The organism is Saccharopolyspora indica (genome assembly GCF_027853965.1).
Classification (GTDB): Bacteria; Actinomycetota; Actinomycetes; order Mycobacteriales; family Pseudonocardiaceae; genus Saccharopolyspora; species Saccharopolyspora indica.
The window spans coordinates 1-113,379 of the sequence record NZ_JAQGLB010000017.1 but is presented as its reverse complement, the minus strand read 5'-3'; the positions used below and the strand labels follow the sequence as shown (position 1 = coordinate 113,379).

107 protein-coding genes and 1 riboswitch (1 of these 108 only partly in view) are annotated in these 113,379 nt (G+C 70.8%); of the genes, 58 read left to right on the top strand and 49 right to left on the bottom strand.

Annotated elements, in window-relative coordinates; translation table 11 throughout:
- The 4 genes in view from OU416_RS29770 to OU416_RS29755 are tightly spaced (at most 32 nt apart) and all read left to right on the top strand, a layout consistent with a single transcriptional unit that may run on beyond the window.
- Positions 1 to 2,805, top strand: partial view of a sensor histidine kinase gene (locus OU416_RS29770; RefSeq protein ID WP_270930357.1) — the 3' portion only. The gene continues 342 nt to the left of window position 1, outside the view; 2,805 of the gene's 3,147 nt are visible here — the last part of the coding sequence; its start codon lies beyond the left edge, outside the window; its stop codon occupies positions 2,803 to 2,805.
- A 20-nt stretch (positions 2,806 to 2,825) separates the two neighbouring features.
- Entirely contained in the window at positions 2,826 to 3,233 is a 408-nt protein-coding gene (locus OU416_RS29765) for a roadblock/LC7 domain-containing protein (protein WP_175548002.1), read from the top strand.
- 32 nt (positions 3,234 to 3,265) lie between these two features.
- The gene (locus OU416_RS29760; protein ID WP_270930356.1) at positions 3,266 to 4,009 is read left to right on the top strand and encodes a DUF742 domain-containing protein; all 744 of its coding nucleotides are present in this window, start codon (positions 3,266 to 3,268) and stop codon (positions 4,007 to 4,009) included.
- The gene (locus OU416_RS29755; protein WP_270930355.1) at positions 3,990 to 4,589 is read left to right on the top strand and encodes a GTP-binding protein; all 600 of its coding nucleotides are present in this window, start codon (positions 3,990 to 3,992) and stop codon (positions 4,587 to 4,589) included. The genes OU416_RS29760 and OU416_RS29755 overlap by 20 nt, the downstream gene beginning before the upstream one ends.
- A gap of 321 nt (positions 4,590 to 4,910) precedes the next feature.
- On the opposite strand, the gene OU416_RS29750 is transcribed toward OU416_RS29755, so the two are convergent.
- Complete coding sequence (locus OU416_RS29750) at positions 4,911 to 7,169, bottom strand: helicase-associated domain-containing protein (RefSeq protein WP_270930426.1); 2,259 nt, start codon at positions 7,167 to 7,169, stop codon at positions 4,911 to 4,913.
- 356 nt (positions 7,170 to 7,525) lie between these two features.
- On the opposite strand from OU416_RS29750, the gene OU416_RS29745 reads away from it, so the two are divergent.
- The 4 genes from OU416_RS29745 to OU416_RS29730 all read left to right on the top strand — a co-directional run bounded on the left by OU416_RS29745 (position 7,526) and on the right by OU416_RS29730 (position 10,960).
- The gene (locus OU416_RS29745; protein ID WP_093158309.1) at positions 7,526 to 7,711 is read left to right on the top strand and encodes a hypothetical protein; all 186 of its coding nucleotides are present in this window, start codon (positions 7,526 to 7,528) and stop codon (positions 7,709 to 7,711) included.
- Positions 7,712 to 7,924: 213 nt separating this feature from the next.
- Complete coding sequence (locus OU416_RS29740) at positions 7,925 to 9,379, top strand: NAD-dependent malic enzyme (RefSeq protein WP_270930354.1); 1,455 nt, start codon at positions 7,925 to 7,927, stop codon at positions 9,377 to 9,379.
- Between the two features lie 167 nt (positions 9,380 to 9,546).
- Positions 9,547 to 10,026, top strand: coding sequence for a cyclic pyranopterin monophosphate synthase MoaC (gene moaC, locus OU416_RS29735; protein WP_270930353.1), 480 nt, complete (start codon positions 9,547 to 9,549; stop codon positions 10,024 to 10,026).
- A 19-nt stretch (positions 10,027 to 10,045) separates the two neighbouring features.
- Positions 10,046 to 10,960 carry a molybdenum cofactor biosynthesis protein MoaE gene (locus tag OU416_RS29730; protein WP_270930352.1) on the top strand — a complete coding sequence of 305 codons (915 nt, stop codon included), beginning with the start codon at positions 10,046 to 10,048 and terminating at the stop codon, positions 10,958 to 10,960.
- Here OU416_RS29730 and OU416_RS29725 read toward each other — a convergent pair.
- Positions 10,947 to 11,549, bottom strand: coding sequence for a TetR/AcrR family transcriptional regulator (locus OU416_RS29725; protein WP_270930351.1), 603 nt, complete (start codon positions 11,547 to 11,549; stop codon positions 10,947 to 10,949). The two genes, OU416_RS29730 and OU416_RS29725, sit on opposite strands and share 14 nt — an antisense overlap.
- 110 nt (positions 11,550 to 11,659) lie before the next feature.
- On the opposite strand from OU416_RS29725, the gene OU416_RS29720 reads away from it, so the two are divergent.
- Entirely contained in the window at positions 11,660 to 12,484 is an 825-nt protein-coding gene (locus OU416_RS29720) for an SDR family NAD(P)-dependent oxidoreductase (RefSeq protein ID WP_270930350.1), read from the top strand.
- Between the two features lie 412 nt (positions 12,485 to 12,896).
- Here OU416_RS29720 and OU416_RS29715 read toward each other — a convergent pair whose 3' ends face one another.
- From OU416_RS29715 to moaA, 3 genes are all read right to left on the bottom strand, one after another.
- Positions 12,897 to 13,523 (bottom strand): transglycosylase family protein, encoded by a 627-nt coding sequence (locus tag OU416_RS29715; RefSeq protein WP_270930349.1) that lies wholly within the window; start codon positions 13,521 to 13,523, stop codon positions 12,897 to 12,899.
- A 1-nt stretch (position 13,524) separates the two neighbouring features.
- Positions 13,525 to 13,669: riboswitch (cyclic di-AMP (ydaO/yuaA leader) on the bottom strand.
- 573 nt (positions 13,670 to 14,242) lie between these two features.
- Positions 14,243 to 14,521: a MoaD/ThiS family protein gene (locus tag OU416_RS29710; protein WP_270930348.1), complete on the bottom strand. Its 279-nt coding sequence runs from the start codon at positions 14,519 to 14,521 to the stop codon at positions 14,243 to 14,245.
- 4 nt (positions 14,522 to 14,525) lie between these two features.
- Positions 14,526 to 15,584: a GTP 3',8-cyclase MoaA gene (moaA, locus tag OU416_RS29705; RefSeq protein ID WP_372907191.1), complete on the bottom strand. Its 1,059-nt coding sequence runs from the start codon at positions 15,582 to 15,584 to the stop codon at positions 14,526 to 14,528.
- Positions 15,585 to 15,756: 172 nt separating this feature from the next.
- Here moaA and OU416_RS29700 point away from each other — a divergent pair, with 172 nt between their 5' ends.
- The 5 genes from OU416_RS29700 (at position 15,757) to OU416_RS29680 (ending at position 19,892) form a co-directional block, all read left to right on the top strand.
- Positions 15,757 to 16,170, top strand: coding sequence for a TOBE domain-containing protein (locus OU416_RS29700; RefSeq protein ID WP_408642289.1), 414 nt, complete (start codon positions 15,757 to 15,759; stop codon positions 16,168 to 16,170).
- A gap of 239 nt (positions 16,171 to 16,409) precedes the next feature.
- Positions 16,410 to 17,153, top strand: a complete 744-nt coding sequence (gene modA, locus OU416_RS29695) for a molybdate ABC transporter substrate-binding protein (protein ID WP_270930346.1) — start codon at positions 16,410 to 16,412, stop codon at positions 17,151 to 17,153.
- Positions 17,154 to 17,287: 134 nt separating this feature from the next.
- Complete coding sequence (locus OU416_RS29690) at positions 17,288 to 18,010, top strand: ABC transporter permease (protein WP_270930424.1); 723 nt, start codon at positions 17,288 to 17,290, stop codon at positions 18,008 to 18,010.
- Positions 18,007 to 19,095 (top strand): sulfate/molybdate ABC transporter ATP-binding protein, encoded by a 1,089-nt coding sequence (locus OU416_RS29685; protein WP_270930345.1) that lies wholly within the window; start codon positions 18,007 to 18,009, stop codon positions 19,093 to 19,095. Before OU416_RS29690 ends, OU416_RS29685 begins: the two co-directional genes overlap by 4 nt.
- Before the next feature lie 26 nt (positions 19,096 to 19,121).
- Positions 19,122 to 19,892 carry an HAD-IIA family hydrolase gene (locus OU416_RS29680; protein WP_270930423.1) on the top strand — a complete coding sequence of 257 codons (771 nt, stop codon included), beginning with the start codon at positions 19,122 to 19,124 and terminating at the stop codon, positions 19,890 to 19,892.
- A 94-nt stretch (positions 19,893 to 19,986) separates the two neighbouring features.
- Here OU416_RS29680 and OU416_RS29675 read toward each other — a convergent pair whose 3' ends face one another.
- The 3 genes from OU416_RS29675 to OU416_RS29665 all read right to left on the bottom strand — a co-directional run bounded on the left by OU416_RS29675 (position 19,987) and on the right by OU416_RS29665 (position 21,592).
- Positions 19,987 to 20,259 (bottom strand): hypothetical protein, encoded by a 273-nt coding sequence (locus OU416_RS29675; protein WP_270930344.1) that lies wholly within the window; start codon positions 20,257 to 20,259, stop codon positions 19,987 to 19,989.
- Between the two features lie 79 nt (positions 20,260 to 20,338).
- Positions 20,339 to 20,740, bottom strand: a complete 402-nt coding sequence (locus OU416_RS29670; protein WP_270930343.1) for a YccF domain-containing protein — start codon at positions 20,738 to 20,740, stop codon at positions 20,339 to 20,341.
- Between the two features lie 63 nt (positions 20,741 to 20,803).
- The gene (locus OU416_RS29665) at positions 20,804 to 21,592 is read right to left on the bottom strand and encodes a PhzF family phenazine biosynthesis protein (RefSeq protein ID WP_270930342.1); all 789 of its coding nucleotides are present in this window, start codon (positions 21,590 to 21,592) and stop codon (positions 20,804 to 20,806) included.
- A 167-nt stretch (positions 21,593 to 21,759) separates the two neighbouring features.
- Here OU416_RS29665 and OU416_RS29660 point away from each other — a divergent pair, with 167 nt between their 5' ends.
- Positions 21,760 to 23,418 (top strand): AMP-binding protein, encoded by a 1,659-nt coding sequence (locus tag OU416_RS29660; protein ID WP_270930341.1) that lies wholly within the window; start codon positions 21,760 to 21,762, stop codon positions 23,416 to 23,418.
- A 146-nt stretch (positions 23,419 to 23,564) separates the two neighbouring features.
- On the opposite strand, the gene OU416_RS29655 is transcribed toward OU416_RS29660, so the two are convergent.
- Positions 23,565 to 24,524, bottom strand: coding sequence for a R2-like ligand-binding oxidase (locus tag OU416_RS29655; RefSeq protein WP_270930340.1), 960 nt, complete (start codon positions 24,522 to 24,524; stop codon positions 23,565 to 23,567).
- A 105-nt stretch (positions 24,525 to 24,629) separates the two neighbouring features.
- Between OU416_RS29655 and OU416_RS29650 the strand changes: the two genes are divergently transcribed.
- Positions 24,630 to 25,244: an HAD family hydrolase gene (locus OU416_RS29650; protein ID WP_270930339.1), complete on the top strand. Its 615-nt coding sequence runs from the start codon at positions 24,630 to 24,632 to the stop codon at positions 25,242 to 25,244.
- A gap of 233 nt (positions 25,245 to 25,477) precedes the next feature.
- Here the strand turns inward: OU416_RS29650 and OU416_RS29645 are convergent, their stop codons facing one another.
- Entirely contained in the window at positions 25,478 to 25,684 is a 207-nt protein-coding gene (locus OU416_RS29645; RefSeq protein WP_270930338.1) for a hypothetical protein, read from the bottom strand.
- Between the two features lie 238 nt (positions 25,685 to 25,922).
- Between OU416_RS29645 and OU416_RS29640 the strand changes: the two genes are divergently transcribed.
- The 4 genes from OU416_RS29640 (at position 25,923) to OU416_RS29625 (ending at position 29,784) form a co-directional block, all read left to right on the top strand.
- Positions 25,923 to 26,315, top strand: a complete 393-nt coding sequence (locus OU416_RS29640; RefSeq protein ID WP_270930337.1) for a cold-shock protein — start codon at positions 25,923 to 25,925, stop codon at positions 26,313 to 26,315.
- Positions 26,316 to 26,545: 230 nt separating this feature from the next.
- Positions 26,546 to 27,955 (top strand): serine hydrolase domain-containing protein, encoded by a 1,410-nt coding sequence (locus OU416_RS29635; protein WP_270930422.1) that lies wholly within the window; start codon positions 26,546 to 26,548, stop codon positions 27,953 to 27,955.
- 10 nt (positions 27,956 to 27,965) lie between these two features.
- On the top strand, positions 27,966 to 28,961 hold the full coding sequence (locus OU416_RS29630) for a sensor histidine kinase (RefSeq protein WP_270930336.1): 996 nt from the start codon (positions 27,966 to 27,968) through the stop codon (positions 28,959 to 28,961).
- A 169-nt stretch (positions 28,962 to 29,130) separates the two neighbouring features.
- On the top strand, positions 29,131 to 29,784 hold the full coding sequence (locus OU416_RS29625; RefSeq protein ID WP_270930335.1) for a response regulator: 654 nt from the start codon (positions 29,131 to 29,133) through the stop codon (positions 29,782 to 29,784).
- A gap of 7 nt (positions 29,785 to 29,791) precedes the next feature.
- On the opposite strand, the gene OU416_RS29620 is transcribed toward OU416_RS29625, so the two are convergent.
- From OU416_RS29620 to OU416_RS29605, 4 genes are all read right to left on the bottom strand, one after another.
- Entirely contained in the window at positions 29,792 to 30,268 is a 477-nt protein-coding gene (locus OU416_RS29620; protein ID WP_270930334.1) for a DUF2771 family protein, read from the bottom strand.
- Positions 30,269 to 30,439: 171 nt separating this feature from the next.
- Positions 30,440 to 32,248, bottom strand: coding sequence for an MFS transporter (locus OU416_RS29615; RefSeq protein ID WP_270930333.1), 1,809 nt, complete (start codon positions 32,246 to 32,248; stop codon positions 30,440 to 30,442).
- Positions 32,249 to 32,415: 167 nt separating this feature from the next.
- Positions 32,416 to 33,165, bottom strand: coding sequence for a hypothetical protein (locus tag OU416_RS29610; protein ID WP_270930332.1), 750 nt, complete (start codon positions 33,163 to 33,165; stop codon positions 32,416 to 32,418).
- 21 nt (positions 33,166 to 33,186) lie between these two features.
- Positions 33,187 to 34,023 carry a glutaminyl-peptide cyclotransferase gene (locus tag OU416_RS29605; protein WP_372907192.1) on the bottom strand — a complete coding sequence of 279 codons (837 nt, stop codon included), beginning with the start codon at positions 34,021 to 34,023 and terminating at the stop codon, positions 33,187 to 33,189.
- A gap of 78 nt (positions 34,024 to 34,101) precedes the next feature.
- Between OU416_RS29605 and OU416_RS29600 the strand changes: the two genes are divergently transcribed.
- Together OU416_RS29600 and OU416_RS29595 are read left to right on the top strand one after the other, a co-directional pair.
- Positions 34,102 to 34,941, top strand: coding sequence for a DUF3027 domain-containing protein (locus OU416_RS29600; protein WP_270930331.1), 840 nt, complete (start codon positions 34,102 to 34,104; stop codon positions 34,939 to 34,941).
- The gene (locus OU416_RS29595) at positions 34,938 to 37,916 is read left to right on the top strand and encodes a sacsin N-terminal ATP-binding-like domain-containing protein (RefSeq protein ID WP_270930330.1); all 2,979 of its coding nucleotides are present in this window, start codon (positions 34,938 to 34,940) and stop codon (positions 37,914 to 37,916) included. The genes OU416_RS29600 and OU416_RS29595 overlap by 4 nt, the downstream gene beginning before the upstream one ends.
- A gap of 5 nt (positions 37,917 to 37,921) precedes the next feature.
- On the opposite strand, the gene OU416_RS29590 is transcribed toward OU416_RS29595, so the two are convergent.
- Both OU416_RS29590 and OU416_RS29585 read right to left on the bottom strand, forming a co-directional pair.
- Positions 37,922 to 38,161, bottom strand: coding sequence for a DUF397 domain-containing protein (locus OU416_RS29590; protein WP_270930329.1), 240 nt, complete (start codon positions 38,159 to 38,161; stop codon positions 37,922 to 37,924).
- On the bottom strand, positions 38,145 to 38,996 hold the full coding sequence (locus tag OU416_RS29585; protein ID WP_270930328.1) for a helix-turn-helix domain-containing protein: 852 nt from the start codon (positions 38,994 to 38,996) through the stop codon (positions 38,145 to 38,147). The genes OU416_RS29590 and OU416_RS29585 overlap by 17 nt, the downstream gene beginning before the upstream one ends.
- 441 nt (positions 38,997 to 39,437) lie before the next feature.
- Here OU416_RS29585 and OU416_RS29580 point away from each other — a divergent pair, with 441 nt between their 5' ends.
- On the top strand, positions 39,438 to 39,773 hold the full coding sequence (locus OU416_RS29580) for a hypothetical protein (RefSeq protein ID WP_270930327.1): 336 nt from the start codon (positions 39,438 to 39,440) through the stop codon (positions 39,771 to 39,773).
- 605 nt (positions 39,774 to 40,378) lie between these two features.
- Here the strand turns inward: OU416_RS29580 and OU416_RS29575 are convergent.
- The 5 genes from OU416_RS29575 to OU416_RS29555 form a co-directional block, all read right to left on the bottom strand.
- Positions 40,379 to 41,569: a PPE domain-containing protein gene (locus OU416_RS29575; RefSeq protein ID WP_270930326.1), complete on the bottom strand. Its 1,191-nt coding sequence runs from the start codon at positions 41,567 to 41,569 to the stop codon at positions 40,379 to 40,381.
- Between the two features lie 118 nt (positions 41,570 to 41,687).
- A complete protein-coding gene (locus tag OU416_RS29570; RefSeq protein WP_270930325.1) occupies positions 41,688 to 42,233 on the bottom strand; it encodes a DUF3558 domain-containing protein in 546 nt (181 codons plus the stop codon).
- A 39-nt stretch (positions 42,234 to 42,272) separates the two neighbouring features.
- Complete coding sequence (locus OU416_RS29565) at positions 42,273 to 42,689, bottom strand: hypothetical protein (protein ID WP_270930324.1); 417 nt, start codon at positions 42,687 to 42,689, stop codon at positions 42,273 to 42,275.
- Positions 42,690 to 42,860: 171 nt separating this feature from the next.
- Positions 42,861 to 43,658 (bottom strand): ESX secretion-associated protein EspG, encoded by a 798-nt coding sequence (locus OU416_RS29560; protein ID WP_270930323.1) that lies wholly within the window; start codon positions 43,656 to 43,658, stop codon positions 42,861 to 42,863.
- 150 nt (positions 43,659 to 43,808) lie between these two features.
- On the bottom strand, positions 43,809 to 44,096 hold the full coding sequence (locus tag OU416_RS29555) for a DUF2530 domain-containing protein (protein ID WP_270930322.1): 288 nt from the start codon (positions 44,094 to 44,096) through the stop codon (positions 43,809 to 43,811).
- 47 nt (positions 44,097 to 44,143) lie between these two features.
- Here OU416_RS29555 and OU416_RS29550 point away from each other — a divergent pair, with 47 nt between their 5' ends.
- The 3 genes from OU416_RS29550 (at position 44,144) to OU416_RS29540 (ending at position 47,575) form a co-directional block, all read left to right on the top strand.
- Complete coding sequence (locus tag OU416_RS29550) at positions 44,144 to 45,622, top strand: NCS2 family permease (RefSeq protein WP_372907193.1); 1,479 nt, start codon at positions 44,144 to 44,146, stop codon at positions 45,620 to 45,622.
- A 179-nt stretch (positions 45,623 to 45,801) separates the two neighbouring features.
- Positions 45,802 to 46,236, top strand: coding sequence for a MarR family winged helix-turn-helix transcriptional regulator (locus OU416_RS29545; protein ID WP_093158230.1), 435 nt, complete (start codon positions 45,802 to 45,804; stop codon positions 46,234 to 46,236).
- A gap of 124 nt (positions 46,237 to 46,360) precedes the next feature.
- Positions 46,361 to 47,575, top strand: a complete 1,215-nt coding sequence (locus OU416_RS29540) for an MFS transporter (protein ID WP_372907196.1) — start codon at positions 46,361 to 46,363, stop codon at positions 47,573 to 47,575.
- A gap of 210 nt (positions 47,576 to 47,785) precedes the next feature.
- Here the strand turns inward: OU416_RS29540 and OU416_RS29535 are convergent, their stop codons facing one another.
- Positions 47,786 to 48,415: a superoxide dismutase gene (locus OU416_RS29535; RefSeq protein ID WP_121505281.1), complete on the bottom strand. Its 630-nt coding sequence runs from the start codon at positions 48,413 to 48,415 to the stop codon at positions 47,786 to 47,788.
- Between the two features lie 380 nt (positions 48,416 to 48,795).
- Here OU416_RS29535 and OU416_RS29530 point away from each other — a divergent pair, with 380 nt between their 5' ends.
- From OU416_RS29530 to OU416_RS29520, 3 genes are read left to right on the top strand one after another with little or no spacing between them, the layout of a single operon-like run.
- Positions 48,796 to 49,731: an ABC transporter substrate-binding protein gene (locus tag OU416_RS29530; RefSeq protein WP_270930320.1), complete on the top strand. Its 936-nt coding sequence runs from the start codon at positions 48,796 to 48,798 to the stop codon at positions 49,729 to 49,731.
- Entirely contained in the window at positions 49,728 to 50,741 is a 1,014-nt protein-coding gene (locus OU416_RS29525; protein ID WP_270930319.1) for a FecCD family ABC transporter permease, read from the top strand. Before OU416_RS29530 ends, OU416_RS29525 begins: the two co-directional genes overlap by 4 nt.
- Entirely contained in the window at positions 50,738 to 51,544 is an 807-nt protein-coding gene (locus OU416_RS29520; protein WP_270930318.1) for an ABC transporter ATP-binding protein, read from the top strand. The genes OU416_RS29525 and OU416_RS29520 overlap by 4 nt, the downstream gene beginning before the upstream one ends.
- A gap of 175 nt (positions 51,545 to 51,719) precedes the next feature.
- On the opposite strand, the gene OU416_RS29515 is transcribed toward OU416_RS29520, so the two are convergent.
- Together OU416_RS29515 and OU416_RS29510 are read right to left on the bottom strand one after the other, a co-directional pair.
- Positions 51,720 to 53,219, bottom strand: coding sequence for a glutamate--cysteine ligase family protein (locus tag OU416_RS29515; RefSeq protein ID WP_270930317.1), 1,500 nt, complete (start codon positions 53,217 to 53,219; stop codon positions 51,720 to 51,722).
- A gap of 119 nt (positions 53,220 to 53,338) precedes the next feature.
- Entirely contained in the window at positions 53,339 to 54,277 is a 939-nt protein-coding gene (locus OU416_RS29510) for an aldo/keto reductase (RefSeq protein WP_270930316.1), read from the bottom strand.
- Positions 54,278 to 54,347: 70 nt separating this feature from the next.
- Between OU416_RS29510 and OU416_RS29505 the strand changes: the two genes are divergently transcribed.
- Together OU416_RS29505 and OU416_RS29500 are read left to right on the top strand one after the other, a co-directional pair.
- The gene (locus OU416_RS29505) at positions 54,348 to 55,160 is read left to right on the top strand and encodes a TrmH family RNA methyltransferase (RefSeq protein WP_270930315.1); all 813 of its coding nucleotides are present in this window, start codon (positions 54,348 to 54,350) and stop codon (positions 55,158 to 55,160) included.
- Positions 55,160 to 55,774, top strand: coding sequence for a DUF2537 domain-containing protein (locus OU416_RS29500; protein ID WP_270930314.1), 615 nt, complete (start codon positions 55,160 to 55,162; stop codon positions 55,772 to 55,774). The genes OU416_RS29505 and OU416_RS29500 overlap by 1 nt, the downstream gene beginning before the upstream one ends.
- Positions 55,775 to 56,142: 368 nt before the next feature.
- On the opposite strand, the gene sepH is transcribed toward OU416_RS29500, so the two are convergent.
- From sepH to OU416_RS29480, 4 genes are all read right to left on the bottom strand, one after another.
- Positions 56,143 to 57,084, bottom strand: a complete 942-nt coding sequence (gene sepH / locus OU416_RS29495; protein WP_270930313.1) for a septation protein SepH — start codon at positions 57,082 to 57,084, stop codon at positions 56,143 to 56,145.
- Positions 57,085 to 57,349: 265 nt separating this feature from the next.
- On the bottom strand, positions 57,350 to 58,489 hold the full coding sequence (gene serC / locus OU416_RS29490; protein ID WP_270930312.1) for a phosphoserine transaminase: 1,140 nt from the start codon (positions 58,487 to 58,489) through the stop codon (positions 57,350 to 57,352).
- A gap of 209 nt (positions 58,490 to 58,698) precedes the next feature.
- Positions 58,699 to 59,628, bottom strand: coding sequence for an SEC-C domain-containing protein (locus tag OU416_RS29485; RefSeq protein ID WP_270930311.1), 930 nt, complete (start codon positions 59,626 to 59,628; stop codon positions 58,699 to 58,701).
- A 119-nt stretch (positions 59,629 to 59,747) separates the two neighbouring features.
- Entirely contained in the window at positions 59,748 to 60,875 is a 1,128-nt protein-coding gene (locus OU416_RS29480) for a citrate synthase 2 (RefSeq protein WP_270930310.1), read from the bottom strand.
- 273 nt (positions 60,876 to 61,148) lie between these two features.
- Between OU416_RS29480 and OU416_RS29475 the strand changes: the two genes are divergently transcribed.
- The 11 genes from OU416_RS29475 to OU416_RS29425 all read left to right on the top strand — a co-directional run bounded on the left by OU416_RS29475 (position 61,149) and on the right by OU416_RS29425 (position 71,959).
- A complete protein-coding gene (locus OU416_RS29475) occupies positions 61,149 to 61,451 on the top strand; it encodes an urease subunit gamma (RefSeq protein ID WP_093155977.1) in 303 nt (100 codons plus the stop codon).
- A 179-nt stretch (positions 61,452 to 61,630) separates the two neighbouring features.
- Entirely contained in the window at positions 61,631 to 62,014 is a 384-nt protein-coding gene (locus tag OU416_RS29470; protein ID WP_270930309.1) for an urease subunit beta, read from the top strand.
- On the top strand, positions 61,995 to 63,722 hold the full coding sequence (locus OU416_RS29465; RefSeq protein ID WP_270930308.1) for an urease subunit alpha: 1,728 nt from the start codon (positions 61,995 to 61,997) through the stop codon (positions 63,720 to 63,722). The genes OU416_RS29470 and OU416_RS29465 overlap by 20 nt, the downstream gene beginning before the upstream one ends.
- A 125-nt stretch (positions 63,723 to 63,847) precedes the next feature.
- Complete coding sequence (locus OU416_RS29460) at positions 63,848 to 64,540, top strand: urease accessory protein UreF (protein ID WP_270930307.1); 693 nt, start codon at positions 63,848 to 63,850, stop codon at positions 64,538 to 64,540.
- Entirely contained in the window at positions 64,530 to 65,240 is a 711-nt protein-coding gene (gene ureG / locus OU416_RS29455) for an urease accessory protein UreG (RefSeq protein ID WP_270930306.1), read from the top strand. The genes OU416_RS29460 and ureG overlap by 11 nt, the downstream gene beginning before the upstream one ends.
- A gap of 27 nt (positions 65,241 to 65,267) precedes the next feature.
- Entirely contained in the window at positions 65,268 to 66,035 is a 768-nt protein-coding gene (locus OU416_RS29450; RefSeq protein ID WP_270930305.1) for an urease accessory protein UreD, read from the top strand.
- Positions 66,032 to 66,931 carry an urea transporter gene (locus tag OU416_RS29445; protein ID WP_270930304.1) on the top strand — a complete coding sequence of 300 codons (900 nt, stop codon included), beginning with the start codon at positions 66,032 to 66,034 and terminating at the stop codon, positions 66,929 to 66,931. Before OU416_RS29450 ends, OU416_RS29445 begins: the two co-directional genes overlap by 4 nt.
- A 354-nt stretch (positions 66,932 to 67,285) precedes the next feature.
- Positions 67,286 to 67,939 (top strand): pyridoxamine 5'-phosphate oxidase, encoded by a 654-nt coding sequence (pdxH, locus tag OU416_RS29440; RefSeq protein WP_270930303.1) that lies wholly within the window; start codon positions 67,286 to 67,288, stop codon positions 67,937 to 67,939.
- A gap of 245 nt (positions 67,940 to 68,184) precedes the next feature.
- Positions 68,185 to 69,480 carry an MFS transporter gene (locus OU416_RS29435; protein WP_270930302.1) on the top strand — a complete coding sequence of 432 codons (1,296 nt, stop codon included), beginning with the start codon at positions 68,185 to 68,187 and terminating at the stop codon, positions 69,478 to 69,480.
- A 96-nt stretch (positions 69,481 to 69,576) separates the two neighbouring features.
- Positions 69,577 to 70,968 (top strand): APC family permease, encoded by a 1,392-nt coding sequence (locus OU416_RS29430; protein WP_270930301.1) that lies wholly within the window; start codon positions 69,577 to 69,579, stop codon positions 70,966 to 70,968.
- A gap of 70 nt (positions 70,969 to 71,038) precedes the next feature.
- Positions 71,039 to 71,959, top strand: coding sequence for an aldose 1-epimerase family protein (locus tag OU416_RS29425; RefSeq protein ID WP_270930300.1), 921 nt, complete (start codon positions 71,039 to 71,041; stop codon positions 71,957 to 71,959).
- A 130-nt stretch (positions 71,960 to 72,089) separates the two neighbouring features.
- Here the strand turns inward: OU416_RS29425 and OU416_RS29420 are convergent, their stop codons facing one another.
- Positions 72,090 to 73,229 carry an acyl-CoA dehydrogenase family protein gene (locus OU416_RS29420; RefSeq protein WP_270930299.1) on the bottom strand — a complete coding sequence of 380 codons (1,140 nt, stop codon included), beginning with the start codon at positions 73,227 to 73,229 and terminating at the stop codon, positions 72,090 to 72,092.
- A gap of 130 nt (positions 73,230 to 73,359) precedes the next feature.
- Here OU416_RS29420 and OU416_RS29415 point away from each other — a divergent pair, with 130 nt between their 5' ends.
- The 3 genes from OU416_RS29415 (at position 73,360) to OU416_RS29405 (ending at position 76,648) form a co-directional block, all read left to right on the top strand.
- Positions 73,360 to 73,971 (top strand): TetR/AcrR family transcriptional regulator, encoded by a 612-nt coding sequence (locus tag OU416_RS29415; RefSeq protein ID WP_270930298.1) that lies wholly within the window; start codon positions 73,360 to 73,362, stop codon positions 73,969 to 73,971.
- A 61-nt stretch (positions 73,972 to 74,032) separates the two neighbouring features.
- Positions 74,033 to 74,965: a carbohydrate kinase family protein gene (locus tag OU416_RS29410; protein ID WP_270930297.1), complete on the top strand. Its 933-nt coding sequence runs from the start codon at positions 74,033 to 74,035 to the stop codon at positions 74,963 to 74,965.
- Positions 74,966 to 75,343: 378 nt separating this feature from the next.
- Entirely contained in the window at positions 75,344 to 76,648 is a 1,305-nt protein-coding gene (locus OU416_RS29405) for a citrate synthase (RefSeq protein ID WP_270930296.1), read from the top strand.
- Between the two features lie 188 nt (positions 76,649 to 76,836).
- Here OU416_RS29405 and OU416_RS29400 read toward each other — a convergent pair whose 3' ends face one another.
- The 4 genes from OU416_RS29400 to OU416_RS29385 all read right to left on the bottom strand — a co-directional run bounded on the left by OU416_RS29400 (position 76,837) and on the right by OU416_RS29385 (position 81,172).
- Positions 76,837 to 78,012 (bottom strand): ABC transporter permease, encoded by a 1,176-nt coding sequence (locus tag OU416_RS29400; protein WP_270930295.1) that lies wholly within the window; start codon positions 78,010 to 78,012, stop codon positions 76,837 to 76,839.
- Positions 78,009 to 78,851 carry an ABC transporter ATP-binding protein gene (locus OU416_RS29395; RefSeq protein ID WP_372907114.1) on the bottom strand — a complete coding sequence of 281 codons (843 nt, stop codon included), beginning with the start codon at positions 78,849 to 78,851 and terminating at the stop codon, positions 78,009 to 78,011. Before OU416_RS29395 ends, OU416_RS29400 begins: the two co-directional genes overlap by 4 nt.
- A gap of 105 nt (positions 78,852 to 78,956) precedes the next feature.
- The gene (locus OU416_RS29390) at positions 78,957 to 80,531 is read right to left on the bottom strand and encodes a glycerol-3-phosphate dehydrogenase/oxidase (protein ID WP_270930293.1); all 1,575 of its coding nucleotides are present in this window, start codon (positions 80,529 to 80,531) and stop codon (positions 78,957 to 78,959) included.
- Positions 80,528 to 81,172: a TetR/AcrR family transcriptional regulator gene (locus OU416_RS29385; RefSeq protein ID WP_270930292.1), complete on the bottom strand. Its 645-nt coding sequence runs from the start codon at positions 81,170 to 81,172 to the stop codon at positions 80,528 to 80,530. Before OU416_RS29385 ends, OU416_RS29390 begins: the two co-directional genes overlap by 4 nt.
- Positions 81,173 to 81,188: 16 nt before the next feature.
- On the opposite strand from OU416_RS29385, the gene OU416_RS29380 reads away from it, so the two are divergent.
- The gene (locus OU416_RS29380) at positions 81,189 to 82,832 is read left to right on the top strand and encodes an FAD-binding oxidoreductase (protein ID WP_270930291.1); all 1,644 of its coding nucleotides are present in this window, start codon (positions 81,189 to 81,191) and stop codon (positions 82,830 to 82,832) included.
- On the opposite strand, the gene OU416_RS29375 is transcribed toward OU416_RS29380, so the two are convergent.
- Genes OU416_RS29375 through OU416_RS29365 form a run of 3 tightly spaced genes read right to left on the bottom strand, consistent with a single transcriptional unit; the run spans position 82,813 to position 85,930 of the window.
- Positions 82,813 to 83,550 (bottom strand): GNAT family N-acetyltransferase, encoded by a 738-nt coding sequence (locus tag OU416_RS29375; protein ID WP_270930290.1) that lies wholly within the window; start codon positions 83,548 to 83,550, stop codon positions 82,813 to 82,815. The two genes, OU416_RS29380 and OU416_RS29375, sit on opposite strands and share 20 nt — an antisense overlap.
- Before the next feature lie 53 nt (positions 83,551 to 83,603).
- A complete protein-coding gene (locus OU416_RS29370) occupies positions 83,604 to 84,761 on the bottom strand; it encodes an MFS transporter (protein WP_270930289.1) in 1,158 nt (385 codons plus the stop codon).
- Positions 84,758 to 85,930 (bottom strand): MFS transporter, encoded by a 1,173-nt coding sequence (locus OU416_RS29365; RefSeq protein WP_270930288.1) that lies wholly within the window; start codon positions 85,928 to 85,930, stop codon positions 84,758 to 84,760. The genes OU416_RS29370 and OU416_RS29365 overlap by 4 nt, the downstream gene beginning before the upstream one ends.
- 91 nt (positions 85,931 to 86,021) lie before the next feature.
- On the opposite strand from OU416_RS29365, the gene OU416_RS29360 reads away from it, so the two are divergent.
- Together OU416_RS29360 and rox are read left to right on the top strand one after the other, a co-directional pair.
- A complete protein-coding gene (locus tag OU416_RS29360) occupies positions 86,022 to 86,564 on the top strand; it encodes a TetR/AcrR family transcriptional regulator (protein ID WP_270930287.1) in 543 nt (180 codons plus the stop codon).
- Between the two features lie 199 nt (positions 86,565 to 86,763).
- Complete coding sequence (gene rox, locus OU416_RS29355) at positions 86,764 to 88,182, top strand: rifampin monooxygenase (protein ID WP_270930286.1); 1,419 nt, start codon at positions 86,764 to 86,766, stop codon at positions 88,180 to 88,182.
- Here the strand turns inward: rox and OU416_RS29350 are convergent.
- The 8 genes from OU416_RS29350 to OU416_RS29315 form a co-directional block, all read right to left on the bottom strand.
- Positions 88,159 to 88,608 (bottom strand): hypothetical protein, encoded by a 450-nt coding sequence (locus tag OU416_RS29350; protein ID WP_270930285.1) that lies wholly within the window; start codon positions 88,606 to 88,608, stop codon positions 88,159 to 88,161. The two genes, rox and OU416_RS29350, sit on opposite strands and share 24 nt — an antisense overlap.
- Positions 88,601 to 91,396 carry an FtsK/SpoIIIE domain-containing protein gene (locus tag OU416_RS29345; RefSeq protein ID WP_270930284.1) on the bottom strand — a complete coding sequence of 932 codons (2,796 nt, stop codon included), beginning with the start codon at positions 91,394 to 91,396 and terminating at the stop codon, positions 88,601 to 88,603. Before OU416_RS29345 ends, OU416_RS29350 begins: the two co-directional genes overlap by 8 nt.
- 88 nt (positions 91,397 to 91,484) lie before the next feature.
- Entirely contained in the window at positions 91,485 to 91,736 is a 252-nt protein-coding gene (locus tag OU416_RS29340; RefSeq protein WP_270930283.1) for a hypothetical protein, read from the bottom strand.
- A gap of 4 nt (positions 91,737 to 91,740) precedes the next feature.
- The gene (locus OU416_RS29335) at positions 91,741 to 92,001 is read right to left on the bottom strand and encodes a hypothetical protein (protein WP_093155939.1); all 261 of its coding nucleotides are present in this window, start codon (positions 91,999 to 92,001) and stop codon (positions 91,741 to 91,743) included.
- Between the two features lie 398 nt (positions 92,002 to 92,399).
- Positions 92,400 to 93,236 carry a hypothetical protein gene (locus OU416_RS29330; RefSeq protein ID WP_270930282.1) on the bottom strand — a complete coding sequence of 279 codons (837 nt, stop codon included), beginning with the start codon at positions 93,234 to 93,236 and terminating at the stop codon, positions 92,400 to 92,402.
- 114 nt (positions 93,237 to 93,350) lie between these two features.
- On the bottom strand, positions 93,351 to 93,701 hold the full coding sequence (locus OU416_RS29325; protein WP_270930281.1) for a PRC-barrel domain-containing protein: 351 nt from the start codon (positions 93,699 to 93,701) through the stop codon (positions 93,351 to 93,353).
- Between the two features lie 468 nt (positions 93,702 to 94,169).
- On the bottom strand, positions 94,170 to 94,973 hold the full coding sequence (locus OU416_RS29320; RefSeq protein WP_270930280.1) for an alpha/beta hydrolase: 804 nt from the start codon (positions 94,971 to 94,973) through the stop codon (positions 94,170 to 94,172).
- Positions 94,974 to 95,111: 138 nt separating this feature from the next.
- Positions 95,112 to 95,786 (bottom strand): DUF4232 domain-containing protein, encoded by a 675-nt coding sequence (locus OU416_RS29315; RefSeq protein WP_270930279.1) that lies wholly within the window; start codon positions 95,784 to 95,786, stop codon positions 95,112 to 95,114.
- 368 nt (positions 95,787 to 96,154) lie between these two features.
- Between OU416_RS29315 and OU416_RS29310 the strand changes: the two genes are divergently transcribed.
- Positions 96,155 to 96,946 carry a GH25 family lysozyme gene (locus OU416_RS29310; protein WP_270930278.1) on the top strand — a complete coding sequence of 264 codons (792 nt, stop codon included), beginning with the start codon at positions 96,155 to 96,157 and terminating at the stop codon, positions 96,944 to 96,946.
- A 202-nt stretch (positions 96,947 to 97,148) separates the two neighbouring features.
- Entirely contained in the window at positions 97,149 to 98,288 is a 1,140-nt protein-coding gene (locus OU416_RS29305; protein ID WP_270930277.1) for a hypothetical protein, read from the top strand.
- On the opposite strand, the gene OU416_RS29300 is transcribed toward OU416_RS29305, so the two are convergent.
- Positions 98,243 to 99,319: a copper resistance D family protein gene (locus OU416_RS29300; protein ID WP_270930276.1), complete on the bottom strand. Its 1,077-nt coding sequence runs from the start codon at positions 99,317 to 99,319 to the stop codon at positions 98,243 to 98,245. The genes OU416_RS29305 and OU416_RS29300 overlap by 46 nt on opposite strands.
- A gap of 949 nt (positions 99,320 to 100,268) precedes the next feature.
- On the opposite strand from OU416_RS29300, the gene OU416_RS29295 reads away from it, so the two are divergent.
- The 4 genes from OU416_RS29295 to OU416_RS29280 all read left to right on the top strand — a co-directional run bounded on the left by OU416_RS29295 (position 100,269) and on the right by OU416_RS29280 (position 104,553).
- Entirely contained in the window at positions 100,269 to 101,210 is a 942-nt protein-coding gene (locus OU416_RS29295) for a DMT family protein (RefSeq protein WP_270930275.1), read from the top strand.
- Positions 101,207 to 102,436, top strand: coding sequence for a glycosyltransferase (locus OU416_RS29290; protein WP_270930274.1), 1,230 nt, complete (start codon positions 101,207 to 101,209; stop codon positions 102,434 to 102,436). The genes OU416_RS29295 and OU416_RS29290 overlap by 4 nt, the downstream gene beginning before the upstream one ends.
- Before the next feature lie 6 nt (positions 102,437 to 102,442).
- Complete coding sequence (locus OU416_RS29285) at positions 102,443 to 103,375, top strand: alpha/beta fold hydrolase (RefSeq protein ID WP_270930273.1); 933 nt, start codon at positions 102,443 to 102,445, stop codon at positions 103,373 to 103,375.
- 62 nt (positions 103,376 to 103,437) lie between these two features.
- Positions 103,438 to 104,553: a glycosyltransferase family 4 protein gene (locus tag OU416_RS29280; protein ID WP_372907115.1), complete on the top strand. Its 1,116-nt coding sequence runs from the start codon at positions 103,438 to 103,440 to the stop codon at positions 104,551 to 104,553.
- A 182-nt stretch (positions 104,554 to 104,735) separates the two neighbouring features.
- On the opposite strand, the gene OU416_RS29275 is transcribed toward OU416_RS29280, so the two are convergent.
- The 4 genes from OU416_RS29275 to OU416_RS29260 form a co-directional block, all read right to left on the bottom strand.
- A complete protein-coding gene (locus tag OU416_RS29275) occupies positions 104,736 to 105,146 on the bottom strand; it encodes a peptidase inhibitor family I36 protein (RefSeq protein WP_270930271.1) in 411 nt (136 codons plus the stop codon).
- Positions 105,147 to 105,427: 281 nt separating this feature from the next.
- On the bottom strand, positions 105,428 to 105,784 hold the full coding sequence (locus OU416_RS29270; RefSeq protein ID WP_270930270.1) for an SH3 domain-containing protein: 357 nt from the start codon (positions 105,782 to 105,784) through the stop codon (positions 105,428 to 105,430).
- 292 nt (positions 105,785 to 106,076) lie between these two features.
- Positions 106,077 to 107,672 (bottom strand): solute symporter family protein, encoded by a 1,596-nt coding sequence (locus OU416_RS29265; protein WP_270930269.1) that lies wholly within the window; start codon positions 107,670 to 107,672, stop codon positions 106,077 to 106,079.
- Complete coding sequence (locus OU416_RS29260) at positions 107,669 to 108,088, bottom strand: DUF485 domain-containing protein (protein WP_270930268.1); 420 nt, start codon at positions 108,086 to 108,088, stop codon at positions 107,669 to 107,671. Before OU416_RS29260 ends, OU416_RS29265 begins: the two co-directional genes overlap by 4 nt.
- 702 nt (positions 108,089 to 108,790) lie before the next feature.
- Here OU416_RS29260 and OU416_RS29255 point away from each other — a divergent pair.
- From OU416_RS29255 to OU416_RS29240, 4 genes are read left to right on the top strand one after another with little or no spacing between them, the layout of a single operon-like run.
- Positions 108,791 to 111,601, top strand: coding sequence for a nitrate- and nitrite sensing domain-containing protein (locus tag OU416_RS29255; protein WP_270930267.1), 2,811 nt, complete (start codon positions 108,791 to 108,793; stop codon positions 111,599 to 111,601).
- Positions 111,602 to 111,655: 54 nt separating this feature from the next.
- Positions 111,656 to 112,081, top strand: a complete 426-nt coding sequence (locus OU416_RS29250; protein WP_270930266.1) for a roadblock/LC7 domain-containing protein — start codon at positions 111,656 to 111,658, stop codon at positions 112,079 to 112,081.
- 7 nt (positions 112,082 to 112,088) lie between these two features.
- Positions 112,089 to 112,640, top strand: a complete 552-nt coding sequence (locus OU416_RS29245) for a DUF742 domain-containing protein (RefSeq protein ID WP_270930265.1) — start codon at positions 112,089 to 112,091, stop codon at positions 112,638 to 112,640.
- The gene (locus OU416_RS29240; protein WP_270930264.1) at positions 112,621 to 113,238 is read left to right on the top strand and encodes a GTP-binding protein; all 618 of its coding nucleotides are present in this window, start codon (positions 112,621 to 112,623) and stop codon (positions 113,236 to 113,238) included. Before OU416_RS29245 ends, OU416_RS29240 begins: the two co-directional genes overlap by 20 nt.
- Positions 113,239 to 113,379: the final 141 nt, after the last annotated feature.

The window sequence follows — 113,379 nt, the reverse complement described above, 5'->3', positions numbered from 1 at the left end:
GTCGACGAGGCCGTCACGAAGCTGACCGGTTTCGAGGGTCGTGTTGGCGAATTCTCGCCAGAAGTTCGCGACTCGTACGAGAGCGCGATGCACCGCGTCAGCAGCCTCGGCGCGCTGCGCGGCACCATCAACGCCAACTTCACCAGCCCGCAGACGCTGGTCGTCTACAACTCGGTCGTCGACAACCTGCTGCAGATCAACCGCACGGTCGCCACGGCCGCGGTGAACACGCAGGTCAGCCAGACCGCACGGGCCTCGGAAGCGCTCGGCCGGGCCAAGGAGCAGCTCGCCCAGCAGCGCTCGATCCTGCTCAGCGCCGCGCTGCGCGACCGGTTCCTCACCGGCCAGACCGAGGCGATGCGCGCCGCCGACGCCCGGTTCGAGGCCGCTTACAGCGAGTTCCTCAACTCCGCGAACCCCGAGCAGCAGGCCCTCTACGCGGCCCGCGTCGCCGGTGCCGCGGTCGACACCACCGAGCAGATCGAGCAGACCGCGCTGATCACCGCGGAACGCGACCAGGCCGCCTCGCTGGGCGTCCAGGCGCAGGAGTGGGGCGGCGCCGCCGGCGAGCGGACCGACCTGGTGCGCTCGGTCGAGGAATCGGTGCTGGCCGACTTCCACGAGGACGCCACCGGGCTGGCCGACTCCGCCTGGTGGGCGCTGATCCGCGACTCCGCGCTGCTGGCGCTGCTGCTGATCGTCGCCTTCGGCGTCGCGGCGTACATCGCCCGCTCGATGCTGCGCCCGCTGCGCACCCTGCGCTACAGCGCGCTGGAGATCGCGCAGCAGAGCCTGCCGGACGCGATCAGCCGGGTGAACGAGAACCCGAGCACCGCCAGCCAGGTCACCGTGCCGCCGGTCCCGGTGCACACCAGCGAGGAGATCGGGCAGGTCGCCCGCACCTTCGACACGGTCAACCAGCAGGCGCTGCGACTGGCCTCCGAGCAGGCGCTGCTGCGGAACAACATCAACGACCTGTTCGTCAACCTCGCCCGCCGCAGCCAGACCCTGGTGCAGCGGCAGCTGTCGCTGATCGACCGGCTGGAGCAGGACGAGCAGGACCCGGACCAGCTGAGCAGCCTGTTCGAGCTGGACCACCTGGCCACCCGCATGCGGCGGAACAACGAGAACCTGCTGATCCTCGGCGGCACCGACCTCACCCGCCGGATGATGCGCCCGGTGCCGCTCAACGAGGTCCTCGGCGCCGCGGTGTCCGAGGTCGAGCAGTACGCCCGGATCGCCGTGGTGGACACGCTGGACCTGGCCATCCAGGGCCGCGTGGTCAACGACTTCGTGCACCTGGTCGCCGAGCTGCTGGAGAACGCCACGGTGTTCTCCAACCCGGACACCGAGGTCACCGTCCGCGCCGCCTACCGCAGGCAGGAACTCGTCATCGAGATCCGCGACCGCGGCGTGGGCATCGACGCCGAGGAGATCGACGACATCAACGAGCGGCTCACCCGGCCGCCGGAGATCGACGTCGCCGTCTCCCGCCGGATGGGCCTGTTCGTGGTCGGCCAGCTGTCCCGCCGCCACGACATCCGCGTCGAGCTGCAGAACAACGACGGCCTGGAGGGCGGCGCGACCGCCACGGTCCGGCTCTCCGGCGAGTTCGTGGTGCAGATCACCCCGGACGGTCCGATGCCGATGCCCGACGTGCCGCGCGGCGGCCGGGGCGACGAGCGCCGCGACTCGCTCGGCGAGACCGGCACCCACCTCGGGCTGGCCGCCGCGTTCGGCGGTCGCTCCGACCGGCCCGTCGACCAGCCCACCGAGCGCGCCCCGCTGCCGCAGCTCAGCCTGGACCAGCCGACCGCGTTCACCCCGGAGCCGGAGCCGGAACCGGAGGAGCTCGACACCGAACTGTCGACCCAGTACTCGGTGACGCTGTCCTCCGGCGATTCGTTCGGGGCCACCGACGTCCCCCAGTGGGAGGATGAACGGGCGCCCGCGGCCGACGACGTCCGCGCCGAGGAGTGGCCGAGCGACGAGCTCCCGGACGGTCAGTGCGGAGTCCCCGAGACCCCGGCCGACCTGTTCCACAGCCCGTTCGAGGCGGAGAAGACCGCCAAGTTCACCCCGTCGGAGTTCCCGGCAGAGCCGGCCGAACCGGCGCACAACGGCAGCGCGCTGAACGGGGCGATCCCGGCAGCGGTCGATCCGGAGCGCGCCGCCGACAACGGAACCCGGCACGACGCGTTCCCGGACACCTTCGCTCGAGAAGGGAGCCCGGTCCAGGGCACCCCTGGCCCGTCGCCGGCGTTCGCCGACGACGAGCCGAAGGGGGACTCCTGGGACATGGACGACGCGCCGACGCAACGACTGCCGATCTACGAAGCCGTGCTCTCGCAGTGGTTCCGCGAATCCGACGGGGACGACTCGCCGCTGGGCGCCGAGGCCAAGCCGACGCCGCCCGCGCCGTCCCCGGTGGCCGAGCCGATCGCCGAACCGGTGCCCGAGCCCGTCGCGGAGGTCCCGCGCACCACCGTGCCCGACCCGGGCTGGGGTGGTGGCGACGACGGCTGGAAGGCGGCCGAAGCGCTGCTGCAATCGCCGGAGGTCCAGGAGACCACCGCGGCCGGGCTGCCCAAGCGGGTGCCCAAGACGAACCTGCTGCCGGGCTCGGTCACCCCGCGCTCGACGCAGGCTCCGCGCCGCAAGCCAGCCGCCCCGCGCTCGGCGGACGCCGTGCGCGGCCGGATGGCCAACTTCCAGCAGGGTGTCAAACGGGGTAGGCACTCCAAGGCCGAACCGGTTTCCACCGAACCCCGCTCGAATCCGAGCCGTCCCGAGGAGCAGGAGTGAACGGGTCCGTGCAGCAACCGATGAGCAGCAACAGCTTCAGTTGGCTGATCACCGACTTCGTGCGTCGGGTTCCCGGCGTGGCGCACTCGGTGGTCGTGTCCGCGGACGGCCTGCTGCTCGCCGGATCACAAGGATTGCCGCGGGACCGCGCCGAGCAGCTTTCCGCGGTCGCGTCCGGTCTGGTCAGCCTCACGCAGGGCGCCGCGCGCTGCTTCGAAGCGGGCGAGGTCACCCAGACCGTGGTCGAGATGGAGCAGGGCTACCTGTTCCTGATGTCCATCAGCGACGGTTCCTGCCTGGCGGTGCTCGCCGCGCCCAACGCCGACATCGGGCTGGTCGCCTACGAGATGACCCTGCTCGTGGAGCGGGTCGGCCGGCAGCTCACGCCGGAACTGCGCGCGCAGCTGCAGGGCATGGGCCGCCGGTGACTCCGGCTGGAGAACGCTGAGGGGAGCTCGCCATGACCACCGGTTCCGAGCCCAGCTGGGACGGTGACCTGTTCCGCCTCTACAACAAGAGGCTGAGCGCGGAGTCCTGGCAGGACGACTTCGTGGACGACGCGTCCGGCCAGAACTCCGAATCGCTCGGCGGCTACGACCGGGCGCTGTTCGGCGGGCCGGGTGCCGACCTGTTCGGCTCCGGCTACGACTCGTCCGCGGAGGTGCCGGCCCGGCCGCGCCCGGCCGACGGCAGCGGCCCGCCTTCGGTGTCCATGCCGTCGATCTCGCAGTCGATGTCCCCGATTTCCCAGTCGATGCCGTCGATCTCGCAGCCGATGGCGCCGATTTCGCAGTCCATGCCGTCGATCTCGGGATCGATGCCGGCCATCCCGAGCATCGACGGGCCGGAGGACGACGGGCTCGACAGCGGCTCGCTGGTGCGGCCCTACGCCCGCACCAGGGGGCGGACGCGCACCGATTATGATCTTGCTATCGAAACGCTGGTCACCACCAGCGAACGCGGCCGCACCCAGGCGGCCCAGTCCAGGTCGGAGCACCGCTCGATCTCAGAGCTGTGCCTGGAAGCCCGTTCCGTCGCCGAGGTCGCCGCGCACCTGCGCCTGCCCCTGGGCGTGGTGCGCGTGCTGATCGGCGACATGGCCGACACCGGCCTGGTCCTGATTCACGACAGCGGTCTGGTCGTCGGCGATCGGCCGTCCATGGAGTTCTTGGAGAGGGTGCTCAGTGGGCTTCGCAGGCTCTGATCCCCGCACGACGCCGGGCGGCCGGAAGACCTCGACGAAGATCGTGGTCGCCGGCGGGTTCGGCGTCGGGAAGACGACTTTCGTCGGTTCGGTCTCGGAAATCGTGCCGCTGACCACCGAAGCGGTGATGACCGAGGCCAGCGTCGGGGTCGACGACCTCAGCGCCACGCCGGGCAAGGTCACCACCACGGTGGCGATGGACTTCGGCCGCGTCTCGCTGGACTCGGAGCTGATCCTCTACCTGTTCGGCACCCCGGGCCAGCACCGGTTCTGGTTCATGTGGGACGACCTGGTGAAGGGCGCGATCGGCGCGGTGGTGCTGGTCGACACCCGCCGCCTGGCGGACGCCTTCGCCTCGATCGACTTCTTCGACGACCGCGGCCTGCCGTACGTGGTCGCGGTGAACACCTTCGACGGCGTCATGCACCACCGCATGGAGGACGTCCGGGAGGCGCTGACCATCGACCCGGCGGTGCCGATGATCAGCGTCGACGCGCGCAACCGCGAGAGCACCAAGCAAGCGCTGATCGCCCTGGTCACCCACGCCATGCGCCAGCGCATGGCCACCACGGCCCAGTAGGTCGAGCGGCCGCCGGTCGGGCGGGCGGGGTGTCAATTTCGTACGAAATTGACCGTCACCCGGGTGGACGTCAATTTCGTACGAAATTGACGGGCCGCCTTGGGGGCGGCGGTGATACCGGGTGGGCTTGGCGAGGTTGTGGGGCCGGTCGGGCTCTGGTTGCGTCGGGTTCGAAGCGGTAGGTGGTTGCGTCGGGTGGGTAGCGATTTCGTATGAAATTGGCTGCGGTCTCGACGTCGCCTGCGGTGGCGAGGCCGCCAATTTCAAACGAAATCGTCGACGCTCGGCACCGCGCTGACGGTGGTGGCGGTGGTTTCGCTGTCAGTCCTCGACGACGGCGACGGTCATGATGCGGTGGAGCGGGTAGTGGCCGAGCTCTTCGCTCGTGGTGTCCACTCCTTGGAGCACTCCGCCGCCGACGCTGACCGGGCGGACCACGCGCTCGCTGCGCACGCCGCGCGTGTCCACGAAGCCCAGCCACACGCTCCGGCGCTGCCGCGCCGCGTCGCGCAGCAGCTGCAGCGTCGCTTCCGCGCTCGGCCGTCCCCGCTCGGGGCTCACGGCGCTGCCGCGCCGCGCCGCCCCTGCGCGGTCTCCCGCGCGCAGCTGCGCCACGAGCTCCGCCAGCTGCTCCGCGTTCGGGCGCGCGATCGCCGCCGGCGCTGCCGGGCGGCTCTTGCCGCGCACCCGGCGGCCGCTCTCCCGGAGGTCCAGCACGTTGCCGTCGGGGCCTTCGGCCACCGGCGTGAATCCGGCCGCCCGCAGGGTTTCCACCACGTCGGCCAGCGGTAGCGGGCTGATCAGGACGGTGGGCGCGATGCGGCGGAGTTCGAGCTCCTCGCTCGCCGGTTTGGCCATGATCTCGGCCAGCAGCAGCGGATCGTCGCAGCGCAGGAAGGCCGCCGCGGTGCCCGCGCGGAGGCGGCCGTGGCGGCGGGCGACGTCGTCGATCAGGTAGGTCAGGGCCTGCGGGATCGGCGTTCGCGAGCGGGTGCGGAACAGCGCGTGCAGGTCGTCGGCGGTGTGGCCCGCGTCGAGGGCGCGGCGGACGCTGGCGTCGCTGATCCGGTAGACCGTTGCGCTGCCCGCGGATTCGACGTCGGCGACGAGCTTCATCTCGATGGCCAGGTCCGCTTCGAGCCGCCCCGGCGCGACCACCGTCAGGTCGGCCTGCACGAGCACGTGGTCCAGCGGTTCGGGCAGCGCGTCGGCGAGCAGGCGAGCGGCGCCGGCCGCGCCGTCGGCGAGCAGCACGCGTCCGGCGCTGGTCAGCGCGTGCAGCGCGACGATGCCGAGCGCGGTCGCCTCGGCGAGGATCCAGCGCACCAGGTCGTCGCGCAGTCGGCCGCCGCGGCGCGGGGCCCGCCAGGCGAGCACGGCGGCGACGTCGTCGGGCCGGGCGCCGTGACCGCCGGGCAGCTCGTCCAGGTAGTCGAGGACGCGGCGGCGGTCCTTCGGGGCGAGCGGGCGGCGGAGGTCTTCGGACAGCGGGCCGAGCAGCCGGTCCTTCTCGTCGCGGGCGCCGATCAGGCCGGGCAGCCGCGGCAGGTCGAGCCAGGCCTGCGCGAGCGCGGCCCAGCGCTGCTCGGGCGGGGAGGCCAGCCAGGTGTCGGACTGGTAGGTGGGCACCCACTGCGGTTCGGCGGCTTCGCTGTTGGCGATGAGGTTGGCCGCGACGGCGAGCTCCACCAGCAGCCCGAGCCGCTCCTCGTCGACGTCGATGGCCTTGGCGGTGCGGCGCAGCTCGCGCACTCCGACGCCGCCGGAGCGCAGCACGTCCGGCGGCTCCTCGCCCCAGGCGTTGAGCAGGTTCTCGACGTGCCGCAGCAGTTCGAGCACCTCGCCGCCGCCGGTGCTGTCCACCGCCGACCGGTCGGATCCGGTCAGGTCCGGGATCGGCTCGTCCGGCTCGACCTCGCCCATCGGGTGCTCCCCGCGCACGGCGAGCGCGAGCTGCCGGGGCAGTTCGACGGTCTCGGCGTCGCGGCGCAGCAGCAGGCCCTTGGCCAGCAGGCGCTGCACCGGGTTCGTCGCCTGCGCGAGCGCGACCTGCTTGGCGGCGTCCTTGGTCCGGCCGACCGGCGAGCCTGCGGCGAGCTTGCCGATCAGCCGCCGCTCCTCCTCGTCGAGATCGGCCAGCGCGGCCTTCGCGGCGTCCTCGGTCAGGTTCTCGGCCAGGCGGCCGAGCCCGGCCGGGAAGGTGGGCAGCACCTCGCGCGCCGCGGACGAGATGGCCAGCTCGTCGTCATCGCCCCACGCCAGCGCCAAGCGGCGCAGCCGCTCGACGGCCCGCCGCGCCTGCTGCGGGGTGATGTCGCCGCCCAGCATCCCGGCGACCGCTTCCAGCGGCACCGGCTCGAGGTCGGCGTCGAGCAGCACCAGCGCTTCGAGCGTGGAGAGGGCGAAGGCGTCCAGGTCTTCGCAGGCCCGCGCCACCGACGAGCGCACCCCGACGCGCGTGGCCAGCACCGAGGTGTCGGCGGGCGGCGGCGTCGCGAGGTCCGGGCGAGCGCGCAGCAGCGCCACGAGGGTCTCGTCGCCGCGTTCCCGCAGCCAATCCGCAAGCGAAGACATCCCCACCACGATACCCAGCGCCAGCCGGGTTTCGAGCCCTTGAAATTGCACTGGCGAACTCGTTCTGCGTGGCGGTGCGGGTGGCGGAACCTCAGCGGCCGCCTGGACTCCGGGAGCCCGTTCTTATGTATGTCCGATACACGGCGAACGGGCTGTCCTCGCCAGGCGGCCGCTGAGAACCCGCAGCGGTGCGAGTTGCGGGGGTGGGCTAAGCGGCTGCGCCGCTTCGAAGATCAAAAACAGGTCTTGGAGCAGCTGAGGAGGTCCGCCGGACTATGGGCATGCACACCCTTGGATGAGGTTGACCACCACATCCGGCAAACTGGACCTGCACCGTTAGCCGGAATGCACAGGAGGACGACGTGGCCGGCAAGACCAACAAGGACCGCATCGACCCGACGTGGCCGCAGGTCACCGACGGAGAGCACGCGGTGAGCGAGTTCTGGGCCGACAAGCAGGGTGCGGAGTCGCCGTTCGGCAGCACCACCTTCCCGCTCGACCAGGACGTCGTGCCCTACGTCCACCCGGTCACGCGCATCAACAAGTAATCCGGGTTGTCAAGGGCAACTCAGCAGTAACCGGCCGGACGTCGCTCACACTCGGGAAAGTTTTAGGATTTTTCGTGCTGGGTGAAGTTCTGGTCGTTCAGCAGGCCCGGTGGGCTTGCATCCCGGATGAGCGATCCACTCCGGCGGTCGGCGGGCCGCCGGAGAACGGCGCCCGACAAAGTCCATAGCCGTACCGCTCGACAGGGGTGTGCCATGCCGGTTCCAGGTCCGGGTTATTCGATCACCGTGCGCGTCGAGGCTCCGCCGTCGACGACCGCAGCGGGCGATCTGACCAGCGCGATCGGTCGCGCGGGCGGCGTCATCACGGCGTTCGACGTCGTCGAGTCGCACGCCGATCGCATCGTCGTCGACATCACCTGCAACGCGCGGTCCGCCGACCACGCCAACGACCTCGCCGAGGTCCTCGACGCGCTGCCCGGCGTCCGGATCCGCAAGATCTCGGACCGCACGTTCCTGATCCACCTCGGCGGCAAGATCGAGGTCAACTCCCGGGTCGCGCTGAACAACCGAGACGACCTGTCCCGCGCCTACACGCCGGGCGTCGCGCGGGTGTGCACCGCCATCGCGGAGAACCCGGAGGACGCCCGCCGCCTGACCGTGAAGCGCAACGCGGTCGCGGTGGTCACCGACGGTTCGGCCGTGCTCGGCCTGGGCAACATCGGGCCGGAGGCCGCGCTGCCGGTGATGGAGGGCAAGGCGGCGCTGTTCAAGAAGTTCGCCGGCGTCAACGCCTGGCCGGTGTGCCTGGACACCCAGGACACCGAGGAGATCATCCGCGCGGTCGAGCTGATCGCCCCGGTCTACGGCGGCATCAACCTCGAGGACATCGCGGCCCCGCGCTGCTTCGAGATCGAGGCGCGGCTGCGCGAGAAGCTGAACATCCCGGTCTTCCACGACGACCAGCACGGCACCGCGATCGTCGTGCTCGCCGCGCTGCGCAACGCCCTGCGCGTGGTGGACAAGGACATCGCCGACTGCCGCATCGTGGTGTGCGGCGTGGGCGCGGCGGGCTCGGCGATCATCCGCCTGCTGCAGCACAAGAAGCCCGCCGACATCATCGCGGTGGACATCGACGGCATCGTGCACACCGGGCGCGGCGACACCGACCCGAACCTGCGGTCCATCGCCGCGGGCACCAACAAGGACGGCCGCACCGGCGCGCTCTCCGACGCGGTGCGCGGCGCGGACGTGTTCATCGGCGTCTCGGCGCCGAACCTGCTGACCGCCGACGACGTGTCGACGATGAACACCGACTCGATCGTCTTCGCGCTGGCCAACCCGGACCCGGAGATCGACCCGCTCGAGGCGCAGAAGCACGCCAAGATCGTGGCGACCGGCCGCAGCGACTACCCGAACCAGATCAACAACGTGCTGGCGTTCCCGGGCGTCTTCCGCGGCCTCCTCGACGCGCACGCCCACCAGATCACCGACGACATGATGATCGCGGCCTCCAACGCGATCGCCGACGTGGTCGACGGCGAGCGCCTCAACGCCTCGTTCATCGTCCCGAGCGTCTTCGACTCCGCCGTCTCCCCGGCGGTCGCCGACGCGGTCAAGAAGGCCGCCCTGGCGGCCAAGTCCGGCGAACCCTCCCAGGAAGGCGGCTCCTCCCTCCCCTGGAGCATGGCCGAGGACATCGACTTCTGACCCCGGTGAAGGGCACCCTTTAGCAAGTAAGTTGCCTGAAGGTGCCCTTCACCGGGGCGCGCACCCCGTACGTGGGAGGGGTGAAGGGCACCTTTCGCCGAGTTGGTTGGTGGAGGGTGCCCTTCGTGCTTTCGGGGTGGGTTTTCGGGTGAACTAGGCTTCGGGGCATGGCGCAGGGAGAGCTCACGCACGTCGATGAGAGCGGTGCTGCCCGGATGGTGGACGTGTCCGCGAAGGAGGCCACCGCCCGCCGGGCCGTCGCCACCGGGGTGGTGCGGACGACGGCTGAGGTGATCGCCCTGCTGCGCCGGGACGACCTGCCGAAGGGCGACGCGATCGCCACCGCCCGCATCGCGGGCATCATGGCGGCCAAGCGGACACCGGACCTGATCCCGCTGTGCCACCCGATCGCCATCTCCGGCGCCAAGGTCGAGCTGGAGCCGGGCGAGGCGGAGGTCCGGATCACCGCGACGGTCAAGACCACCGACCGCACCGGGGTGGAGATGGAGGCGCTGACCGCGGTCGCGGTCGCGGGCCTCGCGCTGCACGACATGATCAAGGCGGTCGACCCGTCGGCGACTCTCGACGAGATCCGGGTGGAGCGCAAAGAGGGCGGCAAGACCGGCACCTGGACCCGCGAGTCCTGACCGCACACAGGAGGTCTCCATGACGAGGACGGCACGGGTGATCGCCGCGTCCAACCGGGCCGCGGCCGGGGTGTACCCGGACCGCACCGGGCCGGTGATCGTCGAGTGGCTGCGCGGCCGCGGGTACGAGGTGCCCGAGCCCGTCGTGGTGCCCGACGGCGACCCGGTGGGCGAGGAGCTGCGCCGCGCGGTCGCCGACGGCGCGGACGTCGTGATCACCACCGGCGGCACCGGGATCAACCCGAGCGACCGCACGCCGGAGGTCACCGCGGCGGTGCTGGACTACCCGATCCCCGGGCTGGCCGAGGCGATCCGCTCCGCCGGGCTGCCGCAGGTGCCGACCGCGGTGCTGTCCCGCGGCCTGGCCGGTGTCGCCGGGCGGACGCTGATCGTGAACCTGCCGGGCTCTCGCGGTGGCGTCAAGGACGGCCTGGGTGTGCTGGACGGAGTGCTGGAGCACGCCGTCGACCAGCTGCACGGCGGTGACCACGCGGCACCGGCCCGAGCGGCGGCGGAGGTCCTGCGGGCCGACGTGACCGAGCAGGTGATCGACGTCGACGAGCTGGCCCGCTCGGTCGAGCACCGCGCGGCGGGCGCGGTGGTGACCTTCGGCGGCGTGGTGCGCGACCACGACGGCGGCCGCGGCGTGCAGGAGCTGGAGTACACCGGCCACCCCAGCGCGGCCGAGGTGATCGCCGAGGTCGCCCAGGACATCGCGGCCCGCTTCGACGGCGTGCGCGCGCTCGCCGTCTCGCACCGCATCGGCCTGCTCAAGATCGGTGACGTCGCGCTGGGCTGCGCGGTGGCGGCCGAGCACCGCAAGCAGGCCTTCGCGGCCTGCTCGGAGCTGGTGGACGAGGTCAAGCGGCGGCTGCCGATCTGGAAGCGCCAGGTCTTCGACGACGGCGCCGAAGAGTGGGTCAACTGCCCCTGAACGCGCGGAGGGTGGCGTCGACCAGGGCGTCGGCGAAGGCTTCGTCGAGCGGGCCGGAGCGCGTCAGCCAGCGCTGGGTCAGCGGCGAGTAGAGGAAGTCCAGGACCAGGTCCAGGTCGGCGTCCGCGCTGAGCTGGCCCGCGTCCTGGGCGCTGCGCAAGCGCCGCTTCTTCGCCTCGCGCATCGGCGCTTCCATCTTCTCGCGGTAGGCGGCCGCGAGCTCCGGATCGCCGATGATCTCGGTGTGCAGCGCCCGGATCGGCGCTTCGAACTCGGCGTCGGCGAACTCGGCCACCGTCGCGCGCAGCACCGTCTTGAGGTCCGCCTCCAGGTCGCCGGTGTCGGGCAGCGCGATCTCGCCGTCGTCGGCGCCCTCGCTCAGCGACAGGATCGAGTCGAACACCACCGCGCCCTTCGAGGGCCACCAGCGGTAGATCGTCTGCTTGCCGACGCCGGCGCGGGCGGCGATCGCCTCGATCGTCAGCTTGGCGTAGCCGACTTCGCTGACGAGTTCGCGCGCCGCGGTCAGGATCGCCGTCCGGGACCGCTCGCTGCGCCGGGTGGTGCTGGGGCGCTTCTCCTGGGCCATGGGCACACCTTAACCCAAAACGAGACGTTCCGTCTTGACACGGCGCCACGCGCGGTGCATGCTCATCCCATCAACGAGACGGACCGTATCGTCTCGGATGGGAGAAGATCATGCGCACCAGTTCACCCCGCACCTGGTTCATCACCGGCGCCGCCCGCGGCCTGGGCCGGGCCTTCACCGAAGCGGCGCTGGCCGCGGGCGACCAGGTCGTCGGCGTGGCCAGGGACGTCGCGCCGCTGGACGAGCTGGTCGCGGCCAGCGGCGGCCGCCTGGTCGCGTTCTCGCTGGACGTGTCTGACCGCGCGGCGGTCTTCGCCGGCGTCGAGGAGGCGGTGACCGCGTTCGGGCGGCTCGACGTGGTGGTCAACAACGCCGGGGGAGCGATCCTCGGCATGCTCGAAGAGCTCACCGAGGAACAGGTCCGGACGCACCTGGACACCAACTTCTTCGGGGCGCTCTGGGTGAGCCAGGCGGTCGTGCCGCACCTGCGCGAGCAGGGCTCCGGGCACATCCTCCAGGTCTCCTCGATGGGTTCGGTCGGCGGTTTCGCGTCGACCGGCATCTACGGCGCTGGCAAGGCGGCGCTCGACTCGATGAGCGCGGCGCTGGCGATGGAGGTGGAGCGCTTCGGCATCAAGGTGACGATCCTCGGGCCGGGCGGCTACCGGACCGACCTGTTCACCCGAGGCCTGACGATGGCCCAGGGGCACGAGGCCTACGGCCCGCTGCGCGAGTGGCTCCAGAGCATGTGGACCGAGTCGGAGGACTTCGACCCGAAGCGAGCGGCCGAAGTGGTCGTGGAGGTGGTGAACATGCCCGAACCCCCGAAGCACCTGATCCTCGGCTCCGCGGCCTACGACATGGTCGACGAGATGAACCGCGCCTACACCGCGGAACTGGCGAAGTGGGAACACCTCAGCCGGAAAGCCGAGTGACCGCCGGTGCGACGGGGAAGGAAAACGACCTGTGCACAGCCGTGCGCGGTGACCGCGGCGCGTGCCCGGCACCGAACTCAAGGTGTCGCATGCGCCGCAGGCGCATAGCCCACCCTCGCAGCTGGCACCGCCGCGGGTTCACGGTGCCCGTACCCCTGGGGTACTCCCTGGGCGAGACAGCCCGAGCGCCGTGTATTGGTCATACATCAGTCCGGGATCCCGGAGTCCAGGCGGGCGCTGAGGTTCCGCCACCCGCACCGCCATGCAAGACGACCACTGGAATCAATCCACAACATGACGGAACCCCCACCGCTGGGGGCGTGCGGTGGGGGTTCCGAGAAAGGCGGAGCACGTGCCGTGTCGGGGGGTACGACACGTACTCCTCGCCGGCCGGCTCAGCCGGCCGACCAGATCACTTGATGTCGAGCTGCTGGCCCGGGAAGATCAGGTTCGGGTCGCTGATGACGTCCGAGTTGCGCTCGGCGATCTGCTGGTAGCTGACGCCGAACTGCTGACCGATCTTGCTCAGCGTGTCGCCCAGCTGGACGGTGTAGTCCCCGCCACCGGTCTTCACCGTGGTCTTCTTCGGGGTCGTCGTCTGCTGCGTCTGGGTCTTGGTCTGGGTCTTGGCGGTGACCTTCTTCTGGGTCACCTTGGTGCTCGTCTTGGTGCTGCCGCTGGCCCAGTTGGTCTTCGCGGTGCAGCCCGGCCAGGCGTTGGCGCCCTGCGCGGCGAGGACCTTCTCCGCCACCGCGATCTGCTGCTCGCGGGTCGCCTGGTGGGCGCTGCTGGCGTACTGGGTACCACCGAAGGCGGCCCAGGTGGACTGGCTGAACTGCAGTCCGCCGTAGTAGCCGTTGCCGGTGTTGATGCTCCAGTTACCGCTGCTCTCGCACTGCGCGAGGGTGTCCCAGTCGGCCGCGTTGGCCATCGGGGCGATCGCGATCGGGGACGCGACCACCGCGCCGGCGACGGCGACTCGGGCAACGGTGCGGCTGGTATTGGAAGGCTTGCGGTGCTTGCCCTTGTAGCGAGCCATGTTCCTCTCTCCTGCCGCGCCTGCGAGGTCAGCTGTCGGGTTCGGGCTGAGAGGCAGCCCGGCCGGCTCGGGGGAACCGGCTTCACCCCTAGGGCTTCGGGGAGCCCGGGATTGGGTCCCCCGCCCCTGTCCGGTGTTTCTCGTTTCGGGGGTCGGAAGCCCGCCGGACAGGGTTCGGCGCTGCGGGCTTCCCGCTCTTGCTGATCGGTTCGGGGCCGACCGAGGAGCGACACTACGTAACCGGCGGGGAGATCCCAAATCTTCTCGCATGTGACGCTGGTCACGTAACAAGTGGGACGGGTGCTCCGATCCGAGCTCTTTTTGCTGATCAGAGCGTTGTTATCAAGTCGTTTCCTTGTCGAGATCGATCACCGTCGGTGAGGCGTGGGTCACCACATTGCTCCTCTCCGGCAACCTCCGTCGCACGCGTTCGCGCCACCCGGAGGGGTGGTGTTCCGGCTCCGGTGGGCGTGCGCGAGCGTGCGAAACCGATCACGAACAAGGTTCGCATCGGTGCGGAGGGTAGCGATCAGCGTCGCTGGATCAGGCTCCCTTAAGGCTGTCGAAGGACGGAGCTCCGAGAGCAAGATCGACAGCGTCGGCGATGATGCTGAAACGTCACCTGAAAGGGCATGTACGACACGCCGGGCAATGTTGTATTCGCGCACGCGCGCGCCCGCACGCGTGCGCAGTAAACAAGGTGTCCGATCGGCCGCGGTTCAGCCGCCGGCGAACGGCGGCAGCACGTCGAGAGTGGCCTGCGCGGGCACCTCGGCGAGCCGGTCCCGGACGGCCACGCCGTCGAGCAGGAAGCTGCAGGCGGGCAGCACCTTCGACAGCCCGTCGCCGTGCAGCTCCAGGACCGCCGCGATGACGTCCGAGACGGTCGCCGGACCGGCCAGCCGCACCGTCTCCTCCGGGACCCCGGCAGCGGCGCGCGCGCCCGCGAAGTAGCGCACCTGCACCGCGGTCTCGACCTGCTCGGGCAGGGTCGTCATCGGCTCAACCTCCGATAGCGCTCATCGGCCGGGACGGCTGCGCGAACTCGCCCGAGTCCATGCCGTGCCCAGCGGCTTTCGCCCACATCTCGCCCTGCCACAACCGGATCAGCTCCGCATCGTCGGCCCCGGCGCGCATCGGCCCGCGCAGGTCCGTCTCCGTCGTGGAGAACAGGCAGGAGCGCAGCTGGCCGTCCGCGGTGAGCCGGGTCCGGTCGCAGGCGGCGCAGAACGGCCGGGTGACCGATGCGATCACGCCCACGGTGGCCGGCCCGCCGTCGACCAGCCAGCGCTCCGCGGGCGCCGAGCCGCGCTCGGCGACGTCCGGGCTGAGGTCGAACTCGGCGCTGAGCCGGTCCAGGATCTCCTCCGCGGTGATCATCTGCGAGCGGTCCCACCCGTGCTGCGCGTCCAGCGGCATCTGCTCGATGAACCGCAGCTGGTAGCCGTGCTCGATGCAGTAGCGCAGCAGGTCACCGGCCTCGTGCTCGTTGATCCCGCGCATCAGCACCGCGTTGACCTTGACCGGGTCCAGCCGCATCCGCTTGGCCGCGGCCAGCCCGGTGAGCACGTCGTCGAGCCGGTCGCGCCTGGTGAGCTCCTTGAACACCGCGCGGTCGAGGGTGTCCAGCGAGACGTTGACCCGGTTCAGCCCGGCCTCGACCAGGGCCTCGGCGTGCTCGCCGAGGTTGATCCCGTTGGTGGTCAGCGAGGTCTTCGGGCGGCTGGGCAGCGCGGCGGTGGCGGCGATGACCTCCACCAGGTCCTGCCGCAGCAGCGGTTCGCCGCCGGTGAAGCGCACCGCGGTCACCCCGAGCTCCTCGACGGCGATGCGGATCAGCCGGTTCATCTCGGCGGTGTCGAGCAGCTCCGCGCGCTTGAGCCACGGCAGGCCCTCGGCGGGCATGCAGTAGGTGCAGCGCAGGTTGCACTTGTCGATGAGGGACACGCGCAGATCGGTGGCGATCCGGCCGAATCGGTCCACCAGCTGCGGGGTGTCCGGTCGTTCGGACGTGTCCATCGTGCGGCGCACGAACGGGATTCCCAGCTCCACCGCGGTCACCCCACGACCCTAACGCGCCGCACCGACGAATTTCGAACTCGGGAAGGCATTTGTGCGAAACAGCCGAATGCCTTCGACGCGGCGGGATTCCGGCTCGGAGGAACCCACGAAAGCGGTTGCGGATCCGGATCCGCGGGTGCTCCGCCCTGGATTGTTCCGCAGCTGCGGAAGTATGGTCCTCCTCGTGCCGCACTATCGGATTGCCGAAGCCGCCGGGCTGCTCGGCGTCAGCGACGACACGGTGCGCCGGTGGGTCGACGGCGGGCAGCTGCGGGCGCAGCGGGACTCCGCCGGGCGGCTCGTCGTCGACGGGGCCGAGCTCGCCGAGTTCGCCCGCGACCAGGCGCGCTCCACGCCCGACCCCTCCGGCGTCGGCCGGTCGGCCCGCAACCGGCTGGTCGGCCTGGTCACCGAGGTGCTCTCGGACCGGGTGATGTCCCAGGTGGAGATGCAGTGCGGTCCGCACCGGGTGGTGTCGCTGATGAGCACCGAGGCGGTGCGCGAGCTCGGCCTGCGGCCGGGAGTGCTGGCGGTGGCCGTGGTCAAGTCGACCAACGTCGTGGTGGAGACGCCGGGAGAGGCATGATGCCGAAGCTCAAGTCCTGGGGAAACAGGAGACCGCGAGGTTCAGCTGGCGCTGGGTGGAAGGTGCCGCATGCGCCGCAGGCGCATAACCCACCCTCGCAACCGGCACCGCCGCGGGTTCTCAGCGGTCGTCTGGTGAGGACAGCTCCGACGCCGTGTATTGGCATACATCAGGAGGAGATCCCGCAGTCCAGGCGGGCGCTGAGGTTCCGCTACCCGCACCGCTACGCAAAACGAGTCATGCATTCATTAAAGGTTGTCGCCGGAGCGCTGCTCGCGCTGGTGCTGCTGGCGGGGTGCGGCCAAGCCGGGTCCGAGCAGCAGCGCACGCTGACCGTGCTGGCCGCGGCGTCGCTGACCGAGTCCTTCGACGAGCTCGGTGCCCGGTTCACCGCAGAGCACCCGGGCGTCCGGGTGCAGTTCGACTACCAGGGCTCCTCGACGCTGGCCGAGCAGATCAAGCAGGGTCGGCCGGCGGACGTCTTCGCCTCGGCGGACGAGAAGAACATGGCCAAGGTGCGCGATCTCGTCGGCGCTCCGCAGACCTTCGCGACCAACCAGCTGACGATCGTGGTCCCGCCCGGCAACCCGGGCGGCATCACCTCGCTGGCGGATCTGGCCGGTGAGCACGCCGTGGTGGTGTGCGCGCCGGAGGTGCCGTGCGGTTCGGCGACGCAGGAGGTGACGCAGGCGGCGGGCGTGCAGCTCAAGCCGGTGAGCGAGGAGAACGACGTCAAGTCCGTGCTGCAGAAGGTGGTCGCGGGCGAGGCCGACGCCGGACTGGTGTACGTCACCGATGCGGCGGCGGCCGGGGAGAAGGTGCAGGTCGTCGACTTCCCGGAGGCGCAGCAGGCGGTCAACGCCTACCCCGTCGCAACGGTGACCGGCGCGCCGGAGCCGGAGCTGGCGGCGCAGTTCGTCGAGTTCGTCCGCGGCCCGGTCGGCCACGAGCTCCTGGCCAAGCACGGCTTCGGCACTCCGTGACCGAGCCGCAACTTCCATTGAAGTCAGGGACGCGATTTCAATGGAAATCACGTACCCGATTTCCGTTGAAATCGCGCTCCACCCAGGTCCCGGTGGTGCTGCGGGTGCCCGCGGTGCTGGCGCTGGCGCTGGTGATGCTGCCCGTCCTCGGGCTGCTGACCAGGGTCGATCCGGCCGAGCTGCCGCGGCTGCTGCTCAGCCCGGCCGCGCTCGACGCGCTGCGGCTGTCGGTCGTCACCGGGCTGATCGCCACCGCTCTGTCGCTCGTGCTCGGCGGCCCGCTCGCGCTGGTGCTGGCGAGATCCCGGATGCGCGGACTGCGGGTGCTGCGCGCCTTCGTGCTGCTGCCGCTGGTGCTCCCGCCCGTGGTCGGCGGCCTGGCCCTGCTCTACCTGCTCGGCCGCACCGGGCCGCTCGGGCAGCTGCTCGACGTCGTGGGCCTCCGCCTGCCCTACACCACGGCGGCGGTGGTGCTGGCCCAGACGTTCGTCGCGATGCCGTTCCTCGTGGTCGGGCTCGAAGGCGCGCTGCGCACCGCGGGCGGCCGCTACGAGCAGGTCGCCGCCACGCTGGGAGCCGGTCCGTGGCTGACGTTCCGGCGGGTGACCGTGCCGCTGGTGCTGCCCGCGCTCGGGTCCAGCCTGGTGCTGACCTTCGCGCGCGCGTTGGGCGAGTTCGGCGCGACGATCACCTTCGCCGGCAGCCTGCAGGGCACCACCCGGACCCTGCCGCTGGCCGTCTACACCACCGCTCAGTCCGATGTGGACGCCGCGGTGGCGATGTCGTTGTTGCTGGTGGTGGTGGCCCTGGTGGTGATCGTGGTGGCCCGGCCAAGAGCGGTGGAAGGACGGCTGTGAGCGGGTTGCGGACCGACGTCGAGTTCCGCCGGGCGGAGTTCGCGCTGCGCGCCGAGCTCGACGTGGCGCCCGGCGAGGTGCTGGCGGTGCTCGGCCCGAACGGGGCGGGCAAGTCGACGCTGCTGTCGGTGCTGGCCGGGCAGCTGGTGCCGGACCGGGGCCGGGTCGAGCTCGACGGCGTGCCGTGGCTGGACACCGAGCGCGGGATCGCGGTGCCGACGCACCGCCGGGGTGTCGGGCTGCTCGCGCAGAACGCGCTGCTGTTCCCGAACCTCACCGCGCTGGAGAACGTGGCCTTCGGCCCGCGCGCGGCCGGGGTGAGCAAGGCGGCTGCGAGGGAGATCGCCGCGCGGTGGCTGTCCGAAGTGGATGCGTCGGAGCTCGCCGGGAGGCGGCCGGGTCAGCTCTCCGGCGGCCAGGCGCAGCGCGTCGCGCTGGCGCGAGCCCTGGCGGCCGAACCGAAGTTGCTGCTGCTGGACGAGCCGCTGGCCGCGCTCGACGTGGACGCCGCGCCTGCGATGCGCGGCCTGCTGCACCAGGTGCTGGGCCGTCAGGAGAAGCCGACCGTGCTGGTCACCCACGACGTGCTGGACGCGGTCGTGCTGGCCGACCGGCTCGTGGTGCTGCTCGACGGCTGCATCGTGGAGCAGGGGCCGACCCGCGAGGTGCTGTCCCGCCCGAAGGAGCCCTTCACCGCGCGCGTCGCCGGGCTCAACCTGGTGCCCGGAGTGGCCGGGGCCGACGGCGTCGAGTTCGCCGACACCGTGCTCAGCGGCCGGATCGCGGAGGACGTCGACCGGGGGAGACCGGCGGCAGCGGTGTTCGCGCCCGCCGCGGTGGCGGTGCACCGCGAGCCGCCGGGCGGCAGCCCGCGCAACGCGCTCCGGGTGCGGCTGGCCGGGCTGGAGCCGCGCGGCGACGTCGTGCGGGTGCGCGGCGTGGTGCGGGACTGCTCGCTGGCCGCCGACATCACCCCGGCCGCCGTCGCCGACCTGAGGCTGGCCCCCGGCGACGAGGTCTGGTTCGCCGTCAAGGCGGCTGAGGTAGCAATCCACCCGCTATCCGGAGGATCATCTGGGGCGTGACTGAGCCATCCCCCTGGACCTACCTGATGGACATGGACGGCGTGCTCGTCCACGAGGAGCACATGGTGCCCGGCGCCGACGCCCTCCTGGCCGCGCTGCGCGAGAACCAAGTCCCGTTCCTGGTCTTCACCAACAACTCGATCTACACCCCGCGCGACCTGCGGGCCAGGCTGCTGCGCACCGGGCTGGACGTGCCGGAGGAGGCGATCTGGACCTCGGCGCTGGCCACCGCGCAGTTCCTGGAGAACCAGCGCCCGGGCGGCTCGGCCTACGTGGTCGGCGAGTCGGGGCTGACCACGGCGCTGCACAACATCGGCTACGTGCTCACCGACCGCGACCCGGACTACGTGATCCTCGGCGAGACCCGCACCTACAGCTTCGAGGCGATCACCAAGGCGATCCGCCTGGTCGAGGCGGGCGCCCGGTTCATCGCCACGAACCCGGACGAGAAGGGCCCGAGCCGCGAGGGCACGCTGCCGGCGACCGGCGCGGTGGCCGCGCTGATCGAGCGCGTCACCGGCCGCGCGCCGTACTACGTGGGCAAGCCGAACCCGCTGATGATGCGCTCGGCGCTGCGGCACCTGCGGGTGCACTCGGAGAACACGCTGATGATCGGCGACCGGATGGACACCGACGTGCGGTCGGGCCTGGAGTCCGGGCTGAAGACGATCCTGGTCCTCTCCGGCATCTCCGACGAGAAGACGGCCGAGCTGTTCCCGTACCGCCCGACGAAGGTGGTCGGCTCGGTCGCCGAACTCGTCGACAACGTCCTGGACCCGTTCAGCTCCCGGGGTTAGTGGTGGGGGTGGTTCAGTCGTCCATGGGCCGTGAGTACTTTGCGGGGCTCTGGCACCACGAAGTACTCACGGCACTTGAACCTGAACCAGGCGGCTAGCGGTTGGTGGCGGTCTGGTGCGGCAGGTCGACGGCGATGGTGCTGGTGACGTGGTTGAGCTCGTCGGCCATCCGCTCGGCCGCGTCCCGCGCCAGCTCGGCGCGGCGGCTCAGCGAACCGGACCAGTGGCGCTGCGCGGCGGCCAGCCGGTCGAGCAGGTCGGCGTGCAGCCGGAGCCGCTCCACGGCCGGCCAGTCCGCCGTCCCGGGGTGCCGGAACGCTCGGTCGATGGCTGCTGCGATGCGCTCCAGCTCGAGTTCGGTGATCACGGGCACCCCCAAATCGGTGTTGGGCTGACGTTGGAGAGAGGCGTCCGGACCAGCCCCTCGTACGCCGTTGTGCCGAACGTCACCTGCTGCGCATGAACGCGTACGCGTCGTCGGCGTCCACGACCCGCTTGCCCAGCGGCATCAGCGAGACCGGGATCAGCTTGAAGTTCGCGATGCCCAGCGGGATGCCGATGATCGTGATGCACTGCGCGATGCCGGTGACGATGTGGCCGAGCGCCAGCCACCACCCGGCGAGGATCAGCCACAGGACGTTGCCGATCCCCGCCATCGCACCGGATGCCGGCTCGTCCACCAGCCGCCGCCCGAACGGCCACAGCGCGAAGTTCGCCATCCGGAACGAGGCGATCGCGAACGGGATGCCGATGACGGTGATCGCCAGCAGGATCCCGGCGAAGGCGTAGCCGAGGGCCATCCACAGGCCCCCGAAAACCAGCCAGATGACGTTCAGCAGTAGGCGCATGCCCCCACCGTGCCAGTTCCCGGCGCGGAGCGAATCAGGGGAACCCCGAAAGATCAGCCGCGGTCAGACCAGCAGTTCGCCGCGGAGGGTGGTGACAGCCTGGCCGCGGAGGCCTACGCGGTCGCCGCGCAGCGCCATCCGCACCACGCCGCCGCGGGCGGAGGCCTGCTCGCCGACGAAGGTCGCATCGCTCGGGTCGCGGTGGAGCCTCGCCGCCCACCACGTCGCCAGCGTGCAGTGCGCGGAGCCGGTCACCGGATCCTCGGCGATGCCGACCTGCGGGGAGAACACGCGGCTGACGAAGTCGACGCCCGGCCGGTCGCCGGGAGCCGTGACGATCACGCCGCGGGACGGAACGGTGGCGAGCGCCGCGAGATCCGGCCGCACGGCGCGGACCTCGGCCGCCGACGCGGCCAGCACGAGCACCTTGGTGGCGGCCTGCGCGGTGGCTTCGACGGTGATGCCGGGAAGCCCGGCGGCGAGCGCCTCGGGCGGCTCCACCGGCTCGGCCCGGTCGGCGGGGAAGTCCAGCTCGATCCAGCCGTCCGCCAGCGCGGTGCAGGTCAGGACGCCGCTGCGGGTGTCGAACCGCTGGTCGCCGCCGAGCACGTGCGCGGCCGCCAGCGTCCCGTGCCCGCACAGCGGAACCTCGGTGGTGGGCGTGAACCAGCGCAGCGGTTTCGGCTCGCCCGCCGGGCCGCCGACCACGACGAACGCGGTCTCGGAATGCCGGAGCTCGGCCGCGACGGACTGCATCCAAGCCTCATCGGCGGGGGAGTCCAGCAGCACGACCCCAGCGGGATTCCCGGCGAAAGCCGAGTCGGTGAAGGCATCCACGACGAACACGCGCACCCCAGAAGCCTACGAGTCCCCCGGTCACCGCCGCCTCGCCGACAGCCGGACGCGATTTCAATGGAAATCAGACGTCCGATTTCCATTGAAATCGCATCTCCTGCGCGAAACGGGGCGTCGGTCGTACCCGCGTTCGGGGGTGGCCGGGTGAACGAGCGCGGGACAAGATGGGTGATCCGTCTCACGTGTTCGTCGGGGAGGTAGTCGACGTGGATGCCGTCCAGCTGAGCTACGACTCGGGCGTTTCGGACGTGCCGCTGCTGGGGGAGACGATCGGGGCGAACCTCGACCGGCTCGCCGCGCGGTTCCCCGAGCGCGATGCCCTGGTGGAGTGCGCGACCGGCCGGCGCTGGACCTATCGGGAGTTCGTGGCCGATGTGGACGCGCTGGCGACCGGTCTGCTGGACGCCGGGATCGGCAAGGGCGACCGGGTCGGGATCTGGGCGCCGAACCGCGCCGAGTGGACGCTGGTCCAGTACGCGACCGCGAAGATCGGCTCGATCCTGGTCAACATCAACCCCGCCTACCGGGCGCACGAGCTGGAGTACGTGCTCAACCAGGCCGGGATCCGGATGCTGGTCTCGGCGAAGTCGTTCAAGTCCTCCGACTACGTCGAGCTCGTCGAGCAGGTGCGGCCGAAGTGCGCCGGCCTGGAGCAGGTGGTGTTCCTGGGCGGCCCGGAGTGGGAGCGGCTGGCCGGGGCGAGGGCGGACGCGGCGCGGCTGGCCGCGATCGAGCTCTCCGCCGACGACCCGATCAACATCCAGTACACCTCGGGCACCACCGGGTTCCCCAAGGGCGCGACGCTGTCGCACCACAACATCCTCAACAACGGGTTCTTCGTCGGCGAGCTGTGCGGCTACACCGAAGTGGACCGGGTGGCGATCGTGCCGCCGTTCTACCACTGCTTCGGCATGGTGATGGGCAACCTGGCCTGCACCAGCCACGGGGCGGCGATGGTGATCCCGGCGGAGGGATTCGACCCGGTGTCGGCGCTGTCCGCGGTGGCCGCCGAGCGGTGCACGTCGCTGTACGGGGTGCCCACGATGTTCATCGCCGAGCTGGAGCACCCGCGCTTCGCCGAGTTCGACCTGTCCTCGCTGCGCACCGGGATCATGGCGGGCTCGCCGTGCCCGGTGGAGGTGATGAAGCAGGTCATCGACCGGATGGGGATGCGGGAGGTGTCGATCTGCTACGGCATGACCGAGACCTCGCCGGTGTCCACCCAGACCCGCGCCGACGACTCGCTGGAGCGCCGGGTGTCCACCGTGGGGCGCGTCGGCCCGCACCTGGAGGTCAAGGTCGTCGACCCGGCCACCGGGCTGACCGTGCCGCGCGGCACGCCGGGCGAGCTGTGCACCCGCGGCTACTCGGTGATGCTGGGCTACTGGGAGCAGCCGGACCGGACGGCCGAGGTGATCGACGCGGCCCGCTGGATGCACACCGGCGATCTGGCGGTGATGGACGCCGACGGCTACGTCAGCATCACCGGCCGGATCAAGGACATGGTGATCCGAGGCGGCGAGAACATCTACCCGCGCGAGATCGAGGAGTTCCTCTACACCCACCCCGACGTGGTGGACGCGCAGGTCATCGGGGTTCCGGACGCGCGCTACGGCGAGGAGCTGATGGCCTGGGTGCGGCTGCGCGAGGGCGCGGAGCCGCTGACCGCCGAGGGGCTGCGGGAGTTCTGCACCGGCAAGCTGGCGCACTACAAGATCCCGCGCTACGTGCACCTGGTGAACGAGTTCCCGATGACGGTCACCGGCAAGATCCGCAAGGTGGAGATGCGCGAGATCTCCAAGGACCTCCTCGACCAGGGCTGACGCGACTTCCATTGAAATTGGACGTCCGATTTCAATGGAAGTCGCGTGCCGTCGGCGTGTTGGGATCTGACACGCCGGCGGCACGTCGGGATCGGCGCGATTTCAATGGAAATCGGACGTCTGATTTCCGTTGAAATCGCGTGCCCTCAGCGGAGCTTGGCGAGTTCGGCCGCGTCCTCCTCGCCGAACTGGTCCTCCAGGCGTTCCGGGGAGGCGTCGACGTCGATCTGGCTCAGCGGCATGCCGCGGGCGCTGGAGATCGCGCCGAGGCGGCGGGTCGCGCGGTCCGTGGCGTAGGCGGTGAGCTCGTCCTTGTCCAGTTCGAACGGCAGGACCTCGGGTGCCTCGTCCGGGCGCCACTGGACCTGCGCGACCGCGTGCGGCAGCACCCGGGCCATCTGGTCCTCCACCACTTCCCAGTTGCGCTCGTCGGCGGCGACGTGGCGGCGGCAGGTGAAGGTGCCCCACGCCATGTGCCTGCGCTCGTCGTCGCCGATGTGCCGGACGACCTGCTGCATGCCGGGCAGGATGCCGCGGCTGACGCAGATCTTGTGCCAGGCGTAGTAGCCGGTCAGCGCGAGGGTGCCCTCGACGATGTGGTTGTAGGTGACCGACGCGCGCACCTGGTTCTCCGGGCTGGGATCGGCGTGCAGCGCGTGCAGCGACTCCGGGAGCAGCTTGTAGAAGATCTCCCGGTAGCCGGGGTTCTGCTCGACGTACCAGTGCAGGTCCTCGGTGAGGCCGACGGCGTCCATCCACAGCCGGAAGACCTGGGTGTGCTTGGCCTCCTCGAAGACGAACTGGGTCAGGTACATCTCGTCGCCGAAGCGGCCTTCGGCGGCCATCGCGGCCATGAACGGCTGGAGGTCCTGGGTGACGGCTTCCTCACCGGCGATGAACTGCGCGCACAGGCCGGCCACGCTGCGCTGCTCGTCCTCGGTGAGCTGCTGCCAGTCCTCGGCGTCCTGGGTGAAGTCGATGTCGGCGGGGTTCCAGAACTTCGCGTTGCCCTTGCTGAACAGCCGCAACGGCAGGGAGTCCCAGTTCAGGCCGCTGGCTCGCAGGGAGTGGAAACCTTCGCGGTGATGCGCGGACGTGCTCGTCATTGAACGACTCCAGCTCGCCGAGATGTGAGAAGGATTACGAATCGATTTTCGGTACTGGACAGTTCCGCGTCAAGGGCGCTGCTGTCGCTCCGTAGGGTGGTTCGCGTGGCAGCTGAGCGCACCGGACCGACCGTCGGCTTCGACCTCGACATGACCCTGATCGACCCGCGCCCCGGCATGGTCCGCGCGATCGAGGAGCTCAACCGCGAGTTCGGCCTGAGCCTCGACGGCGAGCACTTCGCGTCGAACCTCGGCCCGCCGCTGTACGACTCGATGCGCGGCTACGGGTTCGACGACGCCATGGCGCAGCGGCTGGTCCGCCACTTCCGGACCGTCTACCCGACGGTCGTGGTCGGGTCGACGACCGCGCTGCCGGGCGCGTCCGAGGCGCTGGCGGCGGTTCGCGAGCTGGGCGGCCGGACGCTGGTGATCACCGGAAAGCACCAGCCGAACGCGGAACTGCACCTCAAAGCCCTCGGCTGGGAGGTAGACCGGCTCGCCGGTGACGTGTTCGCCGCGGCGAAGGGCGAGGTGCTGCGAGAGGAGGGCGCGAGTTGCTACGTCGGCGACCACCTCGGTGACATCGTCGGCGCGCGGGCGGCGGGCGCCACCGCCGTCGCGGTCGCCACCGGACCCTACGACGCCGATCAGCTGGCCGACGCCGACGTGGTGCTGCGCGACCTCACCGAGTTCCCGGCTTGGCTCGCGCAGCAGTTCTGAGGGCCTGTTGGTGGTTGTTTTGCGTGGCGGTGCGGGTGGCGGAACCTGAGTGCTTCCCTGGACTGCGGGTGCCCCTCCTGATGTATGTCCGATACACGGCGGAGGGGCCGTCCTCGCCCAGGGAGCCACCCAGTGGCGGGCCACTGTACCCGCGGCGGTGCGAGCTGCGTGCGTACTCAAAGCGGCTGACGCCGCTTGCACAGGCGCGGACGGCTACGCCGACAAGCCTCTGATCAGCGGCGGCGGTTGCGCAGGACGGTCGCGACCACGCCGTAGATGAAGCCGGCCGGGCACAGCAGCGTGGCCAGGTTCAGCCAAACGGGTAGGTTCTCGTAACCGACGGCGAACAGCGCGAAGATCGCGATGATGGCCAGCAGTCCCAGGCCGAACATGGCCATCGAGACCGGGAGGACTGCGGACCTGCGCACGGAAGCTGCCATGTCCAGCAGCGTATTCACGGGCTGCGCCGGGTGCCGCAGCGACCCTTGCTCGATAAGGCCGGGTCTTCCCAGGCCGGTACGCGGTACGCTTGAATGACGCGTCCCGGTACGTCCCATTGCGAAGCGTAGTCGGGGCGCTTTCGTCGTGCCGGGGCTGTTCGGCTCCGCGCGACGGACCGAGACGCAACGACGGAGGCCTGCGAGCGGGCCAGTGCATCGACAGGGAACGGTGAGGACAGTGCCGACCGGCAGGGTCAAGTGGTTCGACGCGGACAAGGGCTTCGGCTTCCTGACCCAGGACGGCGGGGAGGACGTCTACGTGCGGGCCTCCGCGCTGCCCTCTGACGTGGAAGCGCTCAAGACCGGCCAGCGCGTCGACTTCGACATGGCGCAGGGCCGCCGCGGTCCGCAGGCGCTGAAGGTGAAGCTGCTGGACCCGCTGCCCTCGGTCGCCGAGGCGCGCCGACGTCCCGCCGACGAGCTGCACGGCATGGTCGAGGACATGATCAAGCTGCTCGAGCTGAAGATCCAGCCCGACCTGCGCCGCGGTCGCTACCCGGACCGCAAGGTCGCCAAGCGCATCGGCGAGGTCGTGCGCGCGGTCGCTCGCGAGCTGGACCCGGGCAGCTGACGAGCACCACCTGAGGCCGGGCGGACCACGCGGTGCGCCCGGCTTTTCGTTTTCGAGGTGAAGGGCACCTTTCGCCGGCTTACTTGGTGAAAGGTGCCCTTCACCTCGACCCCTGGTGGCGGACCGCGTGGTGCGCCCGGCTCTCTATGCCTTTCGGCAGGGGTGGTCGTGGCCGGTCGGTCGATCCGCCGACGGTGCTGGGATCCATAGCGTTTCCAGTCGTGAAAGCCATGATCATCGCACTGGCGGCGGCCATCGGGCTGGCCGCGACGCCGTCCGCGCAAGCCGCCCCGGCCATCGACGACTACCTGTCCAGCGCGCTGGAGGCCACCGGGTTGCCGGGCTTCTCGGTCGTGGTGACCAAGGGCGACCAGGTGGTGCACGCCGCCGGCTACGGCCACGACTCCGACGGCCGCCCGATGACCGCGGACACGCCGATGCGGGTGGCCTCGGTCAGCAAGTCGTTCACCGCGATGGCGGTGATGACGCTGGTGGACTCCGGCCGCATCGCGCTGGACCGGCCGGTCGCCGAGCAGCTGCCGGGCTTCTCGATGGCCGATCCGCGCGCGGCGCGGGTCACCGTCCGGCAGCTGCTGAACCAGACCTCCGGGTTCTCCGACACCACCATCGACATCGACGCGCTGGAAGAGGCCGGTTCGCTGGCCGACTACACGGCCCGCCTGGGCACCGGCTCGCTCGCTGCCGACCCGGGGACGCACTGGGAGTACTGCAACGTCAACTACGACCTCGCGGCCCGGCTCGTCGAGGTCGCCAGCGGGCAGTCGTTCGGCGACTACCTCCGCGAGCACGTGTTCGGCCCGCTCGGGATGCGCACCAGCGCGACCCGCGTCGACGAGGTGCGCCCGGCGGACGGCTACGTCTCGCTGTTCGGCGCGTGGATCCCCCGTGCCGAGATGCCCGGGTTCCACGACGACAGCGGTGGCGGCGGGGTCATCACCACCGCCGCGGACATGGGCAAGTGGCTGGTCTCGCAGAACGGCGCAGGTCAGCAGCTCGTCAGCCCGGACGGCCTCCGGCTCATGCACAGCCCGTCGGCGGTGGACGACTACGGCATGGGCTGGGGAGTCGAGCGGCCCGAGGGCGGCCCGGAGATGCTGATGCACGCGGGGAACCTGTTCACCTACAACGCGATGCAGGCGATCGTGCCGGAGACCGGCTACGGCTTCGCCGTGATGACCAACGGCGCCTCCCTGCACGAGAGCAGCTACGACATCCTCATGGGCCTGGTCGCGCTGAGCGAGGGGAAGACGCCTCCCGAGCTGAGCAACGGCAGGCAGCAGAACGAGCTGGTGCTGGGCGCGATCTCGCTGGTGGCCGTCGGGTTGGGCGTGCTCGGCGCGGTGCGCTCCCGCCGGTGGGCGGCCAAGCGCGCCGGGCGTTCGGGGTGGCGGATCGGCCTGCGGCTGGTGCCGTTGCTGATCCCGCTCGCCGTCTTCGCCGCCTACCCGGACCTGGTCTCGTTCATCAGCAACGGCCGCACCGTCACCTGGGCCCAGATGACGTACTTCCCGCTGCCGCTGACCGTCACGCTGCTGATCGCCGCGCTGGCCGGGGTGAGCACGGTGGTGTTCCGGTTGGTGCGGCTGCGTTCTGCGGGGCGAGTCGCAGATGCGCTCTAAGGTCGGCCTGGTGAGGAACGCAGCGGTACTGCTGATCATCGTCGGGGCGTGCGTGGCCAACTCGTTCGACCTCGACGTGGTTCCGCTGTGGCGGCAGGTGGTGTTCGTGGTGCTGGCCGTGGCGGGATACCTGCACGGCCGGCACCTCCCGGTGCGGCACGGCTGGGCCGTGTTCGCGCTGGCCGCGGTGCCGGGCGTGGTCGATCTGGCGATCTACGCCGGACGCGGGATCGGCACCTTGGTGCTGCTCGCGGTGTTCGTGGGATTGCCGTGGCTGGCCGGGCGGTTCCGCCGCCAGCAGGCCGAGCTGATCGAGTCCGGCCGCAAGCGCGTCGCGCAGATGGAGCGGGAGCAGGAGTTCGTCGCCGAGCGCGCCCGGCTGCGCGAGCGCGCCCGGATCGCCTCGGACATGCACGACTCGCTGGGCAACGACCTGGCGCTGATCGCCCTGCGCGCCGGATCGCTGGAGCTCGCCGCCGATACGACCGAGGCGAACCGGCAGGCGGCAGCTGAGCTGCGGGCGACCGCGGTGCAGGCCACCGACCGCCTGCGGCAGACGATCGGGATGCTGCGGGAGAAGACCTCGGAAACCCTGTCCCCGCCGGACGAACCGGTGGAGGCGCTGGTCGACCGGGCCCGCGGCGCGGGAATGGACGTGGCGCTGCACCGCTGCGGCGAACCGCTCGACGTTCCGTCCACAGTGGATCGCGCGGCGTACCGCGTGGTGCAGGAAGCGCTGACCAACGCCGCCAGGTACGCGCGAGGTGCCCAGGTCGTGGTCCGGATCGACCGCGAGCCGGAAGAGCTGGTGGTCGTCGTGCACAACACCGCCGTCGACGCCGCACCGATGGTCTCCGGGAACGGCAGCGGGCTCTTGGCACTGGCCGAACGAGTCGGGCTGCTCGGCGGCACGTTCCGCGCGGAGCGGGGGGAGGGGTTCACGGTGACCGCGCGACTGCCCTGTCCGGCAGAATCAGCGCGTCCGCCGATGGAGGAGGAGTTGTGAGCGACTTCGTGCCAACCGCAGCACACCTCAACCGCACCTCAGGGGACCGTGACGCAACTCAGCCACGAGAAACCTCGAAACGCGAGGCGAACGCCGAACGCGACCACCTGTGTGAATCGCGGAGAGGCGGAACAGCGACCACCAGTGTGAATCGCGGAGAGGCGGAACTGTGATTCGCGTGCTGCTGGCCGACGATGAGGCGATGATCCGCGCCGGTGTCCGCTCGATCCTGGCCACCGACCCGGAGATCGAGGTGGTCGCCGAGGCGGCGGACGGGCGTCAGGCCGTCGAGCTGGCCGCCCGGCACCAGCCGGACGTGGCGCTGCTGGACATCCGGATGCCGGTGCTCGACGGCTTGGCCGCCGCCGCGGAGCTGGCGCGGGTGCAGCCGGAGGTGGCGGTCGTGGTGCTCACGACCTTCGACGAGGACGAGTTCGTCGCGCGGGCGCTCGGCGACGGCGCCCGCGGATTCCTCCTCAAAGCCGCCGACCCGCGTGAGCTGATCATCGGTGTCCGCGCGGTCGCCGACGGCGCGGCGTACCTGTCACCGCGGATCGCGCACCGGGTGATCGCGGAGGTCAACGGCGGTGCGCTGTCCCGGCGCTCCGCCGCCCGGGAACGGGTGGCGGCGCTGACGCCGCGCGAGCGCGAGGTGCTGGGGCTGGTCGGCTCCGGGTTGTCGAACCAGGACATCGCGGGGCGGCTGTTCCTGGCCGAGGGCACGGTCAAAGCGCACGTCAGGGCGATCTTGCAGCGCCTGGGCGCGAACAACCGCGTCCAGGCCGCGATCACCGCTTACGAGGCGGGCTTGGTCGGGGACTGAGCCGCGATCACTGCTGCTGGATGTTGAGCACCCAGGTGCCGCCGATGCCGAAGTCCACCCCGCCGTCGACGCCCTCGGTCAGCACCGCCGAGAACTGCTGGACCTCGACGTGCTCCAGGCGCGTGCCGTCCGGCGGCAGCTGGAGCGTGTAGGCGTGCCGCTCGTCCGGGGCGAAGACCGGGCTGCGGCCGTCCAGCTCCTCGCCGTTGGTCCCGCGGTAGAGGAACACCACCTGCCACGGCGTTTCGGAGACCTTGCCGGGCACCGAGATCTGCAGCGGAGCGCGCTCCGGAACCCGCAGGTCGCCGACCGCGTCCGGCGAAGTCGCGCAGGTCTCCCCGGTCGGGTCGCAGTACTGCGCGGGCGCGACCTCCACCGACCTCCCGTGGGAGTAGAAGGTGACCTGCGGTTCGCTCGGCGCGGCACAGCCGGCGACGAGCGCCACGCCCGCCACCGCCAGCAGCGGCTTCAGTCCACGATGCACGGTTCGAGCCTACAAGCCCGTTCTCGGAGCCATCGTGCGTGGCAGCGCAGGTGGCACTCGCTCCCGTGAGTGTTTTGGGGTGTTCTGGCACCCCAAAACACTCACGGCCACTGAACAGGGGAAACCTTGCTCCACCCGTGCCGGGTGCTCGGTGTCGCGCGCCGGGCCGCGTTACGACCTGGCCGCTGCCCGCTCGGCGGCTGGTGCCGCCTTCCGTCTCAGCTGGGGCACCAGGGTGCCGCCTCGGCCTGCGGTGATCGTCTGCGCCAGCAGGAGCGCGAGCAGCGCGGCCACCACGGTGAAGCCGATCCAGTAGACGGGTGGCAGCAGTACGCCCAGCGCACCGCCGAAGACCCAGCTGAGCTGCAAGATCGTCTCCGACTTGCCGAACGCCGAGGCCCGCGACTCCTCCGGCATGTCGTGCTGGATCACCGCGTCGAGGCAGACCTTGGCCAGCGCGCTCGCCGTCGCCGCGATCAGGCCGACGACCACGGCCAGCGGCAGCCCGGCCAGCACCGCGGCGCAGACGGCCACCGCCAGCGCGCTGCCCAGGCAGGCGATGATCACCCGGTCCGGCTTGCCGAAGTGCATCTTCGAGCCCAGCGCGTTGCCGAGGAAGCTTCCGATCCCGGCCGCGCCGCCGACCATCCCGAGCTGCACCAGCTGCATGAACGGCTCGTGCTGGGTGCCCTGCTTGATCACGAACGCGGCGAACAGGGTCAGGAACCCGGTCAGCACCCGGATGCCGCCGTTGCCCCACAACGCGACCACGACGTGCCCGCTCAGCGGCACCTTCTTCGGCTGCGGGCCGCCGCTGATCGACGCGGGCACCTCGCCCTCGGTGCTCTCCACCCAGCCCGGCATCCGCAGGCACAGCCACACGCCACCGGCGGCCATCGCGGCCATGAACCACAGCGCGCCCTCGGAACCGAGCAGGTAGGCGAAGCCCGACGCGATCGCGCCGAAGATGCCGCCCGCCGCCATGCCGAACGCGGTCAACCGGGAGTTGGCCTTGGTCAGCGTGATCTGCGAAGGCAGCACGCGCGGCGTCATCGCCGCCTTCAGCACGCCGAAGGACTTCGACAGCACCATGCAGCCCAGCGCGGCCGGGTACAGCAGCCAGCTGTCGAAGTTCAACGCCATGACGGCGGCGAGCAGCACCCGCACCGCGAAGGAAGCGGCCAGCGCGTACCGGCGCCCCTGCTGCAACCGGTCCAGCGCGGGCCCGATGACCGGCGCGATCACCGCGAACGGCGCGACCGTGATCAGCAGGTAGAGCGCGACCTTGTCCTTGCTCTCCCCGGTCGCGGCGGAGAAGAACAGCGTGTTGGCCAGCGCGACCGCCATCGCGGCGTCCACCGCGTAGTTGCCCATCACGGCGTAGGTGAACTTCGCGAGCCCGGACCGGTCGGCGCCATCGGCGTGCGCGAGCGAGAAGAACATCCGCATCGCGCGGTGCGTCAGGTCCCGGCTCCGCCAAGCGGCGACACGAGTGACCGTGAGCTTCTTCGGCGGCGCGGTTCCGCGAGGCCTCTCGACCTCGGGCTCCTCGTCGTGCTCCTGAGACGAGTGGTCCTCGGGCAGCGGAGGAAGCCGCCGAGACCGGCTGCGCGGCTGCTCGTAGTCCGGGTCCTCCTCCCACGGATACCGCCTCGCGCCCCTACCGGGGCGCTCCGCGCTGCCCGCCTCGAACCGGTGCTCCGCCCGCTCCGCGTGCTCGCCGTCCTCGCTCCGCCTGCGCTCACCGCGCTCCGCGCGTTCCCGCCCGCTTCGCGCTCCGCGCTCCGCACCCTCGCTCCGCCGACGCTCACCGCGCTCCGCGCGCTCGCGCTCGGCGTCCTCCCGCTCCGTTCCCTCCGCGGGCGCGCCCCAGCGCGCAGCGCCTCCGCCGTCGGCGTAGGAGCCGCGCTTGCCGCGGTGCCCGGCGCCCCAGCCTGCGCGCGGGGAGTCCGAGCGCTGGTCATGGCGTCGCAAACCCATGCTTTTCATCCTGCCTCACCCCGCTCCCGTCTCCATCGGACTCCGCCGCTTTTCCACCGGCCTCACGGATAAAGAGGGGCGAACCGGCCCCTCAGATACACCGTTAACCCGATCCAGCGACCGTCACGACCAAGATCTCCACCGACGGGGTGATCAAGACCCGGCCGTCAGGCCGGGGTGAGCCGCCAGTAGCCGTAGGGGTTGAAGAAGATGTCGTCGTCCGGGTAGCGGTCGCAGGGCTGCTGGCTCAGCAGCCAGCGCGGCGCGTCCTCGGCCAGGCGGAATCCCTCGCCGTCGCGGATCTCCGCCGCGCGGGCCTCGGTGTGCAGGTAGCCGGTCAGGCCGTCGATGAGCTCCACCCACTCGCCCTGGCGGTTCATGTCGTGCAGGCCTTCGACCTGCAGTTCCACGTCGGGCGCGCCCAGCAGGTGCATGCCGCAGGTGTAGAGGACGTCGTCGTCGAGGATCGGCCGCTTGACCCACGCCTGCCGCAGCGCGTGCGGGGCGTCCGCGGAGTCGGCCAGCGCCAGCCAGGTGTCGCGGCTGTGCGCGAGTCCGCTGCTCTCGGACTTGATCGCCGTCGCGCCCCAGCGCTCGAAGAGCTCCGAGGTCACCGCCAGCATCCGCTCGGAGATGTGGGCCGCGTCGTCCGGGCCGCCCTTGGCCAGCACGTACGCCACCGAGTCGTGCTCGGTCACCGCGTTCCAGTCGGCGTCGGTGAAGGTCAGACCGGCCAGGCACGCTTCGAAGGCGTCGGGCATGCGGGGGTCGTGCTCGGTGGCGGATTCGTCGCGGTCCAGCGCGAAGAACGGTCCGCCGACCGCGCGGACGGCCATCTCCACCTTGTCCAGGTCCATCCCGGAACCCAGCACGCAGAGGACGTGCAGCGGCAGCACGGAATCATGTTGATCATCCATGCACAGGGACCGTACTAACGATCAGGCCGGGACGAAGCGAACTCGGAAAAGAGCGGGCCAGTACTTCCCGGTCAGCAGGAACTCGTCGGTGCCCGGCACGGCCGCGATGCCGTTGAGCACGTCGGTGCCCGGCCGCTGCTCCGGGCTCAGCAGGCCTGAGGCGTCCACCACCGCCGTCACCTGCCCGGTCGCCGGGTCGATGCGCACGATCTCCTCGCTGCCCCAGATGTTCGCCCACACCTGGCCGCCGGCGCACTCCAGCTCGTTGAGCTCCTCGACCGGCGCGCCGGCGGCCCGCACGTCCACCGAGCCGGTCGGCTCGAAGGTCACCGGGTCGCGGAAGGTCAGCCGATCGCTGCCGTCGCTCATCACCAGGCGCGCGCCGTCGGAGCACAGGCCCCAGCCCTCGCCGGAGTACTCCACTCGGCGCAATTCGGTCAGGGTTTCCCGGTCCCGCTCCAGCGCGACCCCTTCCTGCCAGGTGAGCTGCCAGATACGGTCACCCGTGATGGTGATGCCCTCACCGAAGAGATCGTCCGGGAGCTCGACCTCGCGGTGCAGTTCGCCGGTGGCGAGGTCGGTGGCGCGAATCAGCGATTCGCCCTTCATCCCGGTGCCTTCGTAGAGGGTGCCACCAGCGATTTCCAGGCCCTGAGTGAACGAGGAGCGGTCGTGCGGGAGCACGCGGATCACCTCAGCTCGAAGGTGTGGCAGGCTTCCCGCGTGCCCAACGCCCTGATCGGTCTGCTCGCCGTCGTGCTGGCCGTTGTGCTGCGCTGGTACTTCCGGCGCGCACGCAACCACCCCGAAGGTGAGCACCACGCCGCAGAGAACACGTCGAGCCAGGAGCAGTCGCACCCCGAAAGCTTGACACGGGCGACTGCACCGGCGACCGCGTACGGCACAATCGAGCATGTGACGCCTATGCCTGCTCCGATGACCAGCCCAGGCGCGGATGCCCCGTTCGAGGACGCCGGGCAGTACGAGCCGGAGCCCCTGAACCCGGAGCTCGCCGCGGCGGAGGACGTCGCGCGAGCTGCGGCGGAGGACGAGGCCAAGCCGGGGGACGACCCGATCGGCTCGCCCGTGCTGACCCTGGACGCCGAGGTCGCGGCCCCGGTGGGGGCGCACGTCGGCGTCGAGCCGGAGGGTCCGCACGCGGCGACGCACTTCTTCGAGTCGAACTACCCGGGCTACGTCGGCTGGCGCTGGGCGGTCACCGTCGCCAGCGTCGGGCCGGGCGAACCGGTGACCGTCAGCGAGGTCGTGCTGCTGCCTGGCCCGACGGCGCTGACCGCACCCGACTGGGTGCCGTGGAGCGAGCGGGTGCAGCCGGGCGACCTCGGCCCCGGCGACCTGCTGCCGACCGGCCCGGACGACGTGCGGCTGGCGCCCGGCTACCTGGCCAGCGACGACCCGGCGGTCGAGGACGTCGTGCAGGAAGTCGGCCTGGGCCGCAAGCGCGTGCTCAGCCGCGAGGGCCGGCTGGAGGCCGCGGAGCGCTGGCACAGCGGTGACTTCGGGCCGCGCGCCGATATCGCCCGCTCGGCCCCGGGGGCCTGCGGGACCTGCGGTTTCTTCCTGAAGCTGGCCGGTTCGATGGGCGGCGCCTTCGGCGTGTGCGCCAACGAGTTCGCGCCGGGCGACGGCCGGGTGGTCAGCGTCGAGTTCGGCTGCGGCGCGCACTCCGAGGTCGAGGTGGACACCTCCTCGACGGTGCCGGTGGCCGAGATCGTCTACGACGACGCGACCCTCGACTTCGAGCCGCGCGGGTGAGCGAAACGGACGTTTTCGGCGCGGCCGAGCTCCGGCAGGCCGTGCTGCAGTCCTGGGAGGCTTCGCCGACCAGGTTCCGCGAGGACGCGAACGCCGAGGAGGACCTGCGGCTCGGCGGCTACCGCGATCGCCTGCTGGTCGAGCTCGCCCAGAACGCCGCAGACGCCGCGGGCACCGGTGGTGCGCTGCGCGTCGAGATCAGCGGCGGTGAGCTGCGGGTCGCCAACACGGGCGCGCCGCTGACCGCCGACGGCGTCGCGGCGCTGGCCTCGCTGCGGGCCTCGGCCAAGCGCGAGGGCACCTCGATCGGCCGGTTCGGCGTCGGGTTCGCCGCCGTGCTGGCGGTCTCCGACGAGCCGAGCGTGGTGTCCACGACCGGCGGTGTCGCCTTCTCCGCCGCGCGGACCAGGGACGCGGTGGCGCAGCTGCCCGGCCCGGCCGAGGAGCTGGCCAAGCGCTCCGGCGAGGTGCCGGTGCTGCGGCTGCCGTGGCCGGTGGCCGCGGAGCCGCCCACCGGTTTCGACACCGAGGTGCGGTTGCCGCTGCGCGCGGACGTCGACGCGGACGCGCTGCTGGCCGAGTTCACCGATCAGGCCCCTGACCTGCTGCTCGCGCTGCCCGCGCTGACCGAGATCAGCATCGGCGCGCAGACCTGGCGCCGCGAAGACCTGGACGCGGATCGACTGGTCGTGCACGGCCCGGTCCGCAGCGACCGCTGGCTGGTGCACCGCGCCTCGGGCACGTTGGGCGAAGCCGCGCTGGCCGGGCTGGGCGTGGAAGCCCGGCACGCCGCCGAATGGCGCGTGACCTGGGCCGTTCCGCTGGACGACGACGGCACGCCGATCCCGCTGGCCGAGGACGTGCTGCACGCGCCGACGCCGACCGAGGAACGGCTGTCGCTGCCCGCCCGACTGCTGGCGAGCGTGCCGGTGGAGCCGGACCGGCGGCGGGTCGCGGCCTCCGGCGCCGCGGACGCGGTGCTGACCTTCGCGGCGGAGTGCTATCCCGCGCTGGTCGACAAGATCGAGGCCGAGCACCGGACGGCCCTGGTGCCGCTCGCCGGATTCCCGCTGTCCGATGTGGACGACAAGCTGCGGCAGGGCGTGACCGACCGGCTGCGGGTCTCGGCGTGGCTGCCCGCGGCGAACGGGAAGCCGGTCGCGCCGCTGGAGTCCCGGGTCCTCGAGTACGTCTCCCCGGAGCTGGTGGAGCTGCTCGCGGACGTGGTGCCCGGCCTGCTGGAAGCCGACTTCGCCGACGCGGGTCACCGCAGGTCGCTGCACGTGCTGGAGGTCCGGCGGCTGGCCGCGGCGGAGATCGTCGAAGCGGTCACCGGCCTGCAGCGCCCGCCGCACTGGTGGTACCGCCTCTACGACGCGCTGGCGCCGATCGAGGGCGCGGACCCGGTGGCCCGCGAGGAGTTCACCGCGCTGCCGGTGCCGCTGGCCGACGGCCGCACGATCAGCGGTGTGCGCGACGTGCTGCTCAGCCAGCGCGACGCCGACCCGGACCCGGCCGCCGTGCTGTCCACACTGGACATCTCCGGCCTGCGCATCGCCCACCCCGACGCCACGCACCCGCTGCTGGAGAAGCTGGGCGCGCACCCGGCGGGCCCGGCGGAACTGCTGGACGCCCCGTCGCTGGAAGACGCCGTGCGCAGCAGCGTTTCCGACGCCCGCGCCGGTGTCGACGTCCGCCCGCTGGCCGAAGCGGTCCTCCAGCTCGTCTCGAACACCTACCCGCGCGAATGGCTCGGCGCCCTGGCGCTGCCCGACGAATCCGGCGACTTCCGCCGCGCCGACGAGCTGCTGCTGCCGGAAGCGGCGCTGCTGGAAGTGCTGGACGAGCAGTACATCGGCGAGGACGGGCCGCTGGCGGTGCTCGACGAGGACTTCGCGGCCGAGTGGTCGACCGAGCTGCTGCGCTCGATCGGCGTGCTGGACACCTTCGCGGTGCAGGTCGAGGAAGACCCGCTGGAGCCCGACGAGGACTTCCCGGACATCCACCTGTGGTGGGCGGAGCAGGAAGCGGCGCAGCCGGAGAGCTGGCCGCCGCCGAGGTTCGTCGGCATCCGCGACCTGGACCTGGTCGCCGACGAAGCGTGGCCCGCCGCGCTGCGCCTGCTGGCGAAGCACCCGGAAACCCTGCGTGCGCTGCGCGAACCGCACAGCTACTCGGTCTGGTGGATCGAGCGCTACGCGCTGCTCGCCGGCGCCCCGCCGCGCACCTGGCGCCTCCCGGAAGCCGAAGAGCTCGCGGGCCTGTACGACCCGGTGCCGGACGTGGACCTGGATGCCGAGCACCTGCGGTTGGCGGGCGTGCGAGACGTGCTCAACGTCGAGGACACCGACGACGCAGCGGACCTCCTGGAGCGCCTAGGCGACCCGGATCGCGCAGTGCGCGCCGGAACCGCGCTGCGCGCGCACCAGGCGCTGGCGGAGGCCGTGGCGTGCCGGACGATCGACCCGTCCGAGATCGACCCGCCGGAGATGGTGCGCTCGGTGTCGGGCGCGGTGGTCAGCACCGGCCGAGCGGTGGTGCTCGACGAGCCGTGGATGCTGAGCGTCGTGGAGGCGCCGCTGGTGATCGCCGGAGGCAGCCCGGACCAGTTCGACGCCGAAGCCCTCGCGGAGCTCCTGGACCTCCCGCTGGCCTCGGAGGAGAACACGATGCAGGTGGTCGGCGAGGGCCGCACCCAGCGCTGGCCGGAGGTGGCCCGCGTCCCGGCGTCCTGCGAACTCCTCGGAATCCCGCTGCCGACCGGCGAGATCACCCTCCACGACGGCCTCCGCGTCCGCTCCTCGGCAGGGGAGCAGCGAGTCCACTGGTGGGTGGAGAACACGGGCGGAGTGCACGCGGAGCGAACCCCGGACGGCCTGGCCCGAGCCCTGGCCTGGGCAGCAGGAGCCTGGCACGAGCGCTTCGCCCTGACGGCCCTACTGGCGGACCCGGAAGCAACAACCCTGCTGCGCTGAGCGGTTCACCCGAACCGCTCAGCCTTCAGGCCGCGTAAGAACCCGTCCCAGGCTGCTGGCGGGAACATCAGCGTCCCGCCGTCCCGGTCCTTTGTGTCCCGGATCCCGACGATGCCGGAATCGGTTCCGATCTCGACGCAATCACCCTCTTCACCGCTGTAGCTAGACTTCCGCCAGCCGACCTCGACGCAGTTGCTCTCCACGCCGCTGTAGCTGGACTTCCGCCACTCAAAGATCCTGTTCATGCTGTCCTTCCATGGCCTTCGCCTGACTCAGGATTAGGTCTGCGGAATCTGCCTCACTGAGTGCTGACTTCTCAAGCGTAGAGGCGACTTCCACGTACAGGAAGGTGTCGTCGGAGTCGTCGATGAAGATTCCAGAACGTCGATGCTCCAGGTGGACGATCGGGCGTTGTCGTTGGAACTCCAAGATCAGGAAGCTCCCGTTCAAGCCCTGGTGCACGCCTGCGCTGAACGGGATGACCTGGACCGTCACGTGCGGGCGTCGGCCCACCCGCTCCAGGTGGCGAAGCTGCTCTGCCATCACAGCCCCTCCGCCGACGGGGCGATTCAGCACGGATTCATCAATCAGCACATGGAGCTCGACCGGCTTGGCTCGTGTGAGGATGCTCTGCCTGCCCAGACGCAGTGATACGCGGGCTTCTACTTCGGAGTCTGGTAGCCCACCGTTTTGGATGACCGCGCGGGCGTAGTCGGCGGTTTGCAGCAACCCGGGAACGAAGCCGAGTGTGACATCCGTGATCTTCAGCGCTGAGCGTTCGAACTCCAACAGCGATGTCAGCTGCGAGGGAAACCCGCTATAACCGATCTCCCACCAGTGCGGTTGGTGCGCGTCATGCGCGAGCTCCAGCAGTCTTTTTCGTTCGTCTCCTTTGATGCCAAGGGTTCCTAGGATGATTGCTATCTCAGTGTCGGTCGGAATTTTGTCTCCGGACTCGATGCGTCCGAGCGTTGCGCGGGACCAGCCGCAGCGCTCCGCCAACTCCTCAAGTCGCAGGCCAGCATTCTTGCGCAGGTTGCGGACCTCGATGCCGATTCCTCGGGAACGTGCAGTCGTCATATGACCACGCTATTGCAGCCCCTGAGACGGCGCTATTACACAAAGCGGTGAACAAGATTGCGAAGGATTCCTCGTGACGGTCTCATTGGTCGTGAGACAGGTTAGGAGTCCAGATGTCTGGCTACTTGAAGTACGTGTGGCGTCCGGTCACGGGAGGCCGCCACGCTTTCCCCATCACAGCAACGAAAACCCCTCGCGACGAGCAGGTCGAGGCCTACTGCGGAGCGAAAGCTCCTGCCGCCGAGTTGCATGATCGGTCCGAAGTGGACTGGGTCCGCGAACGCTCGTGCATGAAGTGCTGGCGCCACCTCGCTGACAAGGGCCCGTGACGTCGCGGGGCCTGGTGGCGATTTCGCGCGAAATCGTCACCCCGCACGCCTACCGAACCCTGTTTTCGCGCGAAATCGCGCCACAACCACCCACGGAAGGAAACTCACCGCCATGTACTGGATCCAGCTCAGCACCTTCGCCCTGTTCAGCCTCCTCATCCTCGCCCTGCTCGCCACCCAGATCCAGATCCCCTTCGGCGGCCTGAGATTCACAACAGGCCAACACGCAGGAGGAGGAGAAGGCGAATACACGGTCTGGCACCTCATCGCCGACATCGAAGCCGAACGCCACCGCACCACCACCAGCGCGGGCATCCATACGCACCGCCGCGAGCAACCACCCATAACGCCCGAACCCCCAACACAACCCGAACCCAGGCCCGAGCTTCAGTTCCCCGACCTCGACCCCGACGACCAACCCACCGGCCGCCACCACCTCCGCCGGTAACCCCAGCCCCGGTTCACCCCACCAAGCGAGAGGTGAAGGGCACCTTCCACCAAATTAGTTGGCGAAAGGTGCCCTTCACCCGGCCCGACTCACACCATCAGGTGCACGGTGAAGGGCACCTTTTAGCAACTTACTTGCCTAAAGGTGCCCTTCACCGGGCAAAAATCCCCCCGAACCGGGTCGGTGCGGCACGACATCCCCCGGCTACCGCCGCACCGGCCCACCCCAGGTGGCCGGGCGCGAACCCCTCCCCGCGCCCGGCCACCGATCAACTTTCGGAGAAGTGCCGATGTCGAGATCTCAGGTGGAAGGCTTCGAAGAATCGAGCAGGACGGGTTGCTGGGCTGCTTTCGGCTACCAGAACCACGTGATCCTGGAAGGAGATTCGAGAGGGGAGGGCGGGACTCTCGTCGCTGTCTGCGGAGTTATGACGACGTCCGAGGAGCTCGGCCCCGTGGACGGCCGCCCGACCTGCTCGGTGTGTGCGGCCGAAGCCCGCAGCGGACGAATCGACGTGCGGCGGTGACGCCGCTTTTCGGGCCGGAAAGACGCTGGCCGCGCACCGGATTCGGTGCGCGGCCAGTTCGTCTTGCTGGAGCTTCAGGTCACTCGCCGAAGACCGGCGGGGCGACCTTGGGCAGGCCCAGGTCGTCCCAGGCCTCGTCGGTGTCGACCCAGTACTTGTTCTCGTGCTCCATGTCTTCCTCGCCCTCCTTGCCCTGGCCGCGGCCGGCCGCGCCGGCGCCCATGCCGCCCGCGCCACCACGACCACCAGCAGCGCCGCTACCGGAGGCACCGCCAGCACCGCCGGCGCCCAAGCCGCCAGCGCCAGCACGGCCGCCAGCGCCCGGACCACCGGAGCCGCTACCGGCACCGAGCCCGCCGAGGCCACGGCCGCCCGCACCGCCAGGGCCACCCATGCCGCGGCCGGTACCGGTGCCGCCACCGCCGCCACCCGGACCGCCCGGAGGCATCATGCCCAGGCCGAGACCGGGGCCGTTGGGGCCGGGGCCGCCAGGGGTCGTCGGGCCGGGCAGGTTCGGCACGCCGGTGCCGCCACCCGTCGGCGAAGTCCACTGCGAGGAGCTCCCGTTCGGCGAGGTGTACCCGCCACCGGGCAGCTCGTTCCCGCCGCTGCCGGAACCACCACCGGGCCCGGGCGGAGTAACGCTGCCACCGGTGCTGCCGCTGTAGCCGCTGCCACCGGGAATCCCGGAGGCGTTCGGCATGCTGCCCACCGTCGGGTTCGTGCCGTAACCACCGGAGCCCTGGTCGTAGGTCATCTCCGGGGCCTTCGGGTAGGGCGCCAGGTTCTGCGAGACGTTCTGGGCGTTCTGGTTGTAGTTGTCGTAGTGCTGCTTGGCTTCCTGAGCCTTCTCGGTGGCCTCCCGCTCCTGCTTCTGCAGGTCGGTCTCGCCGCCGACGAGCCAAGCGCCGCCCTTTTCGAGCAGGTTGTCGGTCGCGTCGACCTTCACCGGCTCCGGCATGCTGTTCTTGACCTTGCTGAAGTTCTGAACCTGCTGCTCAGCGGAGTCGCCGACAGAGTTCGAGACTTCCTTGGCGTCAAGGATGAACTGCGACATCGGCTTCAGCGAGCTGCCGTGCTCTTCGGCGGCCTGACCGCTCCAGGCGACCCCGGCCTTCGCGTTGGCGTCGTCGAGGAGCCGCGCGACCTCTTCGAAATCCGCGCCGATCCCGGACTTCCAACCCTGGACCGAGGCAACGAGCTGCCCGGTGCCCTGGCCGTCGTGGATCTGGCCGTACTTCTGCGGGTGGTTGAAGCCCACCTGCTGCATGATCTCGTCCGTGTTACCACGGTCAGACTCACGTGTGAGCAGGTAGCCACCAACGATCATCGGGAGAACCATGGTCACACCCCCTTTTCGTGTTCGGTCGTGGTAAGTGCGGACGCGATCAGGCGTCCGGGATGTTCTTCAGTGCTTCGCTGGCAAGCTTCTCAGCGAAGGTGCAGGGGTCGTCCATCTCCGGCGTTCCGCCCGCGTTCTTCGCGTAGTTGATCGCGAAGGACTGGTCATCGGCGATGGCGAGGTCGATCCGGCACAAGCTGCTCTGCTCGTCGACCCGTGCCCCTGGATAGCCCTCAACTTCGGTCGCCTTGAAGTTGTCGCTCTTCTCCGCGAGCTTCGCGATTTCCTCCGGGCCACCGTGCGTGGTGTTGACAGAGATAGCGGTGGAGAAGGCATCGTTTCGCCAACTGCACGCTGGCTCGCCCAACCCGGAGATCTCGCTCTCTGGCGGCTTTGCACCTGTACTGCCGCCAAGCTGCGCAAACTGCTCCTGAGTCAGGAGCTGGCAAGGGTCCGAGACTGCCTTGATGTTCTTCGGGTTCTTAACCTTGGGGGCTGCCGACGTCGTGGCCTCGTCGCTGGTGGTTGGCGCAGGCACGTTCGCCGAGCCGGGCGAACATGCCGAGACGCCCAACACAGCAAGCAGCGACACGGTGGTCAGAGTTGCGCGGCGTAGCACGTGAGATCTTCCTTAAACCTGGCTGGCCGTGGCGGCTTCGTCGGTGCTGGTGTAGGTGCCCTGAGCAGCCTTCAGCTGGTCAATCATTCCCTGGATACGAGTGCGTGCATCGTTGACAGCCCAGGACAGGCAACCTTCGCCGTCTCCGGCCATCTCCCCGAGTGCCGACGCGAGCTGCTGGCTCACTTCGTCCTCACCCGGCCCATTGATGTATCGCAGATCTTGGGCCTTCCGCAGGATCCTGTCCAGCTTGTCCTGGGCCTCTTCGTACTTGGCGATCAGCCCAGGGATCTGCTCGATGTCAACCGAGAACGACGCCGCCTGAGCGGTGCCCCCGCTGTTGACCGCGGTGTGGATCATCGCCTTGTTCGCGGCCACCGCCTTGGCAGCAGCTGCGCCAGCAGCGCCGATCCCATCCCAGATTGCCACCTTGTCCTACCCCCTTGTCCCCTAGAACAGGTACACGTCGCGCTTAGCTTGCCAGGTCGTTGCTCGTTCGCGCACCGGTGTGACGGTGCTTGGTCCGGTTTCGGTTCCCTGTTGTTGTCAGATTGATCCGTTTGGTCCAGTGATACTGATCACCTTAGGCCGATCGGCGGGTCACCAGCGGGCTGCTTCTGCCGCCTTCCGGCGGGTGTGGGTCGCCAGTTCGCCGAGGACGCGGGTGAAGGTGCTCAGGTCCGCTCCGGCGAACATCCGCTGGTTGCCGCTGTTGTAGACCGCCGTCCGGCCCTGCTGCAGGTCGATGATCCGGATCGTCTGGTCGCCGCGGTGCTCCTTGCCGCGGTCGTCCCAGATCGTCACGCCGGCTTCGCCGAGGCCCAGGCGGGGGCCTTCGAGGAGCTGGGTCATCTTGCGGAAGTTCGCCGGGTTCACGCCGCGCGCCCGCAGGGCCTGCTCGATCGCTCGCGGGTCGTCGCCCTGGCGGCTCGCTTCGGCCATGGCCGCGCGCACGTCCTGCAGGTCGATCGACAGCGGCGGGCGGATCTTGGCGGGCTGGTGCTCGGGCAGGGCCGAGATGAGCGCCGGGATCAGGTCGTTCGGGTGGACCGGCTCCAGGATGATCCGGTCGCCGCTGACGACGGTGCGCACCGCCGTCTTGCTGGCCTTGGTCACCGCGGCGCGCAGCTCGGAGCCCTTCTGCGAGGAGAACCGCAGGTCGTACTCGACGCTCGCGTGCGCGTAGATGCCCAGCAGCTCCATGACCCGGTCGTTCACGCCGCTCGGATTGACCAGGCCGCGCTCGCGGACGCGCTGCTCGGCCGCGTTGAACTCGCGCGGTATGTCCTGGACCTGCGTCCCGTAGTGGCTGTACGCCGCGACCATCGGGATGCGAGTGAGTCCGGCGCGTTCGGCCAGGATGGCGTATTCGAGTCGGTCGACGTCGAGCTTGGGCACTTCCGCTGCGCTCCCCGCGTTCTGGTCAAGTCTCCGAACTGGTGACGATCTCGCAGGTTAGCCGGTCGCCAAGATCCATGGGTGGATTCGGCGTCTTGCGGCCGCGAAGGGGACTGCTCAAAACGCGCAGACCGTGCGATCGGTGTTGGTTCAGTCGTCGAGGCCGGACAGGCCCTGCCAGGCTCCTCGGGAGCCTCGGCGAGCGGCCGAGCGCTGCCAGCGGAACACTCCGTAGCCGATGACGCCGAGCGTCACGCCCGCCACGCAGGTCCAGAACTCGATGCCCAGGTTGCCGCTCAGCGCCAACGCCACCGTTCCGACGAGCCACAGCGCGGTGCCGGTGAGCACCACCGGCGTCGGGTCCGCCAGCCTGCGGGGCAGGTGGGGAACAGGCCGGTGACCTGCTGCGGTGGGGGTGGGTTCGCTGTCTGGTGCCACGTCAGGCAGGCTACCTCCGGTTGATGAACGCGCGCTCAGGCGCGGTGATGGGAAGCACGATGGTGGACGAGACCAAGAGCAAGAAATCATTGCTGGACCAGTACTTCAAGATCACGGAGCGTGGTTCCAGCATCTCGCGCGAGGTGCGCGGCGGCATCGTCACCTTCGTCGCGGTCGCCTACATCATCGTGCTGAACCCGCTGATCCTGGGCAGCTACTCCGCCGACGACCCGGGCGCCAAGCGCGACGTGCTGGGCAACATCCTGCCGGTGCCGCAGGTCGCCGCGGCGACCGCGCTGGTCGCGGGCGTGATGACCATCCTGTTCGGGCTCATCGCCAACTACCCGTTCGCGATCGCCGCCGGGCTCGGCATCAACACGCTGCTGGCCGTGACCATCGCGCCGCAGGTGACCTGGCCGGAAGCGATGGGCCTGGTCGTCATCGACGGCGTCATCATCCTGGTCCTGGTCGCCACCGGGTTCCGGACCGCCGTGTTCAACGCGGTGCCGCCCGAGCTGAAGGCCGCCATCGCGGTCGGCGTCGGCGTGTTCATCTCCTTCGTCGGCCTGGTCGACGCCGGGTTCGTGCGGCGGCTGCCGGACGAGGCCAACACCACGGTGCCGGTGGGGCTGGGCATCGACGGCTCGATCGCCTCGTGGCCGACCGCGGTGTTCGTCTTCGGCCTGGTGCTGACCTCGGTGCTGGTGGCGCGCAAGGTGCGCGGCGGGATCCTGATCAGCGTCGCGGTCACCACGGTGCTGTCGATCATCATCGAGTCGGTCTTCCACGCGGGCCAGTCCAAGGGCACCAACCCCTACGGCTGGAACCTGGGCTACCCGGCGGTGCCGGAGCAGATCGCCGGGCTGCCGGACCTGTCGCTGGTCGGCGACATCTCCTTCGGCGCCTGGACCCGGCTGCCCGCGCTGGCCGCCGCGCTGCTGGTGTTCACGCTGGTGCTGGCGAACTTCTTCGACGCCATGGGCACCATGACCGGGCTGGGCAAGGAGGCCAACCTGGCAGACAAGGACGGCAACCTGCCGGGCATCGGCAAGGCGCTGGCCGTCGAGGGCGTCGGCGCGGTCGCCGGCGGTGTCGGTTCGGCCAGCTCGAACACCGTGTTCGTGGAGTCGGCCTCGGGCATCGCGGAGGGCGCGCGGACCGGGCTGGCGAACGTGATCACCGGCCTGCTGTTCCTGGCGGCGATGTTCTTCACCCCGCTCTACCAGGTCATCCCGGTGGAGGCGGCGGCTCCGGCGCTGATCGTGGTCGGGGCGATGATGATCGGCCAGATCAAGCAGATCGACCTGTCGGACTTCAGCATCGCGCTGCCCGCGTTCCTGACGATCGTGGTCATGCCGTTCACCTACTCGATCGCCAACGGCATCGGCGCGGGCTTCGTCAGCTACGTGCTGCTGCGGGTGTTCACCGGCAAGATCCGCACCGTCCACCCGCTGATGTGGGTCGTGGCGGCGGCCTTCGTGCTGTACTTCGCGGCCGCGCCGATCAGCGCCGTCTTCGGCATCTGACCAGGTCAACGACCGTGAGCGTTTCGGGGTGCCAGAGCGCCTCGAAACGCTCACGACGCTGGTGATGCGTCGGTTCGGGTGTGAACAGGAGACGTCGGGCGGCTGGATCATTAGTGTGGACGGCCACTGAGTGGATCAGTTCGTCCGTTTTCCCCGATATAGTTTGGTAGACTAACGACGTGTCCGATATTGCGGAACGCGAGCGCACCCTGGCGAGCCGGCTGCGGCTCGCAGTGGTTCGCCTGAACCGCCGCCTGCGCGCGCAGAGCGGCGATTCGAAGATCACGCTCTCCCAGCTGTCCGCGCTGTCCTGCCTGCACAAGGCGGGAGCGCTGACGCCGGGTGAGCTGGCCGCGCGGGAAGGTGTCCAGCCGCCGTCGATGACCAGGGTGATCGCCGCCCTGGAGGACGCCGGTCTGGTCGTCCGCCGCGCCCACCCGACCGACGGCCGCCAGGCCATCGTCGAGGTGACCGACGCGGGGCGGGCCCGCATCGAGGAAGAGGTCTCCGCTCGCGAGCGCTGGCTGGACCAGCAGCTGGTGGACCTCACCGACGAGGAGCGCGCGGTGCTGTTCCGGGCCGCGGAGATCATCGACCGGCTGGCGGGCCGATGAGCGCACCCACCGAGAGGCGGTAAGCACCAGAGTGGTTGACCAACCCCGGTTACGCGTCGGAAAGGATCCCGGCGAAGGCCAGGTCAACCGCACTCAGGTGTCCACATCGGACACGAGCGCGGGCATGTTCCGCTCGCTGCGCGAGCGCAACTACCGCTACTACGCATCGGGTCAGGTCGTCTCGCTGACCGGCACCTGGATGCAGCGCGCCGCGCAGGACTGGCTGGTCCTGGAGCTCTCCGGGGGCAGCCCGGCGGCCCTCGGCGTGGCGGTCGCGCTCCAGTTCCTCCCGACGCTGCTGCTCACCCTGTGGGCGGGTGTGCTCGCCGACCGCTTCGACAAGCGGCGCGTGCTGATCGCCACCCAGACCGCCCTCGGCGTGTGCGGGCTGGTGCTCGGGGTGCTCGACGTCAGCGGCGTCGCGGTGCTCTGGCACGTCTACGTGCTGTGCTTCGTGCTCGGCTGCTTCGCGGCCGTCGACGCGCCGGTGCGGCAGTCCTTCGTCGTCGAGATGGTCGGCCCCGCGCAGCTCACCAACGCCGTCGCGCTCAACTCGATGACCTTCAACCTGGCCCGGATCGTCGGTCCGGCCATCGCCGGGGTGCTGATCACCGCGATCGGCACCGGCTGGGTCTTCCTGCTCAACGGGGTCAGCTCGGCCGCGGTGGTCGCCGGGCTGCTGCTGATGGACGTCGCGGCGCTGCACCGCGCCGATCGCGCGCCGAAGGAGCGCGGCCAGCTGCGCGCCGGCGTGCGGTACGTGCTCGGCAGGCCGGATCTGATGGTGGTCATGGTGCTGGTGTTCTTCATCGGCACCTTCGGCATGAACTTCGAGAACACCTTCGCCGTGATGGCGCGCAACGTCTTCCACCACGACGCCGACGGCTACGGGCTGCTGATCACGATGCTGGCCGTGGGCACGCTGACCGGTGCGGCGCTGGCCGCGCGGCGCAGCGGCCGCGGTGGGCCGCGGATGCGGCTGCTGCTGGTGGGCGCCGCGGTGTTCGGCGCGCTGGAGGCCGGTGCGGCGCTGATGCCGAGCTACGAGCTGTTCGCGGCGGCGCTGATCCCGGTCGGGATCGCGGTCATGACCTTCACGACGACCGCGAACGCGACCGTGCAGCTGGGCGTGGACTCGACCATGCGCGGTCGCGTGATGGGCCTCTACATGCTGCTGTTCATGGGCGGCAAACCGCTGGGCGGGCTGGCCTCCGGGTGGCTGGCCGAGCTGCTGGGGCCGCGCTGGCCGATCCTGCTCGGCGGGCTGGTGTCGCTGGTCGCGGCGCTGGTCGGAGCCGGAGTTCTGGCTTTCCGGCGCCGAGGGCTTGCGCGCTCATGACAGCTTAGGCTAACCTAAGTCTCGTCCGCTTCGTGGTGGGAGCGGTAGTCAGTTCGGGAACAGATCGAGCCCCGGGCGCCTTCGGGCGGCCGGGGCTCGATCGTTTTCGGCAGCTGGCTTGTCGGAGCACTCACCGCCGAGACCTGGGTGCGCACCCCGCCGGAGATCCGCGCGTAGATCTCCGGCGAAGCCGCACGTTCGGAGTGGGAATCAGGCGGTGGGCAGGCGCAGGCCGTTGTAGCCCGCGCGGGCGTCGGCGAAGCGCTTGCCGACCTCGTCCCAGTTCACCACGTTCCACAACTGCTTGATGTAGTCCGCCTTCACGTTGCGGTACTGCAGGTAGTACGCGTGCTCCCAGATGTCGAACACCAGCAGCGGCGTCGTGGCGATCGACAGGTTCGAGTGGTGATCCCGCAACTGCTGCGTCACCAGCCGACGGCCCACCGGATCCCACGCCAGCACACCCCAGCCGTTGCCCTGGATCGTGCCCGACACCGCCTCCATCTGAGCCCGGAACGCGTCGAAGGAACCGAAGTCCTCATCGATCGCCGCCGCCAGCTCACCGGTCGGCTTGTCCCCACCGTTGGGCGAGAGGATCTTCCACCACACCAGGTGCAGCGAATGCCCCGCCAGGTGGAACGCCAGCGTGGTCTCCAACCCCACGATCGACGAGAAATCACCCTTGTCCCGCGCCTCGGCGATCTTCTCGATCGTGTCGTTGGCGCCCTTGACGTAGGTCGCGTGGTGCTTGCTGTGGTGCAACTCGTTGATCTCACCGGCGATCGCCGGCTCCAACGCCGCGTAGTCGTAATCCAACTCCGGCAACACGTACTGCGCCATCGAGCGTTCTCCCTTCGCTGTTGACAGACTCTAGCTACTGCCACCCTATTGCAACTAGCCCGGATGGAGGCGTTGATCTCACCTGCCGGGCGCGTTGCGCGAACGGCCTCGATGAGCTGCGCAAACGTGGTGCGCAGCGGAAATTCGGGCGGTTGACCGGGATCGACGCGTGGGGCAGCATCCACTCCGACCCCGCGAGCGGGAGAAGCCGGTCGAAGTCCGGCGCTGACCCGCAACGGTAGGCCGCGCACGTCGCGGCGAGCCCGATCGTCCGCTCCGCGAGGGATGGCTCCAACGACTGTCGCGGTCTGCGGTCGGGGTCTGGGAACGCCGTGTGCGGTCCTGGTCTCGCGCATCCGCGCACGACCTCGGAAGGCACGATGCGCCGCACCTTCGCCCTGATCCTGGCCGCGCTGTTCCTGACCGGCTGCACCGCGGCCGAATCGCAGTCGGACGGCATGCGCGTGGAGAACTGCGGCAGCGTCGAGACGTTCGCCCGTCCACCGCAGCGCGTGGTGAGCCTCAACCAGCACGCGACGGAGATCCTGCTGGCGCTCGGGCTGGGCGACCGCCTCGTCGGCACCGCCTTCCCGGACGACCACGTGCCACCGCCGGAGGTCGCCGCCGGGTACGCCGACGTGCCGCTGCTGTCCGACCGGTACCCGTCCTACGAGCGCATCCTCGAAGCCGAGCCGGACCTGGTCGTCGGCGGCTACGCCAGCGCCTTCGACGACGCCGAGGGCCGCGGCCGCGAGGCGTTCGCGAAGAACGGCATCAACACGCTGCTGCTGTCGGAGTCCTGCGCGACCGAGCCCGCCGGGATGGAGGCGCTGCTGGCCGACATCTCGATGTTCGGCGAGGCGCTCGGCCTGCAGGACAACGCGCGGCAGCTCAACGCCGGCATCGAGGCGCGGGTCCAGGCGGTCGAGCAGCGTCTCCGGGGCGTGGCGCCGGTCGACGTCTTCGTCTACGACTCCGGCGAGCAGACCGCGTTCACCCTGGGCGGCAACGGCGTCGGCAACGACGCGCTGACCAGGGCAGGCGCGCGCAACGTCTTCGCCGACGTGCCGAAGGTCTTCGAAGACGTCAGCTGGGAGCAGGTCGCCACGCGCAGCCCGGCGGCGATCGTGCTCGTCGACTACCTCGGGGCCCCGGTGCAGCACAAGCAGTCCTACCTCGAAGGGCACCCGCTGGTCTCGGGCACGCCCGCGGTGCGCGACCGCCGCTTCAGCACCATCCCGCTGGTCGAGCTCACCGAGGGCATCAGGTTCCCCAGCGCCGTCGAGCGCCTCGCCCGAGACCTGCACGGCAAATGAGCAAGAGGCTCTTGTTCGTCTACGTCGCGCTGCTGCTTGCGTTGGTGGTGGTCGGCGGACTGGCGATCTCGCTGGGTTCGGTGCGGCTGCCGCTGGGGCAGGTGTGGCGGATCGTGCTGGAGCCCGTGCTGCCGTGGATCGAGCCGGACTGGCGCCCGGCGCGCGCCGCGATCGTCTTCGACTCGCGGATGCCGCGGGTGGTCGGCGGCATGCTGGTCGGGGCCGCGCTGGCGCTGTCCGGCGCGATCGCGCAGCTGGTCACGGGCAACCCGCTGGCCGACCCGTACCTGCTCGGGGTGTCCGAGGGCGCCGGGTTCGCGGTGTCCCTGACGATCGTGCTGGGCATCGGCGCCGGGGCGGTGGGCCTGCCGGTGGTGGCGTTCCTGGGCGGGCTGACGGCGCTGCTGATCGTGCTGGCCGTCTCCGGGCGTTCCGGGTCGGTGACGACGCTGGTGCTCGGCGGGCTGGCCGTCGGGCAGGTGGCGTTCGCCATGACCTCGTTCGTGCTGCACGCCTTCGGCACCGGTGATCAGGCCAAGCAGGTGATGTTCTGGATCAGCGGCGGGCTCGGGGCCGTGCGCTGGGAGTCGCTGCCGGTGCCCGCCGCGGTGCTGGCGCTCGGGCTGATCGCGGCGGCCGCGTCGGGGCGGTGGATGAACGTCCTGCACAGCGGCGATGACGCCGCGGCGGCGCTCGGGATCAACGCGCGCGCGTTCCGGACGTGCTGCCTGATCGCGATCTCGCTGCTGGCCGGGACGGCCGTTTCGGTGGCGGGCGGGATCGTGTTCGTCGGGCTGCTGATCCCGCACGCGGCCACCTTCCTGGTGGGCTCCGAGGCGCACCGCCTGCTGCCGGTGTCGGCGCTGCTCGGCGCGGTGTTCCTGGTGCTGGCCGACCTGGTGGCGCGGCTGGTCGTCGCGCCGTCGGAACTGCCGGTGGGAGTGCTCACCGCGCTGGTCGGCGGGCCGGTGTTCCTGGTGATGTTGCGGCGACGGCGGAGGATCGCGTGAGCCTGCGGATCAGCGGAGTCCAGGTGGAGCTGGGCGGTCGGCCGATTCTGTCCGATGTGGACTTGGGTGTGCGGGCCGGTGAGGTGTTCGGCCTGGTCGGCCCCAACGGCAGCGGCAAGACGACGCTGCTGCGCACGCTCTACCGAGCGGTCCAACCCGCGGCCGGGACGGTGGAGGTCGCCGGGATGGCGGCGGGCGGGCGGCGCCAGCTGGCGCGCGTCCTGGCCGCGACGACGCAGGAGACCGAGACGCGCGCGGCACTGACCGTGCGCGAAGTGGTGTCGCAGGGCCGGATCCCGCACCTCGGGCTGCTGGACCGGATGGGCGCGGCCGACCACGAGATCGTCGAAGACGCGCTGCGGGCCACGAGCCTGCTGGCGGAGGCGGAGCGCGATGTGCGCCTGCTCTCGGGCGGTGAGCGGCAGCGGACGTCGATCGCTCGGGCGCTCGCGCAGCAGCCGCAGGTCCTGGTGCTCGACGAGCCGACGAACCACCTCGACCTCCGTCACCAGTACGGAGTCCTGGCGCTGCTGCGCGAACTCGCCGCCGGTGGCTTGACCGTCCTGCTGACGCTGCACGACCTCCGCCTGGCGGTGGAGTTCTGCGATCGGCTGGCGGTGCTCGACTCCGGTCGCATCGCGGCGACCGGAACACCCGCGGAAGTCCTCGACGAGCGCCTGCTGGCCGACGTCTTCGGCGTCGAAGCCCACCTGGCCGACCACAACGGACGCCCGACCCTCACCATCACCGGCGCCATCGACCAGCGAACCTCACCAGCCACCGCGCCCCCACCGCAGGCCTAGAGCGCAAACCGACACACCGACATCAAACCCGCGTCACCCCAAAGATCCAGCAGCCCCGCCTGTCTCGGCAGGTCGGCGTCAACTTCGCGAGAAATTGACGTTCACCCGGGTGACGGTCAATTTCTCGCGAAATTGACCAAGGCGCGGCTGCGGGCGGAAGCCGAGGACGGGGAGGTCAGCCCACCTGCCAGGTGTGGACCGGCTCGCCTCCGTCGGACAGGGCGATGTAGTGCTCCAGCATGCGGGTCAGGGCTTCGTGGCGGTTCGCGCCCCGCTCCTCCAGGCGGGCCACCGTCTCGCGCTGCCACGTCGCGCCGTTGCGGCGGGCCAGGCAGCGCTGCTCGATCACGCCCAGGTACCGCTCGCGCGCCTCGTCGGAGACCCCGCACGCGCGGAGCCCTTCGTGCGCCATCGGCAGCAGGCGCCGCATGACCAGCTCGTCCGGGGCCACCCAGCCGGTGCCCGGCCAGTACAGGTGGGCGTCGAAACCGCTGCGGGCACCGGAGAACAGGTTCTCCTCGGCCGCGGCGAACGACATCTGCGTCCACAGGGGACGGTCTTGTTCGGTGAGCGCGCGCTGTGCCCCGTAGAAGAACGCGGCGTTGGCGACGATGTCCACCACCGACGGCCCGGAGGGCAGCACGCGATTCTCGATGCGCAGGTGCGGAACCCCGTCCACCAGGTCGTAGACCGGGCGGTTCCAGCGCCAGATCGTGCCGTTGTGCAGCCGCAGCTCGGCCAGCGTCGGCGCCCGCCCGGCGTCCAGCGCGGCCACCGGGTCCTCCTCCTCGGGATCGGGCAGCAGCGCGGGGAAGTAGCGGACGTTCTCCTCGAACAGGTCGAAGATCGAGGTGATCCACCGCTCCCCGAACCACACCCGCGGCCGCACGCCCTGGTTCTTCAGCTCCACCGGGCGGGTGTCGGTGGCCTGCAGGAACAGCGGGATGCGGGTCTCGTGCCAGAGCGCTTTGCCCAGCAGGAACGGCGAATTCGCGCCGATCGCCACCTGCACCCCGGCCAGGCACTGCGCGGCGTTCCAGTGCGCGGCGAAGTCCTCCGGGGCGACCTGCAGGTGCAGCTGGACCGAGGTGCACGCCGACTCCGGCAGGATCGAGTTGGCGTAGGAGCGCAGTCGCTCGGAGTGGTAGCCCTCGCCGAGCGGCTCGCCCTCCATGTCCAGCAGCATCTCCTCGCCGCGGGCCAGGAAGATCTGCTCGTTGAGCAGCGAGTAGCGCGGGTTGCGGGACAGCCAGCCCGGGTCGAAGTGCGCGCTGCGCAGGGTGGGCAGCGTGCCGATCATGACGGTCTTCGCGCCGGCGTCGTGCGCACCGCCGTCGGCCCGCCGCAGCGCGGCGCGCATCCGCTCCTCCAGCCGCAGCGCGCTGTCGCCCGCCAGCACCCGCGGCTCCACGTTGAGCTCGATGTTCTGCTGGCCGAGCTCGGTGGTGAAGGCCGGCTCGTCGATCTTCTCCAGCACCTCGGCGTTGGACATCGACGGCTCCATGCCCGGTCCCACCAGGCACAACTCCATCTCCAGCCCCATCTGCTGGCGCGGGAAGGAGAAGTTGCCGTCGGCGAGCATCCGGGCCAGCGCGTCCAGGCCGCGCTGCATCTTGTTCCGATACCGCTGCCGGTCCACCGGATTGAACGCTCGGTCGTCCACGTGCCGTCCCATCCGTCTCTCCGCTCGGTCGGCAGCACGTCAGCGCGCAGCGCTGGGGAAACCACCGTGACACATCGGTACCCGGCGATCCAGCGGCCAAAACGGTGTCAGCGAACGGAGTGTCGAGGCCGTCAAACGGAGGCGTCGTCGAGCCTCCGCAGCTCCGCCGCGGTGAGCTCCAATTCGGCCGCGAGCAGCAGGTCGGCGAGCTGATCCGCGGTGCGGGCGCTGGCGATCGGGGCGGTGACGGTGCGTTGCGCGCGCAGCCAGGACAACGCGATCGACGCCATCGGGGCATTACGCAGCGTTGCGATCTCGTCCAGCGCGGCGAGCACCCGGAGGCCGCGGTCGTCGAGGTGCGCGCGGGCGCCTTCGGCGCGCGGGCTGTCCGAGTTGTCCTGCGCCGGACGGTACTTTCCGGTCAAGAAACCTTTGGCGAGCCCGTAGTACGGTGCCACGCCGAGGTTCTCCCGGACGCACAACTCCGCGAGCTCGCCCTCGAACTCGGTGCGCTCCACCAGGTTGTACTTCGGTTGCAGCGCGACGAATTCGGCCAATCCCTCGCGGCGGGAGGTGGCCAGCGCTTCGGCGAGCCGCGATGCGGTGTAGTTGGACGCCGCGATGTGGCGGACCTTGCCCGCGCGCACCAGAACGTCGAAGGCGCCCAGCGTCTCGGCCAGCGGGACGGTCGGGTCGTCGTCGCCGTGGGCGTAGTAGAGGTCGATGTGGTCGACGCCCAGGCGGCGCAGCGAATCTTCCGCAGCGGCAGCGATGTTCGCCGCCGAAAGGCCGCGCCGCTGCGGCAACCGACCCACCTTGGTGGCGACCACGACGTCGTCCCGGTTGCCGCGGGTGCGCAGCCATTCGCCGATGATCGTCTCGGATTCACCACCGGAGTTGCCCGGTGCCCAGGCCGGGTACGCGTCCGCGGTGTCGATGAAGTTGCCGCCCGCGGCCGCGTAGCCGTCGAGCACGGCGAAGGACTCGTCGCGATCGGCGGTCCAGCCGAAGACGTTGCCACCGAGGCAGATGGGAAAGACGTCGAGCGCTGTGCCACCAAGCTGAGCCATGCTTCGAACGTACCCACGCGGGCTCTCCGGAACCCGGCGGGGAGGACCGGCCGGGGCAGCGGGTGCGAGAATGCGATGCGTGGCGCACATGGTCGAGATCAGCGAGGCCGACGACCCGCGGGTCGACGACTTCCGGGATCTGTCGCGCGCGGATCGCAGGCCGGACCGGCCGGGCGGGCGCGGGCTGGTGATCGCCGAAGGCGTCGTGGTGGTGGAACGGTTGCTCGCCTCGCCGTACCCGGTGCGCGCGCTGTTCGGAGTGCGCCGCCGGATCGAGGAGCTGGCCGGGGCCACCGCCGCCCTCGACGTGCCCGCCTACGTCACGAGCGCCGACGTGATGGCGCAGGTCGTCGGCTTCCACCTCAACCGCGGCGTGCTGGCGGTGGCCGACCGCGCCCCGGTGATCCCGCCCGCCGAGCTGGTCGAGCGGTCCCGCCGCCTGGTGGTGCTGGAGGGCATCGGCGACCACGAGAACCTGGGCGCGTTGTTCCGCAACGCCGCTGCGCTCAGCGTCGACGGCGTGCTCCTGGGCGCCGACTGTTCCGATCCGCTGTACCGGCGCAGCGTCCGGGTGTCGATGGGGCACGTGCTGCGGGTGCCGTTCGCGCACCTGGAGTCCTGGCCGGAAGATCTCAAGCTGCTGCGCGACAACGGCTTTCGCATCGCCGCCCTGACGCCCCGAGCAGATGCGAAATCTCTTCGCGATGCGGCGCTGGACGAGGGACGGGTTGCGGTCCTGCTCGGTTCGGAAGGCCCCGGCCTCACCGAGGAGGCGATCACCGCCGCCGACCTGGCGGTGCGGATCCCGATGGCCAGCGGAGTCGACTCGCTCAACGTCGCGACGGCCGGGGCGATCGCCTTCCACGCGATGAGCGGAGCGTGATGCGCGAGTCCGAGTGGGAACTGCACGCGCGCTCCGGCCGCGCGGTCCTGGTGCGCGACGTCGACCAGGAGGTGGACCCGGGCCGCCTGCGGCTGCCCGACTCGCTGGTCGAAGCGCTGCACGAATGGGCGCACGTCGCCGAATCGGCGGACGAGGGAACGGCACCCGGCGACCGCGAGCTGATCTCGAAGCGCGGCCGCCAGCTGGCGATGCGACTGGCGGCGGAGACCGGCGGCCAGATCGGCTACCTCGACCCGCTCAGCGGCCGCCTCGACCGCATCGGCCGCCCGCGCCCGCCTGCCCCCCGCCGCTACGCCCTCCCGGTGCCGCGCGAGGAACCGACGCCCTGGGGCCCGGGCCTGGTGGTGAGCGCGATCATCGCGGCGATCGCGACGACCACCCTGGTGGTGGTGACCCTGGGCCTGGCGGACGTCAGCGGCGTCCTGGCCGCGGTGGTGAACCTGGCGGTGGCGGCGGGCTTCGCCCCCTCGATCTGGCTGGGCCGCCGAATAGCGGTCTGGCGCTGGGTCGCCTACGGAACAGCGGCGGGCATCGTCCTGGCCTGGCTGGTCCTCCTCCTCACCCTCCTGAGCCCCTACCCCCCGCACGTCTGAACCCGACGAACACTTTCCGGTGCCACCGCACCCGCCACCCTCAACCCAACCACCTGCGAGAACGCGGTTCCGTCGGGGGAAGGGCGTCAATTTCGTACGAAATTGACCGTCACCCGGGCGGGCCTCCGGCAAAGTCGTCCCGGGTTGGGCATGCGGCAGTTTCGCCTGAAACCGACCGGACGTTCCGGGTGTGGTGGGGTGTCAGTTTCCGGCAAAACTGCCGCCCCGCCCCGGTCCAGCCGGACTCGCTGGAGTCCCTGCGCCACCCGGGCGAACGTCAATTTCGTACGAAATTGACACCAGCCCAGGTGCGGATAGCAGAAGGCCGGGGTGAGCTTGGGCTCGCCCCGGCCTTCTGCGGGTTTGGTTCAGCGGTGGGAGCGGACTCCGAGGAGGACGTCCTCCCACGACGGGACGATCGGATGGCTCTTCCGCCCGCGGCGCGGCTCCGCCTTGCGCGCCGCGTCGTCCTCCGCCTCCTCGGCGGTCGCGCCTTCGGCGCTCTCCGCCGCGGGCTGCTCCGGCTCCGGTGCTCCCGGCTCCGCCGGTCGCTCCGGGGCTCCGGTGTCCAGGTCGAGCGTCGGGGCTTCGGCCAGCGGTGGCGCAGGCGCCACCGGGGCCTCCGGCGGCGGCGCCGGGGTCGTCGGCTCCGCCGACATCCCCTGCTGGTCGAGCTGGAGCGCTTCGCGCGCCAGCTCGGTGACCGGGCGGACGGTGCGCAGCGGGCGGTTGGGCGACGGGTCGAGGAGGTCGGCCGCGTGGTCGTCGAGCGCCGCGACGGTGCCGCCGTGCGCGCCCGGGTGGAACACCCAGTGGGCGAGGTTCTCGGAGCGGCCCGCCTGCCAGTTCAGCTGGACGACCCACTTGCCGTCCTCGCCGCGCCAGGCGTCCCAGTCGGCTTCGGCGTAGTCGTGGCCGCGCATCCCGAAGGTGTGCGCGACGACCTCGCCGAGGGTCTGCACGTCGGGACCGTCCTCGCGGACCGGGTGGCCGCGCTGGGCCATCTCGGCGATCTGGCGGCGTTCCAGCAGGACCGGGTAGGCGTAGCGCTCGACGCGGTGCTCCGGGATGCCGGAGGACTCGGCGATCTGCTCGACCGACGCGCCGGAGCGGATGCGGGCCTGGATCTCGCGCGGCCGCATCTGGGATTCCATCTCGATCTGGACCTGGCCGAGCCGGGTGAGGTCACCGCGGGCCGCGGCGCGCAGTCGTTCGTCGGCGGGCACGGTGAAGCGCTCGCCGTTCTCCGGGTCCTCGCAGATGACGGATTCACCGTCCTCGTCGAGCCCGACCACTCGCAGCGATCGCATACGCGTGCCTCCCACCGACCTACATGTCACCAAGCTGTGACGGTAACCCGGCGCGCCGCCTTGACGCGGGAGGCTCGCCGGGCATGCCGTGCGGCAGTTGGTCGTCCTCCCGGCATCGATCTTGCCGGAAAGGGGCCGCCTGAGCGAACCAGTAAAACCACTCATATTTGGTGAACCTCACCGAGAGTGGTTGATTTTCACTCAGTGTTGTGATCGCAGGGGGGAAACTGCCGGGGCCCGCGGGGACCCCGGCAGCACTGCGTCGTCAGGACAGCTGCGAGACCACCCAGTCGATGGACTTCGTCAGCGCGGTGACGTCATCCGGCTCGATCGCCGGGAACATCCCGACGCGCAGCTGGTTGCGGCCCAGCTTGCGGTACGGCTCGGTGTCCACGATGCCGTTGGCGCGCAGCGCCTTCGCCACCGCGGCGGCGTCGACCGAGTCGGCGAAGTCGATGGTGCCGACCACCTGGGAGCGCTTGGCCGGGTCGGTGACGAACGGGGTGGCGAACTCCGAGGCCTCGGCCCAGTCGTAGAGCCGCTGCGAGGACTCGCGGGTGCGCTGCACGCACCAGTCCAGGCCGCCCTGGCCGTTCATCCACTCGATCTGGTCGGCGAGCAGGAACAGCGTGGCCACCGCGGGGGTGTTGTAGGTCTGGTCCTTGCGCGAGTTGTCCAGCGCGGTGGGCAGCGACAGGAACTCCGGCACCCAGCGGTCCGAGGAACCGATCTCGCCGATCCGCTCGATCGCGGCCGGGCTCATCGCGGCCAGCCACAGCCCGCCGTCGGCGGCGAAGCACTTCTGCGGCGCGAAGTAGTAGACGTCGACGTCGGCGGCGTTGAACGCCAGCCCGCCCGCGCCGGAGGTCGCGTCCACCGCGATCAGCGCGTGCTCCGAGCCCGCCGGGCGGGTCGGCGCCAGCATCACGCCGGTGGAGGTCTCGTTGTGCGCCCAGCCGATCAGGTCGGCGCTCGGGTCCGACACCGGCTCCGGGGCGTCGCCCGGCTCGGCCGAGACGACCAGCGGGTCGCCCAGGAACGGCGCCGTCTTGGCGGCCTTGGCGAACTTCGAGGAGAACTCGCCGTAGGTCAGGTGCAGCGAGCGCTCGCGGATCAGGCCGAAGGTCGCCGCGTCCCAGAACGCCGTGGTGCCGCCGACGCCGAGCACGACCTCGTAGCCCTCCGGCAGGGAGAACAGCTCCTGGAGCCCCTCGCGGACCCGGCCGACCAGGGACTTCACCGGCTTCTGGCGGTGCGAGGTGCCCATCAGCGCGGCACCTTCGCCGGCCAGTCGGGACAGCTGCTCGCCGCGCACCTTGGACGGTCCGCAGCCGAAGCGGCCGTCGGCGGGCTGGAACTCGTCGGGCAGCTTCAGGGTCGTCGGGTCGATCTCGGCCTGCGTCATGCCGGCGCCTCCGGGCGTTGTCGTGGTGATCGTGCGGGGGCAAGACCTCGCCCCCGCGCGCCAGTGGCCTGCTGACCGGCGCCGTTGCCGGTTCGGCTCAAGTGTTGCAGCAGGGTTTCCGGCAGGTGACGGGCACCTGCTGCCAACAGCCGCACCGCAACTTACTGCGGCTCGCTCCGGTTGGCCAGCACCGCGCCGGGGAAGATCGTTCAGGCGAACCCGGGGGCGCCGCAGCACTTCTTGTACTTGCGCGCCGAGCCGCACCAGCAGGCTTCGTTGCGCTCCGGCGGCCACGCCGCGACCTGGCCGAGCCGCGCCGCCTCGGCGGCGAACTCGGTGTGCGTCGCCGGGTCGTCCAGCGGCAGCTCGCGGGACTCGGCGAAGGCGACCAGGTCGTCCAGCGCGCCGGAGACGATCACCGCGCTCGCCGGGTAGTCGGTCAGCGTCCGCTGGATGAACCGGCGGTGCTCGGCGTGCGTCAGGCCCGGGTTCCAGCCCGGGTGCCGGCGCTGGACCTCGGCGAACTCCGCCTCGGGCCAGTAGAGGACCGCCGGGATCGCGTGCTCCTGCCTGCCGATCTCCTCGATCTGGCTGAAGACCTCGTGGGAGCGCTCCTCGGAGCGGGCGAGCACCTCGTCGTACTGGTCCGCGGGAAGGCCCAGCAGGCGGCGCAGGTCGGCGCGCTCGCGGAGCAGCTCGAAGCCGGGGTCGCCCACCTCCACGTCGGCGTCGAGGTCCGGGACGAACCGCTGGACGCCGATGTTGAGCCAGCGCAAGGCCTCCTGGTGCGCGCCGATCGCCTGGTAGCCCGCGGCGGCCTCGCCGTACGCCCATTCGCACTCCGAGCCCTCGCTCATCAGCTCGGCCATGGCGCGCTCGCCTTCTTCGCGGCGGCCGTGGGTCAGCAGGAACGAGGCGTAGGCGGCCCGCCCGCTGAGCACGTTGCGGCCGTCGTCGACCTCGGCCGCCTCGGCCAGCGCCCGCTCCTCGCGCTCGTGCTCCTCGGCGAAGTGCCAGTAACCGGACGCCTCCACGAGGTCGTCGCAGCGCTGACCGCTGGTCTCGGCATCGGCCTCGAGCGCCTCGGCGTACTCGATGTGCATGCGACGTTTCTGCGCGTCGGAGGAAGGGACTGCCACCACCCCACGCTAGCGCCAGGCGCGGGGAAGGTCCTGGGTAGAGGTTGTGCTGGCGATGGGGCCGTGAGCGTTTCGGGGCGCTATGGCACCCCAAAACGCTCACGGCAGGAAGGCGCCGATCAGACCGGGGCGATCAGCTGGTCCAGCTGGTCCCAGCCCGCGACGTCCTGCGGGGAGCGGGGGCCCGGGCCGATGTACTGCGCCGACGGGCGCACCAGTCGGCCGGTGCGCTTCTGCTCCATGATGTGCGCCGCCCAGCCCGCCAGGCGGGCGCAGGTGAACATCGCGGGCATCATCGCCGTGGGCACCTGCGCGAAGTCGAGCACCACCGCGGCCCAGAACTCCACGTTGGTCTCGATCTGCCGGTCCGGGCGCCGCTCCCGCAGCACGGACAGCGCTGCCTGCTCCAGCTCGCGGGCGACCTCGAAGCGCGGCGCGCCGAGCTGGTCGCAGGTGTTGCGCAGCACCCGCGCCCGCGGGTCCTCGGCGCGGTAGACGCGGTGGCCGAAGCCCATCAGCCGGTCGCCGCGGTCCAGGATCGACTCCACCACGCGGCGGGCGTCCCCGGTGCGCTCGGCCTCCTCGATCATCGGCAGCACGCGGGCCGGCGCGCCGCCGTGCAGCGGCCCGGACATCGCGCCGACCGCGCCGGACAGGCAGGCCGCGACGTCGGCGCCGGTGGAGGCGATCACCCGGGCGGTGAAGGTGGAGGCGTTCAGGCCGTGCTCGGCGGCCGACACCCAGTACGCGTCGAGCGCCCGGACGTGCGTCGGGTCAGGTTCGCCGCGCCAGCGGGTGAGGAACTGCTCGGTCGCGGTGGTCGCCTGCTCGATCCGCGACAGCGGGACCGGCGGCTGGTCGCCGCGGGCGGACTGCGCGACGAAGGAGAGCCCGAGCGAGCAGGCGCGGGCGAGCTGGTCGCGGGCCTGGGCATCGTCGACGTCGAGCAGCGGCGCGAAGCCGAGAGCGGGAGCGAGCATCGCCAGGGACGCCTGCGCGTCCGCGCGCACGTCGCCGGTGCGCACCGGTACCGGCGTTGCGTCGGCGGCGGGCAGGCCGTTGCCGAAACCGCCGTCCACCAGCAACGCCCACACGTCGCCGTAGGAAACCGTGCCGACCAGGTCTTCGATGTCGACGCCGCGGTAGCGCAGGGCACCGCCGTCGCGGTCGGGCTCGGCGATCTCCGTGCGGAAGGCGACCACGCCCTCCAGGCCGGGGCGGAACTCGGACTGAGCTGCACTGCTCATGACTGCCTCGTCTCGTCGCTGGACGCGTGCGCGCGGCTGCGCGGACGCTGGACGTGGCGGGGTGCAGGCGTCTGATCACACGGTGCACCCGGCTGCGGCGGCGCACAATCCCACACCCGGGGAAGTCACATGATGATCTAGCTCACAGCAACTTCAAGAAAAACCGTTAGCCACGTAAAAGTCCGGAAAAATAGTTGTAACGGGACAAGCGAACAAGATTAAAACCGCAGGGCAGCCCGGGCGCGCCAAAACCCCGTATGTTAAAGAAGCTTCATGCATCTTGCTCCTCACGAGCGCGACAAGCTGCTCGTCCACGTGGCGGCCGGCCTGGCGCGCCAACGGCTTGATCGCGGTCTGAAGCTCAACTACCCGGAAGCGGTCGCGCTGATCACCGACCACGTCGTGGAAGGCGCCCGCGACGGCCGGACCGTCGCCGAGCTCATGCAGAGCGGCCGCCAGGTGCTGCGTCCCGACCAGGTGATGGACGGCATCGCCGAGATGATCAACGACGTGCAGGTCGAGGCGACCTTCCCGGACGGCACCAAGCTCGTCACCGTCCACGACCCGATCACCTGAAGGGCGTGCCGATGGTTGCGCTCATCGCGTGGTCACCCGGCGGGACCTGAGCGGTTCCCGGCCCGCGCGGCCTTAGCGCGCGTTTCGCCCGGGCGGTGGAAGGCGGCCGCGACGCGGTCGTCCCCGGTTCCAACCACGGGCCCGATCCACTCTTCGACACATCGCTTAGGGAGTTGCCCATGCGTCCTGGGGAGATCATCACCGACGGAGACCCGATCCCGCTGAACCCGGGGCGGGCCCGGATCCGCATCACCGTCGTCAACCGCGCCGACCGCGCCGTGCAGGTCGGCTCGCACTACCACTTCGCCGCGGTCAACCCGAGCCTCGAGTTCGACCGGGCCAAGGCCTGGGGCAACCGCCTGGACGTGCCGTCGGGCACCGCCGTGCGGTTCGAGCCGGGCGTGGCGCGCGAGGTCGACCTCGTCGACGTCGGCGGCAGCCGACTGGTGCGCGGCCTGCGCCTGGAGTACGCGGGCGAGCTCGACACCCGCGACCACGAACCCACCGAGTTCAGCTACGGAGAGAAAGGCGAGGGACACCACGGTGAGCACATCGTCCATTGACCGCTCGCAGTACGTCGAGCTGTTCGGCCCGACCACCGGCGACCGCATCCGGCTGGCCGACACCGACCTGCTGATCGAGGTCACCGAGGACCGCAGCCAGGGCCCCACCGGCTCCGGCGACGAGGTCGTCTTCGGCGGTGGCAAGGTCATCCGCGAGTCGATGGGCCAGTCCGCGGCGATCCGCGCCGAGGGCACGCCGGACGTGGTGATCACGGGTGCGGTCATCCTCGACCACTGGGGCGTGATCAAGGCCGACGTCGGCATCCGCGACGGCCGCATCGTGGGCATCGGCAAGGCGGGCAACCCCAGCGCCAACAACGACGTGGACCGCTCGCTGGTGATCGGCCCGTCCACCGAGGTCATCGCCGGCAACGGCAAGATCCTCACGGCCGGCGGCATCGACTCGCACGTGCACTTCATCTGCCCGCAGGAGGTCGACACCGCGCTGGCCTCCGGGCTGACCACGCTGATCGGCGGCGGCACCGGGCCCGGTGAGGGCAGCAAGGCCACCACGGTCACGCCGGGCGCCTGGAACCTGCGGATGATCATGCAGGCCGTGGACTTCATGCCGGTCAACGTGCTGCTGCTCGGCAAGGGCAGCACCATGCGCCGCGAAGCGCTCTGGGAGCAGCTGCGCGCCGGAGCGGGCGGCTTCAAGATCCACGAGGACTGGGGCGCGACCCCGGCGGTCCTGGACAGCGCGCTGCGCGTCGCCGAGGAATCCGGGGTGCAGATCGCGCTGCACGCCGACACGCTCAACGAGGCCGGGTTCTACGAGTCCACGCTGGCGGCGATCAACGGCCGCTCGATCAGCGCGTTCCACGTCGAGGGCGCCGGCGGCGGGCACGCGCCGGACATCATCCGGCTGGCCTCGCACTCCAACGTGCTGCCCTCGTCGACCAACCCGACCCGGCCGCACACGGTGAACACCATCGACGAGCACCTGGACATGGTGATGGTCTGCCACCACCTGAACCCGGCGGTGCCCGAGGACCTGGCGTTCGCCGAGAGCCGCATCCGGCCGTCGACCATCGCCGCCGAGGACATCCTGCACGACATCGGGGCCATCTCGATGATGAGCTCGGACGCGCAGGCGATGGGCCGCATCGGCGAGGTCATCATGCGCACCTGGCAGACCGCGCACGTGATGAAGCGCCGCCGCGGCTCGCTGCCCGGCGACGGGCGCGCGGACAACAACCGCGCGCAGCGCTACGTCGCGAAGTACACGATCAACCCGGCCGTCGCGCACGGCATCGCCCACCACGTGGGTTCGGTGGAGGTCGGCAAGATGGCCGACCTGGTGCTGTGGGACCCGAAGTTCTTCGGGGTCCGCCCGCACATCGTGCTCAAGGGCGGGTTCGCGGCCTGGGCCGCGGTGGGCGACGCGAACGCGTCGATCCCGACGCCGCAGCCCTACATCGCGCGGCCCAGCTTCGGGGCGCAGCCCCGCGCGGCGGCGGCCAGCAGCGTGTTCTTCGTGGCGCCGGTGGCGCTGGACGCCCAGCTGCCGGAGCAGGCGCGGCTGAGCTCGCGGATGATCGCGGTGGAGAACACCCGCGACGTGGGCAAGGCCGACATGGTGCACAACGACGCGACCCCGGACATCCAGGTGGACCCGGACAGCTTCGCGGTGCACATCGACGGCGAGCTGGTCGAGCCGGACCCGGTCGCCGAGGTCCCGATGGCCCAGCGCTACTTCCTCTTCTAACGCCCGGAAGTAGTGAATTTTTCCAGGTGAAGGGCACCCTTCGCCAAGTTGGTCGGTCAACGGTGCCCTTCACCCGTCACACGTGCGGGTGGAGTGCGCTCCACTTCGCTGGAAGGGGGAGAGCGGTGCGAGCCGGTCTTGCGGTGCTTGCACTCGCCGATTCCCGGTTCCCCGGCGGGGGACACGTGCACTCCGGCGGCGTCGAGGAGGCCGCCGCGCGGGGGCTGATCACGGGAGTCGCCGACCTGCGCGAATTCCTGCACGGGCGGCTGCGCGCAGCAGGCGCCCTGCAAGCGGTGTTCGCCGCCGCCGCGGCGCACGCCGCCACCCGCCGGGTCCCGAGCGGATACTGGCGGGAGCTGGACGTCGAACTCGACGCCCGCACCCCTTCCCCGGCGCAGCGGGAGGCATCGCGCGCGCAGGGGAAGGGGATGATCCGCGCCGGCAGGGCGGCTTGGCCCTCGCCGGTGCTGGCTGAACTGGTGGCCGCGAGCCCGCGGCCACACCACCCGATCGTGCTCGGCGTGCTGGCCGCGACGGCCGGCGCCGGGCCGCAGGAAGCGGCGCTGATCGCCGGGTACCTGGCCGTCAGCGGCCCGTCCTCGGCAGGCGTCCGGTTGCACGGCATGGATCCCTTCGCGGTCAACGCGGTGGTCGCCGAGATGGGCGATGACCTGGACCGGATCGCCGCCGAAGCGGCGGCGACCGCCGGGCTCGACCCGGCCGACCTGCCCGCGCCCGGAGCTCCCGCGCTGGACCTGCTCGCCGAATCGCACGATCGACATCACCGGGAAGAGGTGCGTCTCTTTGCTTCCTGAACACGGCCACGGACACGGTCACACGCATCCGGTCAACTTCGACCCCACCGCCACCGAACCCGACCCGTTCGACGCGGAGCCCCAGCACGGCAGGCCGTTCCGCCTCGGCATCGGCGGTCCGGTCGGCAGCGGGAAGACGGCGCTGACCGCCGCGCTGTGCCGCGCGCTCGGCCAGGAGATCGAGCTCGCCGTGGTGACCAACGACATCTACACCACCGAGGACGCCGACTTCCTGCGCAAGGCCGGGGTGCTGGACACCGACCGGATCGAGGCGGTGCAGACCGGCGCCTGCCCGCACACCGCGATCCGCGACGACATCACCGCCAACCTCGACGCGGTCGACCGGCTCAGCGAGCGCCACCCGGGCCTGGAGCTGGTGATCGTGGAGAGCGGCGGCGACAACCTGACCGCGGTGTTCAGCCGCGGGCTGGCCGACAGCCAGATCTTCGTGGTCGACGTCGCGGGCGGCGACAAGGTGCCGCGCAAGGGCGGACCGGGCGTGACCACCGCGGACCTGCTGGTGATCAACAAGATCGACCTGGCCGAGCAGGTCGGGGCGAACATGGAGGTCATGGTCTCCGACGCGCACCGGATGCGCGGCGAGCTGCCGGTGATCACCCAGTCCTTGACCCGGACCCCCAACGCGCCCGACGTGGCGGCCTGGGTGCGCGAGCAGCTCAAGGTCGGCATCAGTGCGTGAGGTGGGTTCGGCGGAAGGCGGTGCGGCGTGCGCGCCAGTGCGCTGCTGAGCGTTGAGCTCGGGCGAGGCGGGCGCAGCGTCGTCCGGGAACTGCGGTCGCAGGCCCCGATGACGATGGTGCCCCGCCGGGCCGCCGCCACCAGCACCGACGGGACCGCCGTCGTGCACCTCGTCGGCTCGGCGGCCACCCCGGTCGGTGGTGACCTCGTCGACCTGCGGGTGCACGTCGGGCCCGGCGCGCGGTTGCTGCTGCGCGGCACCGCCGCGACCGTGGCGCTGCCGGGGCAGCACGCCGGGCGCAGCCGGTCCACCGTGCACATCGAGGTCGCCGAGGGCGGGACGGTCGAGTACCTGCCGGAGGCGACGGTGATCACCTCGCGGGCCGACCACGAGGCGGAGATGACCATCTCGCTCGGCGCGGGCGCGCGGGCGCGCTGCCGGGAGACGCTGGTGCTCGGCCGCTACGGCGAGCGCTCCGGTCTGCTGACCACCACGACGCACGTCGTGCGCGGTCGCACGCCGCTGCTGCGGCAGCGGCTGGACATCGGCGACGAGCGGCTGACCGCGAGCTCCGGTTACCTCGCCGGTGCGCGGGTGCTGGCCACCGAAACCGTGGTGTGGGACAGCGATCCCGTGGAGCCGAGCAGCGGGCAGTGGTGGTCGCTGGCACCGCTGGCGGCGGGCGGAGCGCTGGCCACCGCGGTGGGCGAGGACGCCGTGATCGCCGAACGCCGGCTCGCCGAAGCAGTTTCGCACCACCCGGATGCGAAGGAACTAGAGGTTCGAAGCTGGTGAACGACACCGCTGCGGCGAAGCCGCCGCCGGTGCGGCACGGCGCGCTGGAGCTGCTGCGCGCCGTGCCCACGGGCGTTTCACAGGTGTACCTGCAGGAGAGCGTGCCCGCCGGGATCGTGTTCCTGGTCGCGCTCGCGCTGGCCGGCCCGGAGTTCGCGCTCGCGGGCCTGGCGGGCAGCGCGGTCGGGGTGCTCACCGCGCTCGCGCTGCGCGTGCCGCGGGAGCGAATATCCCAGGGCCTCTTCGGCTTCAACGCCACGCTGGTGGTGCTGGGGACGGTGGCGTCCTTCCAGCCGCTGGGCACGGCGTTGCTGGTCGGAATCGCGGGGGCGGTCGTGGCGACGGCGCTGGCGCGCGTCGCGGACTTTCTCCTCGCGGTTCCTGCCCGCACCGCCCCGTTCGTGCTCACCTACTGGCTGATCGTCTACATCGGACACCACTTCGACTGGATCCGCGCATCGCCCAGCCCGGTGTCGCCGGTGCTCGGCCTGGACGGCGACCCGCTCGCCCTGTTCAGCGCGGAGGCCGAGGTGTTCCTGATGTCGGGCTGGCTGCCCGGCCTGGTCATGCTGATCGGCCTGGCGCTGGTCCGGTTCCGGCTGGCGGTGGGGGCGTTCTGCGGGGCGGCGGTGGCGCTCGTGGCGGTCGAGCTGCTGCCCGAAACGCCGCCGGACGTCAGCAGCGGGGTCTACGGCTTCAACGCCGCGCTGGTCGTCGTGGGCCTGCTGGCCACCGGGCGCACCTGGCGGTCCTGCCTGCTCGCGGTCCCGGCGGTCCTGCTGATCCAGGGCGGGATCGAAGCGCTGGGCCTGCTGCCGACGACCTTCCCGTTCGTGCTGGCGATGTGGACGGCCGACCTCCGCAGGCTGCGCCGCACCGGCTCCGCGCAGCCTTAGGGACCGGTTATCGGTTGGTTGTGGGATTTGTTGGGTGGTGGGTGTTTCCGTGCGCGTTTTGGGGTGTTATAGCGCCCCGAAACGCTCACGGTCCCTTTTGCTCTATTCACCGGATTTCACTGCAAGGAGTGATTTTCGCGCGTCCGATCGGGTGTGGGAACGATCACTGCATCGGTTGCGGAATCGATCGTGAAGCACCGTCGATTCGGCGTCCGTTCGGATCCCGTTTACCGTCGTACGTGGCTGGCGCCACCTGGTCCTGTCGCGCCGGCCGGTCCAACCCGTACCGTCCGGCTGAGCAGCCGGAGAAGTTCGAGTCGTGCCGCTGCCGGGCGAGTCAGGGAGGAAATGGGGATGTCGGAGGCCAACGGCGCGCTGTCGTCGATGCGGGTGTCCTACGAGGCCGGAGCGCTGGACGAGTCCTCGCTCGCCGCCACCTGGCACGAGCAGCTCCAGCTGTGGTTCGACGAGGCCGTGCGGGCCGAGCTGGTCGAGCCGAACGCGATGGTGCTGGCCACCGCCGACGCCGACGGCGTTCCGTCGTCGCGCACGGTGCTGTGCAAGGGATTCGACGAGCGGGGCGTGGTGTTCTTCACCAACTACACCTCGGCCAAGAGCCACGACCTCAAGTCCACCCGGGTCGCCGCGGCGACCTTCCCGTGGCTGGGCCTGCAGCGCCAGGTCAACGTGCGCGGAACGGTGGAGAAGGTCGCCTCGGCGGAGACCGCCGAGTACTGGGAGGTGCGCCCGCGCGGCTCGCAGCTCGGCGCCTGGGCGTCGCCGCAGTCGCGGGTGGTGGCCAGCCGGGAGGCGCTGAAGTCCTCGCTGAGCGGCATCGAGCGCCGGTTCGCCGAGTCGGAGAAGGTCCCGGTGCCGCCGCACTGGGGCGGCTGGCGGATCCGCCCCGACGTGGTCGAGTTCTGGCAGGGCCGTCCCGACCGGCTGCACGACCGCCTCCGCTTCCGCCGCTCCGACGCGACCTGGACGGTCGAGCGCCTGGCTCCGTGAGCAACCGCCGCGCCAATTTCGCGCGAAATTGACGTTCACCCGGGTGACGGTCAATTTCGCGCGAAATTGACGCCGCGCCTCGTTCGGCTCAGCGTTTCCGCTGTTCCGGGCCGTGGCGTTGGCGGAGCGGGGATTGCACGCTCGGCGGGTCGGCGCGGAAATGCCGGTGCCGGTCGTTGAGGTCGGTCACACGAGGTGGTAATTCGAGTGCTGTTAGGAGCGCTAACGGCTAGGCTTCGGCATTCGTGCAGCCCAGCAGCGGAACCCCGACAGCCAAGCGCCGATCCGTCAAGTCCCTGCTGAGCAAGGTCTTCCTGGACACCAGGCCGCTGAAGTACCCGGCCTACCGCCGGTTGTGGCTGTCCAACATCGTCACCGCCGTCGGCGCGCAGTTCGCCGCCGTCGCGGTGCCCAAGCAGCTCTACGACATCACCGGTTCCTCCGCCTACGTCGGCCTCGCCGGGATCTTCGGCCTGGTGCCGCTGCTGGTGTTCGGGCTGTGGGGCGGCGCGATCGCCGACACCGTCGACCGGCGCAAGCTGCTGCTGATCACCAACGGCGGCCTGGCGGTCACCTCCGTCCTGCTGTGGGTGGCCGCCGCCTCCGGCACCCGGTCGGTGTGGCTGGTGCTGGTGCTCTTCGCCGCGCAGCAGACGTTCTTCGCGATCAACATGCCCACCCGCGGCGCGGCGATCGCCCGGCTGATCCCGGTGCACCTGCTGCCGTCCGCGCAGGCGCTGGGCGCCACCGTGTTCCAGCTCGGCTCGATCGCCGGGCCGCTGCTGGCGGGCGTGCTGCTGCCGGTGGCCGGGCTCTCGATGCTGTACCTGGTCGACGCGGTGGCGCTGTGCGCCGCGCTCTGGGCGGTGTTCCGGCTGCCGCCGCTGCCGCCGCAGGAAGGCGCGCCCAAGAAGGCCGGCCTGCGCGCCGTGCTGGACGGCTTCCGCTACCTGGCCCTGCACTCCGTGCTGCTCGCGTCGTTCCTGCTGGACATCGTCGCGATGGTGTTCGGGATGCCGCGCGCGCTGTTCCCGGAGATGGCCGAGCGGACCTTCGGCGATCCGCCCGGCGGCGGTGCCTCGCTGGGCTGGCTGTTCGCCGCGATCCCGCTCGGCGCGTTCCTCTTCGGCGTGTTCTCCGGGTGGTTGCACCGGATCGTCCGGCACGGCGTCGGCGTCACGGTGGGCGTGATCGCCTGGGGCCTCGCGGTGATCGGCTTCGGCCTGTCGGACTCGCTCTGGCTGGCGGTGTTCTTCCTGGCGCTGGGCGGCGGGGCCGACCTGGTGAGCATGGTCTACCGCAGCGCGATCATGCAGACGGCGGCCACCGACGAGATGCGCGGGCGCATCCAGGGCGTGTTCACGGTGGTCGTGGCCGGTGGCCCGCGGCTGGCCGACACCGTGCACGGCCTGGCCGGTGCGGCCATGGGCACCACGACGGCGATCGTCGGTGGCGGGGTGCTGGTGGTCGTCGGAGGGATCATCTCGGCGGCGCTGCTGCCCGCGTTCTGGCGGTACCGCGCACCCACGTCGGAGGCCTGAGTTGTGCAGGTCGCCACGCCTGCGCCGGTTGGCGCAGTGCAGTTCGACCAGGGGTGGGCAGACGTGCCGATCAGCCTCCCTGCACACTTTTCAGCTATGGCCAACGAGACGACCGTGAACGACGACGCGCCCAGCGGTGCGCAGGGCCCAGGCCTGAAGAAGGTGATGGGTCCGAAACTGCTGCTCTTCTTCGTGGTCGGAGACATCATCGGGACCACGATCTACGCGCTGACCGGCAAGATCGCCGGCAAGGTGGGCGGCGCGCTGTGGATTCCGTTCCTGGTCGCCTTCGTGGTCGCGTTCCTGACCGCGTTCAGCTACCTGGAACTGGTCGGCAAGTACCCGAAGGCGGGCGGTGCGCCGCTCTACATCCACAAGGCCTTCGGCGTGCAGTTCCTGACCTTCATGGTCGCCTTCGCCGTCATGTGCTCGGGGATCACCTCGGCCTCCTCCGGTGCGCAGGCGTTCAGCGGCGAGTACCTGCACGAGATCCTGCCGGGCGCGCCGTCGTGGCCGGTGGCGATCCTGTTCATCCTGCTCATCGCGGCGATCAACTTCCGCGGCGTCGGCGAGTCGGCCAAGCTGAACCTGGTGCTGACCATCGCGCTGATGGTCGGCCTGGGGATCGTGATCGTCACCGGTGCCTACGCGGTGTTCATGGGCGTGAGCGACCCGACCTACGCGCCGGACCCGAGCAGGCTGCTGCAGTTCAACGCCGACACCACGCCGCTGCTGGCGGTCACCTCGGCGACCGCGCTGGCCTTCTTCGCCATGGTCGGCTTCGAGGACACCGTCAACATGGCCGAGGAGACCAAGAACCCGGCCAAGACGTTCCCCCGCGCGATGCTGTGGGGCATGGTGATCACCGCGACGATCTACCTGGCCATCGCGCTGATCACCTCGACGCTGATCCCGACCGACGTCCTCGGCGACTCCACCGCGCCGCTGCTGCTGGTCGTGCAGGTCGCGGCGCCGTGGTTCCCGCCGATCGTGTTCTCCTTCATCGCGCTGATCGCGCTGAGCAACACCGCGCTGATCAACATGATGATGGCCAGCCGGCTGCTCTACGGGATGGCCAACGAGAAGATCATCCCGGCGAAGTTCGGCCTGGTGCACCAGGCGCGGCAGACGCCGTGGGTGTCGATCCTGTTCACCAGCATCCTCGCGGTGATCCTGGTGAGCTCGCTGGAGATCTCCCAGCTGGGCGGCACCACCTCGCTGCTGCTCCTGCTGGTGTTCGCGCTGGTCAACGTCGCGGTGCTGGTGCTGCGCAAGGACGTCGTCGAGCACGAGCACTTCAAGGCGCCCACCTGGGTTCCGGTGGCGGGTGCGCTGACCTGCGCGTACTTCGCCAGCCCGCTGACCGGTCGGCCGCTGGTGGAGTACGGGATCGTCGGCATCCTGCTGGCCATCGGCGTGATCTTCTGGGCGATCAACTTCGCCCTGCACGGCCGCCGGGAGTTCAACGCCGAGCAGCTGGGCAAGTAACCCCGTCGGCCGGTGGGCCTCCTGGACCGTTCGTGCGGTCCAGGAGGCCCGCTGTCATTAGGGTGGCCGGGTGCACGAACCTATTCCCGCGACGGGGCGGCAGTTCGAGATCGCGTCCGGACCGGCGCGCGCGGTGGTCACCGAGGTCGGCGCGGCGCTGCGGGCCTTCGAGGTCGGCGGCGTGCCGCACGTCGAGACCTACGGCGCCGACCAGCTGCCGCCGGGCGGTGCCGGTGCGGTGCTCGTGCCGTGGCCGAACCGCGTCGCGGACGGGCAGTGGGCGCTCGACGGGGAGCCGCAGCAGCTCCCGCTGACCGAGCCCGCGCGGCACAACGCGATCCACGGCCTGCTGCGGCACACCGCGTGGAGCGTCGTGGAGCACGCCGAGTCCACAGTGGTCCTGCAGGCGATGGTGACCGCGCAGCCGGGCTGGCCGGTGCCGCTGCTGACCTCGGTCGGCTACTCGGTCGGCCCCGACGGGCTCACCGTGACGCACACGATGGAGAACCTGGGCTCGCGCGCGACGCCGTTCGGCATCGGCGTGCACCCGTACCCGCGCGCGGGCGCTGCCGACACCGACGACTGCTCGCTCCGGCTGTCGGCGGCGACCTTGCTGCCGGTGGACGCCGACCGGATGGTCCCGGTGCGCCCGCCCCGCGCGCTGCAGGGCGACGAGCTCGACTTCCGCTCCGGGCGCCCGCTGGCCGGGCTGCTGCTGGACACCGCGTTCGGCGGCGCCGCCCCGGCGCCGGGCGAGGAGCTCGTCCGGCACGTGCTCACCGGACCGGACGGCCACGGCGTCCAGCTGTGGGCGGACCCGGTGTTCAAGTGGGTGCAGGTCTACACGCCGGACGACTTCCCGGGCCGCGGCCGCGCGATCGCGATCGAGCCGATGACGTGCCCGCCGAACGCCCTCAACACCGGAACCGACCTGCTCACCCTCCACCCGGGCGAGACCTGGATCGCCCACTGGGGGCTGGCGCCGTTCTGAGTCGATGGCGGGGCTGCGATCACGTTGTGCCTGCACAGGTCCCGTGAGTGTTTTGTGGTGCTATAACCCCCCAAAACACTCACGGGCCCCCTCCGCAACGTGAGCCGGGCTCCTCAGCCCGGCCCGCTCCCTACTTCAGGCCGCGGGCGATGAGCATGCGCTGGATCTGGTTGGTGCCCTCGAAGATCTGGAGGACCTTGGCCTCGCGCATGTAGCGCTCCGCCGGGAAGTCGCGGGTGTAGCCCGCGCCGCCGAGGACCTGGACCGCGTCGGTGGTCACCTTCATCGCCGCGTCCGTGGCCACCAGCTTCGCCACCGAGGCCTGCTGGCCGAAGGGCAGGCCCGCGTCGCGGCGGCGGGCTCCGTCGAGGTAGCTCGCGCGCGCCGACTGGACCGCCGCGGCCATGTCAGCGAGCAGGAACTCCATGCCCTGGAACTCGATGATCGGCCGCCCGAACTGGTTGCGCTGCTTGGCGTAGTCCACCGCCAGGTCCAGGGCCGCCTGGGCCAGCCCGACCGCGCAGGCGGCGATGCCCAGCCGACCGGAGTCCAAGGCGCAGAGCGCGATCTTCAGGCCGTCGCCCTCCTCGCCGACGAGCCGGTCCGCGGCGACTCGCGCGCCCTCGAAGTACAGCGGGGTGGTGGGCGAGCCGGTCAGGCCCATCTTGTGCTCCGGAGGACCCGCGGACAGCCCGGAGGTCGTGCCGTCGACCAGGAAGCAGCTGATGCCGCGCGGGCCGTCGTCGGAGGTGCGGGCCATGAGCGTGTAGAAGTCCGCGACACCGCCGTGCGTGATCCACGCCTTGGCGCCGGTGATCGCGTACTCGTCGTCCTGCCGCGCGGCCCGCGTGCTCAGCGACGCCGCGTCCGAGCCCGCGTGCGGTTCGGACAGCGCGTACGCGCCGAGCAGATCGCCGCCGAGCATGTCCGGCAGCCAGCGCGAGCGCTGCTCGGGCGTGCCGAAGTGGGCCAGCGGGAAGCAGCTCATGGTGTGCACCGACAGGCCGACGCCGACGGTCATCCACGCGCTGCTCAGCTCCTCCAGGACCTGGAGGTAGACCTCGTAGGGCTGGGCGCCGCCGCCGTGCTCCTCGGCGTAGGGGAGGCCGAGGAAGCCGGACTCGCCGAGCAGCCGGAAGACGTCGCGCGGGAACTTCTCCGCGGCCTCGTCACCGGCAGCCCGCCCGGCGAGCTCGTCGCGGGCGATCTCCCTGGTCAGCGCGAGCAGGTCGGTGGCTTCGGGGGTGGGGAGCAGGCGTTGGACGGACATGGCGGATCGCGCTCCTGATGCCGACGTCAGTACTGGTGCCCGTACTGTAGGACGTACGCGAGTACTGTGGAAGTCTCAACGGACGAGAACCCGCATCAACCCCCGAGAGTGCTGTGGCAGGCTTCCAGCGATGACCACCTCCCCGAGCCGCCGGCCGGCCAACGCGCGGCGGGCCGAGCTGCTGGACCAGCTGCGCGACCTGTTCCTGGCGGAAGGATTCGCGCACTTCACGCTGGACGACCTGGTGGCGCGGCTGCACTGCTCGAAGTCGACGCTGTACACGCTGGCGGGCAGCAAGGAGCAGCTCGCGGTCCGCGTGGTCGCGCACTACTTCAAGTGCGCCACGCAGCGCGTCGAGCGGCAGGTCGAGGCGGTCCAGGACGTGCGCGAGAAGGTCCGGGTCTACCTCGACGCCGCGGCCGAGGCGCTGCGCCCGGCATCGCGGGAGTTCATCGCCGACATGGCCGCCAACCTCTCCACGCGAGCCACCTACGAGGCCAACGCGCACGCCGCCGCCGACCGCATCCGCGGGTTCATCGGCGAGGGCGTGCGGCAGGGCGTGTTCCGGGAGGTGCACGCCGGGTTCGTCGGCGAGATGGTCGGCCACGCCATCGCGGGCATCCAGCGCGGCGAGATCGGGGAGCGGACCGGGCTCTCGGACGCCGCCGCGTTCGCCGCGCTCTCGCAGTTCCTGCTCGGCGGGCTGGCCGCCGCGCCGCAGAACACCGAGGAGGATTCGTGAGCCACCATTCGCCCTGCTCGCGAATCCGACCGGGTGCCCCGCAGAACACCGAGGAGGAGAAGTGATCGTCATCGGCGGTGAGGCCCTGGTCGACCTCGTCCCGGACCCGGCAACGGGCGAGGGCGAGCTCGGGCCGCTGCACCCGCTGCTGGGCGGCGGGCCGTACAACGTGGCGATCGCGCTGGGCAGGCTCGGCGTCCCGGCGGCGTTCTACGCCCGGGTGTCCACCGACCAGTTCGGCGACGAGCTGGTCGCCCGGTTGCGGGCCTCCGAGGTGGACACCGGGCTGGTGCAGCGCGGGCCGGAGCCGACGACGCTGGCCGTGGTCGGGCTCGGCGAGGACGGTTCGGCGCGCTACAGCTTCCACACCGAGGGCACCGCGACCCGGTTCGTCACCGACCAGGAGCTGCCCGAGCGCACCACCGCGCTCTGCCTGGGCACTCTCGGCATGGTGCTGGAGCCCGGTGCCTCGGTGTACGAGAAGGTGCTGTTCCGCGAGGCCGAGCGCGGCCGCTTCATCGCGCTGGACCCGAACATCCGCGCCGACCTGATCGCCGATCCCGACGCCTACCGCGCCCGGTTCCGCTCCTGGCTGCCGTCGGTCGGACTGCTGAAGGTCTCCGACGACGACGCCGAGTGGCTCGCCGACGGCGGGGACGTGCTCGACGCGGCCCGCGACTGGCAGCGCCGGGGCCCGGCCGCGGTGGTGCTGACCCGCGGCGCGGACGGGCTCACCGCGGTGACCGCCGACGGCGAGGTCACCGTGCCGGGGGAGCGGGTGGAGGTCGTCGACACCATCGGCGCCGGCGACACCGTGCAGGGCGCGCTGCTGGCGTGGCTGCACCGCAACGACGCGCTCTCGGCGCAGGCCGTGCGACGGCTGGACCGCGAACAGTGGGAACGAGCTCTGCGATTTGCCGCTTCGGCGGCCGCCGTCACCGTCTCCCGCGCGGGTGCCGAACCGCCGTGGGCCGGAGAGCTGACGGGCGATTGAACTGGGCGGACGTGCCCGAGGACACCCTGTGAGCTCAACCGCCCACCATCCGGTCGGTCCAGTGCCCGTTGGGCCGTCCGGATGGTCCGATTGGTCACTATGACCGTCCTGCCCGGCTCCGGAGCGTCGAAAAATCTCCGGTGAAAGCCGCCCGATGTGATGTGATCGTGGTCCCACCTGCCAAAAAGCCGAAACACGATTGCTGCGCCGGGGGCCCACTGCGGTCTAGCGTGACTACTGACAGGACCCCAACGGGGTGGTGCTGCGGCGGTTCGGACACCCCGGGCCGCGCGCGGGCGACGAAGCGCAGCCCTGCTGCTCGGCTGGGCACCCGCGGTCGTCAACGCACGCACCCCGACGAGCGCGAGAGGTTCCCGAATGCCCGACGACGTGACCGCCAAACGTACCGTCGCGCTGCGCTATGACGCCGGCGAGCACGAGATGCAGGTGACGCAGCCGACCGAGGGTGCGCCTGGCGTGGACCTCGGCAAGTTGTTGGCCCAGACCGGTTTGGTGACGTTGGATCCGGGCTTCGTCAACACGGCCGCCTGCCTTTCCGACATCACCTACATCGACGGGGACGCCGGTATCCTCCGCTACCGCGGCTACCCGATCGAGGAACTGGCCGCCAAGTCGAACTTCATCGAGGTCAGCTACCTGCTGATCTACGGCGAGCTGCCCACCCAGCAGCAGTACGACGACTTCGCCGACCGGATCCAGCGCCACACCCTGCTGCACGAAGACCTCAAGCAGTTCTTCGACGGCTTCCCGCGCGACGCGCACCCGATGCCGGTGCTGTCCTCCGCGGTCTCCGCGCTGTCCACCTTCTACCAGGACAGCCTCAACCCGTTCGACAAGGACCAGGTGGAGCTGTCCACCGTCCGGCTGCTGGCCAAGCTGCCCACCATCGCGGCCTACGCCTACAAGAAGTCGGTCGGCCAGCCCTTCCTGTACCCGGACAACTCGCTGGGCCTGGTGGAGAACTTCCTCCGGATGACCTTCGGTTTCCCGGCCGAGCCCTACGAGGTCGACCCGACGCTGGCCCGCGCCCTGGACCTGCTGTTCATCCTGCACGCCGACCACGAGCAGAACTGCTCCACCTCGACCGTCCGGATGGTCGGCTCGGCGGAGACGAACCTGTTCGCCAGCATCTCGGCGGGCATCAACGCCCTGTTCGGCCCGCTGCACGGCGGCGCGAACAGCGCGGTGCTGGAGATGCTCGAGGGCATCCAGGCCAACGGTGGCGACGTCGACTCGTTCGTCAACCGGGTCAAGAACAAGGAGCCCGGCGTCCGGCTGATGGGCTTCGGGCACCGGGTCTACAAGAACTACGACCCGCGCGCGGCGATCATCAAGAAGACCGCCGACGAGGTGCTCAGCAAGCTGGGTGCGAACGACCCGCTGCTGGACATCGCGATGAAGCTGGAGGAGAAGGCGCTCGCCGACGACTACTTCATCGAGCGCAAGCTCTACCCGAACGTCGACTTCTACACCGGCCTGATCTACAAGGCCATGGGCTTCCCGACGAAGTACTTCACCGTCCTGTTCGCGCTCGGCCGGCTGCCCGGCTGGATCGCGCACTGGCGGGAGATGCTGGAGGACCCGGCCCGCAAGATCAGCCGCCCGCGGCAGGTCTACACCGGTGCGGCGGAGCGCTCCTACCGGTCGATCAACGAGCGCTGAATCGAAACCTGAATCCAGTCGGCTGCCACGGCACCCGGCACACGAACGGCCCCGGACACCGCAGCGGTGCCCGGGGCCGACCCGTGTCCTGGCCTGGCGGGGTGCGTCAATTTCGTACGAAATTGACTGTCACCCGGGTGAACGTCAATTTCGTGCGAAATTGACCAGGGCCCGGGTGACGGAGCTGGTCAGGTGGTGCGGAGGGCTTCGCGGAGCTTGACGCGCGAGCCCGTGCGGAGGACCGCGTTGGAGTAGATGCGGCCGCCGAGGTGGAGGAGCAGGGCGAAGGCCGCGATGCTCAGGACCAGCGCCACCGCGATCTCCCACGGCGCCGCCGCGCCGAGCGCGATCCGCATCGGCATCAGCGTCGGGGAGAAGCCCGGCACCAGCGACAGGACCGCCGCCAGGGTGCTGTCCGGCGATCCCGGCAGCACCGAGACGCCGATGATGAACGGCACCACCAGCAGCATGATCACCGGGCTGATCACGTTCTGCAGCTCCTCCTGGCGGGAGACCAGCGAGGACGCCGCGGCGAGGATCGTCGCGTAGGTGAAGAAGCCGAGCACGAACCAGGCCAGCGCCCACAGCAGCGTGCTCGTCAGCGCCGCCGACGGCAGCGTGAGCACGCCGCCGACGCCCGCCGCGATCAGCGCCGCACCGGCGATCACCACCATCTGGAGCAGGTTCGTCAGTCCGATGCCGACCACCTTCCCGGCCAGCAGCTGGGTCGGTTTGATCGTGGACAGCAGCAGCTCGACGACGCGGCTGGACTTCTCCTCCACCACGCCCTGCGCGATCATCTGCCCGCCCATGATCAGGAACATGTAGAGCACGATCCCGGAGGCGATGGCCAGCGCGATCCGCTCCCCGCGGTGCGGGTCGTCGGTCTCCAAGCTGGTCACCGCGACGTGGGCGTTGTCCGCCGCGGCGCGGACCGCGACGGGGTCGACGCCGGAGCGGGCGAGCTCGACGTTCATCGCCTGCTGCTGCACGATCGCGTTCAGCGCGGCCTCGACCGAGCTGTCCGGCGCCCGCTTGACGACCAGGCGCGGTTCCGCCGGGGTGCCGGTGATCAGCGCGTCCAGGTCGCCGTCGCGCACCTGCTGCTCGCCGGCGGGCACCGGCACGGTGCTGATCCGGAAGGTCTGGCCGTAGGCCTCGCCCGCTGTCCGCAGCGGCTCGGCGACGGCGGCTGCCTCGGGCGCGACACCGATCTTCGTGGTGCTGGCCTGGTTGCCGATGAAGGCCATCAGCGCCGCGTAACCGCCCATGATCGCGATGATGGCGAGCGTGCCGATGATGAATCCGCGGGTGCGCACCCGGGTGCGGATCTCGCGGCGGGCGACCAACCAGACGGGGCTCATTCGGCGGCCTCCTCGGTGACGACGTTGCGGAACAGCTCGGTGAGGCTCGGCCGGTGCCGGGAGAACTCCCGCACCGGGCCGGTGGTCAGCGCGGCCTTCAGCACCGCCTGGTCGTCGGCGTCCTCGTCGAGCTGGAGGGTGGTGCGGCTGCCGTCGACCGACACGACCTGCGCGCCGGGCACGTCGGCGGCCCAGCCGGGCGTCGCGTCGGGCGCGTCGACGACGAGCGTCACCGGCCCCTGGTCGCGCAGCTCGGCCACCGAGCCGGAGGCCACCATCCGTCCACTGCGGACGATGCCGACGCGGTCGCACAGCCGCTGCACCAGGTCGAGCTGGTGGCTGGAGAACACCACCGGCACGCCGGAATCGCACTTCTCCCGCAGCACCGCGCTCATCACGTCGACCGCGACCGGGTCCAGCCCGGAGAACGGCTCGTCGAGGATGAGCACCTCGGGATCGTGCACCAGCGCTGCGGCCAGCTGCACCCGCTGCTGGTTGCCGAGGCTGAGCTTCTGCACCTCTTCGTCGCGGCGCTCGGTGAGCCCCAGCCGCTCGGTCCAGCGCGTCGCGGCGGCCTGCGCGTCGGCGGCCGACATGCCGTGCAGTTCGCCGAGGTAGGCGAGCTGCTCCGCGACCTTCATCTTCGGGTACAGGCCGCGCTCTTCGGGCATGTAGCCGATGCGGCGGCGCGTGGTGAGGTCCAGCGGGGAGCCGTTCCAGCGCACCTCGCCGGAATCGGCGGCCAGCACGCCGAGCGCGATCCGCATCGTGGTGGTCTTCCCGGCACCGTTGCTGCCGACGAAGCCGAACATCTCACCGGCGCGGACGCTGAACGTCATCTCCTGCAGCGCCGTGACACGTCCGTAGCGCTTGGAGATCCGGTCGACCTCCAGCACGCGATCAGTCACCGATCGCCCCCTTCTGCTGTTGAAACCCCAGTGCGATCAGTTCAGCACACCCTCCAGAGCGCGGCTCACGAGTTCGGCGACGAAGGGCTGTGCGATGTCGCGTTCGTCCGGATTCAAACCGACGCGGCTGCGCCGGTCAAGGACGTCGTCGGCGTCGAGCGCGCCTTCGTGCCGCACCGCCCACAGGACTTCGGCGGCGGTGAGCGACACGCCCTCCGCGACGGGTTCGGCGAGGTCCGGGTCGAAATCGGCGAGCGCGGCGATGCGCGCGGCCTCGGTGCCGTACTTCGCGATCAGGCGGGCCGGGGCTTCGACGTCGGTCAGGTGGCGGCGGGGCGCCGCGCCGACCAGCGCGACAGCGGCCGTCTTGGACGGCCCGGCGGACAGGCCGCCGGCGAGCACCGCGGCGTCGACGGCTTCGGCGGCCATCTTCCGGTAGGTGGTGAGCTTGCCGCCGACCACCGTCACCACGCCCTCCGGCGAGGTCAGCACGGCGTGCTTGCGGGACAGGTCCGAGGATTCCTTGCGCCGCGTCTGCTCCAGCAGCGGTCGCAGCCCGGCGAAGGAGCCGAGCACGTGCTCGCGGCCCAGCGGCTGCCCGAGGACGTCGCGGATGCCCGCCAGCAGGAAGTCCACATCGGACTCCGGCACCTCGGGCACCGACGGGATGGGGCCGGGGACCGGCTCGTCGGTCAGCCCGAGCAGCGCGCGGCCGTCGGCCTGCGGCAGCAGCAGGAGGAACCGGCCGGAGGCGCCGGGGATCGGCGCGACCAGGGCGGTTCCGGCGATGCCCGCGGCATCGGCGTCGATGACCAGGTGCGATCCGCGCGAGGGCCGCAGCTTGACGTCCGGCGAGAGCTCCCCGGCCCAGACCCCGGCCGCGTTGACCACCGAACGCGCGCGGATGCGCAGCGTTTCGCCGGTGCGCTGGTCGACGACGTCGGCGCCGTTGCCGTCCAGCTTCTGCGCGCGCACGTGCGTGAGCACCCGCGCGCCGAAGCCCGCGGCGGTGCGCGCCAGCGCGACGACGAGCCGCGCGTCATCGATCAACTGGCCGTCGTAGCCGAGCAGTCCGCCGCGCAGCCCGGCGGCACGCAGGCCCGGGACCAGGGCGAGCGCCTCCGCGCTGGGGATGCGGCGCGGCGGCGGGAGCACGTCCGACGGCGTGCGCGCGGCGCGGCGCAGCGCGTCTCCCGCGTGCAGGCCCGCGGTGAGCACCAGCTCGGAACGGCGGGAGACGGTGCTGTGCAAGGGGATCAGCTGCGGCATCGTGCGGACCAGGTGCGGCGCGGTGCGGGTCATCAGCACGTTGCGCTCGACGGCGCTCTCGTGCGCCAGGGCCACGTCGCCGTGCGCCAGGTAGCGGAGGCCGCCGTGCACGAGCTTGCTCGACCAGCGGGAAGTTCCCCAGGCGAGGTCCTCGGCCTCGACCATCGCGACGGACAGCCCGCGGGCCGCGGCGTCGAGGGCGGTGCCGGCGCCGGTGACGCCGCCGCCGACCACCAGCAGGTCGATCTCGGCCTCGGCCACTTCGGCCAGCTCGGTGGCGCGGCGCGCGGCGTTCAGCGAGGTCGCGCGCAGCGAACCGGCGGGCAACGGGGTGGTGATCATCGCAACTCCGGAGGTGTCGGCGAGGGGCGGAGGGCTCCGTCGAGGAGCCTGGTCAGCTCCGCGGCGAGGTCGTCGGGATCGATGTCGCTGGTCGCGGGGCCGGCGGTGACGACGAACGACTGCACGAGCAGCAGCAGCGAGCGCGCCTGGACCGCCGGGTCGCCGACGCGGATGGAGCCGTCCGCGTGGCCTGCGACGAGGTATTCGCGCAGGAACCCCTCCGCGGCCCGCTGCGTGCTGCCCAGGCGTTGCACCAGGTACGGGAGCAGCAGTTCGGCGTCGGCTTCTACGACGCGCTGGAGCAGCGGCGCGGCCTGCAGCAGCCGCACGCCGTGCACGGTGGCGCTGACGAGCCGCTGCCGGACGTTCCCGGCCCGCTCAGCCGCGCGCGCCAGGTCGAGGATCTCGCCGAACTCCACGGTCATCAGCGCGGTGACCACGCTGCCGACGTCGGGGAACCGGCGGTACAGGGTCATCCGGCTGACGCCGGCCCGGCGGGCGATCTCGGTCAGCGTCGTGCGCCGCACGCCGTTGGCGAGCACGCACTCGCGGGCCGCGCGCAGCAGCTCGGCCTCGCCGACCCGGTTCGGGGCCGACCGCGCGCTCCCGCTCGGCAAACTGCTGTGACATTGCGATGTCATGTGTAACACTGTACTGGTGAGCGGGCTGATCGAACACACCCTTCGCGGCACCTGGACCCCTTCGGGGGGCTCCGCCGCGCCGTTGTCCCCCCGAGCTCTGCGCTGGTTGCGGCAGCGCATCGGGCTCGCCGAGACCACCACGCCGGCCGTTCCCGCGTCGCTGCTGGAGGTTCCGGACAGCGCCTTGCCGGAGGCGGCCCGAGAGGAGCTCGCGGCGCTGCTCGGAGAGCAGCACGTGCTGACCGACGCCACCGCGCGGCTGGGCCGGGCGGGCGGCATGTCCTACACCGACCTGATGCGCCGCCGCAGCGCCGCGGAGCTCGCGGTGCCGGACGCCGTGCTGCTCCCGGGCGATCCCGAGCTGGTGCAGGCCGCGCTGGAGGTCTGCGTCCGGCACGACATCGCGGTGGTCCCGTTCGGCGGCGGCACGTCTGTCGTCGGCGGCGTCGACGCGCTGCGCGGGTCCAAGGCGGCCGTGGTGTCGCTGGACCTGGCCCGGCTGGACCGGCTGGTCTCGCTCGACCCGAGCTCGCGGATCGCCGTGCTGCAGGCCGGGATGCGCGCGGTGGAGGCCGAATCGCTGCTGGCCGCGCAGGGTTTCACCCTCGGGCACTTCCCGCAGTCCTTCGAGCGGGCCACCATCGGCGGGTTCGCCGCCACCCGGTCCGCCGGGCAGGCGTCCTCCGGCTACGGCCGCTTCGAGGACATGGTCACCGGGGTCCGGCTGGCCACCCCGGCGGGCGAGTGGCGGCTCGGCGTCGCACCGGCCTCGGCGGCGGGCCCCGACCTGCGCCAGCTGGCGGTCGGCAGCGAGGGCGCGCTCGGCGTGATCACCGAGGTGGCGGTGCGGGTGCGGCCGGTCCCGGTGCACAGCCGCTACGAGGCGTTCGTGGTCGACGGCTGGCAGGGCGGCGTCGACGCGGTGCGGGCGCTCGCGCAGAACCGGGTGCTCGCCGACGTGACCCGGCTGTCCGATGTGGACGAGACCGAGGTGCAGTTCGAGCTGACCGGGGCGCTGAAGGTCAAGGCCCTGCAGTTCCTGCTGCGCAGCAAGGGGATCCGGCAGCCGTGCATGCTGGTGCTGGGCTGGGACGCGGGCTCGCGGGCGGAGCTCGCGCGGCGCCGCGAGGCGACCCTGGGCGTGCTGCGGAGCACGCGAGCGGTGCGGCTCGGCCGCGCCGTCGGCGAGACCTGGCGCTCGCACCGGTTCTCCGGCCCGCGCCAGCGCGATGCCCTGCTCGACCGCGGTGTGTGCGTGGAGACGCTGGAAACCGCGACGCACTGGACCGGGATCAGCGAGCTGCGCTCGGCGGTGCGCAACGCGCTCGTGCGCAGCCTGCGGACCGGCGGCAAAAAGCCGATCGTGATGTGCCACATCTCGCACGCCTACGAGACCGGCGCGTCGCTGTACTTCACGGTGCTCGCGCCGCGCAGGTCGCAGGATCCGCTCGGTCAGTGGCAGCAGGCCAAGCAGGCGGCGTCGGACGCCATCGCCGGGCGCGGCACCATCAGCCACCACCACGCCGTCGGCGCCGACCACCTGCCGTGGCTGGCCGAGGAGATCGGCGACATCGGCGAATCGGTGCTGGCCGCGGCGAAGCAGGCCGTGGACCCGACCGGAATCCTCAACCCGGGCAAGCTCATCCGGCCAGCGCGCTGATCGAGTGATAGCGGAAGCCGAGCCCGCGGTACACCTTGAGCGCGGGCTCGTTGTCCGCATCGGCCATCAGCGTCACGGCGCCCTCGCGGGCGAGCTCCCTGGTCAGGAACGTGCAGACCGCCGTGGAGAGCCCGGTGCCGCGGTGGTCGGGGTGGGTGGCGACGCCGGAGAGGTAGCGCACTCCCGGTGCGGGCCAGCAGTCGCCGCCCACCGACAGCAGCGTCCCGTCGGCCCCGCGGACGCCCGCCCAGCGGCGGGCACCGGGGTCGCCCGGGAACAGGTACGAGCGCGGATTCGCCGTGCGCAGCAGGCTTTCCACGGCAGGCTCGTCCTCACCGGTGAGCCATTCGACGTCCGGCGCCGGTGCGGTCGGCGGCGCGGTGGCCAGCTGCATCCAGCCGAAGGTCGCCAGCACCTCCAGGCCGAGCCGGTCGGCCACCCGGTGCGCCAGCGCGGTCCGGCCCAGCGGGCGCAGCTTCTCGCCGTGCAGCCCCGGCAGCACCTCGGCGAGCAGTTCGACGCAGTCGTCGGCCGATCCGCTGAACACCACCCGGTCGACGCGGTTGAGCGCCGGGGCGTGCACCACGACCGCGCTGCGGTGCTGCCAAGCGGCCCCGCGGGCGTGCGGGTAGCCCGCGACCAGCGCCTGCGCGGCCCAGCGGACCAGCAGGTCATCGGTGACCTCGCCGACTTCGGCGGCGGAACGGAGTTCTCGCATGCCCTGATCGTCCCCCGCCGCCCGTGCCGCCGGAAGTGAATTCCGGTGTGACATCACCGGATCCTGGTGGACAGCAGGAGGGCGGTGGCCGCGAGAGCGGCCGCGATCGGCCCGAGGAGCTGCGGGCCCGCCCAGGCGATGCCGACCGCGCCGACGATGCCGGACAGCGCGATCGCCAGGTAGAGGATCGCGGCGTTGAGCGACACCAGGACCGGTGCCGACTCCGGCGACAGGGTGATCAGCCGGTGCTGCTGCGGAGTGGTGATCGCGAAGGCGGCGATGCCGTAGAGCGCGATCTCCGCCATCGCCCAGCCGAAACCGCCCGTGGTCAGCGGCAGCACCAGCAGCGCGGCCACCAGCCAGACCAGCGCGAACGCCACCACCCGGCTGCTGCCGAACCGGTCGGCCAGCACCCCGGCGACGTAGTTGCCGACGGTGCCGATGACGCCCAGCAGGAACAGCAGCACCGCCAGCCGGACACCGCTGCCGCCGGTCGCCGGGCCGAACACCGCGCCGATGTAGGTGTAGGGCAGGTAGACGGCGGTGAACGCGACGAGCGTGGTCGCCAGCACCACCAGCACCCGCCGGTCGGCCAGCGGGGCCAGCCGCTCGCGCAGGCCTTCCGCGGCCGGTGTCGCGACCTCGGCGGGCACCAGCCGCACCAGCCCGAGCAGGCCCAGCACCGCCAGCCCGGCGACGAACCACATCGTCACCCGCCACCCGAAGATCGCCCCCAGCGCGGTTCCCAGCGGTGCGCCCATCGCGGTGGCAGCGGTGAAACCCGTTGTCACGACGGCGATCGCGCGTCCGCGCTGCTCCGCCGGAACCAGCGCGGAGGCGGTGACCGCGGCGGTCGGCACGAACAGGCCCGCACCCGCGGCGGCGACGATCTGCGCGGCGATCACCAGCGGGAACGTCGGGGCGAGCGCGGTGGAGACGTTGCCGAGGAGGTAGACGCCCGTCGCGAGCAGGAGCACCCGGCGTCGCGGCCAGCTCGCGGTGGCGGTGGCGAGCGCCGGTGCGAGCAGGGCGCAGGTGAGCGCGAACGCGGTGACCACCTGCCCGGCGGTGCCGATCGACACGAGCAGGGTGCTGCTGAGCTGCGGCAGCAGCCCGGCCAGCACGAATTCGCAGGTGCCCACGGCGAAGGTGCCGAAACCCAGTACCGGCACCGCCCACCGGTTCGGGGCGGTGCTCGTGGTAGCCGTCATGAGTGCGCTCCGATCCGCTGCGCCAGTTCCGACGCGGCCAGGCCGATGACGATGAAGACCGCCGCCACCAGCGGCAGCGAGGCGGGGGAGAGCTCCAGGGCGGCGGCGCCGATCACCCCGGCCAGCGAGGAGCCCAGGTATCCGCCGGAGGCGTTGAGGGAGATGACCAGCGAGGTCGACGAGGGCGCTGCTTCGATCAGCCGGTGCTGCTGCGGCACCGTCACGCTCCACGCGGTCAGCCCGAAGAGCAGCACCGCAGGTACGGCGCTGACCAGCGCTTCCGCGGTGATGGGCAGCAGCAGGCAGTTGACCAGGGCGACCGCTATCGCGACCGCGATCACCCGGTGCGCGCCGAACCGGTCGGTCCACCCGCCGCTGATGAGGTTGCCCGCGGTGCCCGCGGCGCCGGAGAGGAACAGCAGCATCGCGAGCAGTGCGCTGTTGCCGCCGGTGGCGGGTTCGACGATCGCGCTGATGTAGGTGTTGACGATGAAGATGCCGATGAAGAACGCGACCGTGGTCAGCAGGGTCATCGTGATCTTGCCGTCGCGCAGCGGGGCCAGGCGTTCGCGCAGGCTCGCCGCCCGCGGTGCCGGGATGGCCGGGAGCAGCGCGGCCACCCCGATCCCGGCGGCGGCGCCGAGCGCGGCGACGAACCACATGGTGCCGCGCCAGCTCGTGACCGACCCGAGCAGCGTGCCCAGCGGGACGCCGAGCGCGGTCGAGACGGTCAGCCCCAGGACGACCAGCGAAATCGCCCGCGCCCGCTGGGTTTCCGGGGCCAGCGAGGCGGCGGCCGCCCCGGCGATCGGGGTGAACATCGACGCGCCGGCGGCGGCGAGCACGCGCGTCGCGAGCACGGTGGCGTAGCTCGGCGCGAGCGCGGTGGCGATGTTGCCGAGCACGAAGACGGCGAGCGCGGTGAGCAGGACCGCGCGTCGCGGCCAGGTGCCGGTGAGCGTCGCGAGGACCGGTGAGAGCACGGCGTAGGCGATGGCGAAGACGGTCACCAGCTGGCCCGCCTGGGCGATCCCGACGTCCAGGTCGGCCGCGATCTCGGGCAGCACCCCGGCGACGACGAAGGCGTCGGTGCCCACCGCGAAGGTGCCCAGCGCCAGCACCGCCACCCGGAGCGGGACGCGGGCGGCGGGTTCAGCGGTCGTGGTCAACGGGACCCCCAAAAACGGTACCGATCGTTTCCATGTTGGTGGACGGTACCGATCGTTTCCGTTTTTGCGCAAGGTGGGATACCGTGGCGGCATGGCCACACGAGCCCGGGAACGCCTCGTCGAGGCCGCGGAGCAGCTCTTCTACAGCGAGGGCATCAGGGCGGTCGGCGTGGAACGGCTGGTCGCCGTCTCCGGGGTCGGCCGCGCCTCGTTCTACCGGCACTTCACCAGCAAGGACGACCTGGTGGTGACCATGCTGCGCGGCTACGACGAGCAGGTGCGGAGCTGGTTGGCGGAGGCCGTCGAAGCACGCGGCGGCGGACCGCTGGCGATCTTCGACGTGTTCGCCGACCGGTTCGAGGCCGAGGACTTCCGCGGCTGCGCCTCGATCAACACGATGGTCGAGATGGCCGATGTGGACAGTGCGGCGCACCGGGTCGCGGCCGAGCACAAGGAACGGGTCATCGACTACCTGGACGGCCTGCTGGTGGCGGCCGGGCAGTCCCGCCACCGCGAACTCGCGGAGCAGTTCATGCTGCTGATCGACGGCGCCAACGTCACGGCCCTCCGCGAACGAACCGCGGAACCGGCCCGCCGGGCCAGGGCCATCGCCGAATCCCTCATGGACGGCTGACCGGAAATGGCGAAGGCGGGGAACCGCGTTCTCCCCGCCTGCTTCAAGGTATAGCGCACACCGGGGCTTGCGGCAAGACCCGGGTGGTACCGCAGAATCCCCGCTCGAAGCCTTCGACCAGCGGAAATCGGAGTCGGCGAGCGCATTCGCCGACCGGTGCCCGCTGGCCGGGACCCACCCTCGTCGAACGGGCGTTGTGATGATGGACGTGATCGTGGTCGGTGCCGGGCCGACCGGTCTGATGCTGGCCGCCGAACTGCGGCTGCACGGTGCGAGCGTGGTCGTGCTGGAGCGGGACGCGGAGCCGACGAAGGTCGTCCGCGCGGGCGGCCTGCACGTGCGCAGCATCGAGCTGATGGATCAGCGCGGGCTGCTGGAGCGCTTCCTCGCGCTCGGCACGCGGCACGAGACGGGCGGCTTCTTCGCGGGCATCGACAAGCCGTGGCCCGAGCGGATGGACACCGCGCACGGTTACGTCCTCGGCATCCCGCAGCCGGTCGTCGACCGCCTGCTGGCCGAGCACGCCGCCGAGCTCGGCGCCGAGATCCGGCGCGGCAGCGAGGTGATCGGGCTGAGCCAGGACGAGGACGGCGTGACCGCCGAACTGGCCGACGGCGCGCAGCTGCGCTCGCGCTACCTCGTCGGCTGCGACGGCGGCCGCAGCGCGGTGCGCAAGCTGCTCGGCATCGGTTTCCCCGGCGAGCCCAGCAAGGTGGAGACACTGCTGGGCGAGGTGGAGGTGGCCGTGCCTCGCGATGAGCTGATGGCCAAGGTCGCCGAGGTCCGCGAGACCCAGAAGCGGTTCGGCGTGGTGCCGCTCGCAGACGGCGCGTACCGCGTGATCGCGCCCGCCGCGGGCCTGGCCGAGGACCGCGCGGTGCCACCCACCTTCGACGAGCTCAAGGCACAGCTGGTGGCGTTCGCGGGCACCGACTTCGGGGTGCACTCGCCGCGCTGGCTCTCCCGCTTCGGCGATGCGACGCGGCAGGCCGAGCGCTACCGGGCCGGCCGTGCGTTCCTGGCAGGCGATGCCGCGCACATCCACCCGCCGACCGGCGGGCAGGGGCTCAACCTCGGCGTGCAGGACGCGGCCAACCTGGGCTGGAAGCTCGCCGCCGAGCTCGACGGCTGGGCGCCCGCCGGGCTGCTGGACAGCTACCAGGCCGAACGGCACCCGGTGGCGGCCGACGTGCTCACCAACACCCGCGCGCAGATGGCGCTGATGTCCCTGGAACCGGGCCCGCAGGCCGTGCGCACGCTGCTGTCGGAGCTGATGGACTTCGAGGAGGTCAACCGGTACCTGATCGAGAAGATCACCGCGATCGGCGTGCGCTACGACTTCGGTGCGGGCCACGAGCTGCTCGGCCGCCGACTGCGCGACCTGAACTTGAAGCGCGGGCGCCTGTACGAGCTGATGCACGGTGGCCGCGGGCTCCTGCTCGACCAGACCGGGCGGCTCTCGGCGGGCGGCTGGGCGGATCGCGTCGACCACGTCGTGGACGTCAGCGAGGAGCTGGACGTGCCCGCGGTGCTGCTGCGGCCGGACGGCTACGTGGCTTGGGCGGGCGAGGACCAGCAGGGCCTCGAAGACCAGCTACGCAGGTGGTTCGGCGGGTGAATCGGCGGTGTGGTCGGGCGGTGGTGGGAAGTCCTTCGGAGGCTTCTTGCGGCGGAGCAGGCCGAAGTGGAGCTTCTGCACGGCCTCGCGGAGTTCCAGGTGCGCAGCCTGGATCCTGTTGATCGACTTCTCCGGAGTCACGCGCGGTGCCGAGTGGTCGGGTTCGGGGAAGGCGTCCATATCGGGACCCTTGAGCCACTTCTCGTGCCACACCAGCCGGACCGCGATCCGCCACCGCGTCTTCACCTCCGCGGCGAAGGTCTCGAGTTCCTTCGCCGCTGCGTCCTTGCGCTGCTGACCTGCGGCGACCTCGTCGCTGAGCCCGGCGGCCCGCGCCTTCTCGTGCTTGCGCAGCTTTTGCGCGGCGGTGGTCGCCAGCGCGGTCAGCTCCTTGTACCGGACCGACGCCGGAACCTGCTCAGTCACCAGCTTCCTCCAGGGCTCCGGTCTGCTCGGTGGCCTGCGGCTGCGGTTCTCCGAGGTCGAACGGCAGGATCACCTCGGGCCGGGAGTGCACGGCGCGGTCGAAGAACAGGCCGCGCCGGGCGCGCGGCGACCAGCTGACGATCTGCCCGGCGGCGAAGGTGGCCAGCTCCTGGCCGTGCACGTCGAAGGCGACCCACGCGCCGATGTCGTCCACCGGGCCCATGCCGAGGGTGTTCTTCACCCGCTGCACGCTGCGCCACCAGCCGATCACGTGCACCCGCGATTCCGGGCCCTGCTTGAGGATCTTCCGCAGGTGGTCGACGCCGCTGACGCGGGTGGTCGGGTCCTTGCGCTCCAAGGTCGTCTGCGCCGCGTCGGCGGCGTAGAGCAGCACGCAGTGCGGGATGTCCGCGCCGGTCCGGCCGTCGATCGAGGCCGCCACCTCGGTCAGCGTCTGCTCGATGTCGTCCAGGCCGACCAGCTCGACCTCGTGCTTCTCGCGCAGCTGGTCGACGATGTGCCGCGCGTCGTCGTCGACGTCGTCGAGCAGGCTGGCCACGGTGAACCTGATCCCGCCCCGGCGGTGCTGACGTGCCAGCGAGAGCGCCGCCGCGCCCAGCACGCTCACCGCGTCCACCCGGACCGAGCCGATCACCGCGATGTTGCGGCCCGGCGACCGGGTCAGGCGCACCGCGGCGGCCGTTCCGTCCACGTCGATGATCTGCCCGAGCAGGGCCTTCGGCGTGGACACCGAGGTGGAGAGCTGCCGGTAGTCGTCCAAAGTGGACAGCACCGGCAGGTTCGAGCCGTCGAACAGGCGCGGTGGCGCGGCGGATTCGTCCAGCTGCTTCCACAGCTCCAGTTGCAGCGCGTCGAAGGTGTTGCGCGCGGTGGCGTCCGGGACGCGGGCGATCTCGTTGCCGTGCTTGACGCCGGACTCGTGGTTGACCACCGCGTGCCAGCGCGGCAGCTCCATCGCGGCCTGGTTCTGCTCGCCCAGCACCCGGCGCGCCTTGGGCAGCGCGATCCGCAGGATGAACTGCTCGAAGATCGCCGGCTTGCCCCAGAACGCCTCGATGCCGGACACGTCCTGGCTGGCCAGCACGAGGTGGATGCCCTGCGAGCGGCCGCGCCGCGCCACGTCCTCCAGCAGCGCGGTGGCCTGCGCGGTGACGTTGTCGCGGTCGGCGAACAGGTACTGGAACTCGTCGATCACCGCGACGATCCGCGGCCACCGGCCGCCGGGATTCTCGGTGCGCAGCTCTTCGAGCTTGGTGACCTCGTGCTCCTTCGCCGCCTCCGCGCGCCGCCGCATCTCATCGGCCAGGAACCGCAGCAGCGCCAAGCCGAACTCGCGGTCGGTGTTGACGTTCACCCCGACCAGCTGCGCGTGCGGCAGCCAGCTCGGATCCCGCTTGCCCGGGGTGAACTGGGCGAAGGACACGCCCTCCTTGAAGTCCAGCAGGTACAGCTCCAGCTCGTCGGGCGAGTACCGGGCGGCGAGCCCGCCGAGCATGCCGAACAGGAAGTTCGTCTTGCCCGAACCGCTCGGCCCGCCGATCAGGGTGTGCGGGCTGCTGTCGCCGAGCGTGATCCACACCGGCTCGCCCTCGTTGAAGCCGACCGGCGCCTGCAACCCGGTCTTCGAGCTGTGCGCCCAGTACTGCTCGGGCACCAGGTCCTCGAAGGTGCGCACCCGCGCGCGGCGGGCCAGGAACGCCTCACCGATCGTCGTGCAGGCCTTGGTCACCTCGTTGCGCGAAGGCGATTCGTCCAGCGTCACCACGGCTTCCGGGCCGGTGGTGCTGGTGCGCGCGCGGTCCTCGCCGATCAGGCGGACCGATTCGATCGCGCTGCTCACCGACAGGGACATGTCCACGACGATCAGGTGGATGCCGCAGGCGGGCCCGCTGCGGGCGATCCGCTGCAACTGCTGCTGCTGTTCCTCGCGCAGCGGCTCGCCGTTGCCGAACAGCACGCCGATGCGCCAGGGCTCGGAGCGGTGGCCCTTCTCCTCGGCCAGCGCCCGCAACGAGGTGTGCCCGCCGAGCAGCGCGCTGGTGTGGATCCGCCGGATGTGGTCGGACAGCGCGTCCAGCATCTCGTCCAGCCGCGTCGGATCGTGCGCGGTGAGCAGCCCGGCGCGGGTCAGCGGGTACAGACCGGGCAGCGTGCCGGTCAGCTGCGCGACGTCCCAGACGTGGAGGCGCACCGCGCCCGGCTGGAAGTGGCTGAGCAGCCGCAGCAGCAGGTCCTGCACCAGCGCTTCGGCCGAATCAGCGTTGCCGTCGGTGGTGATCCGCAGGTGCGCTTCGTCGAGCAGTGGGACGGCGGCGGGGAAGGGCTTGCGGTCCGGCGAATCCGGCACGACGGCGGTGCCGATGCGCCACAGCTCGGGCGGCGGAGCGGCGGACTCCCGCGCACCGACCTGACCGAGCCACTCCGGCCAGGGCAGCCCGGCCGATCCCGGCGCCGCCTCGGCCATCAGCTGCGCCAGCTGACCGGGCCCTTCGGTGGTCCACTCCGCGTAGATCTCAGCGCGATCGGCCAGCGCCTCCCGCATGGCCGCCTGGAACGCGACGTCGGCGGGGTCGCCGATCTCCTGCGGGTCGCGTTCCGCCGTCGCGGTGCCGGCCTGCGCGATGCGCAGCGCGAACTCCTGCTGCGCGCATTCGGCGATGACCCTGGCGTGCTCGTTCTCGGCGGCACCGAGCGCGGTGGCGACGCTGGATCGCAGGCGCCGGACCGCGGCTCGGACGCGATCCCGCCGATCGTTGCGTTTACCCACACCCCACCTCGGAAGCAGAGTTACTGACCGTGATCAAAGTACCACCCGGCAGAGGACCCGGCGCGCGTCGATTCACCGGGCCGGTGACCTACAGCCGGGCGACGAAATCGCTCAGCGCGCCCAGGATGTGCTCGATCATCTCCTGGGCCCGCTCGACCTGGTCGTCCGCGCGGTGCAGGTTCGGCGGCACCACGGTCTCCGGGTGCTCCGGATCGAGCTTGACCAGCGCCCGCTCCGCCTCGCCCAACGACTTCCGGGTGGTGCCCAGCAGCGCACCGGCATCCGTGAGGTGCTGTTCGACGACGCCCAGCGCCTGCGCGAGCTCTTCGAGCGCGGACACGGTGCTACAGCCGGCCCGCGTAGGCCTCGGCGGAGGACATGGTGGCCTGGATCGAGTTCTGCGCGCCGATGAGCGTCTGCACCACCTCGGCGAGCATGCCGTGCGCGTGCTGCATGTCCTCCTGCGCGCTGCCCTGGGTGGCGTTCACGAGCGCGGATTGGGCCTCTTCCAGCAGGTCGTTCGCCTGTTGCAGGGCGCCGACGCCCTCCTGCATCTTCTGGTTGGCCAGCGAAATGCCTGCGCGAACTTCTTCCACGCCTGCCATGTGGGTCCGGTCCTCCGAGGTGGGGCGGTGCTGTAACGGTCCACAAGTTAGCTGCCTGCTCGGCGGACGGCGCAGGCAGGGCCATGCAGTTGATCACCGTCCGATCGCGGAGAGTGATCACCGGCGCGGTCGACCACTCGGCAGGGCGATAAAAGTCGAGAGTCTTCCGCGTTCCACGCGATTTCAATGGAAATCAGATGTCCAATTTCCATTGAAATCGCGGGAGTTGTCCACAGCCGTCGGCGTGTCCGGCGACGACACGCCGACGATTCCGACGTGTGCCGGAAACGATTCCGGCGGTCCGGTGAACCTCGGTGCGATCGCTGATCGCGCTGCCGGACGAGGTGGAACTGCTGCGCCCGGAGCACGCGCCCCGGGCGCGCGCCGGAGGTGCCGGGTCAGCCGCGGTTCGTGTCCACTGTGGATCGTGCGGTGACCTCGATCGCGGCGACGCCGGACGGGGGCATCGGCGCTGCCGACCACCGCGCGCTCGCATCCGCGCCGTCGGTCGACACGCGGGACCAGCCGCTGCCGCCGAGCGCCGAGGTCGCGCCGAGGACGATCTCCGCCGGTTCGCCCACCGCCGGGCCGAGGTCCAGCGAAACCCGCACCACCGGTGGCTCGACGGAGTACTCGACGATCTCGGTGGTGCGCGACAGGCGGCTGGCCACGGCGCGCGCGGGCCACTCCGCGCCCGCGCGGCGGTCGGTGACCACGTCGACCACCAGCTCCAGCCGCGGCCGCACCCGGCCCTGCTCGTCCAGCGCGTCCACCACCGGCGGAGCCGGTGCGGGCGGCTCGTCGGGATCGGCGGCCTCGGCGCGCCCGAACAGCAGCGAACCGCCCGCCCAGGCCTCGACCAGCAGCCGCTCCCCGCCGCGGACGAGCGCGCCGACCAGCTCGGGGTGGTCGACCACGGTCCACGCCGTCGGCGGTTCGCAGGCCACCCGGTGGCGGGCGTAGTCGGGGCCCAGCTCGCGCAGGAAGTTGCGCACCGCGCGGGAGAGCCCGGCCACGTGCTGCCCGGTCTCCGCGCTGTCCCTGCTGATGGTGACCGACCAGCAGCCCGGCTCCTCGTCGGAGCAGTCGCCGGAGGCCACCACCCGGCCGCCGACGGTCTGCACCAGGTCGCGGCAGGCGGCGCGCGCGGAACGCTCGTCGTCGGCCCCGACGACCACGGTGATCAGCAGCTCGAGCTCGTTGTTGTTCTTCATCGCCGGGGAATCATCCCGCACCGGTGATCGGTAGGGCGAGCGCAGATCAGTTCGGAGCAGCTGTGTCCGGCGTCATACCGGGGCGTGTCGCGGGCTTCGCCGGTGCGCCGCCGCGTCGGCGAAACGCGCTGCGGATCAACGGGATTCGTCCTGCGTCGGTTCGCCGGTGCTGCCCTGGTCCACGCCGTAGTAGTGGTAGAGGTCGCGCCCCTCCTCGGGGGAGAGGTGGCCGTTCTCGGCTTCGACGCGCGGTGCGTTCTTCACCCGCTCCTTGTCCACGTCGAGGTCGAGCCGGTTCTCCTCGGTGGACGCGCCGGTGAGCGGCACGAAGGTCTCCCTGACCCCGAGCAGCCCGATCCGGACGGTGACCCACTCCGGTTGCTGCGTCGTGTCGTCCACGTAGACGTTGCCGACCCGGCCGACGCGCGTGCCGTTGCGGTCGAACACCGGTGTGCCGATCAGGTCCTGAGCGCGCTCGACGTCCATGGCTGCCTCACTCGATCCACCCCGACCGGGCGGGAGGTCCGCCCGCCTGCCGACGCCAGTCAGCACCAATCAAGCTGCCCCCAGCACGGTCCACCTGCAACTGCGCAAGCGACACGCCTCACCCGAACGAGTAATGATCGAGAATGTGACCCCTGAGTGTTAATAGCGGAACGGGTGGATTGCTGGTTGCTGTGGGGTTGATTCTTTGGACCGCAGCCGCGACGAGCAACGTGCTCGGAGCACGGAAGGTGTCGCATGCGCCGCAGGCGCATAGCCCACCCTCGCAGCTGGCACCGCCGCGGGTTCACTCCGCCCACCCCTCCGGGGTTCCTCCCGGCGAGGACGGCCCGGCCGCCGTGCATTGGTCATGCATCAGGCCGGGCACCCGGAGTCCAGGCGGGCGCTGTAACTCCCGCAGGGGGCCGCTACCGGCACCGCCACGCAAAACGAGCCTGGAATCGATATCTGCTAGGAGTTCAGCTCGCGGCCGATGAAGGTCAGGACGTCGCTCATGACCTCGTCCTTGTTCGTCTCGTTGAACAGCTCGTGGCGGCCGCCGGGGTAGATGTGCTCGTGGAACTCGTCGCCGCGGATGCGATCGATGCCGGTCCTGGTGTCGGCCTCGGGCACGAGCTCGTCGTCCTCGCCGTGCACCCACAGCGTCGGCCTCTCCAGCGCCGGCCCGTCGTTGATGGCCAGCAGGCAGCTGTCGATCGCGCGCAGCGTCGGGCGCTTGAACGGGCCGTGCCAGACCAGCGGGTCCGCCAGGTAGGCCGCGCCGACCTCCGGATCCCGGGACAGCGTCTCGGGATCGATCGGGGTGTCCGGGATCTCGTCGTGCTCCAGCAGGTCGAGCACGTGCCAGGTGCCCAGCACCGGTGCGGAGAGCACCACCGCGGCCAGGTGCTCCTGGTGCTCCTGGGCGTAGCGGGCGGCGAGCATCCCGCCCATCGAGTGTCCGATGAGGACGATCGGGAGGCCGGGGTGCTCGGCGGCGATCTGCTGCCGCAGCGTCTCGAGATCGGCCACGATCGACTCGGCGTCGGTGAAGCGGACCCGCTCGCCGTCCGAACGCCCGTGCCCGAGGTGGTCGGGCGCGTAGACCTGCGCTCGCGCGCCCACCAGCTGCTCGGCGACCCACTGGTAGCGGCCGGAGTGCTCGCCGTAGCCGTGCGCGATCAGCGCGATCCAGCCCGGGTTGGTCGCGGCCCACTCGCGCACCACCAGGTTGCCGTGACGTCCGGTGATCTCTCGATCCGTTGACTCGATCATGGTGCCACCACAGCACACCTCATCCGATCGAGCCAAGCGCCGCGCCGCGTTCCAGCGCGCCTCCGGAGCACAACACCAGGTCAGGGCCTTCAGGTGCGGTGCTGGGCGTGCGCGTTGCAGCACGCCCAGCGGCCGGGATCACTGGTGGTAGGCGGTGCCGTCGATCTCGCCGAAGCCGCAGACCGGGCCGCCGTTCCAGGTGACCGGGAGCGGGTCGGTCTCGTCGGGCGGGATGACCTGCAGGCTGGCCGCGGTGGGCGCGCACGGGCCGTCGGTCGGCTCGCCCTCGTGCGGGACGGCGGTCCAGTGCAGCGTGGCGCTGGCCGACTCGCCGGGGCTCAGCGTGATCATCGACGGCCCGGGGTTCGGGGTGCGCTTCGCCTCGGTCGGCAGCGGCCTGCCGGACGCGTCGACCAGCTGCATCCCGCCGTAGCCGTACAGGGTGCAGGTCTCGCCGCTGCTGTTGGTCAGCGTCAGCTCGGCGTAGCGCTGCCCGGCCCCGGCATCCGGGTTCTGCAGCGAGCCGGTGAGCATCGAGGTGTGGCAGCGGGTCACCTCGTCGACCGTCGGCTTCGGCGCCACCGGCGGCGGGGCCGCGGAGTTCTCGGTGGCGGGGAGCTCGGGCTGCTCGGCGGGCGGGTTCAGGTCCGCGGCCGGTGCCTGCGGTTCGGGCCGGGTCTGCGGCAGCGGCGCCGAGATCGCCTGGCTCGGCGGTGCGGCCTGGCCGCAGCCGGCCATCAGCCCGGCGACCAGCAAGGCCCCGGACGCCTGGAGCGTCCGTACTCCGATGGTCCGCAGTCGATGCGCGGTCACGACGACCACCTCCCGTCCCCGCCCTGCGCGGCGGGGTCTGTCGGTAACTGCTCTGCTGTTGTGTAGACGTGCGGTAGGCGGGAGGGTTGCCTGCTGTCCGCATTCTCCCCGCTTCGCGGGCAGTGCGTTCCGTGGTCGGGCGCTAGGCCGCCGGGCTGAACCGGAGGGCGCCGTCGATCGACTGATCGGGTGCATTCCGGATGGTGCGGTTACCCGATTCGCGTAATTCCCCAGATGGGAATGGGGTGGTTTTCTTTTGGAGATGGTCCGATCGGGTGGTTTTCTTGACCTGAACGGCGGGACTGCGGGTTTGTGCGAATTAGATATCTTTGGGCCCCGCTCGCAGGCCGAACTCAGGGGGTTTGATCATGGCCGAACGCATTCCCGGCATTGACGTGGCGCGATATCAGGGAGAACCGAACTGGGGAGCGGTTCGCGGCGCCGGATACGTCTTCAGCTACATCAAGGCGACCGAGGGCATCGGATACGTGAGCCCGACGCTCGACGCCCAGCTGGCCGGTGCCCGCGGGGCGGGGATGGTCACCGGGCTCTACCACTTCGCCCGGCCGGACACGAATTCCCCGCAGCAGGACGCGGCCGACTTCGCCGGGCAGCTGGCGCGGCTGAACTCCAGCGCGCCCGGGAACCTGCCGCCGTGCCTGGACATCGAGACCGACGCGCCGAACCTGGGCGCCTGGGTGAAGGGCTTCATCGACGCCGTCCGCGGGCACACCGGCCGCCACGAGATCGTCGTGTACGCCTCGGCTTCGTGGTTCAAGGACAAGCTCGCCACCGACACCTGGGTGGATCCCGGCGTCTTCCTGTGGGTCGCCCACTACGGCCGCCCGCCGGGCGAACCGGGCTACCTGACCGACCGCGTGGTGATGCACCAGCACGCCTCTGACGGGCAGGTACCGGGCATCGGCGGCAACACCGACCTGAACGTCTCGATGGTGCCGCTGGAGGTGCTCACCGGAGCCGGTGCGCCGCCGCCCCCGCCGCCGGCCCCGCCGGAGGAGACCTACGTGGTGCAGCCCGGCGACACGCTGTCCGAGATCGGCGCGAAGCTGGGCGTGGACTGGCGGGAGATCGCGCGGGTCAACGGCATCGCCAACCCGGACCTGATCTACGTCGGCCAGGTGCTGAAGATCCCCCGCTGAAAAGCTTCCGGGTCTCCAGGCGCGTTCTGCGCAGCGGTGCGGGTGGCGGAACCTGAGCGCTTCCCCGGTCTTGGCGCACGACCTGGCGGAGGGGCGCGGGTTTTCCAAACCGTTACTGCCGGGAATCGCGATGACCGATCTCGCCGGCCTGATCCGAACTACCGTCTGCGCGTGAACGTCGCGCGAGGCGGAGGTGAACGCGATGGCGGGAACGGCGGAGCTGATCCGCGGCCACTGGACGCGTGGTGAGCCGGGACGGGAGGCCCCGCAGCAGCTCGTGATCGCGCTCTACCGCTGGTGGGTCGTCGCGATGGCCCTCAAGATCGCGGGCGCGACCTGGGACATCTGCTGGCACTTCAAGTGGCTGCGCGACGACCTCGCGCCGCCGCACCTGATCAACACGGTCGGCACCGTGATCGTGCTGGGGCTGGTGGTCTTCCACACCTACACCGGGATCGGTGCCGACCGCGCCACGCTGCGCTGGCTGCAGTGGGGGCTCGGCGTCTTCCTGGTGGCCGCGCCGCTGGACGTGATCAACCACCGGGTCAACGGCCTGGACATCACCGCGTGGAGCCCGTCGCACGCGCTGCTCTACATCGGCACCGGGTTCATGAGCATCGGGCTGATCCGGGGCTGGGCGCAGCACGGCCGCGGCGACCGGTACCAGTACCCGATCGCCTGCTTCCTGTGGTTCACGGTGCTGGACAACTTCCTGTTCCTGAACCAGCACCAGGAGTACGGCGTGCTGGGGCTGGCAGCGTGGGACCGCGGCACGCCCTACGCCGAGGACATCCTGCTGCAGTTCGCCGCCGACGACCTGGGGCGGCCGCTGGACCGGATCGCCGTCGAGCACTTCACGCTGCCGGTGCCGGACTGGGTGTACCCGTCGTGGGCGGTGCTCACCGGGCTCGGCACGCTGCTGCTGGCCCGGCGGCTGATCGGGCGCAAGTGGACCGCGACCACCATCACCGCTGGCTACCTGGCGTTCCGCTGCGTCGCATGGGGACTGCTGGCCGCGGCCGACTTCCCGATCTCCACCGTGCCGTTCTTCCTGCTCGCCGGGGCCCTGGCGATCGACCTGTCGTTCCAGCTGGCGGCGCGCATCCGGCCGCTGTTCGGCGCGGTGGCCGTGACCGCGGTGTCCTACGCGGCGCTGTCGGTGCAGCAGACCTACCTGGCCGCGCCGCCCTCGGACTACTGGTCGGCGGTGTACGTGGTCGTGCTGCTCGCCGGGCTCTGGTGGTTCGTCCAGTTCCTGCTCGACACCGAGCGCGGGCGGCGGCTGACCGCGCGCGCTCAGATGACGACGGGGGCGCGGGAGAGCACCACGCCCAGCCCGTAAGCCACACCCATCACCGCGACCTCGGCGGCGGCCCAGCCGAGGAGCGCGGTGCGCTGGTGTCGGGCGATGCGGGGAAGCAGGCGGAAGCGCATCTGCGAGGCCACCGCGCCCAGCGTCACCAGGCAGATCACCTTCGCCACGATGATCTGGCCGTAGCCGGTGGTGAACAGGCCGAGCAGGCCGACGTTGGGCGTGATGACCAGCGTCATCAGGCCGTTGAACAGGCCCGAGGCGCCGACCACGATGAAGGCGGTGGTGGCGAGCTTGGAGAACTTCGGCAGCGCCTCGGCCAGCAGCCCGCGCCGCGGTGCGACGAACAGCGCGACCGCGGCCAGCCCGCCGGTCCACATCGCCGCGCCGATCACGTGCAGCTCCATCGAGATCATGCTGAAGTCGTGGTAGCGCCAGTCCGTGGCGTGGCCGGTCAGCGGGATCGGCAGCAGGCCCAGCAGGGCGACGATGGTGCGCAGCTCGGCGGGCACCGACTCGCCGAACCGGATGGCCAGCAGGCCCAGCACCGCGCACGCCAGACCGGCGCCTGCGCTCGCCAGCAGGCCCGGGCCCGCCGGGACGTTCGCGACGTAGTCGACGAGCAGCTGGAGGGTCGCGCTGCGCTCCGGGCTCAGCTCCACGGCCTGCAGGACCAGGGACACCAGGGCGGCGAGCATCCAGAGCAGCGCGGTGATCACGGTGGCCCGCCGGGCCAGCGCCATGATCGGTTCGGTCTGCTTCGGGCGGTCGAAGCCGATCAGCTTCGGCAGCAGGCTCATGCCGACCGTGGCGAGCGCGGCCAGGTCGAGCACGACCCGGGCCGCGGGCAGCCCGAAGCGCACCAGCGATGGTGGGTCGGGGAGACCGGGGATGGTGCCCACGGCGGTGTAGGCGGTGGTGATCAGGGCGGCCAGCAGCGCTCCGCCGACCAGGGCGAGCACCACGGCGGTCTTCGCGCGCGCGGTGCTGCGATCCGCGGCGTCGCCGGGACGATCCGGTTCCGCGGTTCGTCGGGCAACGGCATCAGAATCGGCGGCCACGCATGCATCGTCTCACCCGGACGAGCGGCTATTCGGGACCGGGCGCCGAAGTCGATCACGGGTTGTGACCGAATTGTTTCGGTGCGCGAGTTCGCGATCGGCGGGGTGATGTTGGCGATGTGTAGCCTCGGTCACCGCGCACCGATCGAATAGTTGATCTTCGAATTCGATGAGTTCCCAGTTCGGGCCGTGTTCCGGCGCGGTGTTGCGATTGGCCGGGTTGGCCTGTTCGGCAATCCGCGCGAGCACCGGGCCGGGCCGGGTTGTGTTGCTGACAATGTCCTCAGCATCGTTGTTCTAGAGTCGAGCACGTGTATCCGGCGGCCAGCGCAGAAGCGCACGCGGAGGGCGCGCCCGGCGCAGCTCGACCGTGCGCGGGCGAAGCGATTCCGGAACCTGCGCGGTTCTTTCCGCTCGATTCGTCGGGGCGTCGGCTTTCGTTCACCGGCTCGGTCCACGCTTATTCGTCCGGTGTTTCACGCAGCGCGGCATTAGCGTTGCGCACCGCATCGGCCGGTCGGCGGGCCAGGGTGTCCACGGAGATCCCCCGAGATGCTCAGGGGCAGCTGCGGGATTTCCGTTTCGCCTGGTCAACGCGGATCGAAGAGATGTTCGCCCGGTGTTTTCGCCCAGCCGCGCGCGTCGTGCCGCGAAGTGCGAGCCTGGAACGTCTCAGGGAAATTGGGGGTCCGACCCCGGATGTGAGTCGGGCCCGCGAAGCGCGAGATTGAGCGGTGTGGACGGACAGCGAAGGCGGGAACCGCGAGCGGCGGATCCCGACGCGGACAGCAGGCCGTGGCGGCGGACGCCGCGATGCCTCGACAGCGGGACGTGACATGGGTCGCCGACTAGGGTGTTCGGTAGTCGAACGTTCCCGCAGCCTGCTGAGAAGGACTGACCCGGTCGTGCAGCACCACCCCTCGAGCCCGGCGGCTGGGCGTGGTTCGCGATGACTGCGCTCGCGGTGCTGCTCGCTGCCCTGGGGGCGCTCGGGAACGCGATCGGGGCGCGCATGCAGCACGCCGCGGTCCACGACACGATGGACGGCAACGGGCTGGGCCTGCGGGTCCAGTCGAAGCTCGTCCGCAATCCTCGCTGGCTGATCGGCTTGGCCGCGCTCGGCGGCGGCGCCGTGCTGCACGCCTGCGCGCTCGGTCTCGCCCCGCTCAGCGTGGTGCAGCCGATCGGCGTGCTCGCCCTGCCGACCACCGTGCTGCTCAACGTCCGCCAGCAGGGCATCCGGGTCCGCGACCTGAACCGCAACGTCCTGTTCGCGGTCATCGCGGCCACCGGCGGCGTCGCCATGTTCGTCTTCCTCGCCGCCGGCAGCGCGACAGCCACCCCGGTGGCCGGTGATGCGCAGCTGGTGGCCACCCAGCTGGTCGCCGCCGCCGTGCTGGCGGTGGGCGTGCTGGCGATGCTGACCCGGTCGAAGGTGCGCTGCATCTTCTTCGCGGCCGGGTGCGCGATCGCCTACGGGTACGTGTCGCTGCTGATGCGCGCGGTCGCGCAGCAGCTCGGCACGACCGACCTGCTGGACATCAACCCCCTTCCACTGCTCGGCATCGCCGTGGCGATGGTCGTGGGTGGCTGGCTGCTGCAGCACGGCTACGCCAGCGGCCCGCCGGACCTCGTGGTGGCCTGCCTGACCGTGATCGACCCGCTCGTCGCGGTCGGCCTGGGCATCGGGCTGCTCGGCGAGGCCGACCTGGTCAGCGCCTGGACCGCCACCGGTCAGATCATCTGCGCGGTGGTGGCCTGCATCGGGGTGTTCGCGCTCGCGCGCTACCACCCCGACACCCAGGAGCGGCGCGAGCCCGCTCCGGTGACCGGCAGCAGTGATCTTGCCGGACCGAGTTCGACAGATCGTCCTGACGGGAGTTCCTCTTGACTTCGCAACCGCTGAGCCGACCGATGCGGATCGTGGTCGGTGCGACCACCTACCCGCCCCACGTGAACGGGGCGGCGAACTTCGGTCACCGGTTGGCGACCGGGCTGTCCGCCCGCGGCCACGACGTGCACGTCATCTGCCACTCGTCCGACCGGTCCGAGCACATCGAGGTGGCCGACGGCGTGACGGTGCACCGGGTGCCCTCCTACGGCTCGCCGTTCCACCCGGAGATCCGCGGCATCATGCCGTGGCAGGCCCGCCGCGCCGACCGCCTGCTGGCGGAGATCCAGCCCGACGTCGTGCACGTGCAGTCGCACTTCTTCATCTGCCGCGGGCTGATCGACTCGGCCCGGCAGCGCGGCCTCCCGCTGGTGGCCACCAACCACTTCATGCCGGAGAACATCTTCGGCTACATCAAGGTCCCGCAGGTGCTGCAGGACGCGGCAGGCCGCCTGCTGTGGCACAACCTGATCAAGCACTACAGCAAGGCCCACCTGGTCACCGCGCCCACGCCCCGCGCCGTCCAGCTGCTGCAGGACAACGGGTTCGCCGACATCGCGCTGCCGGTCTCCTGCGGCATCGACGTCCAGCGGTACCGGCGGCCTGCCAAGCGCTTCCGCGCCCAGAACCCGGACCCGGAGACCCGGACCGTGCTCTTCGTCGGACGCCTCGACGAGGAGAAGCACATCGACGACCTGCTCCGCGCGATGTCGCTGCTGCGCACCAAGGCCCCGACCCGGCTGGAGATCGTCGGCAACGGCAGCCGCCGCGCCGCCTTCGAGCAGCTCGCCGCCGACCTCGGGATCGCCGACCAGGTGCAGTTCCACGGCTACCTCGGCGAGGAAGAGCTGCTGGAGGCCTACGCGCGCGCCGACCTGTTCTGCATGCCCAGCATCGCCGAGCTGCAGAGCCTGGCCACCATGGAGGCGATGTCGGCGGGCACCCCGGTCGTGCTGGCCAACGCCATGGCGCTGCCGCACCTCGTGCAGCCCGGCCAGAACGGCTGGCTGTTCCCGCCGCGCGACGTGCACGCGCTGGCCCGCGCCATCGACGACGTGCTGGTCGACCGCGCCACGATCGACCGGATGGGCGAGGCCAGCGAGCGGCTGGTCTCCCGGCACGACATCGACGAGATCCTCGGGCGGTTCGAGTCGATCTACCACCACGTGATCGACCCGGAGGGCGCCGTCGAGCTCGACGAGATCCGCACCGAGCTGGCGAGCTGAGCCACCATGACCATCCCGGAACTCCAGTCCGTCGAGCGGGTGGCGCGGATCAGCGGTGCCGACCTGCACTACTGGACCTACCGCGACGACCTCGCCGAGCCCAGGACCGGAACAGCCGCAGGTACCGCAGCCGATGAGCCACCCGCGGCGGCCGAGGCCGACACGGTGCTGATGGTGCACGGGCTGCGCGGCACCCACCACGGCCTGGAGCTCGTCGCCGCCGGGCTGCCCGACCACCGGGTGGTCATTCCCGACCTGCCCGGGTTCGGGGACTCCGGGCCGATGGACGGGCAGCGCCACGACGTCGCCGGCTACGCGCGCGTGATCACCGAGCTGATCGAGCAGCTCGGCGGCCGGCAACGACCGGTCGTGCTGCTCGGGCACTCGTTCGGCTCGATCATCGCGGCGCGGGTGGCCGCCTCGGCACCCGAGCTCGTCCGCAGGCTGGTGCTCATCAACCCCATCGCCACCCCGGCGTTGCGCGGGCCGCGCGTGCTGCTGTCCGGGTTGACCTCCGCCTACTACACGCTGGGCAAGCGGTTGCCGCTCCGGGCCGGGCATTCGCTGCTGAGCAATCGCTGGGTGGTGCTGGCGGCGAGCCGGGCGATGACGCGGACCAAGGACAAGCAGTTGCGCGAGTTCATCGACTCCAACCACCTGCGCTACTTCAGCCGCTTCCACAGCCCTGCCCTGGTCAGCGAGACCTTCGACGCCTCGACGACGCACACCGTCGCCGACCACGCCGACGACATCCAGCTGCCCACCCTGCTGATCGCCGGGGAGTCCGACGAGATCGCACCGCTGGCGGGACAACGAGCACTCGCCGCCCGGATGTCCGACGCCGAGCTCGTGGTGATCCCGAACGTCGGGCACCTGGTGCACTACGAAACACCGGGTCCGGCGGCCGAGGCGATCCAACGGTTCCTGGGAGCGCCATGACCAGCGTTGACGGCGAGCGCGCGGCGGACGTTGCCGAGCCGCGCGCGGAGCGGGCCGGGACGATGACCGTCGTCGTCGACGCGCGTTGGACGCGCACCGACCAGCACGACGGGATCAGCCGCTACGGGGCGAGCCTGATCGAAGCACTGCACCACCTCCATCCGGTGACGATGTTGATCCACGACGAGCGGCAGCTGCGGTTGCTGCCGGAAGGTGTTCCGCACCTGAAGGTCAACAGCCCGTTCTCGCCGCGCGAGCTGTGGCTCTCGCGCACGCTGAACCGGCTCGGCGCCGACGTGGTGTTCAGCCCGCTGCAGGTGATCGGGGGATTCCGCCGCGAGTACCGGCTGGTTCTCACGCTGCACGACCTGATCTACTACCGGCACCCGGAGCCGCCCGGGTTCCTGCCGCTGCCCGTCCGCGCGGCGTGGCGGCTCTACCACAAGGCGTTCTGGCCGCAGCGCGTGATGCTGAACCGGGCCGACGCGGTGGTCACGGTCAGCGAGACGACGCGCCGCCTGATCGCCGAGCACCGGCTCACCCGGCGTCCGGTCACGGTCGTCCACAATGCACCGTCACCGCTGCCCGGTGACACCGACGTGCGGGAGAACGGCGCGCAGGACGTCGCACCGGCGGACGCGGCCGGAGAAGCCGCGGGCGGTCCGCGGGAACTCGTGTACATGGGTTCGTTCATGCCGTACAAGAACGTGGAAACCCTGATCGCGGGCATGGCACTCCTTCCCGGTCACCGGCTGCACCTGGTCAGCCGGATCGCGCCGCAGCGGGAGGCGGAGCTGCGGGCGCAGCTGCCGCCGGACGCGGACGTGGTCTTCTGGCGGGGTATCGGGGAAAGCGACTACCAGCGGCTGCTCGGTCGGGCCAGCGCGCTGGTCACCGCTTCTCGGGACGAGGGGTTCGGACTGCCGGTCATCGAGGCGATGAACGCGGGGACGCCGGTGGTCTGCAGCGACCTGGAGATCTTCCACGAGGTCACCGGTGGGCACGCGGAGTTCTTCGACCCGGGGTCGTCGAAGGACTTCGCCGCCGCGGTGCGCCGGGTGGAGGACGACCGGGTTCGCGCGGACCTGGTGGCCGCGGCTCGCGGCCAGGCGGCGGAGTTCACCTGGACCAACTCCGCCGAGCGCCTGCTGGAGCTGATGCGAGACCTGGTCCGCTGACCGACCGCCGGGTGCCCAGCCTTGTGCATAGACCAATACACGGCGGCTGGGCCGTCCCCGCCAGGAAAGCTCTGAGAACGCGCGGCGGTGCCGATTGCGAGGGTGAGCTATGCGCCTGCGGCGCCTCCTGGCAGGCGGCCCGTTGGTCGTCGCGGCTGCGGTCGCCAACCAGGATGAGCGTCTCAGTGCGACCAGACCTTGATGGCGCGGACCACGAAGGTCGCCTGTGGTGCGTGCGTTCCGGGTGGGTAGGTGGCGAAGTCGGCCTTGGTGTCGCAGTGCGGGTCCTGGTAGGCGGTGACCTGGTGTCCGGTGTTGTTCACAAAGGACAGTGCCTCGCCCTCGTGCTCCAGCGCGATGCACCGCTCCATCTCGAACGTCGAGTTGTGGATGCTGATGTCGTGCCGCTGGCCGGCGTGGTCCTGCTCCGTCCAGACGCAGAAGTTTCCGTTGGGGCACGGGTTTTCCGGTGGTGCGGCGGCGTGCGCGTTGTTGGCGCCGATCAGCGCCGCGGCGACGGCCAGCAGCACGGCGAGGAACGCGCGCACGGTCCAGGACGAGCGGTTCGGGGCGGTGGTGGTGAGCGAAGACATGCGAAAATCCTTTCTCGTTGGGAAAATCAGGAGTCCGCGGCCTGATTCGGCCTGCTGGGACCAAGATTCCCGAAGCGCTGATCGGAACGCCAGTGAATAAGCTGGATACACCCCGACCGGGTGGACTTTGCCGTCTGGCGAGTTCCGGCGACCACCGGGACGGCGCGATCCCTCGGAGGGCAGCGCTCAGGAACCGGCGGCGGGCATGCGGCCGAGCGTCGATCAGGGCGGGCCGGTCGTCGCCGGGAGAATCGCGGCCGCTCCGCGCGAATGCGCCGGATTCAGAGGTAGCACCCGCTGACGAAACCGGTGATCGAGGTGCGCCGATTCGTGATTTCGAACCATTCCGAATTGTTCGACCCGTCCGCGCAGCGAATGGTCTCACCGGGCACCGAGCGGAGGATCGACGCGCGGTCGCCCGGACTCCCCGAGCCACGTGCCTCGGAGCTCGTTCCGGGCGCCGAGCGGATCCGCACGCCAGGCTCCGCGAAGTCGCTGACCTGCGTCTGATCCGCGGTCTCGACCAGCGCGTCCCGGATGCCGGCGGCGATGGTGCCCAGCTGCGCGCCGAGCCCGGACAGCGGGATCGCGGCGGCGACGAACGCGCTCAGCAGCGCATTGCGAATGGCGGTGCGCATCGTGTCCCCCCACTTCCGCCCGCCGGAACGCCCATTTCCCCCTGCTATTGCCGGGGCGATCTTCTTCGAGCGGTGTAGACCTCCATTTTATGGAGAATGCCGGGAGCCCGGCAGTATCCGATTGGGTAGAGCGAATTCGTGCGCGGCCCTCGGCCGGCCGGTGACGGTGCGCGACCGCTTCAAGCCGCCGCGCACCACCTGTGGGGGAGCCGCGGTCCGCGCACGACGGTGCGTGCCGGGAACGCCGGAGGCCCCAGGACGAGCGGTCCTGGGGCCTCCGGCGGTACGTGCGTCAGCCGACTCGCGAGCCGATCCCGGTCAGCGACCGGACCTCCATCTCCGCGCGGCGCTCATCGTCCACCTCGTCGCGGCCACCGAGGAAGGTGCCGATGATGCCGCAGATGAACGAGAACGGGATGGACACGATGCCCGGGTTCTTCAGCGGGAAGAACGCGAAGTCCACTCCCGGCAGGATCGAGTCCGGCGCGCCGGAGACCACCGGCGAGAAGATCACCAGCAGCAGGCAGGAGCCCAGGCCGCCGTAGATGCCCCACAGCGTGCCGCGGGTGTTGAACCGCTTCCAGAACAGCGAGTACAGCAGCGTCGACAGGTTCGCCGAGGCGGCGAAGGCGAACGCCAGGCCGACCAGGAACGCGATGTTCTGGCCGTTGACCACGATGCCGCCGAGGATCGACGCCGCGCCGATGATCAGCGCGGTCATCCGGGCCACCTTCACCACGTCGTCGGAGTCGACGTCGCCGCGGCGGATCACGTTGGCGTAGATGTCGTGCGCGAAGGACGCCGATGCGGTCAGCGTCAGGCCTGCGACCACGGCCAGGATCGTGGCGAAGGCGACCGCGGCGACGATGCCCAGCAGCACCGTGCCGCCGATGCGGTAGGCCAGCAGCGGCGCCGCGGAGTTCTCCGCACCGGGCGCGGACTGGATGGCCTCGGTGCCCACCAGCGCGGCCGCGCCGTAGCCGATGATCAGCGTGCAGATGTAGAAGGCCGCGACCACCCAGATCGCCCACGCCACCGAGCGGCGCGCTTCGCGGGCGTTGGGCACGGTGTAGAAGCGCATCAGCACGTGGGGCAGACCGCCGACGCCCAGCACCAGGGCCAGCGACAGCGACACGAAGTCCAGCTGGGTCAGCTCGGACTTCCCGTACTGCACGCCGGGGGCGAAGATCTCCCGGCCGTTCGGGTTGTTCTCCGCGGCCTGCAGCAGCAGGTCGGTCATGCTGTAGCCGAACTTGCCGAGCAGGAAGATGGTGATCAGGGCGACGCACAGCAGCAGCATCGCGGCCTTGATGATCTGCACCCAGGTGGTGCCCTTCATGCCGCCGACCAGCACGTAGACCATCATCACCAGGCCGACCACCGCGATCACCAGCGCCTGGCCGAACGTGCTGTGCACGTCGAGCAGCAGGGCGACCAGACCGCCGGCACCGGCCATCTGGGCGATCATGTAGATGATCGTGATGGCCAGCGTGGAGGCGGCCGCGGCCGCGCGCACCGGGCGCTGCTTCATCCGGAAGCTGAGCACGTCGCCCATGGTGAAGCGGCCGGTGTTGCGCATCCGCTCGGCCACCAGCAGCAGGTTGATCAGCCAGGCGACCAGGAAGCCGATGGAGTAGAGGAAGCCGTCGTAGCCGTAGACCGCGATGGCCCCGGCGATGCCCAGGAACGAGGCCGCGGACAGGTAGTCGCCGGAGAGCGCGATGCCGTTCTGCGCGCCGCTGAACGAGCTGCCCGCGACGAAGTAGTCGCTGGAGCTGCCGCGGCTGCTCACCCGGTACACGATGAACAGCGTGACCAGCACGAACGCCGCGAAGACGGCGGTGTTGATGATCGCGCTGTCGGCGGGGATCAGCTGCTGGTCGTTCATCGCTGGAGATCTCCCGCGTCCTGTCGGAGCTCGTCGACCTTCGGATCGATGTGGCGGCGCGCGAACCGCAGGTAGAGCATGGTCAGCCCGACCGTGGTGATGAACTGGGCGACGCCCAGGACCAGGCCGACGTTGATCTCGCCGATGAGCGGGCGCGCCATGAATTCCCGGGCGTAGGCGGCGACCGCCACGTACCCGATGTACCAGATGAGGAAAAACGCCGTCGCCGGGAAAACGAACCATTTCAGCCGCCGACGCAGCGCCCGGAATTCCGGGCTCTCCTCGATGGTCCTGAAATCGAGGCGTTCCGCGGTGGGGCGAACCGCGCTCTTGTCGATTCCTCCGAAGGCCGACCGCGGATTTCCGGGCTGGTCACCTGGGCTGCCGCGCAGCGCGGATTGCGTTGCGTTGCTCATGCTTCCTTCCTGGAACTTCGCGGTGGGCCCGCCGGGCGCGCGCGGGCTGGCGGAGGCGGGGAATTCTAACCACTTCCCGCGCCGGATCAACAGTGTGGTGATCACCACGCGGGCCGTTGTTTTCCAGGGTCTCAGGTGGGGGCGGAGAGCCCGCACCGGGATCGTGGTTACTGTCTGGTACTGCCAGGTCAACGCCCTGAAAGTGCTGGTGGGATCTGATCCACCAGGCCTTTCTCCGCGGAACCGGCCGCGAGGCGGCCCGATCTCTAGGCTGAACGAGTGAAAACGGTGGCGGTTCTTCGCCGACATCGACCACTGGGCGTGACATCCGCTGATTGTCGTAGTCGAATGGTAAAAAGCCCCCGGTACTATCCCGCCACCAGGGGCTTATAGTGCTTGGGCACGAAAGACAGCCGCGTGACGGGAGAGGTAACGGTTCGGTACCGGTGTCGCAAATGTACCGGCCGAAGGTGCTATTGGTGACGCTGAGTGCCACCGGAGCCCCACCGGTACAGCGCAGTACCGGATGGCGTTTCCCGGTGCCCGGAGCCCCCCGACCGCAGCTGGATTTCACCCCGACCGCCCAGACGACGATTGCGGGACCGCACGCATGCGCCGTTCTCCAACCCATTGTTCGCCCGAGAGGCGCCGAACCGCGTTCGACCAGCGCGGACTCCCGAGCTCGACGCCAGGAGGGCGCTCGTGAGCGAGGGGAAGTTCGGGCGGCTGCGCAGCGCCGTCGTCCAGTGGCGCAACTGGTCCCTGCCGGTGAAGCTCGGCGCCGTCGTCCTGGTCCCGGTCATCTTCGCGATCACGCTCGGCATCGGGCAGATCAGGTGGCAGGTCGACCGGGCCGCCGAGTTCGGCCGCGTCGAGGAGGTCCTGGACGCGGTGGAGCGGATCGAACCGCTGATCGACGGGCTGCAGCGGGAGCGCAACAGCGCCGTCGAGTTCCTGGTCGGTGACGGCGACGCCGGTGCCGTCGACCGGGAGGTCGCCGCGGTGGACCGCGCGATGGGCGAGGTCGGCGAGCTCATCGCCTCGACCGACGTCTTCGGCCCGGTCGTCGAGGACCGCTACCGCGAGCTCCGGCCGCGGTTCGACGAGCTCGCCGCGCTGCGCCGGCAGGTGCACGACCACCAGCTGCGGGCGGACCAGGCCATCGGCGCCTACAGCGACGTGATCAACTCGGTGATGTCGCTGAACCGCGCGCTGACCGGCAGCGTCGCCGACCGGAGCCTGTCCAGCACCGCGTTCGCGATGCAGGACATGCTGGCCCTCATCGAAGAGGTCCGGTTGCAGCAGGCCTGGGTGCTGACCGGCCTGAGCGAGGGCAGCCTCCAACCGCAGGTGCTGGACAGCCTGCAGGGCTCGCGGGCCCGGCTGCTGGGGAACATCACCGATGCACGCGCGACGGTCGCGGCGCACTGGGCGCAGCGGCTGGACGAAACGCTGCTCACCCGGCCCATCGTCGAGCGCAACCAGATGCTGGCCGCGCTGCTGAAGGAGAGCACCGACGGCATCTACAGCGGCGGCTACTCGGTCTCGCAGGAGGCTTGGAACCACGGCAGCGACTCATCGGTCCAGACGATCAACGACGGTCGCGATGAACTCGCCGCCGAGGTGCGGACGATCGCCTCGCAGCTGGAGGACGAGGCCAGCGACGCGGCCGGCTGGGACTCCGTGCTGCTGCTGTCGGCGCTGATCGTCGCCGCCGCGATCGTCATCATGATCGCCCGCCAGCTGCTCAGCTCGCTGCGCGAGCTGCGCACCAGCGCGCTCGACGCGGCCGACTACGAGCTGCCCGCCGCCGTCGACGCGATCCGGCAGGGCAACCGCGCCGACGCCACCGTGAGCCCGGTGCCGATCGACACCACCGACGAGGTCGGGCAGGTGGCCCGCGCCTTCGACGAGGTGAACGAGCAGGCGCTGCGCCTCGCGGTCGAGCAGGCGGACCTGCGGCGGGGCTACAACGACATGTTCGTCAGCGTGTCGCGGCGCAGCCAGAGCCTGCTGGAGCGGCAGCTGCGGCTGTTCGAGGAGCTGGAGCAGGACGAGGAGGACCCCGACCAGCTCGCCCGGCTGTTCCAGCTGGACCACCTGGCCACCCGGATGCGCCGCAACAACGAGAACCTGATGGTGCTCTCCGGCCAGGACCTGGCGCGGCGGTTCACCCAGCCCACCGACCTGGCCGACGTGCTGCGCGCCGCGGTCTCCGAGATCGAGCAGTACCCGCGGGTGATGGTGCAGCCGCCGCCCGCGGTGAAGCTGCGCGGCCACACCGCCAGCGACCTGGTGCGCCTGGCGGCCGAACTGCTGGACAACGCGGCGAACTTCTCCGCCCCGGACACCACGGTGACGGTGTCCAGCTACCAGGCCGGCGACGGCACCGTGGTGCTCGACGTGCTCGACCAGGGCATCGGCATGGGCGACGCGGAGCTGGAGCGGGCCAACGCGCGGTTGGCCGCGGTCGACGAGGACGACCTCTCCACCTCGCGCCGGATGGGGTTGTTCGTGGCCGGGCGCCTGGCGGTGCGGCACGGCGTCGGCGTCGAACTGCACGGCGGTCCGGACGTCGAAGGCGTCCGCGCGACCGTCATGATCCCGGCCGAGCACGTGGTGACGGTCGAGCCCGGCCCGGTGCTGCCCGCCGCCCCGCAGCTCAGCGGCCGCAACGGCCACGCGCACACCGACCTGCCGACCTCCGGCGAGCTGCCGCGCCGGAAGCCGGCGGAGAAATCGCCCTGGCAGGAGCCGGGGCCGTCGAGCCTGTTCGAATCGCACACCCCGGAACCGGAGGAATCGCCGACGGCGCACCTGTTCGACGCGCCGCTGGACATCCCGCAGCAACCGCGGGCGATTCCCGGCGAATTCGACTGGCCAGGCGTCGAACCGCCCGCCGACCGGCCGGAGGAGGAGCCGCCCATCTTCGAGGAAGCCTCCACCCAGTGGTTCCAACCAGCGAGTGAGAAGGCGCAGTCCGAGACCGGCGAGTTCAGCTGGCCCGGTGCGCAGGACGCGGCCGACGACTTCCCGCCCGCCGCCGCCCCGCAGCCGGAGCCGCCGTCGCTCACCGATTCCGGGCTGCCGCGCCGCACCCCGCGAGGTGCGGCCGAACCGGATGCCAAGCCGTCCCGGAGCGCCGAGGACATCAGCCGCCGGCTGGCCCAGAACGGGGTCCAGTTCGGCGGTTCCACGGACTCCCGGCTCAGCCCGGTCGAACCGGAACCGTGGATCCCGCACGATCCCGGGGCCGATGATGCGTGGAACTTCGCCGCCGACAAGGCGCGCGAGGCGGCCGAGGCAGCGGCGAACCCGCAGCCGGGCTCGTTCACGCAGGCCGGACTACCGCGCCGCACTCCCAAGGCGCACCTGGTTCCGGGTAGCGTGACGAATTCCGAGCCGACCAGCACTGGGACGTTCCAGCGCGACGCGGACAAGCTCCGCGGCAGGCTGGCCGACTTCCAGAGCGGTGTCAGCCGCGGTCGGCATCGAGCAACCGACGAGGATTGACATGGTGTCCGCAGCGCGAAGGCGTGATCACCTCGGCGACGAACAGGAGGTTGCATGACTGCTCAGATGATTTCCCGCAGGTTCGGCTGGCTGATCACCGACTTCACCGAGCGCGTGACCGGTGTGGCGCACGCGATCGTGGTCTCCGCCGATGGACTGGTGCTGACCGCTTCGGCGACCTTGCCCCGGGACCGGGCCGATCAGCTGGCCGCGGTCGCGTCGGGGCTGCTGAGCCTCACCCAGGGTTCGGCGAAGTGCTTCGAGGCCGGTCGCGTCGTGCAGACCATCGTGGAGATGGAACGCGGCACGCTGCTGCAGATGGGCATCAGCGACGGTTCCTGCCTGACCGTGCTGGCCGCTCCGCAGTGCGACATGGGCTTGATCGCCTACGAGATGACCATGCTCGTGGAGCGCGTCGGCCAGATGCTGACCCCGGAGATCCGCTCGCAGCTGCAGGGCTCGACCGGCGCACTCGTGTGAGGATGCGATGAGCAGGAGATCGGATTACCCGTCACGGGGGCGAAGACGCGACAGCAGCGGTGACAACGGCTTCGCCGACGTCGTCAACGGTTTCAGCTTCGGCAGCGGCAAGCGCAAGCGCAAGGGGCGCGACGAGCCCGAGCGGTACGATGATCAACAAGAGCGGTACGAGGCCCCTGCGGTGTCCTACCCGGACGAGCCGGTGGAGGAACCCGCTGCACCGGCCGCGTCGAGCATCCGCTCTTACACCTGGACGGGGGGACGAACCCGGTCCACCCACAATCTGGAACTGGAAACCCTCGTTTCGGTCGGTGAGGGCTACCAGCAGGGCACCGCGGTGCGGCTGGAGCACCAGTCGATCGCAGAGCTGTGCCAACAACCCCGATCGGTCGCGGAAGTGGGGGCGCTGTTGTCCGTCCCGATCGGGGTGGCCCGCGTGCTGCTGGCCGACATGGCCGAACTGGGGTTGATCACCGTGCACCAGACGGTGAGCGAAAGCGGTAGCGCACCACACATGGTGTTGATGGAAAGGGTTTTGAGTGGACTCCGTCGGCTATAGCGCGCCCCGGCTCGGCTCCCCGCCGCAGCCCGCCGGCACCACGTCGACCTCGGCGAAGATCGTGGTGGCCGGTGGCTTCGGCGTCGGCAAGACGACCTTCGTCGGTTCGGTGTCGGAGATCGTGCCGCTGACCACCGAGGCGGTGATGACCGAGGCGAGCCGCGGTGTGGACGACCTGGGCGCGACGCCGAACAAGCAGACCACCACGGTGGCGATGGACTTCGGCCGCATCACGCTGGCCTCGGACCTGATCCTGTACCTGTTCGGCACGCCGGGTCAGCAGCGGTTCTGGTTCATGTGGGACGACCTCGTCAAGGGCGCGATCGGTGCGGTCGTGCTGGTGGACACCCGGCGGCTGGCCGACTCGTTCTCGGCGATCGACTTCTTCGAGGACCGCGGCCTGCCCTACCTGGTCGGGGTGAACCTCTTCGACGGGAAGATGCTGCACTCCCTCGACCAGGTCCGCGAGGCGATGGCGATCGGCCCGGACGTGCCGATGGGCCCGTGCGACGCCCGCGACCGCGAATCCACCAAGCGCACGCTGATCGCGTTAGTGGAGCACGCAATGCGCCACTGGACTTCCCGCCAGATGGGCTGAGCGCCCGCTGCGAAAACGGCCCGTGCACCTGGGCAGATTCGAGGGGTCGTTGCAACACCGCTGCTAGCTGGTGGTTGTGAGTAGAGTAGCGAAGCGCTCGGCTGGGGTGTCCCAGCCGAGCGTTTTGCGTGGGCGGTTGTT

Coding starts and splice junctions, on each gene's coding strand:
- OU416_RS29375 (WP_270930290.1), bottom strand. CDS start 83,550: ATGCGAGAACTCCGTTCCGCCGCCGAAGTCGGCGAGGTCACCGATGAC.
- OU416_RS29655 (WP_270930340.1), bottom strand. CDS start 24,524: ATGACGAGCACGTCCGCGCATCACCGCGAAGGTTTCCACTCCCTGCGA.
- OU416_RS29370 (WP_270930289.1), bottom strand. CDS start 84,761: ATGACGGCTACCACGAGCACCGCCCCGAACCGGTGGGCGGTGCCGGTA.
- OU416_RS29325 (WP_270930281.1), bottom strand. CDS start 93,701: ATGGACGTCGAGCGCGCTCAGGACCTGATCGGCACACCGGTGTTCGAC.
- OU416_RS29610 (WP_270930332.1), bottom strand. CDS start 33,165: ATGGATGATCAACATGATTCCGTGCTGCCGCTGCACGTCCTCTGCGTG.
- serC (WP_270930312.1), bottom strand. CDS start 58,489: ATGACGCAGGCCGAGATCGACCCGACGACCCTGAAGCTGCCCGACGAG.
- OU416_RS29430 (WP_270930301.1), top strand. CDS start 69,577: ATGGCCAACGAGACGACCGTGAACGACGACGCGCCCAGCGGTGCGCAG.
- OU416_RS29740 (WP_270930354.1), top strand. CDS start 7,925: ATGCCGGTTCCAGGTCCGGGTTATTCGATCACCGTGCGCGTCGAGGCT.
- OU416_RS29715 (WP_270930349.1), bottom strand. CDS start 13,523: ATGGCTCGCTACAAGGGCAAGCACCGCAAGCCTTCCAATACCAGCCGC.
- OU416_RS29260 (WP_270930268.1), bottom strand. CDS start 108,088: ATGAGCAACGCAACGCAATCCGCGCTGCGCGGCAGCCCAGGTGACCAG.
- OU416_RS29275 (WP_270930271.1), bottom strand. CDS start 105,146: ATGTCTTCGCTCACCACCACCGCCCCGAACCGCTCGTCCTGGACCGTG.
- OU416_RS29295 (WP_270930275.1), top strand. CDS start 100,269: ATGACTGCGCTCGCGGTGCTGCTCGCTGCCCTGGGGGCGCTCGGGAAC.
- OU416_RS29535 (WP_121505281.1), bottom strand. CDS start 48,415: ATGGCGCAGTACGTGTTGCCGGAGTTGGATTACGACTACGCGGCGTTG.
- OU416_RS29310 (WP_270930278.1), top strand. CDS start 96,155: ATGGCCGAACGCATTCCCGGCATTGACGTGGCGCGATATCAGGGAGAA.
- OU416_RS29280 (WP_372907115.1), top strand. CDS start 103,438: ATGACCGTCGTCGTCGACGCGCGTTGGACGCGCACCGACCAGCACGAC.
- OU416_RS29270 (WP_270930270.1), bottom strand. CDS start 105,784: ATGCGCACCGCCATTCGCAATGCGCTGCTGAGCGCGTTCGTCGCCGCC.
- OU416_RS29335 (WP_093155939.1), bottom strand. CDS start 92,001: ATGGCAGGCGTGGAAGAAGTTCGCGCAGGCATTTCGCTGGCCAACCAG.
- OU416_RS29360 (WP_270930287.1), top strand. CDS start 86,022: ATGGCCACACGAGCCCGGGAACGCCTCGTCGAGGCCGCGGAGCAGCTC.
- OU416_RS29405 (WP_270930296.1), top strand. CDS start 75,344: ATGCCCGACGACGTGACCGCCAAACGTACCGTCGCGCTGCGCTATGAC.
- OU416_RS29400 (WP_270930295.1), bottom strand. CDS start 78,012: ATGAGCCCCGTCTGGTTGGTCGCCCGCCGCGAGATCCGCACCCGGGTG.
- OU416_RS29305 (WP_270930277.1), top strand. CDS start 97,149: ATGGCGGGAACGGCGGAGCTGATCCGCGGCCACTGGACGCGTGGTGAG.
- OU416_RS29320 (WP_270930280.1), bottom strand. CDS start 94,973: ATGATCGAGTCAACGGATCGAGAGATCACCGGACGTCACGGCAACCTG.
- OU416_RS29480 (WP_270930310.1), bottom strand. CDS start 60,875: ATGAGCAGTGCAGCTCAGTCCGAGTTCCGCCCCGGCCTGGAGGGCGTG.
- moaC (WP_270930353.1), top strand. CDS start 9,547: ATGGCGCAGGGAGAGCTCACGCACGTCGATGAGAGCGGTGCTGCCCGG.
- OU416_RS29540 (WP_372907196.1), top strand. CDS start 46,361: ATGTTCCGCTCGCTGCGCGAGCGCAACTACCGCTACTACGCATCGGGT.
- OU416_RS29505 (WP_270930315.1), top strand. CDS start 54,348: ATGCGATGCGTGGCGCACATGGTCGAGATCAGCGAGGCCGACGACCCG.
- OU416_RS29390 (WP_270930293.1), bottom strand. CDS start 80,531: ATGATCACCACCCCGTTGCCCGCCGGTTCGCTGCGCGCGACCTCGCTG.
- OU416_RS29690 (WP_270930424.1), top strand. CDS start 17,288: ATGCTGCCCGTCCTCGGGCTGCTGACCAGGGTCGATCCGGCCGAGCTG.
- OU416_RS29475 (WP_093155977.1), top strand. CDS start 61,149: ATGCATCTTGCTCCTCACGAGCGCGACAAGCTGCTCGTCCACGTGGCG.
- OU416_RS29245 (WP_270930265.1), top strand. CDS start 112,089: ATGAGCAGGAGATCGGATTACCCGTCACGGGGGCGAAGACGCGACAGC.
- OU416_RS29500 (WP_270930314.1), top strand. CDS start 55,160: ATGCGCGAGTCCGAGTGGGAACTGCACGCGCGCTCCGGCCGCGCGGTC.
- OU416_RS29635 (WP_270930422.1), top strand. CDS start 26,546: ATGATCATCGCACTGGCGGCGGCCATCGGGCTGGCCGCGACGCCGTCC.
- OU416_RS29580 (WP_270930327.1), top strand. CDS start 39,438: ATGTACTGGATCCAGCTCAGCACCTTCGCCCTGTTCAGCCTCCTCATC.
- OU416_RS29575 (WP_270930326.1), bottom strand. CDS start 41,569: ATGCAGCAGGTGGGCTTCAACCACCCGCAGAAGTACGGCCAGATCCAC.
- OU416_RS29760 (WP_270930356.1), top strand. CDS start 3,266: ATGACCACCGGTTCCGAGCCCAGCTGGGACGGTGACCTGTTCCGCCTC.
- OU416_RS29725 (WP_270930351.1), bottom strand. CDS start 11,549: ATGGCCCAGGAGAAGCGCCCCAGCACCACCCGGCGCAGCGAGCGGTCC.
- OU416_RS29385 (WP_270930292.1), bottom strand. CDS start 81,172: ATGACATCGCAATGTCACAGCAGTTTGCCGAGCGGGAGCGCGCGGTCG.
- OU416_RS29765 (WP_175548002.1), top strand. CDS start 2,826: ATGAGCAGCAACAGCTTCAGTTGGCTGATCACCGACTTCGTGCGTCGG.
- OU416_RS29700 (WP_408642289.1), top strand. CDS start 15,757: ATGGTCCTCCTCGTGCCGCACTATCGGATTGCCGAAGCCGCCGGGCTG.
- OU416_RS29530 (WP_270930320.1), top strand. CDS start 48,796: ATGCGCCGCACCTTCGCCCTGATCCTGGCCGCGCTGTTCCTGACCGGC.
- OU416_RS29420 (WP_270930299.1), bottom strand. CDS start 73,229: ATGTCCGTCCAACGCCTGCTCCCCACCCCCGAAGCCACCGACCTGCTC.
- OU416_RS29515 (WP_270930317.1), bottom strand. CDS start 53,219: ATGGGACGGCACGTGGACGACCGAGCGTTCAATCCGGTGGACCGGCAG.
- OU416_RS29250 (WP_270930266.1), top strand. CDS start 111,656: ATGACTGCTCAGATGATTTCCCGCAGGTTCGGCTGGCTGATCACCGAC.
- OU416_RS29670 (WP_270930343.1), bottom strand. CDS start 20,740: ATGCGCCTACTGCTGAACGTCATCTGGCTGGTTTTCGGGGGCCTGTGG.
- OU416_RS29720 (WP_270930350.1), top strand. CDS start 11,660: ATGCGCACCAGTTCACCCCGCACCTGGTTCATCACCGGCGCCGCCCGC.
- OU416_RS29615 (WP_270930333.1), bottom strand. CDS start 32,248: ATGGGTTTGCGACGCCATGACCAGCGCTCGGACTCCCCGCGCGCAGGC.
- OU416_RS29645 (WP_270930338.1), bottom strand. CDS start 25,684: ATGGCAGCTTCCGTGCGCAGGTCCGCAGTCCTCCCGGTCTCGATGGCC.
- OU416_RS29510 (WP_270930316.1), bottom strand. CDS start 54,277: ATGGCTCAGCTTGGTGGCACAGCGCTCGACGTCTTTCCCATCTGCCTC.
- OU416_RS29550 (WP_372907193.1), top strand. CDS start 44,144: ATGGGAAGCACGATGGTGGACGAGACCAAGAGCAAGAAATCATTGCTG.
- OU416_RS29470 (WP_270930309.1), top strand. CDS start 61,631: ATGCGTCCTGGGGAGATCATCACCGACGGAGACCCGATCCCGCTGAAC.
- OU416_RS29590 (WP_270930329.1), bottom strand. CDS start 38,161: ATGAACAGGATCTTTGAGTGGCGGAAGTCCAGCTACAGCGGCGTGGAG.
- modA (WP_270930346.1), top strand. CDS start 16,410: ATGCATTCATTAAAGGTTGTCGCCGGAGCGCTGCTCGCGCTGGTGCTG.
- OU416_RS29285 (WP_270930273.1), top strand. CDS start 102,443: ATGACCATCCCGGAACTCCAGTCCGTCGAGCGGGTGGCGCGGATCAGC.
- OU416_RS29265 (WP_270930269.1), bottom strand. CDS start 107,672: ATGAACGACCAGCAGCTGATCCCCGCCGACAGCGCGATCATCAACACC.
- sepH (WP_270930313.1), bottom strand. CDS start 57,084: ATGCGATCGCTGCGAGTGGTCGGGCTCGACGAGGACGGTGAATCCGTC.
- OU416_RS29710 (WP_270930348.1), bottom strand. CDS start 14,521: ATGACGACCCTGCCCGAGCAGGTCGAGACCGCGGTGCAGGTGCGCTAC.
- pdxH (WP_270930303.1), top strand. CDS start 67,286: ATGTCGGAGGCCAACGGCGCGCTGTCGTCGATGCGGGTGTCCTACGAG.
- OU416_RS29395 (WP_372907114.1), bottom strand. CDS start 78,851: ATGACGTTCAGCGTCCGCGCCGGTGAGATGTTCGGCTTCGTCGGCAGC.
- OU416_RS29660 (WP_270930341.1), top strand. CDS start 21,760: ATGGGTGATCCGTCTCACGTGTTCGTCGGGGAGGTAGTCGACGTGGAT.
- OU416_RS29415 (WP_270930298.1), top strand. CDS start 73,360: ATGACCACCTCCCCGAGCCGCCGGCCGGCCAACGCGCGGCGGGCCGAG.
- OU416_RS29525 (WP_270930319.1), top strand. CDS start 49,728: ATGAGCAAGAGGCTCTTGTTCGTCTACGTCGCGCTGCTGCTTGCGTTG.
- OU416_RS29730 (WP_270930352.1), top strand. CDS start 10,046: ATGACGAGGACGGCACGGGTGATCGCCGCGTCCAACCGGGCCGCGGCC.
- rox (WP_270930286.1), top strand. CDS start 86,764: ATGATGGACGTGATCGTGGTCGGTGCCGGGCCGACCGGTCTGATGCTG.
- OU416_RS29680 (WP_270930423.1), top strand. CDS start 19,122: ATGGACATGGACGGCGTGCTCGTCCACGAGGAGCACATGGTGCCCGGC.
- OU416_RS29585 (WP_270930328.1), bottom strand. CDS start 38,996: ATGACGACTGCACGTTCCCGAGGAATCGGCATCGAGGTCCGCAACCTG.
- OU416_RS29600 (WP_270930331.1), top strand. CDS start 34,102: ATGACCAGCCCAGGCGCGGATGCCCCGTTCGAGGACGCCGGGCAGTAC.